The organism is Psychrosphaera sp. 1_MG-2023, assembly GCF_030548245.1.
GTDB classification, from domain to species: Bacteria; Pseudomonadota; Gammaproteobacteria; order Enterobacterales; family Alteromonadaceae; genus Psychrosphaera; species Psychrosphaera algicola.
Window position 1 is genome coordinate 1 of the sequence record NZ_JAUORW010000016.1, and the last position, 115343, is coordinate 115343.

74 protein-coding genes and 1 other RNA gene (1 of these 75 running past the window's edge) are annotated in these 115343 nt (G+C 40.2%); 55 read left to right on the forward strand and 20 right to left on the reverse strand.

Annotated elements, in window-relative coordinates; translation table 11 throughout:
- From Q4575_RS15000 to Q4575_RS15010, 3 genes are all read left to right on the forward strand, one after another.
- Positions 1-2855 (forward strand): thrombospondin type 3 repeat-containing protein (locus Q4575_RS15000; RefSeq protein ID WP_303523378.1); only part of this gene is annotated, 2855 nt, incomplete at its 5' end.
- 181 nt (positions 2856-3036) lie between these two features.
- Positions 3037-3807, forward strand: a complete 771-nt coding sequence (locus Q4575_RS15005; protein WP_215964863.1) for a class II aldolase/adducin family protein — start codon at positions 3037-3039, stop codon at positions 3805-3807.
- A 10-nt stretch (positions 3808-3817) separates the two neighbouring features.
- The gene (locus Q4575_RS15010; RefSeq protein ID WP_215964864.1) at positions 3818-4993 is read left to right on the forward strand and encodes a mandelate racemase/muconate lactonizing enzyme family protein; all 1176 of its coding nucleotides are present in this window, start codon (positions 3818-3820) and stop codon (positions 4991-4993) included.
- A gap of 8 nt (positions 4994-5001) precedes the next feature.
- Here Q4575_RS15010 and Q4575_RS15015 read toward each other — a convergent pair whose 3' ends face one another.
- The 5 genes from Q4575_RS15015 to Q4575_RS15035 form a co-directional block, all read right to left on the reverse strand.
- Complete coding sequence (locus tag Q4575_RS15015; RefSeq protein WP_303523379.1) at positions 5002-5850, reverse strand: amidohydrolase; 849 nt, start codon at positions 5848-5850, stop codon at positions 5002-5004.
- A complete protein-coding gene (locus tag Q4575_RS15020; RefSeq protein WP_215964866.1) occupies positions 5850-6584 on the reverse strand; it encodes an SDR family NAD(P)-dependent oxidoreductase in 735 nt (244 codons plus the stop codon). Before Q4575_RS15020 ends, Q4575_RS15015 begins: the two co-directional genes overlap by 1 nt.
- 69 nt (positions 6585-6653) lie before the next feature.
- Entirely contained in the window at positions 6654-7538 is an 885-nt protein-coding gene (locus tag Q4575_RS15025) for a LysR family transcriptional regulator (protein WP_303523380.1), read from the reverse strand.
- 3 nt (positions 7539-7541) lie between these two features.
- A complete protein-coding gene (locus tag Q4575_RS15030) occupies positions 7542-8513 on the reverse strand; it encodes a glutathione S-transferase family protein (protein WP_303523381.1) in 972 nt (323 codons plus the stop codon).
- A 109-nt stretch (positions 8514-8622) separates the two neighbouring features.
- Positions 8623-9465 carry a pirin family protein gene (locus Q4575_RS15035; protein ID WP_303523382.1) on the reverse strand — a complete coding sequence of 281 codons (843 nt, stop codon included), beginning with the start codon at positions 9463-9465 and terminating at the stop codon, positions 8623-8625.
- Between the two features lie 252 nt (positions 9466-9717).
- Between Q4575_RS15035 and Q4575_RS15040 the strand changes: the two genes are divergently transcribed.
- The 8 genes from Q4575_RS15040 to Q4575_RS15075 all read left to right on the forward strand — a co-directional run bounded on the left by Q4575_RS15040 (position 9718) and on the right by Q4575_RS15075 (position 18660).
- A complete protein-coding gene (locus Q4575_RS15040) occupies positions 9718-10113 on the forward strand; it encodes a DUF2391 family protein (RefSeq protein ID WP_215964870.1) in 396 nt (131 codons plus the stop codon).
- Between the two features lie 152 nt (positions 10114-10265).
- Positions 10266-12944, forward strand: a complete 2679-nt coding sequence (locus Q4575_RS15045; protein WP_303523383.1) for a PAS domain S-box protein — start codon at positions 10266-10268, stop codon at positions 12942-12944.
- A 3-nt stretch (positions 12945-12947) separates the two neighbouring features.
- The gene (locus Q4575_RS15050; protein ID WP_303523384.1) at positions 12948-13358 is read left to right on the forward strand and encodes a response regulator; all 411 of its coding nucleotides are present in this window, start codon (positions 12948-12950) and stop codon (positions 13356-13358) included.
- Positions 13355-14287, forward strand: a complete 933-nt coding sequence (locus Q4575_RS15055; protein ID WP_303523385.1) for a GGDEF domain-containing response regulator — start codon at positions 13355-13357, stop codon at positions 14285-14287. Before Q4575_RS15050 ends, Q4575_RS15055 begins: the two co-directional genes overlap by 4 nt.
- A 125-nt stretch (positions 14288-14412) precedes the next feature.
- Complete coding sequence (locus Q4575_RS15060) at positions 14413-15060, forward strand: methylamine utilization protein (protein ID WP_303523386.1); 648 nt, start codon at positions 14413-14415, stop codon at positions 15058-15060.
- Positions 15060-17390, forward strand: coding sequence for an EAL domain-containing protein (locus Q4575_RS15065; protein WP_303523387.1), 2331 nt, complete (start codon positions 15060-15062; stop codon positions 17388-17390). The genes Q4575_RS15060 and Q4575_RS15065 overlap by 1 nt, the downstream gene beginning before the upstream one ends.
- Positions 17387-18241 (forward strand): DUF3034 family protein, encoded by an 855-nt coding sequence (locus Q4575_RS15070; RefSeq protein ID WP_303523388.1) that lies wholly within the window; start codon positions 17387-17389, stop codon positions 18239-18241. The genes Q4575_RS15065 and Q4575_RS15070 overlap by 4 nt, the downstream gene beginning before the upstream one ends.
- Positions 18241-18660, forward strand: coding sequence for a group 1 truncated hemoglobin (locus Q4575_RS15075; protein ID WP_303523389.1), 420 nt, complete (start codon positions 18241-18243; stop codon positions 18658-18660). The genes Q4575_RS15070 and Q4575_RS15075 overlap by 1 nt, the downstream gene beginning before the upstream one ends.
- 92 nt (positions 18661-18752) lie before the next feature.
- Here the strand turns inward: Q4575_RS15075 and Q4575_RS15080 are convergent, their stop codons facing one another.
- Together Q4575_RS15080 and Q4575_RS15085 are read right to left on the reverse strand one after the other, a co-directional pair.
- Positions 18753-20570 (reverse strand): ferrous iron transporter B, encoded by a 1818-nt coding sequence (locus tag Q4575_RS15080; protein WP_303523390.1) that lies wholly within the window; start codon positions 20568-20570, stop codon positions 18753-18755.
- A 22-nt stretch (positions 20571-20592) separates the two neighbouring features.
- Positions 20593-20823: a FeoA family protein gene (locus tag Q4575_RS15085; protein WP_215964879.1), complete on the reverse strand. Its 231-nt coding sequence runs from the start codon at positions 20821-20823 to the stop codon at positions 20593-20595.
- A 228-nt stretch (positions 20824-21051) separates the two neighbouring features.
- On the opposite strand from Q4575_RS15085, the gene Q4575_RS15090 reads away from it, so the two are divergent.
- From Q4575_RS15090 to Q4575_RS15110, 5 genes are all read left to right on the forward strand, one after another.
- Positions 21052-22389, forward strand: coding sequence for a DUF1800 family protein (locus Q4575_RS15090; protein ID WP_303523391.1), 1338 nt, complete (start codon positions 21052-21054; stop codon positions 22387-22389).
- 2 nt (positions 22390-22391) lie between these two features.
- Positions 22392-23546 carry a DUF1501 domain-containing protein gene (locus tag Q4575_RS15095; RefSeq protein ID WP_303523392.1) on the forward strand — a complete coding sequence of 385 codons (1155 nt, stop codon included), beginning with the start codon at positions 22392-22394 and terminating at the stop codon, positions 23544-23546.
- Positions 23547-23654: 108 nt separating this feature from the next.
- Positions 23655-25535, forward strand: coding sequence for a methyl-accepting chemotaxis protein (locus Q4575_RS15100; RefSeq protein ID WP_303523393.1), 1881 nt, complete (start codon positions 23655-23657; stop codon positions 25533-25535).
- Positions 25536-25824: 289 nt separating this feature from the next.
- Positions 25825-29163 carry an FG-GAP-like repeat-containing protein gene (locus Q4575_RS15105; RefSeq protein ID WP_303523394.1) on the forward strand — a complete coding sequence of 1113 codons (3339 nt, stop codon included), beginning with the start codon at positions 25825-25827 and terminating at the stop codon, positions 29161-29163.
- A 451-nt stretch (positions 29164-29614) separates the two neighbouring features.
- Positions 29615-32047, forward strand: coding sequence for an alpha-amylase family protein (locus tag Q4575_RS15110; RefSeq protein WP_303523395.1), 2433 nt, complete (start codon positions 29615-29617; stop codon positions 32045-32047).
- Positions 32048-32154: 107 nt separating this feature from the next.
- Here Q4575_RS15110 and Q4575_RS15115 read toward each other — a convergent pair whose 3' ends face one another.
- The 5 genes from Q4575_RS15115 to Q4575_RS15135 all read right to left on the reverse strand — a co-directional run bounded on the left by Q4575_RS15115 (position 32155) and on the right by Q4575_RS15135 (position 39546).
- Positions 32155-34686 (reverse strand): sugar-binding domain-containing protein, encoded by a 2532-nt coding sequence (locus Q4575_RS15115; protein ID WP_303523396.1) that lies wholly within the window; start codon positions 34684-34686, stop codon positions 32155-32157.
- A 55-nt stretch (positions 34687-34741) separates the two neighbouring features.
- Complete coding sequence (locus tag Q4575_RS15120; protein WP_303523397.1) at positions 34742-35623, reverse strand: beta-agarase; 882 nt, start codon at positions 35621-35623, stop codon at positions 34742-34744.
- A 285-nt stretch (positions 35624-35908) separates the two neighbouring features.
- Positions 35909-37348: a sulfatase gene (locus tag Q4575_RS15125; RefSeq protein WP_303523398.1), complete on the reverse strand. Its 1440-nt coding sequence runs from the start codon at positions 37346-37348 to the stop codon at positions 35909-35911.
- A gap of 50 nt (positions 37349-37398) precedes the next feature.
- A complete protein-coding gene (locus tag Q4575_RS15130; protein WP_303523399.1) occupies positions 37399-38805 on the reverse strand; it encodes a sulfatase in 1407 nt (468 codons plus the stop codon).
- Between the two features lie 126 nt (positions 38806-38931).
- Positions 38932-39546, reverse strand: a complete 615-nt coding sequence (locus Q4575_RS15135; protein WP_215964887.1) for a GntR family transcriptional regulator — start codon at positions 39544-39546, stop codon at positions 38932-38934.
- A gap of 786 nt (positions 39547-40332) precedes the next feature.
- On the opposite strand from Q4575_RS15135, the gene Q4575_RS15140 reads away from it, so the two are divergent.
- The 10 genes from Q4575_RS15140 to Q4575_RS15185 all read left to right on the forward strand — a co-directional run bounded on the left by Q4575_RS15140 (position 40333) and on the right by Q4575_RS15185 (position 59265).
- The gene (locus tag Q4575_RS15140) at positions 40333-43980 is read left to right on the forward strand and encodes a TonB-dependent receptor (RefSeq protein ID WP_303523400.1); all 3648 of its coding nucleotides are present in this window, start codon (positions 40333-40335) and stop codon (positions 43978-43980) included.
- Between the two features lie 64 nt (positions 43981-44044).
- Positions 44045-46204, forward strand: coding sequence for a hypothetical protein (locus tag Q4575_RS15145; protein ID WP_303523401.1), 2160 nt, complete (start codon positions 44045-44047; stop codon positions 46202-46204).
- A 168-nt stretch (positions 46205-46372) separates the two neighbouring features.
- Positions 46373-47086 carry a SapC family protein gene (locus Q4575_RS15150; protein ID WP_215964890.1) on the forward strand — a complete coding sequence of 238 codons (714 nt, stop codon included), beginning with the start codon at positions 46373-46375 and terminating at the stop codon, positions 47084-47086.
- 39 nt (positions 47087-47125) lie between these two features.
- Positions 47126-49447 (forward strand): beta-galactosidase, encoded by a 2322-nt coding sequence (locus tag Q4575_RS15155; protein ID WP_303523402.1) that lies wholly within the window; start codon positions 47126-47128, stop codon positions 49445-49447.
- Positions 49448-49546: 99 nt separating this feature from the next.
- Complete coding sequence (locus tag Q4575_RS15160; RefSeq protein ID WP_303523403.1) at positions 49547-51415, forward strand: TonB-dependent siderophore receptor; 1869 nt, start codon at positions 49547-49549, stop codon at positions 51413-51415.
- A gap of 39 nt (positions 51416-51454) precedes the next feature.
- A complete protein-coding gene (locus Q4575_RS15165) occupies positions 51455-52777 on the forward strand; it encodes a cytochrome c (protein ID WP_215964893.1) in 1323 nt (440 codons plus the stop codon).
- Between the two features lie 19 nt (positions 52778-52796).
- Positions 52797-54263 (forward strand): hypothetical protein, encoded by a 1467-nt coding sequence (locus Q4575_RS15170; protein ID WP_303523404.1) that lies wholly within the window; start codon positions 52797-52799, stop codon positions 54261-54263.
- A gap of 62 nt (positions 54264-54325) precedes the next feature.
- A complete protein-coding gene (locus Q4575_RS15175) occupies positions 54326-55174 on the forward strand; it encodes a ThuA domain-containing protein (protein WP_303523405.1) in 849 nt (282 codons plus the stop codon).
- A gap of 31 nt (positions 55175-55205) precedes the next feature.
- Positions 55206-57062: a DUF5060 domain-containing protein gene (locus Q4575_RS15180; RefSeq protein ID WP_303523406.1), complete on the forward strand. Its 1857-nt coding sequence runs from the start codon at positions 55206-55208 to the stop codon at positions 57060-57062.
- Between the two features lie 283 nt (positions 57063-57345).
- On the forward strand, positions 57346-59265 hold the full coding sequence (locus Q4575_RS15185) for a sulfatase-like hydrolase/transferase (protein WP_252736557.1): 1920 nt from the start codon (positions 57346-57348) through the stop codon (positions 59263-59265).
- A gap of 344 nt (positions 59266-59609) precedes the next feature.
- Here Q4575_RS15185 and Q4575_RS15190 read toward each other — a convergent pair whose 3' ends face one another.
- A complete protein-coding gene (locus Q4575_RS15190) occupies positions 59610-60878 on the reverse strand; it encodes an Ig-like domain-containing protein (protein WP_303523407.1) in 1269 nt (422 codons plus the stop codon).
- Positions 60879-61120: 242 nt separating this feature from the next.
- On the opposite strand from Q4575_RS15190, the gene Q4575_RS15195 reads away from it, so the two are divergent.
- The 3 genes from Q4575_RS15195 (at position 61121) to Q4575_RS15205 (ending at position 66396) form a co-directional block, all read left to right on the forward strand.
- A complete protein-coding gene (locus Q4575_RS15195) occupies positions 61121-62923 on the forward strand; it encodes a sulfatase-like hydrolase/transferase (protein WP_303523408.1) in 1803 nt (600 codons plus the stop codon).
- 103 nt (positions 62924-63026) lie between these two features.
- Positions 63027-65378, forward strand: coding sequence for an alkaline phosphatase D family protein (locus Q4575_RS15200; RefSeq protein WP_303523409.1), 2352 nt, complete (start codon positions 63027-63029; stop codon positions 65376-65378).
- The gene (locus Q4575_RS15205; RefSeq protein WP_303523410.1) at positions 65371-66396 is read left to right on the forward strand and encodes an SMP-30/gluconolactonase/LRE family protein; all 1026 of its coding nucleotides are present in this window, start codon (positions 65371-65373) and stop codon (positions 66394-66396) included. The genes Q4575_RS15200 and Q4575_RS15205 overlap by 8 nt, the downstream gene beginning before the upstream one ends.
- A 95-nt stretch (positions 66397-66491) precedes the next feature.
- Here the strand turns inward: Q4575_RS15205 and Q4575_RS15210 are convergent, their stop codons facing one another.
- Positions 66492-68819 carry an agarase gene (locus tag Q4575_RS15210; protein WP_303523411.1) on the reverse strand — a complete coding sequence of 776 codons (2328 nt, stop codon included), beginning with the start codon at positions 68817-68819 and terminating at the stop codon, positions 66492-66494.
- A 154-nt stretch (positions 68820-68973) separates the two neighbouring features.
- Positions 68974-70476, reverse strand: a complete 1503-nt coding sequence (locus tag Q4575_RS15215) for a tryptophan halogenase family protein (protein ID WP_303523412.1) — start codon at positions 70474-70476, stop codon at positions 68974-68976.
- Positions 70477-70607: 131 nt separating this feature from the next.
- Between Q4575_RS15215 and Q4575_RS15220 the strand changes: the two genes are divergently transcribed.
- The 5 genes from Q4575_RS15220 to aldA all read left to right on the forward strand — a co-directional run bounded on the left by Q4575_RS15220 (position 70608) and on the right by aldA (position 76240).
- On the forward strand, positions 70608-71252 hold the full coding sequence (locus Q4575_RS15220) for a putative glycoside hydrolase (protein ID WP_303523413.1): 645 nt from the start codon (positions 70608-70610) through the stop codon (positions 71250-71252).
- 529 nt (positions 71253-71781) lie between these two features.
- Positions 71782-72885 carry a mandelate racemase/muconate lactonizing enzyme family protein gene (locus Q4575_RS15225; protein WP_215964904.1) on the forward strand — a complete coding sequence of 368 codons (1104 nt, stop codon included), beginning with the start codon at positions 71782-71784 and terminating at the stop codon, positions 72883-72885.
- Between the two features lie 16 nt (positions 72886-72901).
- Positions 72902-73927 (forward strand): zinc-binding dehydrogenase, encoded by a 1026-nt coding sequence (locus Q4575_RS15230; protein ID WP_215964905.1) that lies wholly within the window; start codon positions 72902-72904, stop codon positions 73925-73927.
- A 92-nt stretch (positions 73928-74019) separates the two neighbouring features.
- Entirely contained in the window at positions 74020-74784 is a 765-nt protein-coding gene (locus tag Q4575_RS15235) for an SDR family oxidoreductase (RefSeq protein ID WP_215964906.1), read from the forward strand.
- Positions 74785-74788: 4 nt separating this feature from the next.
- Entirely contained in the window at positions 74789-76240 is a 1452-nt protein-coding gene (gene aldA, locus Q4575_RS15240; protein ID WP_303523414.1) for an aldehyde dehydrogenase, read from the forward strand.
- 269 nt (positions 76241-76509) lie between these two features.
- Here aldA and Q4575_RS15245 read toward each other — a convergent pair whose 3' ends face one another.
- Positions 76510-78006: a tetratricopeptide repeat protein gene (locus Q4575_RS15245; RefSeq protein ID WP_303523415.1), complete on the reverse strand. Its 1497-nt coding sequence runs from the start codon at positions 78004-78006 to the stop codon at positions 76510-76512.
- A gap of 256 nt (positions 78007-78262) precedes the next feature.
- Between Q4575_RS15245 and Q4575_RS15250 the strand changes: the two genes are divergently transcribed.
- The gene (locus Q4575_RS15250) at positions 78263-79504 is read left to right on the forward strand and encodes an endonuclease/exonuclease/phosphatase family protein (RefSeq protein WP_303523416.1); all 1242 of its coding nucleotides are present in this window, start codon (positions 78263-78265) and stop codon (positions 79502-79504) included.
- Between the two features lie 51 nt (positions 79505-79555).
- Positions 79556-80938 carry an alkaline phosphatase PhoX gene (locus Q4575_RS15255; RefSeq protein ID WP_303523417.1) on the forward strand — a complete coding sequence of 461 codons (1383 nt, stop codon included), beginning with the start codon at positions 79556-79558 and terminating at the stop codon, positions 80936-80938.
- 538 nt (positions 80939-81476) lie between these two features.
- On the opposite strand, the gene Q4575_RS15260 is transcribed toward Q4575_RS15255, so the two are convergent.
- From Q4575_RS15260 to Q4575_RS15270, 3 genes are all read right to left on the reverse strand, one after another.
- On the reverse strand, positions 81477-84203 hold the full coding sequence (locus Q4575_RS15260) for a TonB-dependent receptor (protein ID WP_215964911.1): 2727 nt from the start codon (positions 84201-84203) through the stop codon (positions 81477-81479).
- Positions 84204-84579: 376 nt separating this feature from the next.
- Entirely contained in the window at positions 84580-85824 is a 1245-nt protein-coding gene (locus tag Q4575_RS15265; RefSeq protein ID WP_215964912.1) for an MFS transporter, read from the reverse strand.
- A gap of 29 nt (positions 85825-85853) precedes the next feature.
- A complete protein-coding gene (locus Q4575_RS15270; protein ID WP_215964913.1) occupies positions 85854-86864 on the reverse strand; it encodes a LacI family DNA-binding transcriptional regulator in 1011 nt (336 codons plus the stop codon).
- Between the two features lie 217 nt (positions 86865-87081).
- Here Q4575_RS15270 and Q4575_RS15275 point away from each other — a divergent pair, with 217 nt between their 5' ends.
- The 4 genes from Q4575_RS15275 (at position 87082) to Q4575_RS15290 (ending at position 92216) form a co-directional block, all read left to right on the forward strand.
- Positions 87082-88533: a glycoside hydrolase family 32 protein gene (locus Q4575_RS15275; protein WP_303523418.1), complete on the forward strand. Its 1452-nt coding sequence runs from the start codon at positions 87082-87084 to the stop codon at positions 88531-88533.
- Positions 88530-89471 (forward strand): carbohydrate kinase, encoded by a 942-nt coding sequence (locus tag Q4575_RS15280; protein ID WP_303523419.1) that lies wholly within the window; start codon positions 88530-88532, stop codon positions 89469-89471. The genes Q4575_RS15275 and Q4575_RS15280 overlap by 4 nt, the downstream gene beginning before the upstream one ends.
- 17 nt (positions 89472-89488) lie before the next feature.
- Positions 89489-91762 (forward strand): GH32 C-terminal domain-containing protein, encoded by a 2274-nt coding sequence (locus Q4575_RS15285; protein ID WP_303523420.1) that lies wholly within the window; start codon positions 89489-89491, stop codon positions 91760-91762.
- Between the two features lie 232 nt (positions 91763-91994).
- Positions 91995-92216, forward strand: coding sequence for a hypothetical protein (locus Q4575_RS15290; RefSeq protein ID WP_303523421.1), 222 nt, complete (start codon positions 91995-91997; stop codon positions 92214-92216).
- Between the two features lie 469 nt (positions 92217-92685).
- On the opposite strand, the gene ssrS is transcribed toward Q4575_RS15290, so the two are convergent.
- A non-coding RNA gene (gene ssrS / locus Q4575_RS15295) (6S RNA) lies at positions 92686-92881 on the reverse strand.
- A 264-nt stretch (positions 92882-93145) separates the two neighbouring features.
- Between ssrS and Q4575_RS15300 the strand changes: the two genes are divergently transcribed.
- The 15 genes from Q4575_RS15300 to Q4575_RS15370 form a co-directional block, all read left to right on the forward strand.
- A complete protein-coding gene (locus Q4575_RS15300) occupies positions 93146-93700 on the forward strand; it encodes a UPF0149 family protein (RefSeq protein ID WP_215964916.1) in 555 nt (184 codons plus the stop codon).
- Positions 93701-93724: 24 nt separating this feature from the next.
- Entirely contained in the window at positions 93725-95047 is a 1323-nt protein-coding gene (pepP, locus tag Q4575_RS15305; RefSeq protein ID WP_303523422.1) for a Xaa-Pro aminopeptidase, read from the forward strand.
- A gap of 175 nt (positions 95048-95222) precedes the next feature.
- The gene (locus Q4575_RS15310) at positions 95223-96623 is read left to right on the forward strand and encodes an FAD-dependent monooxygenase (RefSeq protein WP_303523423.1); all 1401 of its coding nucleotides are present in this window, start codon (positions 95223-95225) and stop codon (positions 96621-96623) included.
- A 33-nt stretch (positions 96624-96656) separates the two neighbouring features.
- Positions 96657-97868, forward strand: a complete 1212-nt coding sequence (locus Q4575_RS15315) for an FAD-dependent monooxygenase (protein WP_303523424.1) — start codon at positions 96657-96659, stop codon at positions 97866-97868.
- Between the two features lie 175 nt (positions 97869-98043).
- The gene (gene gcvT, locus Q4575_RS15320; protein ID WP_215964920.1) at positions 98044-99129 is read left to right on the forward strand and encodes a glycine cleavage system aminomethyltransferase GcvT; all 1086 of its coding nucleotides are present in this window, start codon (positions 98044-98046) and stop codon (positions 99127-99129) included.
- A gap of 219 nt (positions 99130-99348) precedes the next feature.
- On the forward strand, positions 99349-99738 hold the full coding sequence (gene gcvH / locus Q4575_RS15325) for a glycine cleavage system protein GcvH (protein ID WP_215964921.1): 390 nt from the start codon (positions 99349-99351) through the stop codon (positions 99736-99738).
- Positions 99739-100010: 272 nt separating this feature from the next.
- The gene (gcvP, locus tag Q4575_RS15330; protein ID WP_303523425.1) at positions 100011-102929 is read left to right on the forward strand and encodes an aminomethyl-transferring glycine dehydrogenase; all 2919 of its coding nucleotides are present in this window, start codon (positions 100011-100013) and stop codon (positions 102927-102929) included.
- Positions 102930-103714: 785 nt separating this feature from the next.
- Entirely contained in the window at positions 103715-104128 is a 414-nt protein-coding gene (locus Q4575_RS15335; RefSeq protein WP_303523426.1) for a hypothetical protein, read from the forward strand.
- A gap of 399 nt (positions 104129-104527) precedes the next feature.
- On the forward strand, positions 104528-108307 hold the full coding sequence (locus Q4575_RS15340) for an ATP-binding protein (protein WP_303523427.1): 3780 nt from the start codon (positions 104528-104530) through the stop codon (positions 108305-108307).
- Positions 108300-108938 carry a hypothetical protein gene (locus Q4575_RS15345; RefSeq protein ID WP_303523428.1) on the forward strand — a complete coding sequence of 213 codons (639 nt, stop codon included), beginning with the start codon at positions 108300-108302 and terminating at the stop codon, positions 108936-108938. The genes Q4575_RS15340 and Q4575_RS15345 overlap by 8 nt, the downstream gene beginning before the upstream one ends.
- A complete protein-coding gene (locus tag Q4575_RS15350) occupies positions 108938-110185 on the forward strand; it encodes a hypothetical protein (protein ID WP_303523429.1) in 1248 nt (415 codons plus the stop codon). Before Q4575_RS15345 ends, Q4575_RS15350 begins: the two co-directional genes overlap by 1 nt.
- Positions 110172-111044: a hypothetical protein gene (locus Q4575_RS15355; protein ID WP_303523430.1), complete on the forward strand. Its 873-nt coding sequence runs from the start codon at positions 110172-110174 to the stop codon at positions 111042-111044. The genes Q4575_RS15350 and Q4575_RS15355 overlap by 14 nt, the downstream gene beginning before the upstream one ends.
- Positions 111045-111091: 47 nt before the next feature.
- The gene (locus Q4575_RS15360) at positions 111092-111877 is read left to right on the forward strand and encodes a YafY family protein (RefSeq protein WP_303523431.1); all 786 of its coding nucleotides are present in this window, start codon (positions 111092-111094) and stop codon (positions 111875-111877) included.
- A gap of 10 nt (positions 111878-111887) precedes the next feature.
- Positions 111888-112964: a hypothetical protein gene (locus tag Q4575_RS15365; RefSeq protein WP_303523433.1), complete on the forward strand. Its 1077-nt coding sequence runs from the start codon at positions 111888-111890 to the stop codon at positions 112962-112964.
- Positions 112961-115343, forward strand: the 5' portion of a protein-coding gene (locus tag Q4575_RS15370; RefSeq protein WP_303523434.1) for a DUF3883 domain-containing protein. Its footprint extends 2057 nt past the window's final position; the window shows 2383 of its 4440 coding nt (coding positions 1-2383); its start codon is at positions 112961-112963; its stop codon lies off the right edge, out of view. Before Q4575_RS15365 ends, Q4575_RS15370 begins: the two co-directional genes overlap by 4 nt.

Below are 115343 nucleotides of genomic sequence, written 5' to 3' on the forward strand. Positions count from 1 at the left end.
CAGCGATGAGCATTGATGATGTGATAAACAATGCCAATGAAACGACAGATATGCCGGTTCAGGTGTGGCTTGGCGACAATCAATTTGTGGAAGTTTGGTCAGACGACGGAACGTTTGCCGGTGGTAACCTCGAAGTGAAATACCATTCAGGAATGAACGCAGAAGCGGGCCCTGTAGCGGTAAGTAATGGACTGGAATTGACCATGATGGGCGATGTTGCGGTGTATACATTTGTATTACCAGACGGCATTGATATGCCAGAACAAATGATGTTCCTATTTGAAGAGTCCACATTGGAAAGTACGGATGACATGACAAATACCTACTTACGTATGGGTTATGTGGTCGACGGTATGGGTGTTGAGCAAGTCATGTTATTTAACGATGTGGCGAAAGACGATGTGCTGATGCACTTTGCACCAATGAAGCCAGTGAGTGATAAAGACTATGATGGCTGGGATGATGATATGGACAACTGTCCAGAGCATTATAATCCGCAACAACATGACCAAGATGGTAATGGTATTGGCGATTTGTGTGACTTCAATTATCAAAATAAAGACTATGACCAAGATGGTTGGTTAGACGGTGAAGATAATTGCCCAGTCGTGAAGAACGAAGACCAACTGGATGTGGACGAAAATGGCGTTGGCGATGCATGTGAAATCAACGGCGAAGCAGATACAGACGGTGACGGTATTGAAGACTATATGGACAGTGACATCGATGGCGACGGCGTGATGAACGACGAAGACATGGATATTTATAATCCATGGATAGGCAAAGTGGTTGATGAGCCAGATTTTGATGAAGACGGCATTCCAGATTATATGGATGATGACATCGATAATGACGGCGTATTAAACGAAGACGACGCTGATGATTACGACGATATGGTGTGGGACAGAAGGCAGTTCACCGACTTAGACGGTGACGGCGTGATGGACTACGACGATAACTGTATTGCCGTGATGAACGACGGACAGGAAGACGCGGACGATAACGGCTTGGGCGATGCGTGTGATATTGCGGTGAGTGACATCAGTGGCCTTTGGCACGGTAAAGGACAAGAATCCTTTAGCGATATCAGCTCTGACATGACGTGCGACATGAGCGGCATGATTTATCCTATGGGCGGTTTAGGCAAAATTGAAATGGAAGGCAATCAGTTCTTCGTATTTGATGCGAATGTAAATGATGATCGTGACGATGACATGTACGGCATGGAAGGCATAGAAGGAAACATGGGCGGCCATATGATTGCGTACGGCGTACTGGCCGAGGATGGCAGCTACATGTGGTACGAAATGAAGGACGACATGGAACCTAACAATGCCGAGGGCACAGACGACGGCATGAGTGAGAATATTGCCGAAGACGGAACGGACGACACTGGATCAGAGCAAATGGCACCGATGTTCCGGATGTACATGGGTCAATACGACGAGTTATCGGATACGATGATGCACAGTGATGTGGTGGAAGACACTGAAAAAGGCTGTGTTGTCACCACGACAATGAGCATTGAACGCCCAGATATGAGTGTTAATGAAGAAACGGCATTTATGGCTGGTTTGAGCTGGTTTGATAGCTTTAATTATATCGAAGGCAAGGATTTTGAATATGGCACCATTATTGATGCTGTCGATCAAAATGCGGAAACCATGTATAGATTTGATTTGGCGGCGCAAAGTTGGTTAGAACATACTGAGAGTTATATGCAAGAATTTATTATAAATGACAGCGGCGTTATGCAAGCTCTTGGTAATCTAACGTTTGATGGCTACGGCTCCGAAGGCCATACCGCAATGTTAAACGTTGATGGATCGCAACTTAATATAGATTTACAGGCAATCGATTTGTCGGGTATGCAAATATCGCATTATTTACATCATGATTATAAAGCCGCTTTTACCAATGAAACGTTTAGTGATGACGCTATAGGTTATGTTGCTAACGTTGAAAATGTAGACGGAACTTACCGTTTTTGGTGTGACCAAAATATGGATATGATCGACAGTTTAGATCTGGAATGTGCTAACGCTATTGTTTTGAAATGGCAGGAAAATGAGTTCGAAGAGGTCATTCCGGTTATAGCAACAAGTATTGATGACATTATTTCAAATAAAATGCTCGATGACGAAAATGACGGTTTTAAATTGTATTTAGAAGGCGACATGTTTGCAGAGTTTTGGTCGGATGACGGCACTATTATGGGGGGTAATTTAACGGTCACCATATTTAAACACGGATATAACGACCACGGCGATATGGAGAAACTATTATTAGGTGAAGGCCTTGTGCTATTTTCCAATATGGGTGGTTTTGATATTTTTGTTCTTGAACTTCCTGACCATTTACAAATGATGAGAAACTCAGACATGTTCTTATTTGTCGAAAATGTTATTGAATCAGATGGTAAAACGGTATTACGTCAGGGTCACTATGAGTCAGGAACTGAAAATGAAATGCAAATTTTGTTTAATACTGAAGCAACAGCAGATATCTTACTTTCGTTTAATATTGACCATGGACCGGACATGAATTCTGATATGGATTTGGACGGAATAGTTGATTACATGGATAATTGCGTTGCTTACGCTAACGAAGATCAAATTGACTCTGACGGTAATGGCGTTGGAGACATGTGTCAAGACGTTGATTTTGATAATGATGGTGTTGATAATAGTACTGACAATTGTTCTGACGTCTTTAACCCAAATCAGGAAGATTTTAACCTCGATGGGTTAGGCGATGCATGTTCAGATTTTGATTCTGATGGTTATACGGATGAAAAAGAAATCATAGACGGCACAGATCCTGAAGATGAATTTAGTTTCCCCCAGGCCGCTTAATCTGATCTTAAAAAGTTAAACTTAACATTTTGGAAGCCAGCTAATCCCTTAGCTGGCTTTTTTGTTTTTGCGGGGCAATTAAATTAACACTCGGAAATCATAACTTATTCAATCAGGCACTTTCACCTCGTCATTTGTTTTAGTAAAGTGCTGTCAAAGAAAGTAATACGAGTTGTTTATTATGTATGAATTACCACCAATTAGTTTAAAAGGCCAGGTCTCTGAACAAGAATGGCAAACTCGTGTTGAGCTTGCGGCGGCTTATCGGCTGTATGTAATACATGGTTGGGATGACCTAATTCACACACATATTTCCGCCAGGATCCCAGGTACTGAACATTTGCTTATTAATGCGTTTGGCCTAGCATTTGACGAAATCAATGCATCCAATTTGGTAAAAATTGACATCGATGGCAATGTGATCCAACAAGACTGTCCTTTCTCAATTAATCCAGCCGGTTATACAATACACGGTGCGGTGCATGAAGCACGCCACGAGGACCAATGTGTACTCCATGTACATACCAATGAAACCATTGCTGTTGCGAGCATGAAAGACGGGTTGTTACCTATTTCTCAATATTCGATGTTTGCATTAGCGTCAATGAGCTATCACGATTACGAAGGTTTAGCGGTAAATCAGGATGAAAAGAAACGCCTCCAAGACGACTTAGGTGCAGCAAATTTTATGTTGTTACGTAATCATGGTGCGTTAACGTTAGGTAAAACTATAGGTGATGCTTTTATGCATATGTACGACCTTGTCCGTGCCTGTCATATCCAAGTGCAAGCTTTGTCTATGCAACAACCAATTAATTATGTTGAACAATCGATTATTGACGGAATCAAGGCCCAGGCTAATATCGTTCATTCTGGCCAAACAGGTGGTGAAAAAGCCTGGCCCGCAATGATGCGAAAAGTAAAACGAACTTACCCAGAATTTGACCAATAGAGAATTAATAATGAAAATAACTCATGTAGAGATCTTTGACATCCATTGCCCAGACCGTACCGCTTGGAATCCAATATTTGTTCGTGTTCATACCGACGAAGGGATATCAGGTGTCGGTGAAGCTGGCTTAGCCTATGATTGGGGCCACAGTGCGGCTGCAGCCATGATAAAAGAGATCACTGAAGCCGTTCTTATCGGTTTCGACCCGTTTAAAACAGAGCTGTTGTGGTCAAGAATGTTAAGGGAAAGTTTTTGGGGATTAGGCGGTGGGCCTGTCCTGTATGCGGCAATGAGCGCAATAGACACCGCATTGTGGGACATCAAAGGCAAGGCGTTTGGTGTACCTGTTTACCAATTATTAGGCGGCAAAACAAATACCAAGCTGCGTACTTATGCCAGTCAGTTGCAGTTCGATTGGGATAAGGACATTAAAAAACTAATCGAACCTGCTGAGTACGCTGAAGCGGCATTAAAAGCGGTAGCAGAGGGTTTTGACGCGGTTAAAGTTGATCCTATCGTTTATGATAAAAATGGTGATTCGTCATTTGACCGAACCAATTTATTCACTCGCCCACAGCTTAGATTATTTGGTGACCGCTTACGTGCTATTCGAAATGCAGTTGGCCCAGACGTTGACATTATTTTTGAATCGCATTCTTTAATGGGGGCTGCATCTGCGATACAGATGGGTGAAATTGTTAAAGAAGTGGATTGCATGATGTACGAAGAACCAGTGAATTACTTAAATTCTGCTGTCCATAAAAAAGTTGCCGACAACGTAAATGTGCCAATTGCCGGTGGCGAACGTCTATATCATCGTTGGGATGTTCGACCTTATTTTGAAGATCAAAGTATTGACGTTTTACAACCTGATGTTGGTTTATGCGGAGGCTTTACAGAAGCGAAAAAAGTCTGCGATTATGCCGATGTTTATGACATCCGAATTCAAGCTCACGTTTGCGGTGGTCCGGTAGCAACAGCCGCCAGCTTGCATTTAGAAACAGCAATCCCTAACTTTTTAATTCATGAACACCATACTTACGCAACCAAACACTGGAACCGTGAACTGTGTATTCAAGACCCACAACCTAAAAATGGTATCTTTGAAGTATCAGAGACACCGGGAATTGGAATTGAATTAAATGATGACGTTGTAAAACGCTCACCCAATATTACCGTTAAATAACGGTATAACTAAAATTGATACCATGTATGGGCGTTGTCGTGAAAGAGCGCCTGTGCATGGACAATATTAAGTTTATTGAGTTCTTGCCAATATTGTTGGTAGCCATAACTAAAAGTACACAGAGGAAAGTTACTCGCATACATAACTTTTTTAGGACCAAATATGTCGATGCATTTGAGCACAGCAGAGTGAACATCAGCAAAACCATATGCTCTATCTATCATTTCCCATCCTGAGCATTTCACCGCTATATTAGGCAGTTGGCTAACTGATATTAAGTTTTGATAGAACTGACTGTTAATCTCTGAGTGACTTAAATTGATAAAACCGCAGTGGTTTAATGTAAATTTAATATTATTAAATGGTGTCAGTTTGTCGACACACAACAAAGTAAAATCAGTGTTGTTAAGATCAAATTGTAACTCAAATATCCAACCGAGATTATCAAGTGTTAATAAGTTGTTTGCGGTATTTTGATGACTCAAAATAGCGGGTAGATCATCATCTAAGATATGTCTAACCCCAACAACCGAATTTAACACCTTGAGCTTGGAAACTTGGTGCTTGAAGGATGCAGGTGGCAGCGTTAAATCTATCGCCGCAATGCTTTTGAATGGCTTTTGGCAAATACGTTCAAGCCACTCTATTTCCCGCCATGGGGCGTTATTATCAAAACCTGCTTCTATATGGACAAAACCCGCCAGCTTATTCGACACGCCAAGCGTTAGATCTTCTTCTGAAAATGAACGAAAAATACGGCTTTTATCTGGCCAATTTGGCTGGTTTTCTGGTTTTAACCAACCATATTCCCCTTTTGATAAGTCAAATAGATGAATATGCGGATCGATTATCTTCATTATTGTGCTGTGTAACCGCCATCGATTACTTGCAAACTACCAGTGATAAAACTGGCTTGGTCACTTGCTAAAAACCACACGAGTTCCGCCACTTCACTCGGTTGACCGAGTCGCCCGAGGGGTTGTAGCGCGGCTTCTTCTTTATGAATTTGGGCTTTATCAGCGCCTGATTTTGCACAATAATTATCAATCGCCCGGTGATAAAGCGGCGTTTCAATCGTACCGGGACAAACGGCATTAGCTCGAATATTAAATTTGGCGTAATCAATAGCCGTAGTTTTTGCCATAGACGCAATTGCGGTTTTGGTTAGGTTATATATAAATGAATTTTGTTTCGCAACAAGCGCTTGGTCAGACGACATTAAGATAATTGAACCTGAATTTTGCTGCTTCATGTAGGGCAGTACCGATTGAACCGCTGAAAATGCGCCCTTGACGTTTATTTCAAGTACACGGTTAAAATCGGCTTCCGTGGTATCTTCAATATTGGCTGAATGATGCACACCAGCGTTTGACACAAGCACATCGATATTGTGTATTGCCCCAATATTCGCAATTGCGGCGGCGACCTGCTGATGAACAGTCACATCGCACTTTATAAATTCACCGTGATTTGAAGGGGTTAAGTCCAAATTAAACACGGTAAAACCACCGGCCAAAAATCGCATTACAATGGCTTCACCAATGCCTGAACTGCCACCGGTGATCACACACGTTTTATTATTAAGATCCATAAACCAAATTTCATTCTAACTCGTTAAAAACATGTTAAACGAAAACGAGGTTAGATGCTTTATCCAAAACTAAATTTTTAAACATTGCTCTCGCAGTTTTTCAACAAAAAATTGTGTTGCAGGGCCCAACATATCATCATCTTTATATAACAAGTGCAAACTAACTAACCGAGAAGAGCCCCGCTTAAGCGCTAATGGGGTGATGGTGTTTTGTTGCAGCGCCGTTTGAATCGACGTAACAGGCAGCCAAGCAAATCCCAATCCGCGACTTAACATATCAAGAGAGGTTCGAATATGGCTTACAGTCCAACGCTGATGCGCCCCTAACCAACCAGCATCTTTGCTTTGGGTTAACGCTGAATCGCGGATAACAATTTGTCGATGCAATTTAAGTTCTTCATGTGAAATCGGTTGTGTGTTTTGTTGCAAGGGGTGATCAGGACTAGTGACTGCAATAAACTCTATTTGGCAAATTGCTTCGCTGCTGCCAGACGTATTGTTTATCGACGAAATTGCCAAATCGACCGAACCTTTTTCGAGCAATTCATTGGCACCACTTAATACCGACTCCAAAATTTCTACCCGTAAAAAAGGAAACGCCATCGACGTAAGCTCAAGTGCTTCACATAAACGGTCTTGGGGAAACATTTCATCTACTGCTATTTTTAGTTGAGACTCGATGCCTTCAGATAATATATGGCCAATTGATTCGAGTTTTTCCGCTTCTTCCAACAGATAGTTAGCCCGCCTTAATAATAGGACGCCAGAGTCAGTAAGATGTGTTTTTTTACCTTCAATATAAAATAATTTTAACCCTAACGATTGTTCAATTTTACTTACCGAGCTGTGAATGCTCGATTGGCTTTTATGAATATTTTGGGCGGCCTGATTAAAACCGCCAAAATCCACAACGGCCTTAAACATTCGCCATTGCTCAAGTGTAATCCGTATCATTGATTACCCTCTATTGTGGGGCGCTAGGAAGTCTTGTTTAGGCCCTTCCGGAATAACTTGGGTTGGGTTGATCATCGTATGACTAAAGTAATAGTGGCGTTTGATGTGCTGCATATTAGTGGTTTCAGCGACCCCAGCAACTTGATATAACGATCTTACATAATTGGAAATATTTGGGTAACTGTCTATTTGTCTTTGGTTACATTTAAAGTGTCCAAAATATACAGCGTCAAAACGAATAAGCGTTGTAAATAGTCGCCAATCCGCTTCAGTCTGTAGGTCACCTACTAAATATTTATTGTTGGCGAGAATTTCTTCAATTTTATCAAGTGCGACAAATAACGAATCATAAGCTTCTTTATATGCTTGTTGCGTCGTTGCAAAACCACATCGATATACGCCGTTGTTTATGTTTGGATAAACAAACGCATTAATGGCGTCTATTTCTTTGCGCAATTCAGCTGGGTAAAAGTCTAATGTATTGCCCGTGATATCATTAAACGCTGAGTTAAACATTCGAATAATGTCAGCAGATTCGTTACTAACAATTTGTTGGGTGTTTTTATCCCACAATACAGGGACCGTTACTCGTCCTGTATAGGTGCTGTCATTTTTGGTATAAATCTGGTGCATATATTCAGATTGATATAAGTTATCGCCACTGCTGCCGGTATTTGGGTCAAACGTCCAGCCGTGTTCAATCATGTCAGAGCTTACAACGGATACGTCAATATGCGATTGCAGGCTTTTTAACTGCCTAAAAATTAATGTCCGATGCGCCCAGGGGCAGGCGAGTGAGACATAGAGATGATAACGCCCAGACTCAGCTTTAAATCCTGCTTTACCAGTAGAACCTGCACTTCCATCAGCGGTAACCCAATTACGTAATTTAGCGTCTTCACGTTTGAATGCACCACCATTATCAGCCGTTTTGTACCAATCGTCGCGCCAAATACCATCTACCAATAAACCCATAATTTGTTACCTATTTTTACCACGTTACAACTACATTATTCTTGTTGCATTTAGATCTATCCAACCTAAGCACAACAAGATATCGCTACTTTGATGTTCTTAATCAGGTTTAAATTGTCAATTGGCCAAATTTGCCCGTTTGATAATCTTGTACAGCCTGGTTAATCTCAGCTTGTGTATTCATCACAAATGGGCCCATATGAACAATTGATTCTTTAATTTTATTGCCTGTTAAAACTAAAATACCAGCCCCTACTTGACTCGATGTCATTTCGATAATTGATTGTGAGTCAACAATAACCAATTCACCGCGAGCGAGCGGTGGCGTGCTTAAACTTCCCGTGTGCACATAGATAAGCACTTGCTCAAATTGCTGTAAGTTAAGTGTTGCATCTTTATTCGCGTCAAAAATCATATCCGCAACAGCGGCTCCGGTAGCTAAACCATCAAGAGGAGAAGCAACGTGTTGATTTGCATATTGCCAACTTCCCGCCAACGCTTTTAATGTGACTCCTTGTTGATCGTTAATGACAGGGCTTCCAGCTTCTGCAGAGTCCTGGTAAATAGCTGGACGCATTTTGTCTTTAGCGGGCATGTTTAGCCAAATTTGAAACCCATGCATGCCATGCTCTTCATCGGCAGCCGGCATCTCAGAATGAATAACCCCTGAACCGGTACTCATCCATTGCACGTCACCGGCGCGAATTTGTTTTTTATTGCCCATCTGGTCTTGATGTTCAAATGCACCTTTAATCATATACGTGAAAGTTTCAATCCCACGATGCGGATGTGGAGGAAAACCCCCAATGAAATCCTTAGCATCGTCGGAACGAAGCTCGTCTATCATTAAATACGGATCTAAGTGAATGCCTGAAAAGTCCGCTATTCTTGAGATTTTTACTCCATCGCCATCTTGAGTAGGGCGACTTTGCAGTTTTTTAATAATGTTCATGAATTGTTCCTCTCAATCAGTAATGTGTTCAGACTAACACTTATATAGTGGAATGATATTAGTATAAATCGAGCCTATCATTCTATTAAATAGAACGATAAGGTGAGGAGTCATTTTCTATTGCAGATGAAGTGACCCGTATTAAGTTATTGGAGCAAATGCATTTAACCAAAATAAAAAATAAGTTATGTTGAAATCAACCAACTACCAGACAACATCGAATGAGTATAGGCTAAATGAGGAATAATAAGCGTGATTAAAAATTTCAATTTAGAAGACGCCAGCCAGGTGTTCGTTGGTGCCTTTGCATTAGCCGTTCCTATTTCATTTTCTGAAGAAGCCTGGCGATTAGGGGAAACCTTGCCTTGGGTAAATTTGTTTTTTCTGTTTTGCCTTTCGATGATGTTTTTAGGGCTATTTGCCTATCAAAGCGTCTTTCAACAAGATATTAGCCACCGAGTCTCTACCTTTGTATTTCGAATACTAATTGCTTATGTCATTTCAGCGTTTGTTGTTGCACTTGTTTTGATGTGTATTGATAAGTTGCCAATTGTTGACAGTCCCGTTTTAGCGTTTAAACGGATTGTTGTCATCACAATGCCCGCCTCAATGGGGGCAATAATTGTTGATAGCTTTGATAAAGAATAGCGAGAATCAATTATTCTGCTTAAAGAATGAGCTATTTATATAAATGATTTTATTGATTAATTCTTAATGTCCACGGTTAATATTTTTACCAAAAAATAGAAAAACGGCTATGCTTAATTTTGAATGTTTATAATTAGGATAGTTTTTATTTTATGGGTGACCTCTTAGACTCCTATTTCCGTGCAGACTATATGCCGCATGGTCATTGCTATTTTTGGCAGCCGCATATTTTATGGGCGCACGTCATATCAGATCTTGTTATTGCCGCCGCCTATTTTTCGATACCAATTGCTCTAATTGCATTTATTCGCAATCGACCTGACATTGAACACCGCGCCGTATTTGTCTTATTTTCGGGCTTTATTTTAATGTGCGGAATTAGCCACTTAATGGGCGTTTGGACTATTTGGCAGGGGGTTTACGGCTTACATGGCATCGCAAAAATTCTCACGGCAATCATCTCTTTAGTCACCGCGATAAGTTTATATAGGTTAATGCCTCAAATCGTTAAAATCCCAACTTTAGAGCAATACGAAGGGATCATAAATAAATGGTCCGACAGTCAAAAAGAAAATGAATATTTATCAGGCCAACTTAGAAGCCAGAAACTAACCCAGTTTGTTTTAGATTCGATTCCAATTAGCTTACTTTTAGTCGATGACGAAGGTCGAGTCATTCTCTCAAACTCGTTTTATAACAAAGAATTTAATGACAACGAAGAGTTAAATTCAGTTCATATATCGACGTTATTTCAAGGGAATTCGACAGAATTTAAGTGGGAGTTCCATCAAGAAAAATTATTTGATGGCGTCGAAATAGGCGATCAAATTAAGTTTCTAGACAGTGTTCAATACGGAAATAAGCTAATTCCAGTTGAGGTTGTGATAACAAAAAAAGAATTTCAAGAAAAAATGGCCTTTGTTATTACGATCAAAGACCTGCGCGAAGTCATGCAAATTAAACAGATGTTAATTGACAGTAATTCTAGATTTGAGAGGGCCGTTCGGGCTACCGAAGAGGGGCTATGGGAATGGGATCTCAAAGCCAACAAGATGATTTGGTCCCCTAAATTTTACTCGATGATAGGCGCTAAGTTGGGGGACGAACCGAGTTTTGACAGCTGGTTGTCTAATGTACACCCAGATTACGTTGATGCTGTCAGTCATGCACTTAATCAACATTTAGAACATGGCGAACGTTTTTATGTGGAGTATGTGGGTAAAAATGAAACTGGGGAATATGGTTGGTTTGCGATAAATGGTAATTCAATTCTAGACATTAATGATGTGCCAACGCTGGTTTCCGGCTCTCTACGATATATTGAAGAAGAGAAACAAAAAGAAGAAAAGTACTACCAAAAAAACAAACTTCTCAATGCCATATATGAAGGCTCTAGCAATGCAATTTTTGTTGTTAATCAAATGGAAGATGATGAGTTGTGTTATACGATCTTAAATGACACAGCGTTAAAAATAGTAAATGTTCCCAAGGATGTCATCATAGGTAAACCGTTTAAACAACTCGCTGGCAGTTTGTTACCACAGGCATTTGTTGATCACGTCTCCGCTCGATACCGAAGTTGTATTAATTCTAAAAAGACCATCGAATATATTGAGAAAGTTGAGACCATTAGAACATTTTGGTTTCAAACGACGTTGTACCCAATTGCTGATTCTCGAGGCGACGTTTCTATGTTAGTTGGTACCGCGACTGACATTACAGAACTTAAAATCGTCGAAGAAAAATTGGAAAAAAATACGGAATTTTTGGAAAGTTTGGTTAATAATTCTGTGTGTGGTATGTATATTTTTGATTTAACTACTTATAAAAATACTCTTATCAATGAGGCATACCAGACTATATTAGGGTATACAATTGATGATTTAGACAAGTGCGACAACCTGTTAGCGTTGTTCCACCCTGACGAACAAGAGCTCATTACAACGCATTTGGACAAAATGGCTAACTGTAAAGAGGGTGAACTTCATCCGTTGGAGTATCGTTTCAAACATAAAAACGGTGATTGGGTTTGGTGCTATTCGGTTGATTCAATTTTAACTCGTCATCCAGACGGAACGCCAAGTCAAGTATTGGGGACGTTTGTTGACGTTACCGAAAAGAATCAATTAGTGGATAAATTAAAAGAATCAAACGAATATTTAGAACGTTTTGCGTTTGTCGCATCCCATGATTTACAGGAGCCTTTGCGTAAGATAACCGCATTTAGTGACTCCTTGTCTGAGCGTTTAACACCATTGATCGAGAATGATGACGCGTCGATATACGAATTGTCGCGAATGAAGTTAGCCGCACAGCGTATGGGAGCAATGATCCACGATTTACTTAAATTGAGTCGGATCACTTCCAATTCACTAGATAAAAAGAACATATCTTTACCAAGGTTATTGGAAGAGGTCTGCGATATTTTGGAGTTGTCTATTGCCGATAGGAAAGCCGATGTAAATTGGGATAAATCGGTGGGTGACATTGTGGGCGATGAAGGGTTAATTTTGCAAATGATGCAAAATATAATCAGTAACAGTTTGAAGTTTTGCAATGCAGAAACAACACCATGTGTTTCTATTCGTTGTAAATATAGGGCGCAGAACGTCGATATTATTATTCAGGATAATGGCATTGGGATCCAAGACTCTGAAATTGCCAACGTATTCGAACCGTTTAGGAGGCTGCACGTTAGGGATGAATATGAAGGCAGTGGAATAGGTTTAGCAATTGTGACTCAGATAGTGTCAGTTCATAAAGGGACTATCGCTTGTGACAGTGAAGTTGGCGTAGGGACGACTATAACTATTTCATTACCAAGGCATTAAAAAATGATTAATTTATTATTGGTAGATGATGATCAAGACGATATATATTTTTTTAAGCAAGCCGTGAAAAAAGTCGCCCTGCCGATCAATTTAAGTACATATAGAGACGGTAAAGAAATTTGTGATTATTTAGCGGTAAACAAAGATTGTGAGAATTCGATTGTTTTACTTGATCTAAACATGCCAGGCATTGGTGGTCTTGAAACACTTCGGATTATTAGGCAAAGCTTAGGGCTCATAACGTTACCAGTTTTGATCTATACCACTTCTAAAAACGTAAAAGATATTGAAGAAAGCTATAAAATCGGGGCAAGTTCTTATATAAAAAAACTAGACACAATAAATGAAATAGCGGCTTTTCTAAAGTCAGTAGTAGGATTTTGGGCAATATATAATAGGGCAATTAACACATGAATGTAGATAAAAGCGGATTACTCATTTATCTCCTCGAAGACGATACAGAGGACGCCTATTTGATCACGAAAGCGATTCAAAGTGACGTGCTTGATAAACATTCGATTGGTGTATTTAAAACATTGGAGTCGTTAACAAGTGGCCTTAAAAACTTAATGCCTGAACTAGTTATCATTGATCTAAATGTCCCCGACAGCAGAGGGTTGGATACTATGATTAAGGTCAAGAAGCTCGCACACAATGTACCAATCGTTGTTCTCACCGGGATAGATGATCCTAAAATGGGTAATCAGTTGGTGCAACTTGGGGCTCAGGATTATATCCCTAAGCCTGAAATGACGGCATCGTTATTACAAAGGGTTATTCGATTTTCAAAGGAACGGTTTAAGTTAATTAAAGCACTAGAAGAGTCGGCATCGAGAGATGTTTTGACACGGCTTTATAATCGGGAGGCTTTAGAGTCGAAGTTTGCTGAATTGATAAGTAAAGCAGAACGATATGACGAAAAATTTGGCATCATATTTTTAGATTTAAACAACTTTAAATATTTGAACGACACCTACGGTCATCGAGCTGGCGATACCTTGTTAACGCTTTTGGGGGGACGGTTGGAAATTTTCAGTCGTTCATCTGATTTTATCGCCCGCTATGGCGGTGATGAATTTGTTACGTTATTGCCAAATGTACAAACTATTGATGAGTGTTTGGCCGCAGCAAAAAGTCAATTAAGTGTGGTTTGCGATGACTATTTTGTCGAATCAGACGATGGCGTTGCGATCAAAGTTGAAGTCACAGGAAGTATGGGGGTAGCTATTTACGGCGATAATGGCACGACCAAAAAGCAACTTTTAGAATCCGCTGATACAGCGATGTATGAGGCGAAGACTAAAAAACTAGGCCTATCAGCAGCTAAATCTATCAAGCGCTAGAACTGTAAATATAATCTGAGCAATGGTGCCTAAGTAAAACGAAAAAAGTGCAACATAAAGGTGAAATGATGAGTGTTGTAATGTATGGTTTGTAAAAGCAAAAACATGATAAAGATAAATGAGTTATGAATAAAATCACATTAAGCCTTTTGATGTTTTTGTGCAGTCTTAGTATTGATGCTAAAACATTACATTTTGCTGATCCTGCAGGTACCGCAATAAGTAATGTTGTTGTTAAGTTTTCCAATCAAGCGGTCGACAAGTCATTGACGAAACCCGTTGCTATTATGGACCAAGTCGACATTCAATTTGCCCCTTATGTTTTGCTCATAGATAAAGGTCAACAAGTAGCTTTTCCAAATCGAGATGATGTTCGCCATCACGTTTATAGCTTTTCAAAAACCAAACCGTTTGAAATAAAACTATACAAAAACACACCCACTGACCCCGTGACGTTTTCATCGGCGGGCGTAGTGGAACTTGGCTGTAATATTCACGATAAAATGATTGGTTATATCTATGTGACTGAACAAGCCAATACCTTTTTGAGTGACAGCGAGGGTAATGTCGATTTGCCAGAGTCGATGGGGCTTGCATCGACAATGGAATTTCAATATTGGCATCCGCGTCTGTCCACCAATCGACTCGAGCACAAAAAAGCAAATTTGTCAGACCCGATAGAAGCGACACAAATCATTACCTTGTCCTTGTTAAACAATGACGCTTCAACAAAACAACAAAAACGCAAAACTCGTTTTGGGAAAACATATTAGTGTTATTTAAAAATTCATTAAAGTTTAGAATAAACAAGCTCGTCGTTAGCATCGTTTTGTTGATCTCAATCGTTATTTTAATGGCGATTTGGTTTGCAACCAGTCGACATGCGGATACGCAGTTGTCCCGTGAATTAGAAGTTGGTCATAGTGTCTTTGTAAACTCACTTGAAAGTCGTGAAAACCTGTTAGTCAATGCTGCTACGGTTTTAACCGAAGACTTTGGTTTTAAACAAGCCATCGCCACGTTAGATAGCGCAACGATAGACAGTATGCTGAATAACCATAGCGAACGTATTTCAGCGGATCTTATGCTGGTGATGTCATTAGACGCTAAAGTCATTGGCAAAACGGATACTCTAACGACAGATAGCGGCAGTTACCTCACACCAGAAATTTATGACAATGTTTTGCGCGATGGTGGTTTAATTACGTTTAATTTGATTAATGGCAAACTCTACCAATCTTTATTTCTTACCGTCGACGCACCAAACCCTATCGCCATAGCTATGATAGGGTTTGAAATGGATCAAAAACTCGTTGACCGATTTAGCCAATTAACGACCCTCGATATTACCCTTTTATTTGACCAAGAAAAGTCGGCATATTTAACCACATTGTCGCCGGCAGACGCTAAAATCGTACTGCAATCAAATTTACCTTTATTAGAAAACGCTAAAAAATTTAGTCGCTTGCATCTAACAACTCAGGCTTTCAGACTGGAAAACTACCCACATTTCAAAGGTTATGTGATGCTAAGTCATAACACCGATCTGTTATTTAAAGAGTTTTATACGCTTATTAAAGACGTTGCCGTAATTTCTGTTATCGCCGTATTTGTTGCGCTATTACTCGGGGTTGGTTTTTCTAAAAATGTGACAAAACCTCTGGAACGCCTCTCTATACTAGCGAAACGTATATCCCGTGGTGACTACCAAAATATAATTGAACTAAACACCAGCACGACTGAAATTGCTGACTTATCTGTTGCTTTTAAACAGATGCAGTTGAACATTTCAGAACGTGAAAAAACGATTAGCTATAACGCCACTCACGATATGGTAACTGGCCTTTATAACCGCACTCGATTGCTCGAACTCGTTCAGGAAGGCATAGAAAACAACGGTGCGTTTCAGGTCATTGCAATTCAGATAAATGGATTTAGAGAGCTGAATGAAACTTTCGGTTATAAAGTTGGTGATGAGTGTTTGCAATACCTCGCCGGTGAAATTAAAGCGAAGGGCGGCTGTACAGCGAGAATTGCTGGCGGGGAAGTTATTTGGCTCCCCAATCAAACCGTGACGCTAGAGAACATCGTCGATATTCAATCAGAAATGGAACGTTCAATATTGGTTTCGCAGGTAAAAGTGCGGATCAAATTGGTCATTGGCATTGTTAGTGTCAACGACAGTAATAATAAAAATAGCGTGTTTGACAAAGCTGAAGACGTGATCCGAAGTTTAAGTATTGCAGCAAGTCATGCTCGGACAAAAAGTAACAATATTCAATATTATCTGCCTGAGCAGGAAGCCGCCTATATTCAACGAATCGAAGTTTTATATGAATTACAGCACCTATTAGAAAGTGACAATAAAGACGAACTGGCAATGTTCTATCAACCTAAATTGGCATTAAGCAACAATAGCGTTGATAAAATGGAAGCCTTGATCCGCTGGAATAGTAAAAAATTAGGCTTTGTTTCGCCAGAGATGTTTATCCCAATTGCAGAAAGTGCCGGTATCATTAAGTCTTTAACACAGTGGGTTATTCGACGTGTTATCAGAGATTTACATCACTGGCAATTACCTGAACAACAAATAGCAATTAACCTCTCTGCACAGGACATAGTGTGTGGGGACTTAATTGAATATATTGATGATTGCTTAAAAGAGTTTGATATTTCAATTAATCAATTGTCGTTTGAAATAACTGAAAGCGACATCATGTCAGATCCACAAAGAGCCATTGCGCAACTCAATTTGTTTGTCGAAAAAGGGTTTTCGTTGGCCATCGACGACTTTGGTACAGGCCACTCATCGTTGTCTTATATTAAAGACTTCCCGGTGCAAACATTAAAAATTGATAAAGCGTTTATTCTACAACTTGATCAAAATGAAGACGATTTAACCATTGTGAAGTGTATTATTTCCCTGGCAACAAACTTTGGATTGTCTGTGGTGGCAGAAGGGATTGAAAATAAAGCATCGTTGGAGATATTGCGACAATTAGGTTGTCAGTATATCCAAGGTTATTACATTAGCCGGCCTATGCCAGCCTCAGAGGTGACAGGTTGGTTAGCGCAATATCACGATAAAAAGGTGCAAGAATGACAAGTTGGAAAACGATATTAAGCGCAATTTTATTGCCGACTTTGTTTGTCGGGTCATTATACGCGGGGACCAATGACGGCAAGTTGCTAGCAACGGCTGGCGTAACACAAATTGAGGGGTCTGCAGGCGGTGGACTTGTACCATGGGCCGTCATATCAGGTTATGGTTCGCGTGACGAAGTCGCGGCAACAGTGTCGACAACCCAAGTTTCAACCACCGATTACCGTTTAGATGTGACCAGTGCAGCAATTGGGCTCTATGATAAAGTCGAACTTAGTTACGCTAAACAACGCTTTACATTAAGTTCGCTAGGAGGTGATATTCAACAGGAAGTCTTTGGTGCCAAGGTAAAATTATACGGTGATGCCGTATACGGTGTTTGGCCGCAGGTAAGCGCAGGTCTTCATCATAAACGCTTGAAAGACAATGTTATTGCAGATGCAGTAGGCGCTAAAGAGTCCTCTTCAAATACAGATTACTACTTAGCTGCAACTAAGGTTCATTTAGGTTTAGCGGCTGGCTTTAACGTTGTTTGGAATGTCACCGGCCGGTTGACTAAGGCTAATCAAACGGGCTTTTTAGGGTATGGGTCCGCGTCGGATACCTCTCATAAATTGATGATGGAAGGCTCCGCCGGAATATTGCTTTCAAGAAACTTAGTCATTGGTGTTGAATATCGACAAAAGCCCGATAATTTAGGTCTGGGTGAGGACGATTGGTATGACATATTTGTGGCGTATGTGCCGAACAAAAATGTCAGTTTAACGCTGGCCTGGGCAAAACTCGGCAGTATTGCCGGGGCAACAGGTCAAGAAGGTTTATTTCTTAATTTAACAGGGAAACTTTGGTGATGAGTGGAAAAGTATGGGGCGTTGTCATTCTCACCGCAGCGTTAACGGCGTGTGTAACCACAAATGTTACGTTATATCAGCAGTTAGGTGGCGATAAAAAAATTGAATTGATTGTCGATAATTTTATTGAAGAGATTCAGTTTAACAAAAAGATATTTCAATATTTTACTGAATCGGATGTCGATCGGTTTCGCGAAAAATTAATTGAACATATCTGCGTCATTGCAGATGGTAATTGCCAATATACGGGGGATACGATGCAACAGGTACATGAAGGTATGAATATCACAGAGACTGATTTTAATACCACCGTTGACCTGCTCATTAGCGCAATGACTAAGGCTGATGTGCCACATAGGATCCAAAACCAATTATTACAACGATTAGCTAAATTACGTCACGAGATTTTGTACCTGTAGTACCTGTAAGGTTCACTTTTACATAAACGTTTATTTAGTCAAATGTTAAGGCTGTTAAAATAATAACAGCCTTAATTTATAACCTATTGTGTCTAAATTACGACATTAGCAACAAAAGCCAAGGCATAAGCCAACAAGCCATAGAATCCATAGAGACCCCAAGATAATTTATTATTACCTATCTCACCTTTAAGCGTTGCCACGGTAGCCACACATTGCAACGCAACAACGTAAAATAACAACAAGCCGATACCGGTATTAAGTGGTAAGCCTTCGTTAAGTATTTGCGCCGCTAAGCCGCTAATGTTCTCATCTGCGCCTTCCATTCCGTATAAGGTGCCTAGAGCCCCGACAAAGACTTCACGGGCTAAGAACGACATTAATATAGCAACCCCATATCGCCAGTCTAATCCAAGTGGTTCAAAAATAGGTTCAATAAAATGACCAATCGTACCCAAAAACGAATCTTCTAAACTGGCATTGAGTGGAAAATAACCCAATACCCAAATCACTAAAGACACCACAAATATCACAGGCGCTGCACGTTTTATAAATTGCACCGCACTGTTTACGACACGGTGACCTAGTGGTTTCCAGTGTGGAAGTCGATAACTTGGCATCTCGATAATAAAAGGCATTTCAGTTTTTTCTTGCTCAGTTATTGTTGACCGACTTAATAAAGCGCTGATGGCTAGCGCCGTCACAATGCCAAAAAAGTAAAGTCCAAAAAACGCCACACCTTGCATATTAAATAAACCCAACCAATACACATCAGTCGGGATTAACACAGCGATTAGTAAAGCGTAAACTGGCAGTCGAGCAGAACATGACATTAACGGAATGGTCATCATAGTTATGAGGCGTTTTCGAGGCGACTCTATCGTTCTTGCCGCCATTATTGCCGGAATTGCACAGGCGTGGCCCGACAAATAAGGGATGAAACTGCGACCGGACAAACCAAAAAAGCTTAGGGGTTTATGGCAAATTAATGCGGCTCGCGATAAATACCCACTGTCTTCTAATAAACCGATAACAAATGTGAGTACCATGATTTGAGGTACGAAGACCAAAAACGACCCGACACCACCAAAAATAGCATCATTGATAAAGTCACTTACAACGCCATTACCGACAAAGCCTGTTATAAACTGCGCTATTGCTCCGAGGCTAACTTCCACCGCGTCCATCAATGGCGTTGCCCACGTGAATATACTTTGAAATAGCAGAAACATGATGGCAAAAAATGCAATGGAACCAAACAAACTGTTAAGTAAAAAAGCATCGAGTACATTTTGGTTTTTAAGAATTACATCACGATTAATTGCGTATTTAGACGCTAATTCTCGACTTCTTTTTACCGCATCTGAAACACTACTAATTGGTGTTTGACGACTCAATGAGGGGTAGGTTTGATAATCTTTCGCCAATAAAGCTTGCTTGAGTTCAGTAATACCATCTAAATCTCTAGCAGAGACCGCATAGACCGGAGCACCTAAATCATGAGACAGGGCGTCGATGTCAAAACTGTGACCAAAGCGCTTGAGTTCGTCAATAAAATTTACGACAAACGCTATGGGTTTACTCGCTTGAGTTGCAAGTTGTTGAGCTTGAAGAGCAAACACCAAACTGCGCTCTAAACGAGTCGCATCTAGAACACATAAAACCAAAGATGTGTCATCGTCAGCGAGCTTCGCATTTAGCTGGTTTATTGCGACTTCTTCATCTTTAGATAAACTATTTAAAGAATAGGTACCTGGAAAATCGATAAGTTCAACGTTGTCCATTACGCCACTTTTTATTTCGACAGTCACACCAGGATAATTTGCGACTTTTTGTCTTAGACCTGTAAGTTGATTAAACAGCAAACTTTTTCCACAGTTTGGCTTACCAACCATTAAGATTTTTTTCATGTTTATATCTTTAATTTGTAACTTAGTTTGTTGCGAGATATACGTGTTGAGCAAGCTCTTGTTCTAATGAGAAAACTGAGTCACCTAATTGGACGACGATTGGGCCAGAAAATGGCGTACGCCTTAAACACGTGATGGATTGATTCGTTTCAAAACCCATTTCCATAAGTCGCACTAGCAGTGCTTCCTCAAGGGTGGGAGACAGATGAGAAATCGTTGAAAGTGAGTTTTTAGTAAGGTCCCAAAGTGTCATTATTAATCTCCAAAGCCTTATAGGTACTGTCATTTTTTTTGCAGTATACAGTGAAGTAATCATGTTGCAAATGATAATAATTATCATTTGTAAGGTTGGTTAAGGTCGCTTTTTGATAAGTATTTGCAAATTGTTGATATAAACAGCGATAACAAGTTGCTGAGTGTGGGGTTTTAGTATATTTAATAAGATACTTGAAATTTTATTAACTCAGAAAGCGTGGCGTTGATGCAATATTCTCATTTTAATGCCTCCATAATTGCGGCCAATCGATTTGGTTATGGAGCAAAGAGCACCGACAATGTTAAACAAAACATTGATGCAAAAGCCTGGTTGAAATCAGGGCTAATAGCCCCTGATTTTGATAATAGTTTACCGACGTCAATTTCGCTGCGTCAGCAACTGTATGAATATCAGCAACAGCGGAAAAAGGCTAAAAAACAAGGTAAAGAGCTGTCGAAAGAACAAAAATCTTTTCCTAGACAAACCTATATTCGTTTTATCGACGACTCTTTCACACAAGTCGTTAACGCAGATCATACAATTCAGTGGCGATTATTAGATTTTTTCTCTAATCATTTTTCTGTAACCGCACAGTCAAATGTATTAAATGTATTGGCCCCGACATTAGAGCGCGAAGCAATTGCGCCAAATCTTTTTGGTAATTTTGAAGACTTATTGGTGGCGGTGGTTAAACATCCCGCGATGTTACTTTATTTAAATAATGAACGGTCATTTGGGCCAAATTCCAAAATGGGAAAACGTGGCAAAGGCTTAAATGAAAATTTGGCACGTGAAATTTTAGAGCTGCATACGCTTGGCGTGAACGGTGGTTATACGCAACAGGACGTAATAGAGCTTGCAAAGGGTATTACTGGATGGAGCATTGCATATCCAGCTAAAGAGCCGGATAAAGGCTTTGTGTTTCGAGAAAAAGGCCATGAACCTGGTAGTCGCAAATTGCTGTCTAGAACCTACAAAAAAGGTGGTGTTGAGCAGGGCGAGTTGATGTTAAAAGATATTGCACAGCATGCGTCTACTCGTCATTTTATTTGTAAAAAGCTTGCTTCTCACTTTGTAAGTGACAATCCTCCTAAGTCATTATTGGATAAACTTGAAGTCACTTGGCAAAAGACAAACGGCAATATTAAGCAAGTTATGACAACGTTAATTGATGCAGAGGAATCGTGGTCTGCATCGCTTCAAAAGTATAAAACCCCTCGAGATTTTGTCTTGTCCAGTATGCGATTGCTACCGAATAACAAATATAAAGGCAGACAAGTACAACAAGTATTAAAACAACTGGGTCAAGCACCTTTTAAAGCTGGATCACCTGCCGGGTTTGCAGACACTGAGGCTGATTGGATGGGCGCAAATGCAGTAATGACCCGAATTGATTTAGCCATGAATGTTGCGTCTCGATTTAAAGCAAACGCTGAACAACTATTAGCCACTGCATTGTCTAACACAGTGTCGGAGTTGACCTATCTATCGGTGGTACGCGCAGAATCTCGTAAACAAGCAACAGCCATGTTGTTGCTAAGCCCAGAATTTCAAAGGAGATAGACATGAATAGACGTGACTTTCTAAAATTTTCAGGCGCCAGTCTAGTCCTTTGGCCATCTGCATCTGCTTTGGCAACTACGGCCGTTGTTAAGCCTAAAAAATTAGTGTTTGTTATGCTGCGTGGTGCTTTAGATTCGCTGCACACCATTATTCCTGTAAATGATAAAGCGTTACACCAACACAGGCCAAAACTGGCTGCCGTTGCAGAGAAAAAAGCACTCTCGTTAAATACTCAGTTTGCGCTTCATCCTTCATTGCAGACGTTACATCGTTGGTATCGGCAAAAAACAATGTTGCCAATCGTTGCAGTAGGTTCTGGATACGACGCTCGTTCGCATTTTGATGGCCAAGATTTTTTAGAATCTGGCCTTAATAAAATTGACCACGATACAGGTTGGTTGGGCAGAGCAATTGATATTCAACGTAAGTCGGGTTTGGCCGTGTCACAAACTACGCCGATTGCTTTTAGAAGTGCCAAAGACGTTAATACTTGGTACCCAACCAACTTAAAATCTGCAGATGAAGATATTTATAACGATCTAATAAATTTGTACCAAAATGATCCTAAGTTGTTAACCAAATTGCAAGAAGGGATGGAAACCAAAGCGCTGGTTGGAAGCAAAAACGATAAGAAAAAAAATCAAGATAAGTTTGTGTCACTTGCTCGTTCTTGTGGCCAATTACTTAATACGAAAGGGGGGCCGGATTGCGCAATGTTAGAACTTGGGGGCTGGGATACTCACAACAACCAAGCGAATCGACTCACACGTAAATTAGCCGAACTGGATAATGGCTTAAATGCCTTAGAAAGCGCGCTAAAAGAAACTTGGAATGACACTGTTGTCGTAATCGCGACAGAATTTGGTCGTACTGTCAGAGAAAATGGTACAGGCGGAACCGATCATGGCACCGCAAGTTGCATGTTTGTCGCAGGTGGTGCGGTAAAGGGTGGAAAGGTCCTTGGAGAGTGGCCGGGATTAGCACCAGAACAGCTGTTTGAAAACCGAGATCTACAGCCAACGTCAAGTGCTTTTTCCTGGATGTCTGCGTTGTTATCTGAACATTGGCAGATGTCACCTGATCAACTGGCAAAGGTTTTTCCTGGAAATTCACCCTATCCTGCACGTTTATTAAAGTCCTATGCTATCTTGAACTAATAAGGCGAAAGGCAATTTGGGTGGATTTGTTACGAACTTTTAATTAAAAGTAAATAATAAGCCCTAATTGCCGATAACTTGCGTAATAAGTTGATGTTAAGGATTAATATGAAATTACAGCAAAAAGTTTACTTAAGTTTAGTTACCGCTATTTTGTTTCCGCTTACCTTGTCTACGTTTCTATTTTCTTCTTCTATCACCTCATTTTTAACCGATAAGCTTGAAACCTCAGAGCTGCCAACGGCACTAGCAGAAGTGCGAAACGCGATAGAACTGGAATTGTCGAGTCCAGTTGAAGCATCCAAGGCTATAGCAACCAATTCGATGGTGACCAACTGGATTACAAATGGTGAATCAAGTTCGAAATTAGCTGAATTTACCGAGTACCTTGCCAATATCAAAGCTAACAATGAAGCTATTTCTGCATTTATAGTCTCAGGTGAAACGTCAAATTATTACACCAATGACGGCATCATTAGACAAATTAATCAAAACGAAGATAAATGGTTTTACAAATTTACTAATTCAGGGAAAGAATTTGAACTGAGTTTAGATGTTGATAAAAACTTAGGCCAAGCTGCTGTTTTTATTAATTACAGCATAAAAGTGAATAATAAAGTGGTGGCACTCGCAGGTGTTGGACGTTCTCTTGAAGCCATGACAAAACTTATTAAAGGTTACCGAATTGCCGATACGGGAATTGTTTATCTAGTGGATAGCGAAGGGATAATTACTCTGCACCCAAATCATAACTTAATTGGGCGGAAAATTGATTTAGCTGCAACTAGAACAACATCCCTTAATGAAGTTGACATTAACGGCGAGGAACATATTCGCAGTAGCATTAAACTTAAATCAATAGATTGGAATTTAGTGGCTGAAATTCCAAAAGTAGAATTGTTTGGTGCAATTCAATCTGCAATTTTTCAGAATATTTTTGTCGGGTTATTAATTGCGGCACTTGGGTTTGTTTTAACTAAAATATTAGCGAATCAAATTTTTAGTCCAATTCGTTGGATCCATAAGTCGGTTGTTAACTTGACTGAAAAAGACGGTGATTTAACCGCTCGGATCAGAGTTGATGAACAAAATGAAGTGGGCGAATTGGCTCAACAGATCAATATATTCTTAGAACAACTGCACGGTATGTTTAAGCGGGTTTCAAATGCGACAGAACATGTAAAAATTATTGCCGACACAGTGGCTGACAAAGTAAACCATTCGAAACATCTAGCGGATACTCAGTCCAATAGTACCCAAACGGTTGCCGCTGCGGTTAACGAAATGGAATCCACAGTCCGACAAATCTCTGAAAATGCGGAAGTGGCATCCGGTGTCGCTCATGACACTGAGCTTAAGACAAATGCGGGTAACGAATTTGTGCAACTAACAATAGACCAAATGAAATCGTTGGAATTGTCGATGAATCATTCAGTGGATTCAGTTAACGAGTTGTCGAATGAAATCCAGTCGATCACCCACGTACTTGATGTTATTAAAGGTATTTCAGAACAAACCAATTTGTTGGCGCTAAATGCGGCGATAGAAGCAGCGCGAGCTGGTGAACAAGGGCGTGGGTTTGCTGTTGTTGCTGACGAAGTACGAACTCTTGCCAAACGTACAGCGGATTCGACGGAAGAAATTAATTCGATGATCGCCAAATTACAAAATAAAGCTTCAGATGCGGTGTCTGCTATCAAAATTGGTAGCGAGGGAACACAAAATGCGGCAGGTCGTTTGATTAAAACAGGCGAAACCTTCACTGAAGTTGCCCAGGAAATTGTTAAATTAACTGAAATGAATAACCAAGTAGCATTGTCAACGAAAGAACAAACATTGGCTACAGGTGAAATCAATGAAAACGTTGTGCTTATCTCTGACACAGCAGGGGACAATAAACAAAAAATGGAAGAAGCGGCTGAGCTTTGTTTAGAGCTTGAAACGAATGCAAAAGAGTTAGAACATTTGGTGTCTAAATTTGTACTTTAAGTCTCCCTTCTTGTTGCGATGTGTCACCAATTAAACGGTTAGCAGTCTCGATGTTGTTATGGACGTCGAGACTTTATTCACTCAAAAACGCCTCACTTCCTTTTTATAAGGTCAATCATCCTACCTAGTAAATTATCAAATAAATTTTAAATATCAGCTTGTTATGTTTTTACTAGTAATTGTGTAATGTATTTTACAATATTTTTATTTGGTTAATTGTTTACAAAATACTATCCAAAATGGAAAAGCTAAGGTATGGTCTTAAAAAAAGGTTAACGGTTAAATTAAAATGAGATCAGCATTCATCGACAACAAAAATCACATAACTAACGCAGCGTTATTTCAAACGAGATCATTATTAAAACTTGCTGTATTAAGCATAGTGCCGATTAAAAAATATCGGCAGGTTTTGTTGTTCGTTAAACCGGTTATATTAGCAACAGCGGTGATCTCAAGTACGCTTACAGCAGGGTGTTCTGAGCAGGCAGTAAATTCAAATGTAGGTCTTGCCGCTTTTACTAATAAGACGGTATTGCCAAGCTCACCCGTATCAAGGGAAGTCAATATCACGGGTAGTTTAGTGAAAAAGTTAACTATTGAATTAACTAATCCGGCAAATTACGCAAGTTTAAGTCTTTATGGTGATAACGTTTTACTCGCGGATAACCTCAATATTGCCAAGTCAGGAAAACAGTCCATAAATGTTTTAGTACGGTTTCCCTCAATCGGAAAGGTTAAATTAACATTTAGGTCAAATAACGCCGACGTAATGATTAATCATTTGCTGCTCGAAGATATGGGACCAATAAATGTACCTAATTTTTCAGACATTTCGATTAAGGCCGGAATAGATAAAGTGAACTCGATAAAATACGGCGGGCCGACTATCGCCGACATCGACCAAGACGGTGATTATGACTTTATCGTTAATAACCACAATCAAGAATCGAGTAAACTTTATTGGAATAACGGTGATGGTTCGGTAAGCAAACACAATAAAGACTTAGCGCGTTGGTTTATGCATGATTTACACGGTACATCAGTGGGGGACTTTGACAACGATGGTGATTTAGATCTTGTAGTTACCCAAGGCGGTGGCAATGGTAAAAACCCTTCAAAGGCAAATTTTTATACCAACAATAATGGCACTTTTGTATTGACCACTGGTGATGTAGCGATTGACAAAGGCGGGCGTGGACGAGGGGCAAAATGGTCCGACATGGATCTCGATGGCGATCTTGATTTGATGTTAATCAACGAGACTAGCTTAGCGGGCTCAAAGCCCCAGCATTTTTTCTATGAAAACTTAGGCGATGGCACGTTTACCTATAAACCAATTGCTGGCTTGCAAGACCAACATCCTTCCAGAGCGTTAATAACCGATATTAACAATGACCATATAGACGATGTGATTTTGTACGGTCCGTTGTCAGTATGGCAAGGCAATGGCGATTTTACATTTACCGACATCACATCCCAATTTCCCGCAGATATATCGTCTATTAAAGGTGTAATGGGGATTGCGGATTTAGACATAGATAACGACGGTGACCTTGATTTGTACCTTGCTAGAGGCAAAGAATTTGAAGGTGGCTTTGGCGAAAAACCGTCACTTGATCACGACCCGATCACTAAAGAATTGTCTATAAAGCCACGAGGATACAAAGGGGTTGATTCATTTGAGTTTACCGCCGACGGCGATATCAAATTTCATAGCTACTATTATTTATCACAGGGGGTTTTTAGGGGCAAAGATTATCCCATTTTTTTAGGGGCTAACAAAAATGCTACAGTTTTGGCATCCGGTGATGAATTTGTTATTGAGCAGCAAAGTTCAATTGGGTGGCCCACCGATTTAACGGAAAATGGCATGTACTTTGGCTATGTTGGTGATAGTGATGTTGGTAGTGGCACAGGCTCCAACCCTAACAAAGGTAAATGGAAAGCAGCGTTGGTCAGAAATGGCGACATATTTTGGGGCTTTAATTTTAGTTTATCTGGCATTAATAGCGTGACGCCAAACTTCGAACCGGAAAATCGTAATACCCAAGATATCTTATTAAGAAATGACAATGGCACATTCACCAATGTAACGGAAAGTTGGAATTTACCAAGTGGTGGCAACGCCTTAGGGGTAACGGTAGGGGATTTTAATAACGACAGTTTTCAAGATGTATTTGTCTATCGTTGGGGCAAAATAGACGGCAGAATTTCAGATTATATGTTGTTAAATGACGGCAAAAATCAATTTCAAACGGTGACGATGCACGGTGCCAATGATGTAGGCGGACCGGGCAATGGTGATATGGGTCAGGCATTTGATTTCGATCTAGATGGTGATCTTGATTTACTCAATGGTAGTGAAGGTGGTCAATGGTACTTATATCAAAATGAGATCAGTGACCAAACTGAGTCTCTTGCAGATAATGCGTATGTGCTCGTTAATGTTGGTTATTCACCACAATCCCACGTTGACGCGATTTCGGCGGAAGTTATTGTCAAAACAGCTAAGGGAGAATTTACCAAGCGAGTCGGTTCAGCTGGGTCAGTTTTCTCTCAAAGTTTATTAAATATAGTGCATTTTGGTCTTGGTGACGTTGACGTTATAGAATCAATTAAAGTGCGCTGGCGCAATGGCGAAACGATAGCGTTTCGCCACAAGGCGGTTAATCGACTTTATGCCACTGACAGGCTCGACCCAAAGGTATTAGACGTGTTTGTTGATGCGGAAAACAATCATATCAGACAAAAAGCGACGATTCAGCTTAATACGGCGATGGTACCAAGTAACGCGGACAATCAAATTAACTGGACATCCAGTAACAAAAATATCCTGAAAGTTGATGAACGCGGTCGGGTAACCGCTGTGGGTGACATAAATCAAAGTGCAATAATTACCGCAACAGCTGCCGTAAATAAACTGACAAGTTCAGTAGAACTAACAATTATCCCTTGGACTCCAAAACCCGTTACTGCAGTTACAATTGCGAGTCAAGATGCCGCGGTTCGTCAAACTATGGTGGAAGGTGAGACTCAGAAATTACGCGCAATTTTATTCCCGATAAATGCAGACAACGTCATTGTTAACTGGAATAGCAGTAACCAAGAAATAGCAAGGATTGACGATAACGGTAAGGTCACCGCGTTAAAACCGGGTACAACAACGATAAGTGCCAAATTAGGGGACTCCGCAGTTAATAACGCAAATAAAGTCGTCGATAAGTTTACTTTGACCGTAAAGCCACTAATAAAGCCATTTATTAAAATTACAAATGCTGAGGCGTTTTCGGGTAAACCGATACCTGTGAACAGTCAAATTGAAGTAAAGGTGCAATACAATGCCGGGACTGGGAATCAGGTGATCTCTTCAGATGAAGGGGGAATTCGATTTTGGTTAAGGCACTTTCAGTCAAAATGGATCCCGGTAGAAGATAGGATTGTTGTTGATTCATCGGTATTAAAAACTAACGAAGGAATTTCAAGTAAGGTCATTTCTTTGGCTGGCTTGAAGCCAACGTCAGAATTACCCGAGGGTCAGTTTTATCAACTAAGAGTGTCATTTGCATCAAGTGACGGAACGATGAATGACGCCTTGATTTACCCGCTTAACTTAGTTGCAATCGATTAAGATAGGCACTTTTTAGCAATGCTTCTCAGCGACTGTTAAAGGGCATTTGTCAGCAACAATTTAATTAATAAAAAATAGCGCAGTGTTGCCAGGGGTGCCTGCGTTATTTTTTATCTGAGTACAAACTCGACATTCTAGCCAAACGACATATTCACCAATCTGCTTTAAATCCTTGACCTAATTTTTACTCGCACTTAACGATAGTGCATATTGCAATATGGTATAAAACCATACTTATTCTGCAAAAAAAACAAGACAAAATAAGGTTAAAAACCGTACCAACAACTAAATGAAAATAATAAGTTATTGTTAAGTATTAGTAATTTTAAATATATTACCCTTTAAAAATTATTCGTATACATATGATGTTTAAAAATATAAGATGTATCTCAGAAGGTTAAATTTATATTTTAGCTCTGGTTAAATCCAGAACAAAGATCAGGAGGCATCAATGAAACGTCACTTAATAGGCGCGGCCATCGCTTCGGCCCTGTTGTTAACAGCGGCTTGCAGCACAAAAGAAGAAGTTGCAGCAGAAACCGCACAGGAACAAATAGCTAATTTTAACGAACTGAGTCCATTGGAGCAGGAAGCTCGAATTAAGTTAGTTGAACTTAAAAGCATGATGGAAAAAGCGCAGAACAACAAAATTGATGTGGCCAGAGAAGAAACCATAGTTTGGTTTTCTGAACAGTTTTTAACGTTTGCTAATTGGGATGAAGCCAATCGTGACTCAATTGAAAAAGCATTTGGTTACGAGCGCTACTACGCAAAAGATAAAAAACGATTAGCAGATGAATTACCCGATTTTGAACGTCAAAAAGTTATCGATATTCTCGATAAAGGGATTGAGGTATTGGCTCAAGAATTACGTGGCGAAATTAAACGTCGACCAGTTAATAAAGTCGATTGGCAAGGAACGAAGGCGTCAGACAATATGTTTATCAGCAATGGCAAGCCTATTTTCCCATATGACTATTTCTCAAAAACAGTGGGACAACCGCTAACAAATACCGATATCTACAATGACCATTTGGGGGCCTTGTATCATGGTGGTGAAAACCTATACCCTGTCGATCATGACAGGGCCATTAATTCATTTTTGTTAAAAGAAGACGGCAGATTTGACCAAGAATTAATGAAAGAGTTAACAAGCATTCCAGACACTAATGTAGGATTTCTTTATTATTGGATCATGGGCATTCCAAAGTGGGTGGAAGAACGCGAACCGGAAGTACGCAAAGGTCGCTCATTGTTTACTGGTTTTGATGTTGATAACCCATTAGTTCGTGATGTTTGGGGCAAGATCATCCGTGAAACGGGTCGTTTAACTAAAGGTAAAAAAGTTACTGAACTTGGTTTTGTGTTGGCAAATGAACCTCATTGGTTTTCTGAAAAAGACCACTGGACGTATCGTTTTAAAGAAATGAACGACATTTCATCTTACACGCTAAACAAATTTCGCAATTGGTTAGACGCTAAATACAGTGGCGATGTCGCTGAATTGAACAGCAACTGGGGCGCTGCTTTTACAAGCTTTGACCAAGTGCAAATTGACATACCTTTGGACACTAAGTTTAAAGGCCAGCCAATGTGGTATGACTGGATGCGTTACAATATGGACCGCAGTACCGAGTGGTTTAAGTTTATGCAGGACGAATTGCATACTGTTAATGCCGATGCGGATACGCATATAAAGATCATGCCACGGATGTTTATGGATAATTCCCGATCTGGTGGTATCGACACTGAAGCACTAGCTGAATTAACGACTATGGTTGGCCACGACGCTAAGTCATTTGGTAGCAAAAATATTCGTCCAGGTAAGTCTTCTGAATGGATAGAAAAATACGCTTATCACTGGGGCATAGTAGCAATGTTCCATGATTTTATGGAGTCAGTTGCACCGGATAAAATTAACGTAAATTCAGAATCACACTTTCTGTCGTCAGGCCAATGGCGTGACTTAGATACTCGAACAAGTTACGTCAGAAGCGTATATTGGTTAGCGACGTTACTTGGCATGGACGCAAATATGGGCTGGTTTTGGGCCCGGGATCCAGATGGTTCGCCAGAAGATCGTTTAGAAGGGGATTTAGACTTCTTCGATCCTGGTTTAGGTGGCGCATACGCCGGTTCTAATAACATGCAACCTCACGTCACTAATGAAGTTACCCAGGTAATGTATGACTTAAATAGTTTTTCTGAAGAAATCGTTGAGTTACGTGAACAACGTCGACCCATCAGACTGTTTTACTCAGAAACCACTGCAATAAACGCAGACGATTACATGACTCAAGGTTATAAGCTTTATGAAGAACTGTTCTTTGAAGGCATGCCGGTCGGCTTTGCGACTAAGAACATCATTCAGAAACAAGATAATGGGCTTTGGGATGTTGTTGTGGTTTATCGTAACCAATTTGTGACGGACGCAGAGTTTGCTGCACTGCAATCATACCTAAACCAAGGCGGCACTGTAATTCTCGATACCAAAGATGCGTTATCTTTAAATGAATATGGTCAGAAACGCAAACAGCAACTGGTTAAAGGAAATGGTAAGTTGTTGGTGTTAAACACTAATAATATCGCTAAAATTAAACAAGCGACGTTAGATGAGATTAAACCAAGTAGTAAACCTGCGGTTGTGCTAAAAGAAATTAACGGTGTTGCCCACAAAACCACTATGTGGCGTGTTGTACCCAATGGTAAAGGGGGTTACTTGGTTAACATCCTCAATGTAGGTCATAACAAGGCAAATATTGAGCTGACACTGGCAAATGGCAAATCGGTCGATATCACAGATATGATGACGAGCAATCCACTGGAAACTCGATTTGAAATAGCATCTGAGCAAGTTTTGTTGTTGGAAGTAACACCAAAATAATAGGGCTAGAGATATAAAAACCCGGGCTTCGCAATGACTGCGTCGCCCGGGTTTTGTTTATATAGCTCAATAAAATCAATCGATTCTGGTTTGCTGACGTAAAAGATTTATCCGTTATTCAACCAGACCGTTTTGCTGGTTAGTCCTTGCCCCGAAATCGTTATCCAAGCCGGTTTGTTGTCATTTACTCTTACAATACCTAAAGCACGGCCTTCGCTGGTGATTACTTTGGTATTTTGATATTTGTCTATGGTGCGAGAGTTACCACTGTCTAAGCCAAGTAATTGTACATTGGTAGAGACATCAAATTGCAGTTGAATTTCTTGGTGGTGGACGGCAATATTATTTTCATCAGTGAGCTGTATTTCGATATGAGCAACATGATGAGGGTTAACGTCTAATGTCGATTTATCAATTGAAATGGCGAACTGACTGGCATTTTTTGCCGTAGTCACTTTATCGCTTGCGTCACAACCATCTAAGCCTTTAGCGACGAGTTGCCCAGCAGTGAAATTTACCGCCCACTTCAACTCGTGGTCAGGTGACTCGGATAAGCTTTGTATACCTAAAGATGACTCATTTTGAAACAGTTCTACACGGTCACAATTGCTGAGAACTTCAACAATGACAGATCCACCTTCTTTGTAGTTCCAATGGCGGTTTACATCTTGCCATAACCAAACTCGCTCGGCCCATTTTCCTTCTTTCTTTTCAACAACCTGTTGCCCATCTACTTTGTAAAGAGATTTGTCTTCTATTTGGCTGGTTATGTGGATATGAGGTTGGTTATTCCACAACGTTTTATACATATGGAACGATGGGGTTTTAAACCCTGCGGTATCTAACATGCCTGACTCTAACGCCTTGCGAGGCCAACCATTGTTTGATTCGCCTAAATAGTCAATGCCGGTCCAAAGGAAGGTGCCTGGTATAAAATCTCGTTCTTCAATGGCTTTCCATTCGTGCCATTGCACAACGTTTTCGGTGCCCAAGATCATTTTATCCGGAAACAATTCATGTCCATAATCGTAGATTACCCGACGGTAACTATAGCCAACAACGTCCAAAGCATCGGTATAACCCGAAATATGGCTTACCGATGGTAATATTAAATTTGCGGTAACAGGGCGTGTTGTGTCCATTTCTTTTACCCATTTAGACAGTTTTTGAGCTGTTTTTGCGAGTACATATTGGCCTTCTTCGCTGCTGTGGAAGCGCTCCTTGATTTCTTCGGGCGAAATAAACGGTGGGTTAAAAAAGTAGTTGCCCGCGGCGTTCATATCAAAATATCCCGTGGCTTTTTTATAACGAGGGTAGGTCCACTCAATTTCGTTCCCGATACTCCACATAATTATCGATGGGTGGTTTCTATCGCGTTTAATTGGGTCTTTTAAATCGTGTTCAGCTTCTTGTTGAAAAATATCGGCATATCCACGGCTTATATCATCGTCGTGACGTTCCCATTGATTTAGCCGTTTATCTTTAGGGTTATCCCATTCGTCGAATATTTCCGCTTGAACTAATAAACCAAGCTCATCACACAACTCTAAAAAAGAAACTGAAACTGGATTATGAGCCGTTCTCACTGCATTTACGCCAGCTTCTTTGAGGGTTTCCAGCCGACGTCTCCATACATCATTTGGTACCGCTGTGCCAACAAGACCGGCACCATGGTGTAGATTTACGCCTTTGATTTTGTGATTTTTACCGTTTAAAAAGAACCCTTTGTTCGCATCATATTCGATAGTACGAATACCAAAGGGCGTTTTGTAAGTATCCACCGTTTTGCCATTTAGGCGCAGTTCACTTACTAAGGTATACAGGGATGGGGAATGTAGATCCCAGAGTTGTGGTTGAGATACTTCTGACGTGCTAGATAACGTTGTTTGTGTATTAGCCGCCAATTGGCCATTTAACGAGTGTTGGCTCACGAGGGCGTGGTTTTGGTCGTAAATTCGATTCACTAACGTGAAAGACTGTGCCACATCAAAATTGTTTTTAATTTCAATTTGGCTAGCAACTTCGGCGCTGCTTCTTGTCACTTTTGGTGTGGTGACATAAGTGCCCCAAATAGGAATGTGCAATTTGCTGGTGGATACTAAGGTAACATCGCGATAAATTCCTGATCCGGTATACCAACGACTGTCGATGTAACGTTCATGTTCTACTTTGACTGCAAGCACGTTTTTGTCTGCATTCAAGTGCTTGCTGATATCAATGTAAAATGGCGAATAACCGTTTAAACGGCCTCCAATATATTTGCCATTCAAATACACTTCTGAATTGGCATATACACCATCAAAATAAATATAGGTCGAATTATCTAACCATTGTGGATCGGCTTTAAACGTTTTTCGATACCAACCCGTTCCGCCCGGCAGATAAGCTGTCGCCCCGTGATATTTTTGATCAAATTCGGCTTCAATGCTCCAGTCATGTGGTAGCGTTAACGTTCGCCATTTATCGTCGTCAAATTCTACCGTGGCAAAGTCTTGGTTGTCCCCAAGGGTAAATTGCCAATCGTTATTAAAGTTGAGGGCACGTTTTTCAGGTAATGGAATGTGGGTAAACTCGGTATTGGTGCAAGCTTGAAGAATAATTCCAAACAATAAAATGCCTATAAAATGTATGGTTCGCATCGTACGTTTCCTTTGTTGTCTAATGGTGGCAAGTGTTGATTGTTCATGAGTAAGATTAGGTTTTGGGAACGGGTTTATAAAAACGCACCCAATCAATGAGATAGATATTTTTTTGAGGATCATTTATTTCTTCATCTGTTGGTGCAATGCCCATGTCAGAACGCCAGTCATGTGACTCAGTATTAATAATGGCTTGCATCGGTTTATTAAGACCCGAACCTTCGGTGTAATTAACAGGATCGATAATATCTTTACCGCTACTGGACTTAATAAACTTACCGTCTACGTAATACTCTAAATGCCATGGATCGCGCCAATAAACCCCAACGGTGTGGAAATCATCTTTCCACTTTATGCCGTTTCGTGCATACCAGGTATCATCCGTTTTAGGTTGGTAGTCTTGAAACGGATTACGAATAAATACGTGATGACTTAAGTGTAATCGTTCTGAGAACCATTTTTGATCCGCTCTATCGCTGCCATACGCCTCTAAGACATCAATTTCCTGGGTGGAGTCTTTACTTAAAAACCAAAAGTTAGACGCGGTAACCATATTTGATATTTTAGCTCTGACTTCCATATAGACAGGGTATTCGATGGATTGTTTTGAAGTAATACTGCCGGCAAAAACATTGCCGTTTGTTTCGTTTCGACCGGTGGTTATTCTTAAATATCCATTTTTAACTTCAGAGTATTCTGGATGCCATTCTGTAAGACCTGGGCCATTCCAGGCGTTAATAAAGCCCTCAGTCCAGCGTTGATGAAACTCTTCACTTTTGCCTTTGGCGGGGGCGGTGTAATTGAAATCGTCTGACATATCAGATAACTCCCAAATCATACCATCAGGTGGTATCGCTGGAATGGGATAATCATTCCAATCGTTTACTTGGAGCGGTGCGATAACCGCGCATGCCGAAAGCAAAATAAGGTTTTTCATATAGCCTCTTATTGATGACTGTTTATTGTTGACAATTTCAGGGTAAAACGAATAGCTTAAAATTTCCACTACTAATTTAGCTACTTAGGAGATTTTGGTGCTGTTGAACAAATTAGCGGTTTTGGAGGGGAGGGGCGTAAAGTTAGACTCTGTAAATCCAAGTTTTTATTGCTCTAAAAATTGGTGGTCAAAATATTAACTCTGGTTAAAACAATAAGTCTGATCATAAAAAAACAGACTTATTGAGAAAATGACTTACTTAACTGGTGAGTCATTAATTGGTAGTTACTTTATGGTATAAGGCGCTCGCTCTTTTGCTTCTTTTAAATTTTTCTCAAATAACGCACGGTAAAATTGCGACATGGCCTGTTTGTATTCATTGTGTTGGTACAAGATGTTATTGATATTTCCTGAGTTCCATTCATTCCATAATTGAGCAAGTTTGGCTTGTTCTGCTAGGTTAGTATCAACAATGTTATTTTGCTCTGTTGGATCGTTTTTCATGTCAAAAAAAGCGCGATTCACACCAGGAAGTCCTTGATACATATATTTTGACTCCATAGTGCGAACAGCCCAAATGTTATCAGCTTCTTCTAAACGCCAAAATAAAGCAGTTCTGGGGGTTCCGGTTTTTTTACCGGTCATATACGGCGTTAAGTCGACGCCTTCCAATTTACCGTCTGAAGCATCGGCTTTGGCTAAAGCCACGGACGTTGCCGCTAGATCTAGAGAAGACACTAATCCATCAAAGGTTTGGCCTTTTGCTATTTTGGCTGGCCAATGGGCGATGAACGGGACTTTAACACCCCCTTCCATCAGTGCGACTTTGCCGTGGCGATATGGCGAGTTGTCGGCCCAATCAAAACTTGGCCACCAAGTATCTGGATACAAACCACCATTATCTGATAGGAAAAATATCAATGTGTTTTGGTATTTTCCTTGTTGTTTTAGTGAGTCAATCAACATGCCGATACCTTGGTCCATTTCGTCAACCATAGCAGCATAGATTTGTCTGTTTTTGTTTTTTAAGTGGCTGTACTTTTTTATGGTTTCCGCTGGGGCTTGCAATGGCGCGTGGGGCGCATTGTAAGATAAGTACATTAAAAAAGGCGCATCTGTATTATCAGCAACAAATTTAGCGGCGTCTCGGCTTAAGGCTGTTGTTAGATATTCATCAAAAGACACGACTTCTTTATTCCGCATAATAGGTAGGGCATAGCCGTCTGAATTTATTGTGGTTTGCTCTGGATAGTAATGATGGCCACCATCTAAAAAACCATAGAAGTAATCGAAACCACGACTATTAGGTTGAAAATGCTCGGCACCGCCTAGGTGCCATTTGCCAAAAACAGCTGTGGTATAACCCACATCCTGCAGACGTTTGGCAAACGTTTTTTCACTTAAAGGCAAACCCATATTAGGATCGTATGGCGTGTAGGTAACGTTATTTTCCATACCAAAACGGGCTTGATAGCGGCCTGTAAGCAATCCGGCTCGTGAAGGGCCACAGTATGGGTGCGTTACATAGCCATTTTTAAAAATGACGCCACCGGCGGCAAGTTCATCAATATTAGGTGTTTGAATTGGAGTTTCGCCGGTAAATCCTACGTCGTTGTACCCTAAGTCGTCAGCAAGGATGACTATGATGTTAGGCCGTTCATCAGCAAATACTGAGCTAAAGGCTCCAATAAATAAAAGATAAACTAACAATTTTGAAATCTTCATTGTCTTCGAACTCTCTATGTCTTTTTGATTAATCGTTTGTTGTGCTTGGTTTATCGGTTCGGCTTATGGGTTCTAAATTTATCCATTCGTTCCATAGCGGAGCCTTCATATTCACGCTTTAGTTGCCAGGCCGGTCGTTCTAACGTTAGCTCCCAATTAAATAACTTTTTGTATAACCGCTTTACAACCTCTGGCCGCTGGCTCGCTAAATTATTTGACTCTGAAACGTCGTTATTTAAGTTGTATAACTCCGCTGGGCGGTCTGGGTAGCGAAGCAATTTCCAATCCCCATCTCGAATTGCACCGCGATTTTCTTTTTTCCAATATAAGGTTTGGTGTGGACGTTGTTTATTCTCGCCTGTGATGTAGGGCTTTAGGTTTACGCCGTCAATGGGTCCTAAATCCTTAGTATTGCCGCCCGCGATTTCATAAAAAGTCGGCATTAAATCCAAAGTACTAATTGGCTTATCAAAATTGCCGCCAGCATCAGTCACCTGTGGCCAGCGCATTAAGAATGGCACACGTATACCGCCTTCCAAATGATTTGCTTTGGTACCACTTAACGGATAATTATTAGAAAAATTTGTATCTGATGGGCCGCCATTATCATTGGTGTAGATGACGATAGTATTGTCTGAAAATCCTTTAAGGTCGATGGCATTTAACACCTTGCCAATTTCTCGGTCCATAGCTAACGTCATTGCGGCGAGTTGTTGGCGCTTGCCGCTTAATTTTGGAAACTGTTTTAAATCCTCAGGATCGGCTTCCATTGGAGTATGGACAGCGGTAAAAGATAAAAACAAAAAGAAGGGTTGGTTTTGACGATTTATATACTCTACGGCATTGTTTGCCAATGCAGCTGTTAAGTATTTCTGATTCTCTTGATACACCTCAAAGCCAAATTCCAGCTTGTTTTGAGGCTGGATACTTTGATGAAATTCGTCTAATTCCCAATAGCTACGAGATCCCCCACGAAATCCAAAGAAATAGTCAAAACCGCGCTTAGTTGGGTGGAATCGGTCTGCATCGCCCTGGTGCCATTTGCCAATTAGTGCAGTGTTGTAACCTTGGTTTTTAAGGTGATCAGCAATCGTCTTTTCATTTAATGGCAATCCCATATTTTCTCCCATAAGGCCGTTGTGGCTCATATAGCCTGGGACGTTGTTTTCTTCAAAACCAAAACGTTGCTGGTATTTACCAGTGAGAATACCAGCTCTTGATGGGCCACAAACCGCTGCAGTTGTGTATGCTTGTGAAAATTTTAAGCTTTCAGTTGCAAGCTTATCAAGGTTTGGTGTTTTAAATTCGGTGCTGCCTTGAAAACCAAAGTCAGCATAACCCGCATCGTCACTTAAGATAAATATAATGTTTGGTCTTGGGGCTTGTTCATTCGACCAGGCGGTTAAGCTAACAAACAAGTTGACCAAAGTGAATGCAAATAGAGAGAGTCTTAACACGTTTTTACTCCAATAACTGAGGCAATATATATTCACAATTAACAACACTCAAACCTGCGTTGTTAATTGTTGACAATATTTGATAGTTACAAAAAAACCTTGTTTGTGCAACAAGGTTTTTCGTTTCTATTTGATATTTGCTTTAGTCGACTTTATCGCCTGGGCAATATTCCCTTCTCTAAGGGCATTTAGTATTGCTCTGTGTTCGTTAACGCATTGCTCAGTATTTACGATACGTTTGTAATTTAAACGCATACGCATAACATATGGATACCAGATATTGACAAGTTCATCACCGCCAGCTTTTTCTATAATGTAGTGATGGAATGAAATGTCGATTTTGGTTACCGCCGTATAATCTTCATTTTCTAACGCTTCTTGCAAGGCAATTAGGATGTTATCCAATGCATTAAAGTCGCGTTCAGTCAATTTGTCTTTGATTTGCTCCAAAGCAAAAACTTCGATTTCGCGTCTAAGCTTTATCATTAATTTTTGTAATTTTGGTTCGAGGATACAATTTACAGAAGCACCGCAATTGTTTTTAGAGATCAAAAGGCCTTCTTTTGTTAATTGTAAAATAACATCACGAATCGGCCCACGTGATAGACCAAAGCGTTCAGCAAGTTCTTTTTCATTGAGTTTTGTGTTTGGTAATAAATCACCTGAAATAATATCTGAACGAATTTGATCGGCAATTTGGTCTTTTACGGTAAGGATTTTTGTAGTTCTGGTAACGGCCATCGAGGTTCCTCAGTTGTTAAGGCGGTAATTTTAGTGTTTTCGCAATAAAATGCAATTGTTTAATTGTTTACAAAAGACCAGTGTTTTTTGTTGAATTAGCCAGTAAAACGAATTAGCTATATATAAGTAACCACTGATCAAAGGTTAAGGTGATAAGAATTGTCAAATTACGTTCATTATAGTTAACAATATCGCAATGCTAATTACTGATACTTTTGCGCGTTACTTGTTTAGCGTTAAATAAAGGTTTAATAGTTGAATGCGTAAGTTAGTAACTTATTGGATTTGTTCACTTGCCTGCATGTCCGTTTGCTTTGTTTAGTTCATCAATCAATTTCAGCGCTAGTGTGGTGCTTTATATTTTACTTTCGACTAATCTAAAAAAATTATTTGGCAGCGAATCATTAATTTATTGCCTTAGTTTTCATTTTGTTACTGGGGTAATTACCCTCGTTTAAGAGCCAAAATAGTAATAATTGAAAATTGTTAACAAAATATTTGTGAGGTTTATGTACGCGTCGCTAGCAAACAAATGGGCGAGTTAGGTTATGCCATAATAAACGGCAAAGTGAATGGAAATAGAGATTGAGGCTAAATGCTTCAAACTATAAAATGACTTTCTTTCGTATGTCGTATATAAAAAGTTAATTGAAGATTGTTAACAAAAACTTGTTGACATAAGTAATTGGGTAGATCTAAAGTGTGTGTAGATTTTATTCAAACTCTGTAGTTGGTGGGCGAGATAAAATCAACAACTATTAAAACTAGATCAACTGGGAAAACACAATGTCAAAATTAAAGACGAGTTTTAAGTTAAGTGCTGTCTACATGGCGATGCTTGCTTCAACAAGTTATTCCTCACACGTCATTGCTGAAGATAACGATAAAAATAACAAAGCAGAAGAAGACGTTGAGGTCATTGAAGTTAAGGGCTTTCGAGGAAGTCTTAAGAAATCGCTAAATGATAAACGATTTGCTTCGGGAGTTCGTGACACAATTAATGCTGAGGATGTGGGTAAATCTACTGACCAAAACATTGCTGATGCTTTGGGCCGAGTAACTGGTGTTACCGTAGTAAGTAGCGACGGTGAAGGTACTCAAATTACAGTACGTGGTGCTGATGCTAATCAAAATAATATTACGCTTAATGGTCAAGCATTAACATCAACGGATTTCTCTCAAGCTGTGGATTTAAGTTCGTTCTCCGCCGACATACTTTCTAAATTAGAAGTTGTAAAAACACCAAGCGCCGACCACGACGAGGGGTCATTAGGTGCGAGTGTCAATTTAGTTACCGTACGTCCATTAAACCAAATAGATGATATTCGTTCTCTAACGGTTCAAGGTCGATACAATGATTTTTCAGATGAAGCAAACCATAAGATACAGTTTTCAATTTCAGAAAAATTTTTAGATGAAACATTAGGTGTTTCACTTACTGCGTACGATGAAACAAATGCATATCGTAAAGACCAATACAATGCAGGCAATTTTGTCGAATCCCAAGAATATACTCAAGCTGTTGATCAAAATGGCAATGTAATATCTGGTGTTAAAGCCATCGAACCAAGTTTTGCAAGTTATGAACTTCATCAAAATGAAAGCAACCGCCAAGGGGCTTCATTAGGCATTCAGTTTTTACCAACAGACACATCAGAACTAATGTTTGATGTTACTTATAGTAAACAAGATTCAGTTAGAACATTTGATGCGATACAGGCAAAAAGCTTTTCGAATAACCTTAACTGGATTGAAGGTCAAGTACCGACAAGTTTCGTAAGAGCGCCAAATCCATATTCTGATCCAATTGACTGGATCCAAGTGGATACAACGACGCACGACATGACAAAACGAGTTAATCGTTATGGTAACGGTAATATGGTCCGTTCAGACGGTGGTCAAGACAATGAGAACTTGAGCACGACGTTAAACTTTCAAACTGAATTAACCGATAATTTGCGCGTACAAGCGCAAGTAGGTTATTCATCAAGTAAATCAGAAAGTTTACCAAATGCTTATACGGTTATGGAAAACTATTATCAAGTTCCTGGTCAGCTATTATGGGATGCCGGTGCAAATATTGAACCGGTCGGTGTTGATTGTACCGGGGGCGGTGATACATGCTCAATGGTATACGGTGATTCGTTTGTTGATTTAGGTGACCATTTATACGCTTATACCGATCCTGAGACCGGCGCTCGAGTGCTAGGTAGCGCCGATAACGTGGCCTTAACAGGTTTCAACCCTCAAGATGTTTCATCCTTCCATTTAGGTTATATCCGTGAAAATGATCGTAATATTAAAGATACTATTACTAATGCTCAAGTGGATTTCGACTGGGATATAGATGACTATGGCATTACAACTATTGAGTTTGGTGCTAAAACTTCAAAACGTAACAAAGATGTTGATGATCAATCTTATAGTTTCCAATCTTTGGAAGCTACGGAGATCATCAGAGATCCTGTCACAAATGAGATAGCAGTTGAGCTTGGTGGTGCATTAACGGATATACGCGGTGATATAATCGCAGGTGACCCAATAGAGTATGATGACTTTATGGAATCACTTGGATATGCACGAGAAGGGTCTACAGTTGGCTGGACACCTATTGATGTCAAAATGGCTAAAGAGATGATTTTAGGCGACGGAAATGTGATTCGCAATGTCGACAACACTGCCTCTCGTGAAACCAATATTGATACAAATGCCCTTTATTTCAAAACAAACTTTGAATTTCTTGATGGCCAGTTAACTGGTGATATTGGTGTTCGTTATGTTGAAACTGAAGTTGAGGCTATTGGTTACTCAGGTATGAGTTATTATGAACAAGGTGGTTCAGATTTAGAGCGTGACATTGACCGCCATACTTTAGGTGAATTGGCTGATAGAAGTCTACCTGAGTGTCGAGCTGTTAATTTAGGTGATGATGGCGTTGCTCAAGATTATGAATTAAAATATCAACGTGTAGATGGAACTGGTTGGGATACAAGTGCCGGTCCTGATCCATCGACTTGGACTCGTATTGAAGACCAAGGGCCTTGTCACGATCCATTATTTGCTAATTACGCAGATGCATTAAATGATTATCGAGCTGGAAACGGTGCAATACCTACACTGGCTGACTATAGTTTGTTATGGCAAAGTATGTGGCGTTATGCTGATATAGGTACTGGCCGTACCTATGGCTGGGACAATCTACCTGCATGGAACGGAGAATCCACAGGCGTAATTACTAATTACTCTTGGGAAACATCGACTAATAATCAAGTTGCATCAACACCAGCATATAAAACTCATAAATATACGAATGTTTTACCTAGTTTAAATTTAAACTATGCATTCTCTGATGATCTTGTTGGTCGTTTAGCTTTGTCTAAAACCATGACACGTCCAGAAATAGATTTGTTACGTCCAGGTTATAAAGTGACAGAAGCTGGTTATTGGGGCAGTGGTAATACTAATGTAGGTCGTGTTGATATGTATAACACGCAATTAGAGCCATTAGAGTCTAATAATTTGGACTTATCACTAGAATGGTATTTCAGTGAAACGGGTATGTTAAGTCTTGCATATTACAAAAAAGACATGTCTAACTTCACAGATCGTGAAACTACTTTGTCGCCAATTTACAGTGTCAGAGACCCTGAAGACGCACCAGAAAGTGGTGATGAATTAATCTTGCAAAATGAAGCTGACATTGCTGAATGTCACCCAATTAGAGCGACGACTGAATTCGGTTACCTAGCGAGTGACCCAACAACGTTTAGCGGTGATGCAAGTGACAACTGTGCAAATATGACAGTGACAAAAACTGTTAATGCAAAAGACGCGACAATTGAAGGCGTAGAAGTCGGCTACATGGATACCTACGACTTCCTACCTGGAGTTTTCGGTGGCTTAGGTATTAATGCAAATTATACTTATCAACAAAGTGAATATGAATCAGAGTATTCATCAATCAATCCAAACCTGTTACTACCGTCATTCCCAGTAGCAGATACTCCAGAGCACAGTTATAACTTTACCGCGTTCTGGGAACAAAATGGTAATCAAATACGTTTAAGCATGCGCGGAACCTCTGATTCATTAGTGGGTAAAGATTGGGCGAATGGCCAATACGGTCGTAGCTGGAACCAAGGTTCAATTTGGAATGAAGGTCGTACGACACTTGATTTGTCAGCTTCTTGGCAAGTAAGTGAAAACATGTCGTTGACATTCCAAGCAATTAACTTAACTGATGAAGCATACCGCACCTACTTTACTAGCCGTACGTTAAATGTTGTACGAGTCGCGGCAGACAATGCAGCAGGTTACGACTTTGTTGCGTTAGAAGAAGGTAATCCACTTGAGGGGGATGCACCAACACATCGTACTTATACTAAGTACAAAGTTGGTACGACATACCGCTTAGGGTTACGCGTTAACTTCTAAAAGTAGTTCGGATTGTGGCGGTATTACACCGCCACTAAGCAAAAACAGAATTTGGTACAAAATAATGAAAACAATAAAAACAAATAGAGTTTTATTAGTTAGCTCAATACTGGCAGCATTAGCTGGATGTAACGTAGAAAATCCAGAATACGACCCAGAATCAATGGGTAATTCAGTCGCGCCGACACACGGTGGTGATATTGTTGTTGATATTCACGAAAAAAATGTATTCAAACAATACAATTTATTAGGTTCAATAACGGGTGAAAATACTGGTGAAAGCATTGCAAAAGACGCCGATGGTAATTATTTGTCTGTAACGGATATAGCCATTACCACATCTGGTGATAGAACCGAAGATATCGGCTCTGACGGTATTTTAATTCAAGGAAATAAAGTAGGTGTTAGAGCTTTGGATATCGCACCTAATTTAGATACTGACGAAACCCACACGGTTGTATTAACTTACAATATAACTGACGGCGTAAACAAAACACCTCGTACAGCAACTTTTAACTTTACCGGGGAAGATTTTGCTCCTGAAATTACCGGCGGGTTACTTGGTAATTTCACGCGAGACGCTGGTGCCAGTGTATTAGATGGGCTTAAAAATGTTACTGATGCTGACAATGAAATACTTACGTTAAGCAACTTAGTTGCTGACGCAGCGAACCCATATAATTTGCCTGTTACTATAAATGGCAGTAATTTAGATGTAGATATATCTGCAGTTGAAAGTAGTATTCCTGATGGCCAAAAAGTGACATTTAACTTTACTTATACAGTAAGTGATCATCGTTTTGACCTTACGCGTAATTTAACGATTAATGTACTAGGTGTACAAGATATCAGTGGCGCACCATTAGTTTTAAACTACTTTAAAACTGATAAGTTTGACGAAACCGACGGTTTAAAAGTTTACAACCTAGCGGATGAGATAGAAGAGCGTGAAGGTGATGACATCGTAATTAGTGACGTTATGTTAGACGGTTCTGCGGAATTACCATTTGGTGTTAAATTTGAAGGCACAACATTAACGTTTAACCCTAATGCATTTTATGACGATATCGCGGCTAATTCATTTAAAGACTTTGTTTTTACTTATAAAGTATCGGATTCCAATGGCAACATGTCTGACGGTACTCCAGAGTTAGCTCTGACTGTTGATGGCGTTGAGTCGAACTTATTTAAAGCGTTAGGCGCAGACGTAGGTTTTGAAAATGGTGGGACTGGATTTAGTTTGTTTAACTGTCCTGCAGGTATTGAATTTACAAACTCAATCGTTGCCAACGGTGAACATTCTATGCAGATGTTGGGTAATCCTTGTTATGTCACTATTGGCGCTCAGTATTTCCCTGATTTAGCCGCGGATCAAAAGTATTACTTTAGTTACAATGCTTATGTAGGTGCGGGTGATGCATCGCCATACATGATGATCAGTAATGACCCGAATGGTGGACATGACTTCTGGGTAGGTACTCGCCCTTGGCATCCAGCTAATGGGACTTGGCGTCCACTCATGATAAATTATGATACCAGTAGTGGATATTTAGCGACAGCCAATGCTGCCGGTGAAAAACCAAATGAAATTGGTGATCAATTACAAATGTTTATCATGAGCGCATGGATGGGTAATGACGGCATGCCAGTCTTTGATGACTTTAATATGGTCCGTTATGATAATTTAGAAGGTGTTGATTTACTCAATAATCACGAAGGTACATTTGAAGCCGCAGATTATGCTCCAACGACTTCAGGTGGTGGAACAGTTGAAGTTCAAACGGACGCAAATAATGCGGATAACAAAGTTCTATATGTGGATACAACTGGCGCCGATGCTAGCGGAGTTAAAGTAGAATTTGCAGTTCCCAATGGAGCAATTGTTTCTGGTGGTAAATATCGAGTCACTTTTGATATTCAGTATGTGAACTTTGAGGAAAATAAAGCAGCAGCAACTGATCCAAATATTAACCAGTGGGGCGGTTACACATTAGATGTAGTATTTGCTAATGGTGACAATGACTTAAACTTTACTCTAAACAATACGATATGGAATGGTGCAGGCTTTGGCCAAGTTCAAGGTATTGCGGATGAAACTACCCATTGGTTCGGCTTTGGTGCTAATACTGATTGGAACAGCGATAATGTTACCGCAACCTTTGTTTTAAAAGGGGTTGGCGCTAAATACATTATTGATAATATTAAGATTGACCGCGTACCTTAATTGTTCGTAGTTAATTAAATTTGATAATAAAAGCCGGCTTGCCGGCTTTTTTATTGGGTAAAATTAATTTAATGTAGATTGATAATTGTTAACAATTGTAAAAGGGTGTATAAAAGAATATAAATTTAATAGATGAAGTCATCTCATAAAACGTGAGTAAAGATCAAAATGCCAAAACAACAATATGAATTAGTTAATACAGAAGCGCATAAACATCTAAAAATTAACACGCAGCAAGTTAATGTAGTTGAAAACAAAGTGAATGCCTGTGTTGTCGTGGCAGGTGAACTTAGTACTTTAGTTCATGAATACCCTATATTTATTAGCAAAAGCCAGCAAACACAGCAGTATCAATTAACCGCTATTTTAGGGTTACATAGTGGTGAAAACCTCTATTTAGACGGTGAAAAATGGCGGGCGAAATTTCTGCCACTAGATATTTTACGTAAACCATTCCACGCATTTATTCCCGACCCTAGCAAGCCAGCTAAAGGTTCAATTGCAATCGATCTTAACAGCGCCATGGTCAATGAAAATGACGGGCAAAGCTTATTTGAAGACGATGGCAACGCGACGGATTACTATAAAAGAATTGAAACAACATTTGCCCAATTAATGGGTGGTAGTAAGTACAGTGCAGATTTGTTGCAGCTTGCCGCTGATTTAGAATTGTTAGAACAAGTTTCTCTCGACATTGATTTACCTAATGATCAAAAAACTAGCTTGACGGGATTATACGTATTTGATCAGGAAAAACTGACTGCACTTACCGGTGAAAAACTAGAGAAGTGTCATCAATCAGGTTTATTGCAAGTTAGTCATTTGGTTTTGAGTTCTTCCGTACATCTCCAAAAATTAATTAATTGGTTTAACGAAAAATAGCCGGTAACCAGCTTGGAATTCAGCAAGAAGAACACAAAAATGAACATTAACAAGACACCGACAAACATTTCTATAGTTGCATTTGCCCTGATCGCTATTCCTATATTATTAACTGGTTGCGGTCAAAGTAAACATCAAGACTCCGTTGAGCCAAAGCCTGCGCAAACCCTGTTTAATTTTGAGTCAGATGCAGAACTTAGACAATTAAAATTAAACAACGCTTTGGCGACACTAAGCCATATAAATCATAGTCAGGCAGCTAAGATTGAATTTTTAAGTGCTCATAACCATGAGTCAATGGTGGAATTTGTCCCTACTGAAAAATGGAATTGGTCAAAGTTTAATGCATTTGGTGTCGCGCTAGATATCAGTAACTCAGAAAACTCGTCGGTACATTTATACGTGACTGTTAAAGACTCCCATGGTTCGAGGCATAACCGTAGCTTTGTGGTACCTGCTAATTCATCAGACAAATACGTAATGGAACTTGCCGGAATTGACTTAAACATTGAAACCGGTATTCGTAGCAACCCATTTAGTTGGCAAGATAAATATAAACCAATAATTTGGCGGTATGGTTCAAAGAATATTGATTTAACGGATGTAGCCAGTATTTCTTTTAAAGTGATTGGTGTTCCAGAAAATAAAATTTTGCATTTTGATAATGTCGAATTAGTCGAACCCAAACAGATTGATCAAGATTACTTAGTTGGTTTAGTAGACAAGTACGGTCAAAGCACAAAAATTGAATTTGCCAATAAAGTTTCGACAGACGTTGAGTTAGTAAAAAAATCACAACAAGAAATTGAACGGCTTAACAAAGCTGCAAACTTCGATAGATCGAAATTTAATGGCTGGAAGTCTGGCCCCAAACTTCCTGCCACAGGTTTTTATCGAGTGGATAAATATCAGGGCAAGTGGACTCTTGTCGACCCACAAGGCTATTTATTTTATTCCAACGGAATTGCCAACGTTCGTATGGCAAACACCACGACAATTACCGGTTATGATTTCGACCCAACACACATTAAACCTCGCGACCCTGGTGATTTAACTCCAGAAGATTCAATTGGTTTAAATACGGCACCTGCGAAAGCATGGCCTACACGTAAACGAACTTCTGACCTTAGAGCAAATATGTTCACTTGGTTACCTGAGTATGATTCCACGTTAGGGCAATACTTTGGATACCGTCGTGAAGTACATAGTGGCGTAATTGAAAAGGGCGAAACCTTCAGTTTTTATCAAGCTAATTTAAGTCGAAAATATCAAATGAAAGACATGGATAAAGTCGAACGTACATGGCGCGAGACCACCATTAAACGAATGCAAAATTGGGGCTTTACCTCGTTTGGTAACTGGATTGACCCAAGTTTTTACGACATGGCGGAATATCCGTACTTTGCCAACGGATGGATAATTGGTGACTTTAAAACGGTTAGCAGTGGCAATGACTATTGGTCGCCGCTACCAGACCCATTTGATCTAAAGTTCAAAACGCGCGCCTTTATTACCGTTGAGCAGATTGCGAAAGAGGTCAAAAACTCTCCCTGGTGTGTTGGTGTGTTTATCGATAATGAAAAGAGTTGGGGACAAATGGGAAGCCACAAAAGTCAATATGGTATCCCATTGAGCGCGTTGGCACTGAATAGTAACAACAGCCCAAGTAAGGCCCATTTTAGCCGCTTGATGAAACAAAAATACAATACAATTGAAGGCTTAAATCAAAGTTGGCAAACCAATTTTGAGTCATGGTCTGAGTTTGATAGTGGCGTTGAGTTACAAACGCTAACGGATAATATTGTTGCTGACCTATCAACGATGTTGTACGAATTTGGTCGACAATATTTTGTCATTGTAAATCAGGCGATGGAACAACATATGCCAAATCACTTATATATGGGCGTGCGTTTTGCCGACTGGGGGATGACACCAGAGTTACGTCAGGCAGCCGCTGAAATCGCGGATGTCGTAAGTTATAACTATTACAAAGAAGTGATAAATGATGATTTTTGGCAATTTCTAGCTGAAGTTGATAAACCAACAATCATTGGTGAATTTCATAATGGTTCCTTAGATTCTGGCCTGCTCAATCCGGGTCTCATTCACGCAAGCGACCAAAAAGATCGAGGTAAAAAATACGCTGAATACGTCAACAGTGCGATTGATAACCCGTATTTTGTCGGCACACATTGGTTCCAATACATTGACTCGCCACTTACTGGGCGAGCACTTGACGGTGAAAATTACAACGTCGGTTTTGTCTCGGTGACCGACATTCCGTATCAACCGCTCGTAGATGCGGCGAGCGAAGTAAATCGTAATTTATACCAACGACGGTTTAACGATAAACGAAATTAACACTAAGCCAGTGACGAAAACATTAGCGTGTGTAAGTCGCTGGTGTTTTGGTCATTAAAAAAACTTGTTAATAATCAATTGTATTGAGGTAGATTGGAATTGCGTAACATAACAGCCATATTATTAGTAGTCACAAGTTGTTCTGGGTATTCTGCTCAAGCAACGGGTGCTGAAAAAGGCAAACCAAATGACATAGAAACGATAGAAGTTTTTGCTAACTTTAATCCGGTTCGGTCGAATCAAATGCCTAGCTCGACATTTGTATTAGAGAAACATCAAATCGATAAAATGCAGGGGACGTCAGCGTTAGATCTTTTGGCGCAAGTACCTGGAATTACAACAAAATCGTCTGGAATGGTGCAAGAAATTTTCCTTCGAGGGGCCGAAACCAATTTTGTCATCTTGCAAATTGATGGTGTGCAAGTCAATAACCCAATGGACAGCCGTGGTGGTAGTTTTGATTTAAATTCAGTCTCCAAAAATATCATCCAAAGAATTGAGATCATTAAAGGTGCTCAATCTTCAATTTATGGCTCCGATGCCATTGCCGGAGTGATAAATTTAATTACTTTTGAGCCATCTAATGACGTTCGCACAGTAGGCCTTCATTATTCAAAACACGGAAAAAAAATTGCGACAATCGCAGTTGGCGGCCAAAACAGCGCGCTTTCGGCAAATTACACAACCACTGATGTTCAGCCCAACGGAAACAAATTAAGGGCCGCAGAATTTAGCATTCATCATCAAGTCAACTTGCTTGATGACTCTACAACGCGTTTTAACATAAGGCACAGTCGTTATCGTCAGCAAGGTTATGCGGACCAAAGTGGTGGCGCCATGTATGCCGCAAATACAGACAAAGAAAACAAAGATGGTAAATCAATAACTGCTGCGGTGCGTCATACACAGAAGGTGAGTCCCGAATACCAATTGGGCGTTCAAGCTGAATATTATTTAGCGGAAGATAATATTACTTCACCAGGCATACAGCCTTATGACAATGCGCCACCATCGCAAAGTCAAAACGAATATGAGTACATTAAAGTGCGCTGGTTGAATCAGTTACTGTTAGGAAGTAATACACTCACCGCTGGCATAGACATTAAAAGCGAGCAAGGCAAAACCGATGGGCAGATGTTGCTGTTTGGGACTGAACTGCCAACCATTTACGATATAACAAGAGATAACTTCGCGGCTTTTATAGACAGTCATTGGAAAATTGCCCGTGCAAGTTTATTTGCCAGTTTTCGACATGACTATAGCAATGAATTTAAGAGTATAAATACTTGGAAGTTAGGCGCTGATTATAACTGGAGTCCTAATATTAGAGGGTATATAAATGTTGGCACTGCATTTAAACAACCCAGTTTATATGCACTAAGTAATAACTTAATCGGCAACATGGACCTTGAGCCAGAGGAAGCATTCAACACCGATTTAGGACTTGAATGGTTCGTTAACTCATCAAGCTTGAGTGCCTCTATTTTTAGTTATGAATATGAAAATCTAATCGATTTTGATGGGCAAACGTTCGCTTTAGTCAATCGTTCGAATATTCGCAGCGCTGGTGCAGAAGTTATTGTCGAACACGAATTGACAACACAGCTGTCGATGTCGGGTCACGTCACCTATGTTCATACTAAAACCCAAGAAGGGGCATTATTAACAGGCCGACCAGAGTGGCAGGCTGGGTTAACTATGAACTACCAATACAACAAAAATTTGTCTACCTCCATTAGTACAACCTATATCAGTGATACGACGGCAACCAGTTTGCATACAGGTACATTTTCGGTTGAACAGTTGTCAGCTTACTCTCCGTTTCATGCAGCGCTTTTTTGGCAACTCAATGACAAGCATTTATTGGATTTTTATTTAACAAATATTTTTGATGAGCAGTATCAAACTGCTGTTGGTGTGCCCGGCGAGCGTCAAACTTGGGGCGTTAAATATCAATATGTATTTTAACTTGGTATGCGTAATTAACCTTTTGGAGTGTCATATTTAATGAAGAATGGCGTTTTTAACCTAGTACTTTTGCTTTTGATCTTATCGAGTGACTTGATGGCAAACGAAGTCAATCAGCGACTCACGCAAAAAAGTTTGTCGCCGATTGAGATCAAACAAGGCCAGCAATTATTTGAGCAGGTATGTGCTTCTTGTCACAGTAAGGATCTAAGTGGTGCTTCGGGTTTTAATCTCAAAGATGCAGAATGGGTTCATGGTAATAAACCCGAGGCCATCTTACATAATGTCAAAACGGGTTTTGCTAATGCGGGCATGCCAGCGTTTGGTGCAATATTTACCGAGTCGCAATTGGAATCGATAGTCGCGTATGTCATTTCTAAGCGAGAGGGATGGGATAACTTATCTTACAAGTTGTATCAGTTGAATGGCGAACACGATAAAGAAATAACGGCCGACAAATTAGTGAAATCAGGCTCATTACCTAAAGGTTTTGCGGATTATTCGATTCCTGAAATTGAACATTATTTCATAGAGTTTGAGGGTGACTTTTACGCCCCAAAAAATATGGATTCGCAACTTTGGCTCCAATGGGGCTTCCCTCATGAATACAATGTATTTATTGATGGGTTACAAGTGCATAAAGGCGGAACGGCGTGGTTTCCAACTTGGGGTTTAAAACGAGGCAAGCAACGACTTAAGGTAACTTACCATTCTGGAACGTCAAAACCCGGTCAACGAAATTTAATTGTCTATGTTACTAACCTAGATATGACCATCAAATTGTTTGCTTTATCTAGTCGAGCAGAGCAAATCATGGCTGGAAAAAACTACGAGATAACCGCGTCGAATAAAGCCGTTGTTGAACGAAAACGAATCAATGAACTACCGCCCTATACTATTTCGGTAGGGTTACCTTCAAAAATAAATTACGCTTTTAATACTAAATCTTGCTCTATTGTCGGCCTTTGGTCGGGTGATATGTTGAATATAGGACCAAACATTGATGGTCGCGGTGACTTCCCAAGTTTACCTCTTGGTGATTTAGTTTTTAAATATCCTAAACAAATCAAATTTGAGCCTTCTCATTCTTGTAAGTATTTGGGCTATACCACCCTTAATGACGTTCCTGTTTTTAAATTTCAAATACAAAATGAAACCTATCAATTCTGGGGAGAAAGCAACAGCTCGAAGGAAATTTCTTTCTATTGGCAGTTAACGGGTCATAAAAACTTACGTTTATCACTGCCTCAGGTTGACTCTATTCAGTGGCAAGATCATAACGGTAAAACAGTAGAAAACGGTTTTGATGCAATGCCAAATAAAGAACAACAAGTATTGCTAAAAGCAGTCATAAAACAATAACTAATGGGGTTGAATTAAGATGAATAACGTATTCATAAAACAATTTTTTAGAACTGCTTTCGCTATCTCTAGTGTTTTGACAATAGGCACTGCGAATGCCGCGCAAGCACCAGAACATACTTATAAACCAGACGGCTACAAGATCATTACCGTTGAAACGCCAAAAGATGTTCGTTTTCACGCGACCGGTTTAGACAGCGACAAAGAAGGTGTCATTTGGGTGGCAACTCGATTGGGGGAAGTTTGGTATTTAAAAAATAATAGTTGGTCTAAATTTGCGGAAGGTTTGCATGAACCAACGGGGCTATTAGTGGATGAAGATGGTTCTATTCTCGTTGCACAAAAACCAGAGCTAACTCGCTTAGTTGATGCTAATGATGATGGTGTTGCTGACAGTTATATACCAGTAGCGAACCAATGGACGTTTCACGACAACTATCATGAATTTACCTTTGGTCCAGTAAAAGATAAACAAGGGAATTTATACGGCACTTTGAACCTAAGTCATAATCACCCTGATGCTTTCAGAATGGGCGCGATGGGGACGACAGGCGGGAATCGAGGTTTTGCTTTTAAAGTAGACAAGGAAGGGAAATATACGCCTTATGCTCACGGTTTACGCTCGCCTGCGGGTATAGGTGCTAGCCCTCAAGGGGAAGTGTTTTTTACGGATAATCAAGGGGATTGGGTACCAACCTCTAAAATGCATTTATTAAAACAAGATAAGTTTTATGGTCACCCCGTATCGTTAATTGAAATCGACGGATTTACTCAAGAGCGTGTAAAAGCATTACCCTTAGACACACTAAGCGCTATGAGTGAAAAGCCAGTGGTTTGGATACCTCATGTTGAAGTCGCCAACTCACCAGGCAATCCAGAGTGGAACACCACTGAAGGAAAATTTGGCCCGTTTGAAGGGCAAATATTTATAGGTGACCAAACCCAATCAAATGTATTTCGAGTCTTATTAGATGAAGTGAACGGCCAATATCAAGGAGCTGTTATTAACTTCATGAACAAATTTCAAAGTGGCAATATAAGGGCTGAGTTTGATATTCATGGTCAGTTATGGATAGGACAAACTGCACGAGGTTGGGGCGCTCAAGGTGGTAAACCATTTGGCTTGGAAAAAGTGGTATGGGACGGAACAAATCCATTTGAATTGCTGGACATCAAACTCACGAAAAAGGGCTTTAAACTAACCTATACTGAAGCGCTAAACCCTGAGTCTGTAACCGCTAAAAGTCTCAGTGCCCAATCTTGGCATTACCATTATTCTAGTAACTATGGTTCCCCTAAGGTGGATTTAACCTCTTTAACCATTAATAAGGTTACCTTGTCTGAAGACCACAAAACAATCTATGTTCAGATGCCTTTGGCAAGCGATAAAGTTATACAAATTGATTTTCCCGGTTTAAGAGACGTCAAAGGACGGTCTGTGAGTGTGGAAAAAGTGTATTACACCCTGAATCAGCTACGTAAGTAAAAGCCGTGATGAAACTAAAATTAATGCCTTTAGTGCTATGTTATTTTTTGCTTAGTTGCTCGGTGATTAATAAAGCTGAACCTAAGCTAAAGGTACTGATTATTGATGGCCAAAATAACCATGCTATCTGGCCAAAAACAACCCAGATGATGAAAGTGTACTTGGAGAGCATTGGGCAATTCGAGGTTGATATTTATCGCACCCAATTCACTTGGATGGGAAAAGACTTAATAACCCAATTTCCAGCTCAAGATGGCAGAACACATCAAGCTTCTAAACAACCTAAACATGATCCTACATTCAGTCCAACGTTTTTAAACTATGATGTTGTGATTTCCAATTTTGGTTGGCAAGCAGCGCCTTGGCCAGAATCAACACAATTAGCGTTTGAGCAATATATGAAAAATGGCGGTGGTTTTGTCACTGTTCACGCGGCCAACAATTCGTTTCCTCAATGGGTTGAATATAACAAAATGATTGGGTTAGGTGGTTGGGGTGGTCGTACTGAGAAAGATGGCCCTTACCTCTATTTCGACGACGCTGGCGAATTACGAAGGGATATGACACCGGGTAATGGCGGAGGTCATGGGCATCAACATGAGTTTGATATTCAAGTGAGAAACAAAAACCACCCAATTATGCAAGATTTACCAACGAGTTGGCGTCACAGTAAAGACGAGTTATATAACCGGTTGCGAGGTCCTGCGGAAAATTTAACCATATTAGCCACGGCTTACGACGATAAAAAATTTAATGGTTTTGGACGGAATGAACCCGTCTTTATGACCATTAAATACCATAAGGGCCGAGTATTTCATACGACCCTTGGACATGATTCGACGGCATTCCAAGACACTACCTTTATGTCGATTCTGGCAAAAGGCACTCGCTGGGCAGCGGGTTTAGAGTAAAGCTTGAATAACTAAGTTAAAGGCGTTTTCTATGTTTCGCAACATGACACTATCGATGAGTTTGTATGGTTTATTAGCGTTATTTTCTTTTTGTTCCATCGCTCAAGTCCCAGTTTCAGTTCAAGGTGAGCTGAAAAAATGGCACAAGATCACTCTTGAATTTGCTGGGCCAAATGTATCGGAACAGGATAACTACAATCCGTTTATTAACTATAAATTGAACGTATTGTTTACCCATTCAAAGACCAAAGCTACTTACCTCGTTCCCGGGTATTTTGCCGCAGATGGGAATGCGGAAAATACCAGTGCTGATTCAGGCAATAAGTGGCGTGTGCACTTCAGTCCAGATGAAATAGGGCTATGGAATTGGAAGGCGAGCTTTATTAAAGGTAATTATGTTGCCGTTGCGAAAACCAATAAAACAGGATTGAGTGCTGGTTTTATGGATGGGCAATCTGGCTCATTTGAAGTAAATGCCACGGACAAACGAGGTCCAGATTTTAGAGCATACGGCCGTCTTCAATATGTTAATAAGCCCTATTTAAGGTTTGCGGATCAAGGTGGATATTTTATAAAAGCAGGACCGGACTCTCCTGAAAATTTGCTGTCGTACGCTGATTTTGATGGCGGATTTAAAAACGATGGGTTTAAAGATAATTTAGTCAAAACCTGGCAACCTCATGTTCGAGACTGGCAAAAGGGGGACCCTACGTTCAAATCTGAAAAAGGCAAAGGGCTGATCGGCGCACTGAATTATATTGCCAGCAAAGGCATGAACTCGATTTCATTCTTAACGCTTAATATTGTTGGCGACGATCAAAATGTATTTCCTTATGTCGATAATAAAGATTTTTTACGCTTTGATGTGTCGAAATTGGCGCAGTGGGAAATGGTGTTTGAACATGCTCAATCGTTAGGTCTGTTTTTACACTTTAAGACACAAGAAGTGGAAAATCAGGGTCTATTAGACAATGGTGGATTGGGACTTGAACGCAAGCTTTATTACCGCGAACTAATAGCACGCTTTGGACATCACTTAGCGCTTAACTGGAATTTAGGGGAAGAAAATGGTGAATGGCATCCTAATCCGCCAACACCACCACAAACCACCATCCAGCGGTTGGCAATGGCTGAGTACTTTAAACAAACCGATCCGTATCAACACCACAGAGTCATACACAATGGTCAATACTTTCATGATATAGCAGCCAACAACAGCCAATATACAGGCGCTTCAGTGCAAACTTCCTCACCCGATTTTTCACAAATTCATGGTGCGGTTAAACGTCTCAGAGATTGGCCTGTTAATAATGGCCGACCATTGGCTATCGCAGTAGATGAGCCCGGCGACGCTGAATACGCTTTGCGTTCTGATGCACTAAACCCTGAACATTTTGATGCGCGTTCAAATGGTTTATGGGGCGCATTAACCGCAGGCGCGTGGGGCACTGAATGGTACTTTGGTTATAAAAATAAACACTCGGATTTAACCGCGCAAGATTGGCGAACCAGAGATAACTTTTGGTCGCAAGCCAAACACGCTATCGACTTTTTTAACATCACCAATTTAGATTTACCTAATGCCGTCAACAAAGATGATTGGGCTACAAACGCTTGGGTGTTAGCCAAAGATAATGAATTTTATGTTGTTTACACCAAAGATGCTTCAGCAGGTGTTTCGCTTAAATTACCCGGGGAGCCTGCGAATTATAGTGTGTCATGGTATGACCCAAGAAACGGTGGTGAATTACAACAAGGCTCAGTAACTCAATTGTTACAAAACGAGCCATTTAAACACTTTTGGGTTCGACATCAAAAAGATTTAGGCGCTGCACCAAACAATCCAGATAAAGACTGGGTGATTTTGGTTCGTAAAATCCAGCAGTAATGTAAGTCAATAGGGCAATCAGGTTGTGCATGAGGATACTTACAATCCTATTACCACTATTTTGAGAAATAAAACGCAAAACATTTTTTGGGAGATCAAAGAATTGAAGTGGATTGGAATAAACAAAACGATACGTACAAAAGTAATTTTGCCAAAGGTGCTCATGATCGTTCCTTAAAAGAGCTTAATAATTACTCCGATATAGCGTGTGAACATTAAAGTTTTTTGTATTCGCAAACTAAGAGTTAAAACAAAAATTAGAACATTAACCTGAGTATATTTTATGAAACGAAAAAGTTACAAAATCACCTCTTCAATGATATTTATTTTGCTTACTGCCGTAATGACTGGCTGCAATAGCTCACAGACTGCAACGAACAGTCAAACAGCAATCCAAAAAGAAAAAGAGCAACCCAATATATTGTGGATCATTACAGACGATCAACGACCAGACTCGGTCAGTGCATACAATCGCGTAATGTACGGTACCAACGAGAGCCCGTTAGGGTATGTAGAGTCTCCAAACATTGATAAGTTGGCTGCAGAGGGCACGCTATTTGTTAATGCATTCACGAACTCGCCGGTGTGCGGGCCTTCAAGGGGCTCGATGTTGACAGGTCGTTATCCTTTTAGAAATGGTCATTATGCATTTGAATTGACTCATCAGAACCCTGACTTTGTAAAACCTACGGTGTCACAAACCATTCGTGACAATGGTTATCAAACCTCTGTTTTTGGCAAAGAAGACTCTTATATTTTTAAGTGGGGACCCGGTCAAGGTTTTCATGATGCAGGTTTGTTCGACTATAAAGTGCATTTTAAACATCACTTACAGGCAAATAACAAAGGCGATATCTTCGGCGAAGCGTCGTACGGCGAAGTTGATGGTTCCCCAGTAATGAACGGTTATGCTGAGAACGTTGTTTATGCAGACGGTCGTACTCGTGAGTATTTTCTTAAAAGAAAAGGTGGTGAGCTTACTGAACGAGATTTAGCTGAAAGAGAAGTGACCAACCAAGAATTTGATATTTTACGTGCGTATACGCGCACCAATACATCGCTAATTTTAGCAGGGGAAAATCCACAACCTGCAGATAAAACGGTTGACGCTTATATTGTTAAAGAGTTTGTAAACTACTTAGATAATGCAAATAAAGCATTTAAAACCAGTTGGGGCAGTGACGCCAAAGGCGCGAATTCAAATAAACCGCAATATATGCAATTGGGATTTCATCTGCCACACACGCCGGTTTTACCGCCTAAATCCATTCGAGATAGATTTAAAACTAAGTCCTACAACATACCTGACTATTCAGCCGCAGAAACTGATAAGTTGCCAGAGCAACTGCAGGCGATTCAACAAGCCGGTGACATATCGGGCATGACTTATGAAGAGAAGCAAAAAGTAATTCAAGACTATTATGCCTTTTGTGCTCACGGCGACGACCTAATTGGTAAAGCCGTTGAAGCATTTAAAGAATACAGTAAAAACAGTGGCCGAGAGTACGTCATCATCTACACTATAGGAGACCACGGCTGGCATTTGGGTGAGCAAGGCATCGAAGCCAAGTTTGGTCCATGGGCGCAATCAACCGCGAATGCTGCGATCCTTGTATCGTCAGACAAGTCCCTTATCCCAGCGGGTAAAGTGTATAAAGACTTAGTGGAGTTTGTTGATTTCGCTCCAACGGTATTAAGTGCCGCAGGCGTTGATACCAGCACAGAACAGTTCGATTATTTAGACGGCTATAACTTGTTTGATGTATACAGTGGCAAGCTACCAAAACGCGATTATGTATTGGGTGAAATAAGTGTAATTTCGGGACCAAGAGCTTATCTGCACTCTGAACGTTTTCGATTCTCAATGCGAACACGACCATTTAATAATTGGGCAACAGAAGAGCAATTAGGTAAAGAGTTAGATTGGGCGCTAACGACAACGGCAGAGAAAGCTGAAATGACGCTATACGACTTGGACAACGACCCGTTAGAGCAAAACAACCTTGCTTATCAAAACGATTATGTTCAACTCGCGGGCTGGTTCAGGAATAAACTAGGTAATATCGTGCTGGGTGATGGACGTGTTGAAGCCGATTGGCGCAAAGCCAACGCTTACCACATCAGTAATTTTGCTAAAGGTGCGGATGATAAGGTGCTCGATATACCACAAGAGCTCATTCCTTCAATTGCCGGTAGGAAATAATATTTATTTAATGGGTAATGATTTAGTTGAAAGGGTTGCCGTTAGGAGTTGGTTAGTCGTTGGGTTAATAACGAGATAACTGGCTGAACAGCGGTACCTGACTTATTGTCAACACAGTGACGTTACAAGCCAAATATTTACCCATTGATACATTAAGCTTTTGAACATAGTAAGCGAAAACCTAAGCACAAAGTAGTTATCGGCCACTGGAACACTACTACGTCAGTTTTACACGGAAATTAATGCCGAAGTTGATCAGCGAATGGAAAGGAAGACAAGCTCAGAATTTTAATTCTGAGCTTTTTTATTTGCTCGTTAGTTATCTCATTTACTAAATTATTGTGTTATTGATCTTCTAACTTCCAAGTTCTCACCCAATCAATATAAGCCGTATTTACGTCATTGTTTGAGAGTTCAGACTTTTTAGGAAGACCGCCCACCCAACTCGCTTCACTAGTCCAAAGATCAAATATTATTTCTAAATCTCTGGTAAATTCACGATCGTACGTTTTGCCATCTAAATGCTCACCGACTTTGACTTTTCCTGCTGGTTCGCCATTTAAATAAAACTGCAGGTTGTTGGCATCTTGCCACCACACACCATAAATATGGTAATCCTCATTCCAACCCACATTTTTTAGCGGATTGACATCCGACAGACCCGAACGCAAAAAGTTACCATGTTCACGAACGGTTTGAGGGTCTTTGTTTGAATCTGCTTGGAAATACTGAGAGTTCATTTGATTAGGGTATTCAGGTTTACATCCACATGAAGGGTTTGAGTTATTTTCTATAATGTCGATTTCATCTCTGTTGTTGCTGTCTCCATTGTTTAACCAATATGTTGTATAGGCTGACAGATGGGAGGTTTTTATTCTCGCCTCGGTATACATAGGGTATTTAGTTTCGGCTTTACTGTGAACTCGAGCAGTTTGGAACCAACGCCCTTCAGGATTGCTTTCATTTAATGTTGCTTTAAGCCATAACTTGCCGTCGGTAACACCTGAGTTTTCGTCTGTTGTGGACATAAAAACCGGGACGCCATAGTTCCACGACGATTTGAACCATTTCGAATTATCCCAAGATTCAAATTCGTCTGACATAGATTCGAGTTTAACCCAAGACTTTCCTGTTGGCGTGGTATCTGAAATAGATACAAAAGACGGTAAGCTAGGGTCCATGTTGTTAAATAGCTCTGCGGTCAGCTGGGTTTCTATTTCGTTTACTGTAATTGATACAGTCGCTGTTACTTCGTCCCCATCAGCATCGGTCAGCGCATAAGTGAATGAGTCGTTACCTGTGAAATTTTCATAGGGAATATATTGAAATACGCCATCAGAAATTTCAGTTACATCACCGTAAACGGGATAATGAGTAATACTGTAATCATCTCCGTCGCTACCGTTAGCACCAATATCGTCGTTATTTGATACGGCAATTTGGTTTGCCGAGCCTGTTTGACTATTTGCATCGACGGTTAACAAATCATTTTGTGCGCTCGGTACCGTATTTACAGACGTGTTTTCATCATTATTTGAGCTACAGCCTAACATCAGAGATGCGCTTAACATAGACATGATAAATGGAGATTTTTTAAGGTTTAGTGTGTTCATATTTTTATTAGCTTCAGTTGATATAGAGGTACTAAAGTTATCAGAATATTTAACAAAAATACAATTTGTTAACAATTTACTATAAACAAAGTTGTTGATACTTGGAATAAACTTAAATTTGTTATTACAAATGCCTAAGGCGTTCGTCGTCTACAAATGTTTGCATTGTTAACAAAAAACAGTTGACTAAGTTGTGTATTTTTATATTGTTATATTCTTTATATAAATAATGAAATGCATAAATGTTTGAATCGATTCGCCGAGCTTTATTGTCACTAACATCATTGAGTTTGTTGGCGTGTAATAGCACAGAAACAAACACAAGGGACATATCGTTAGGTCCTTTTGAAAAGGTTTCTAAACCAAATGTGGTGTTAATTTTGATCGATGATCTCAATCACTATGGCATAACAGCCTATGGCGCAAATCGGTTACATTCCTATGATGGTGAATTCAAACATAAAGTATTTTCAACCCCGAGTATTGATAGCTTAGCCCAGAAGGGAGTGTTGGTAGAGAGGGCTTACGCGCATCCAATTTGCGAAAATACACGGATTTCGTTAATGAGCGGCAAAAGAAATAACCGGAATTATTTAAGACCTAAATCACAACATCATTCTGATTTAACTTTTGGCGATGCTTTTAAAAAAGCAGGTTATAAAACAGGACTTTTTGGTAAGTGGAAACAATCTCGAGGCACTGAAGAGATCGCCGGTCAAAGTTATTTATCTGAGTTTGGCTGGGATACATATACTGCGTTTGATGTTATTGAAGAAGGTCAACGTTTTATAAACCCGAGTCTAGTGGTCAATGGCGAAGTAGTAAATTATAAAGGTAGGCAAGACGTCGATCCAGAAACAGGGAGACGTTGGTATGGTCCGGATATAGTTAATCGCCATGCACTTCGTTTTATTGAAGAAAATAAACATCAGCCGTTTTTTTTGTATTACCCAATGTTACTTGTTCACGATGATCATAAACCAACGCCTGATACTCGCCCTAAATCCATTTTTGACAATTTTCCAGAAGTTGCAACCTATAACAATACTCTTGGAGATGATCGTCAATATTTTCCTGACATGATCACCTATATGGACAAGTTAGTGGGAAAGGTCGTAAACAAGTTAGAAGAGCAAGGTTTAATAGAAAATACTTTAATCGTTGTGATGGGAGATAACGGTACTAAGTCAACTTTTGGTCATGTTTTGCCAGACGGAACCATCTATCCTGGTGGCAAAGGACGTACAGCTGAAAATGGTATTAGAGTGCCGTTGATATTGAGTCAACCAAGTGTAATACCTTCTGGTCAAGGTTCCTCAATAAGACGTTATTCAGGCATTGTTAACATAACTGATATTTATCCAACGGTTGCTGAGAGCGCTGGTGTACCTATGCCTAATGCTGATCAAGTAGATGGAGTAAGTTTTTGGCAGCAGGCTGTAGGGAAAAACAATTTAGAACACCGAGACTATATTTATCGTTGGTATATTGGTAACAATCGATTTCCAACTGATGATTTATTGAGATTCGTTTTTAACAAAGACTATAAATTGTATGCCCCCGACAAAGATTTTCCAAAAGGGCGTTTTTTTGATTTAACAAATGATCCATTAGAGTTACATGGCGAATTTTATATCAATCGTAAGTGGGGTATTCGCAGGTATAGCGGACTCAGTTTTGACTCCTTGACGGAAACGCAACATTTAGCTTACCAAGAATTAAAGAACAAATTAGAAAAGCATAAAGAGCAACGTGTCACATCGCTTGCCATTATCGCCGATAAAAGGCAGCTAACCGTAGGTGAACGTTTAACATTTGACGTTGAGGTTTTACCTAATTCAGCGCAACGACAAGGTGTTATATGGCATTCAACGGATCCAACAATTGCGACGGTTGATAAATTTGGCGTAGTTACCGCTTTACGGGTTGGGGAAGTCGAAATACAGGTGTATTCATGGGATGACGCAAAGCCATTGGCTGCTAATGAGGCACCGAGTTATTTACGAGAAGGTCTATCGGATATGGTTAAAATAGAAATAAAGTGAATACGAGTGACTCCTGAAGGAATTTGAAGTGCTGAAAAGATAATAAATTGGAATGATTTAGAGTTAATCAAACTCTCTATCTCAATCATATACAGGTAAAAAAATGAATAATAAAATATCTCGACGTGATGCGTTAAAAGTTTTTGCGGCTGGTTTAGCAGCAACAGGCGTAGCGTGTTCAACAAAAACCACAAATATGATCAGCAAACCTGTGTTACAGAACACAATTAAAGACAGTTGGAGTAATACCCACAACAGAGTTTGGTTAGGTGGTGAATATTGGGCCAATCCAATGGAAGATTGGCGAATAAACAATGGTGCTGCAGAGTGCGTTACAACGGGTGGTCAACGGAGCGTGCACTCATTACAACATCAGTTGGTTGATACCACTAAAGCATTCAGAACGTCTGTACGTGTAAAGTTAGCAGAACAAGGCATCAAAGATGGTGGCGCGTCTATCCGATTTGGCATTCGCAGCGAAATAAATGAATATCGTAGTAACTGTTTTGTACAACAAGGTTTAGACGTAGGGATAATTGCTAATCAAATAGCGCTAGGAGATAAACGTAAACCGCTATCCAGACCTAATGTTAATGAAGAATTAGAAATTATAATTTCTGGCGCCCCACAAGCTCAGTTGGTTGCCCTTGACGTTGAAATTAAATCGGCGACCAGTGGTGAATCCCTTGGTCGTATGGCGTCTTTAGTCGGCACGGAAGAGTTATTAGGAAACCTTGCTGTCGTGAGTAATTTTGAAATACCTTCTTTTGAAAGTGGGCCACAACAGTCCCGTAGTGATGGTGGCCGTTATCAATTTAAAAATTGGCAAATCGAAGGTGAAGCTTTTAGTCATAACGTAGAGCAAAAATTTGGACCTATCCTTTGGACTATGTACACCTTAAACAACAGTCGCAGCGCTGAAGGTTTTGTTATGAACCTGAGTGTGCTCACAGGTCCGCTAGGCAAGAAAGACTCTAAACAAGTAATATTACAAACTTTCCAAAATGGTGATTGGCAGGTCATCAGTAAAGCTGAACTGGATACCGATGCTTGGGTTGCTTCCTTTAGAATCGTTAACTGGGATGAAAAACAAGCAACTCCTTACCGTGTTGTTTATGGCGAAGGACAAGTAGACGGGACAACAAAACTAGACGTTTATGAAGGAATGATTAGGGCAAATCCTTCTGGGCGAAAAATGCGTATGGCTGCGCTGACATGTCAAAATGATTATGCATTTCCATATGAGCCTGTTGCTAATAATGTAGTAAAAATGGACCCTGATTTAGTGCTGTTCTCTGGTGATCAACTTTATGAAAATCACGGTGGCTTTGGCATGATCCGTGTGCCAGCTAAAATGGCGATTTTAAATTACCTTCGTAAGTATTATCAATTTGGATGGGCCTTCAGAGATGCCATGAGAAATGCCCCGACAATTTGCTTGCCGGACGACCATGATGTGTTGCAAGGTAATTTGTGGGGAGAAGGGGGCAGCCCAATGCCATTTTCTGCTCATGAAGAAAACAGAGTAGACAAAACCGGAGGGTATATTGAGCCAATTAGAATGTTGAATGTCGTACATCGCACTCATACAGCCCATCATATGAAACCGGCTGATCCTACACCATCAAAAAATAATTTGAGTGTGTATTATGGCGAATTAATTTATGGCGATGTTAGCTTTGCAATTGTCGCCGATAGGCAATGGAAAAGTGGTCCAGAACGATTAGACATTTTAGTTGGCACCTCAGGCAATGAAGAAGATCCTAATTTTATAAATCCCAAATGGGATTCTCCAGATTTACATTTGTTGGGAGAACGTCAAGAACAGTTTTTAAAAGTATGGAGCCGTGATTGGCGAGAACATAAGCTGAAAGCTCTGATATCTCAAACTATTTTCGCAAGTTTAGCCACACATCAAATGACCCCTAAACATTATTTAAAATATGACTTCGACGCTAATGGTTGGCCAGCATCAGGTCGCAATCGAGCTGTAGAAGCAATAAAAGGGTCTAAAGCCTTACATATTTGCGGAGACACGCACTTACCAAGTGTTTCTCAGTATGGGTTAGAAAAACATCGTGATAGTAACTGGGCGTTCTGCACTCCTGCGATTGCGGTTGGTTGGCAACGTTGGTGGCGACCTGATGATGTAGGTTTGAAGTATACTCATCGTCCTGAACACGGTATGGCGAATACCGGTGAATATTTAGATAGCTTTGGCAATAAAAATTATATTTATGCCATAGGCAATCCAGAAGTTAGTCGCTCAAAAAATAGATATGTAATGGCACATGAGAAAAGTAGTGGTTTTGGTTTTGTTACTTTCGATAAGGAAGAGAAAACCTACACTATGGAAGCATATAAATTCATGGTGGATATCACAGATGGGAAATCGAGCAATCAATTTGATGGTTGGCCTTTAACAATCAAGCAATCGGAAAATCAGAGTGTTTGATTTTACAGATGATAAAAAGATAACAAAGATTAAGAAACCATTGAAGTATCTGATTTTGAGTTTATTTTTTTGCAATACAATTAATGCTCAAGCCTCAGAACTGCCCCCTGTGTTGATGAAACAGGGGGCTTATACGCTCTACGATAAACAAGCGCTTGATTTACTTGATCTTGGTGCAAAATTAGAAGTGTTAGCATCAGGTTTTGAATGGACTGAAGGGCCAGTTTGGGATGATAAAAATAAACGTTTATTATTTGTCGATATTCCCAATAATAAAATTCATTCGTATAGTGAATTACAAGGTGTTACTGACTTTTTATACCCAAGTGGCCGAGCAAATGGTTTGTTAATTGATGCAGAGGGCACATTAGTGATGATGTCCACAGCGACTAGAACGGTTGCGAAGTTGAAAATGACTGAGCGTGTGAAAGCATCAAGCGTCCAGCATATTGTCAGCCACTATAAGGGAAAGCGACTCAATAGCCCGAACGATGTCGCTTTGCATCACTCTGGGGTCTTGTTTTTCACAGATCCACCTTATGGATTACCAAAACGTATGGACGATCCTAATAAAGAGCTCGACTTTCAAGGGGTTTATCGTTTGTCAGTGGACAATAAATTATCTCTAATAGATGACGAACTTACATTTCCAAACGGTATTGCAATATCACCAAGTCAGGACAAGCTTTATGTTGCGGTATCTGACGACGCTGAGCCTGCTTGGTATCAATACCTGTTAGATGCACAAGGTAATGTCATTGATAAATCTTTGTTATTTAAACCCAAATTTTTAGGCATTGAACATGGCACAACGGATGGTCTTAAAGTACATAGTACTGGAACTGTTTTCGCGACAGGTCCTGGTGGGGTTTGGATATTTTCTTCTGACAAGCGATTGCTAGCACAAATAGCCATGCCTGGCTTTACTGCAAACTTGGCATTTAATGATGATGAATCTCTTATATATTTAACAGCCCATAAAGAATTAAGACGGTTGAAATTGAGACACGCCGATTAGTTTATTGTTACTGGATAGATTACTAAATACAATTTTAAGAAAAGGAGGCCTGAACATTAAGTTCAGGCCTAATATTTACCACTATTTTGAAGGTATTATTTGGCTAAACGTTGCTGGTACATCTTGCCCGTTACTTCTTTAACCGCCTTTATTAATTCTGGGTAAGGCGTGTCAGTAACGTTTACAAAACCTATATTGGCATTTTCTCCATCAAGTGCTCGACCGGTAATAGGTTCATCGACATACTGGAACCAATGCGCGCCAACCATATAAGGTTTTGATAAAACACTTTGCATATACGCTGTGTATTTTCGAGCTCGATCTTTTTGATCGCTGGCATGAACAATACCAGGATTGAACATCCCGGAATCTGACGCTGTGCCAATATGAAATTCACCAATCGTTACCGGTAAATCGACTTCTTCTAAAAATTGCCAGTAGTCATCCTGCATACTGTCTTCGTAAATGTTAAAACTCAAAACATCAGAATACGCCGTTGATGCCTTAATAATTTCATCAGGCATTCCCCAATTCGCCATTCGTGCTCCCATATATAAATGGTTTGGTAGAACGTCTTCTAACGTGTTGTGGACAACGATAAAGTACTGTTCACCTAATAACTCTAACATTTTAGATAGATCTGCTACGTAGGCCGCAGTATGTTGCTCAACAACTGCGTTTTTAGCAAATGACTTCCAACTTGCAAATGTTGAATTCCAGCTAGAGTTTAATGCCGAGATAGATTGATATTTTTGTTTTAAGTGTTTAGTGAACGCTTGTTTTGCTGGGCTTTCCAAACTGTTTTTGGATAGCGCATCCAATATTATACCGTAACGTGCTTCAATACTGCCTTCACGTTCGCCCCAGCTTTTTTCATTGTCGATAAAAATACCAGCACACCAAGGAGAATTGTTAATGTTTTTCGCAATTTCTTCAATTGTCGCGCGGGCACGTTCAGCAAATACCGGATCAAAAACATCTGGCATTAACCCCCAATGATTTACTTTACCTGACAATGTTTTGAAATCACCAATGATCCAGCCATTGGCAAAGTAAGGTACTTGTTTTTTCTCATAAAAGTTTGGGTCAACCCAGTTACCAAAAGAGGTGAATCCCCAGTTTTTCATGCGCTGCAAGGTAACGTCATACCAAGAATCCATGAAGTTTTCACCGTATTTACGTTCTAGGTTAGCACGATAAAAGTTAAATGTTTCGCCGTGGTCCATAGCGCCTTTTAAAGCCCACCGACGGTAACTGTAGTGTTTGGCGAGCGGTTCATTATATTCGGGTAACCATGCAAATAGGTTGCGTCTAATATCCGATGATAAGTAGCGTGTTTGGCGAGTTTCGTCTGAAACGTGTACAACGCCCATTGAGTCTTCAGGGGTCAATTCATCAGGGGAACGATATCTTACCTTGTCATCCTTAAAGTCAATTCCAGTCAATGTAGACAAGTTCGCCATGCGAACATTGGCCGGGCCATGGGAAAAGTAAAGATAGCCGTCGGGGTCAACCATCCACCACTTTCCTTGATATTTCTGGGTACGAAAATAACCAGTGGCCTCTAGTTTTGGGCCAGCTTTGTAGCCACCAAATCGTGAACGAGTTGGATCAGGTTTGGCGTCTTTAAGCGCCGTCAACTCGGCTTGCGTGTTTGCCGCTAATTGCGCATCGTTATCGATATGTAAAGCCGTTTTATTGTTATTGTTTTGACCATATTGATCTAACACATTAGTCATCCAGTTTGGATCACGTGGTGGGTTTTTTCGGATCCTAATATTATTGATTTCAATTGTATTATCTTCAGCAAGACCAATTGTTTGAAAGGTCAACGCTTTAATTGTTGATACGTCAACGTTATCGTGGCGCCACGAACGCCATATCATTAATTGGTCTTTGGTCTGCCACGGGGGTTGGTCCCCCCAAAAACCCGCTTCGGTTTCGGCTTCTTTTCCTGATAATGGGAAGTAAACCGTTCCTTGATATCCCTCTGGAATGGCGATGGACCGGCTCTGAGCCTCGCCATCTTGATTTTCTAGCAACAAATAAAAGTGACTTGAGTGAGCGCTTAAATTTTTAACGTCAAATGCAAGATTGTGCTCAGGCAAATTGGATAGTAACCATGGAGAGGCGGGTTCAATTCGAACTGTTGATATGTTTTCTGATGCTTTGAAATTAATGATTAGTGATTCATTATCGATCCAATCATACTTTGCTGTTTCAGCTGTTATCCAACTGGATTTTTGTCGCTGTATCTTCGGTAACAAGTCCAATAATAGGGTTTCTGTTTCAAAGTGGTCTACTAGTACTGATTGAGACTGCTTTGCTAACTGAGGTTCGCCGTTTTGGTAGCAACCTACCAGCACCAACGAGGACAACAGAGCCGCAGTAAATAATGGTTTAAATTGAATGTTGTTATTCATTTATTTCCCTTGTGATTGAATTTTAAACACATCCCATTGTTTGTTTTTAATAGTTAATTGTCAACAATGAATAGTGGAAAACAGGGCTAATGAGGATAGCACTGTATGAATCATAGTGGTTTGCGGTTATGTAAGCTTTAGCGTTTTGTATTAACTAGCTAATTCGTTTTAAGTAGTCAGCATGGTTAGGCAATCGTACAACTTTCTTTTGAATATCTTGTTCAATGTCGTCAAGAAAACGCTTTAATTCACTCTCTGAGAGTTCGTCGGCAATTGGGTGATGGTTATCTGGGATCAAACCTTGCCCAATCATTACCTGCAACCATGAGTCGTTAAAAATTTCGTTTTTCCGTTGCACAAATCGACCCGTTTGTTTAAACATATCCATTCTTTGTTGCAGACTTGGCGGGACTTTCATTTCTTGGCAGAACTGCCAAAATGGTGAGTCATTGCGGTCCGTTTGTTTGTAATGCAGAACAATAAAGTCTTTAATTTCGTTGTAGTCCGTCTCCATGTAATAGTTGTATTCATCGACTTCCAGCTGATTTATGCCGTATGTTGGGAAATACTTAATAAGTTGTAAGATCCCCTGTTGAATGAGATGAATTGCCGTAGACTCTAGCGGTTCAATAAAGCCACCGGCCAAGCCAATTGCGATACAGTTTTTATTCCATAGTGTTTTTCTGTGGCCCGTTTTAAATTTTAGCATGCGCGGTTCAGTTAACATTTTACCTTCAACAGATGTTACTAATGTATCGCGGGCTTCGTCATCACTCATGTAATCGCTACCGTATACAATGCCGTTACCCATCCGATGTTGTAAAGGAATACGCCACTGCCATCCAGCCTTGTGAGCAATAGAACGCGTATAAGGGAGCGGTGGTGTTGCGAGTTCGGTTTGCACTGCAATTGCTCTATTCATTGGTAACCAATGGGACCAGTCGACAAATGGTGTTTTTAATGTTTCATCAATCAACAGCCCCTTAAACCCGGAGCAATCAATAAAGAAGTCTGCCTTTACGGTAGGGCCGTCTTGTAGCTCAAGCGCGGTGATATAACCATTATCAGGGTTAGTTTGTACGTGATTGACTAAACCTTCTTGCCTTTTCACGCCTTGTGATATGGCTTTGTCTCGCAACAAATTCGCATATAAACTGGCATCAAGATGATAGGCAAAGTTTGGACCGCCTTGGAGATGGGCAAATTTACCTTGTAAAGCAGCTTGGGTTTCTAAGTTGTAACAACCAAAAGGCTTGCTGATCCCAAGCTCGATGCCCCGTTGCCAGTATTCATGAAACCCTGCTGCCCACATACCTAGCCCTGTAGAGCCAAAACCATGAAAGTAGCTTTCTCCTGGTTTACGCCAGTTTTCAAATTGAATACCGAGTTTAAAACTGCCTGACGTCTTTTTTATAAACTCGCTAGAATTTACCCCTAACATATCATTAAAAAAGTGAAGACTCGGGATTGTCGCCTCGCCAACGCCAATGGTTCCAATTTGTTCAGATTCCACTACCGTGATGTCAACTTTAGAAAGCGCTTTAGATAAGAGGGCCGCGGTCATCCACCCAGCAGTACCACCACCCAAAATAACGACTTTACTTACTTTATGTTGCATATCTATTGGCTCCCCAACGCCTTGGTCATTTTTTGCCATGACTCTACTTTAATATAGTGTACTTTACATACTATACACAACTAGTCAATTGTAAATTGTCAACAATGAAAAAGTGGGATACAGTAAATACCGAACAAAATAATAACCAGTAAATTAAGTAGAGTGTCATTATGAAAATGTTAAAAATAATTTGCATGATATTAATTTTGGCTGCTTTCCAAAGTGCAGCCGCTTTAGATCCAAACATTAATTATCTAAACAAAGGCAGTGCGGTATCGCCATGGGAGTTGGGGTTAAATTATGGTAAGACCAAATACATAGGAGAAAGTGTCGCTACAGTTCGCAGTAGCTTGCAGGCGTCTCCTGCAAAAAAATCTGTTGATGGTGATGCTGTTCGATTTAAGTGGAAACCGAAAGGGATTAAAAACGAATGGGGCAGTGTCGACTCAAATATTCTGACGATGAATGTGACCAATAAGATGAAACACACAGACCTAACAAGTGTCATTGACCGAGCGGCGCTAACCTTCGATGTAAAGGTAAATAAAGTCCCAAAAGAAAACGTTGAGTTGATGATGGAGTGCGGTTGGGATTGGAAATGCCGGACGAAGTTCCCACTTAAAAATGCGTTTAAACGTGCGCCTAAAGGAAAGTGGGTTTCTATCCCTATCCCGCTTAAATGTTTGGCAAATGAAGGGTTTGATTTTAGCAAAGTGACAACCATATTTAGCCTTCAGACTGTCGGTAAATTAGACATAGAAATCAGCAACATTCAATTGACTGGACTTGCTTCTGGTGAAGTCAATTGCGGTTAGTTTTAATGTAATGCGAACCAATGTGCTTTTTTACTTATTGAGTAAGCGCATTGGGGAGCCCTAAAAAGTAAAAATGGCCACGATTTATTGTCAGTAACAGCAATACCCTTAGATCTGGTTGTACAATAAATGTCACCTTTTAGTTACCCCGACTTAAAATTATCAGTGGATAGCTGTTGATTTAGGTGGCAAATAGACCGAATAAAAATATCTACCTTATATTCTTCAAGGCTGAAATCTAATTTCACCTTATCATGTTTTTTAACTTATCCAACTTTTAGTAAGGGGAAGGTTGGCGACTAATCGTTTTGGTAATGATCTGTATTTGTTACTAATTTTCACTTACACCCGATGAAATTTCGTTATCGCCATAACAACGTTTATTTCCCCGCGAATTATACCCGAAAACCAATGCTCGATTTATTTAACTAGGTTAAAACTATTTTAACTTTCAACTTTACATACCTAAAATTAATGTGTAGATTGTTAACAATAAACTGTAATTAGTCTTCTACTTTGAGAGTGAGTTATGCCAATTCGCAAAATTAAATCGATAAAAAATGCGATTTATAACATTCCGTTGAAAGAAGTTTTGTCTGACGCCAAACATGGTGATCATACTCACTTTGAAATTATCGTTAGTACCATCTTTACGGATGATGGGTATGAAGGTACGGGTTATACCTATACCGGTGGAAAGGGCGGCAGGGCCATATTTTCGTTGCTAGAAGACGAAATTAAACCAACGCTAATTGGTGCTGATGCCAATGACATTCAAGCCGTCTGGAATAGCATGTATTGGAATTTACATTACGTAGGGCGTGGTGGAATTTTAAGTTTTGCAATGTCAGCGATAGATATCGCTCTTTGGGATATCAAATGTAAAACCTTAGGCAAGCCACTATATCAGGTCGCCGGTGGCGCTAGTGACCGAACCAAATGCTACGCTGGCGGAATAGATCTTAATTTTAGTCAAGAAAAGCTGTTAACGAATATTCAAGGTTATTTGGATAGAGGATTCCATGCAGTAAAAATTAAGGTCGGTAAAGAAAACTATTTAGAAGATGTTGCCAGAGCCGAAGCCGTGCGCAAACTGATCGGCTCTGACATTAAGTTCATGGTGGATGCAAATTATTCAATGTCTGAAAAGCAGGCAATCCAATTTGCAAAAGCCATTGAACCTCTTGATATCACCTGGTTTGAAGAACCAACCTTGCCAGATGAGTACGAGATGTATGGACGTATCGCCGATGCGACGACAATACCTTTGGCAATGGGTGAGAATCTCCATACTTGGCATGAGTTCACGTATGCATTTGCCCAATCTAAACTGGGTTTTGTTCAACCTGATGCATCAAATATCGGTGGCATTACGGGCTGGTTAGAAATCGCAGAACTCGCGAAACAACACAATATTCCAGTATGCAGTCATGGAATGCACGAATTACACGTGTCATTGCTGTCTTCTCAGTCACACGCTGGTTATTTAGAAGTGCACTCATTTCCAATTGATGAGTACACCACACGTCCAATTCAAATCGAAAATGGCTTGGCGCTAGCGCCTGAGCTGGTTGGCACAGGTGTCGAGTTTGACCCTGTTTTAGTTACTCCACATTTAGTCAAGACTTCTTAAATTTATAGGTAAAAACATGTTAGCAGCTCAATATATTGGTAATAAAAATTTCAACATCGTTGAAGGGCAGGCGTTAAAGCCAGGTGCAGGTGAAGTGCGTCTAAATGTTGGTTATGTTGGTATCTGTGGAACAGATATGCACATTTATCATGGAGTGATGGATCAACGTGTTAACCCTCCTGCGACTATCGGACATGAAATCTCAGGCGTTGTTGCTGAATTAGGTGACGGCGTAACCGGTTTTTCTATTGGTGATAAAGTTGTAGTACGCCCATTAGATTGGTGTGGTGAATGCCCAACTTGTAACGCCGGTTATACTCACATTTGTCAAAATCTTAAGTTTATGGGAATTGACTCACCGGGTGCGTTCCAAAACTCATGGACAGTTAAATCGCGTACATTGCATAAATTACCTGCAAATGTTGATTTGCAACAAGGCGCACTTATCGAGCCTTTATCAGTAGCATGTCATGACATTCGTCGTTCACGCTTACAAGCTGGTGAAAAAGTGGTTGTTTTAGGCGGTGGGCCAATTGGTCAATTGGTTGCAGCTGTTGCCAAAAGTGTTGGTGCAGAAGTATTGGTTTCTGAGCCAAATGAAAGCAGACGAGCATTTGCCACAGAAAAACTAGGAGTGAGTGCCGTTAACCCAATTGACACGGACTTAGCGAAATTTGTTGACGAGTGGACAGAAACAAAAGGTGCAGATGTCGTATTTGAAGTCTCTGGAGTAAAACCTGCCATAGATGCAATGACACAAATTGCTGGCCGACGCGGTCGTATTGTTATGGTGGCTATTCACGCCCAAGCACCTGAGATTGATTTGTTCCAATTTTTCTGGAAAGAGTTAGAGTTATTAGGTGCACGTGTTTACGAAGCGGCTGATTTTGACTGGGCTGTTGAGCTAATTTCTTCTGGTAAAATTGATGTTAGACCATTTATCAGTTCAGTAAATGAGTTAAAAGACATCGGTAAAGCATTCGCTGGGATGGATAACAATCCGACTGGTATGAAAGCATTGGTTTCATGTGGTGCGGAATAAACCGATAAACCATTAATATCCTAAACGCTTATATCGCTAATTAATTTATTGGTTTTCCCAGGCTTTTGGGGAAACCAAAGAGAGAATAAAAAATGTTAGAAAAATTCAATTTAGAAGGCAAAGTGGCCTTAGTAACTGGCGCTAAACGTGGCATTGGTAAAGGTATTGCATTGGGACTAGCAGAAGCTGGCGCTGACATTATCGCAGTATCAGCGAGTTTAGAACTTGAAGGTTCTGAAGTCGAAAAAGAAGTCAAAGCTTTAGGTCGTAATTTTAAAGCTTACCAATGTGATTTTTCAGACCGTGATGCTCTGTACAAATTTATTGAACAAGTAAAAGCTGATTTTGACCAAATAGATATTTTGGTTAATAACGCAGGCACTATCCTACGTGCACCAGCTGCAGAACATGGCGATGACTTGTGGGATAAAGTGATTGACGTTAACTTAAACTCGCAGTTTGTACTTAGCCGCGAAATTGGCAAAGATATGGTTGAACGAGGCAGTGGTAAGATCATATTCACTGCATCTTTATTGACTTTCCAAGGTGGAATTACCGTACCTGGTTATGCTGCAAGTAAAGGCGCAATTGGTCAGTTAGTTAAAGCATTAGCAAATGAATGGGCAGGTAAAGGCGTAAACGTAAATGCCATCGCACCTGGTTATATTGACACTGACAATACTGAAGCATTACGCAATGATCCGATACGTTCAAAATCGATTTTAGATCGCATACCACAGGGTCGCTGGGGCACCCCAGATGACTTTAAAGGCCCAGCTGTGTTTTTATCGTCAGACGCAGCTTCTTATGTAAATGGTACCATCTTGTTAGTAGATGGCGGCTGGATGGGGAGATAATCCAATGCAATTTCAAAATAATGTAAATTTTATAAATGGCGAATACGTTGCGTCAAAAGTAACAGAAACGATCGATATCTTAAGCCCATCAACGGGTGAGAAAATTGGTGTTATCCCAAAAGGTTGCGTAGAAGACGCACAATTCGCGCTAGAAAACTCAGACGCTGCACAAAAGAAGTGGGCTAAGCTAACGGCGCGTAATCGTCAGAGTATATTACGTAACTTTGCGAATAAAATTCGTGAAAACAAAGATATTTTAGCGCCAATGATTGTTGCAGAGCAGGGTAAACTGTTATCGGTTGCTCAAATGGAAGTGGATGTTACTGCGACATTTATTGATTACGCCTGTGATAATGCATTGACTATCGAAGGTGACATTTTGCCTTCTGACAATGAGCACGAAAAAATCTATATTCACAAGGTTCCTCGTGGTGTTGTTGTGGGAATTACCGCATGGAATTTCCCACTTGCTTTGGCGGGTCGTAAAATTGGTCCAGCCCTAATTACGGGTAATTCCATTATTGTTAAACCCACGCAGGAAACGCCATTGGCGACAACCGAACTCGGTCGTATAGCAAATGAAGCTGGCATTCCAGCGGGTGTGTTAAACATTATAAATGGTTCAGGTTCAGTGGTGGGTCAGGCACTTTGTGAAAGTCCAATTACAAAAATGATCACCATGACAGGGTCAACGGTAGCAGGTAAGCAAATTTACAAAACCTCTGCAGAATATATGACACCTGTTATGCTGGAGTTAGGTGGTAAAGCACCTATGGTCGTTATGGCCGACGCCGACCTTGACCAAGCGGTTGAAGGCGCATTATGGGGACGTTTTGCTAACTGTGGACAAGTTTGTACTTGTGTTGAACGTTTGTATGTACAAGAAAGTGTCTATGACAAGTTTATGGCAAAGTTTTTACCTGCCGTTAAATCACTCAAAGTGGGTGATCCGATGGACCCTGAAACACAAATGGGCCCTAAGTGCAATCAACGTGAAATTGAAAACATTGACCATATTGTTCAAGAAAGCGTTAAGCAAGGTGCAACCGTTGCCCTTGGCGGTAAAACGGCAAATGTCGATGGTTTTGAAGGTGGTTGTTGGTACGAACCAACGTTATTAGTTGACGTTGAACAAAGTAACATTGCCGTTCATGAAGAAACATTCGGCCCTGTTTTACCTATTATCAAAGTGAAAGATATGGACCAAGCTATTGAATACTGCAACGACAGTATTTATGGGTTAAGTGCTTACATTTACACGAAAAACTTCTTTGATATTCATAAAGCCATTAGCGATTTAGAAGTCGGTGAAGTTTATGTCAACCGCGGTATGGGTGAACAACATCAAGGTTTCCACAACGGTTGGAAACAATCTGGCTTTGGTGGAGAAGACGGTAAGTTTGGTCTTGAACAATATTTAGAGAAAAAGACTGTTTACCTTAAAGAAACCCCGTAAACGCATATGTTTTAAATTTAAAACTAGTCCTGTGTCTGCTCAGAACACTTAATCTGAGTCCTGTTGTTTTATAGCGATGTTAGCGAAAGCTACATCGCTTTTTTTTGCCTGCGATTTATATCGGCCCATTGGACAAAATGGGCCAATAATAATTGAAGAAAAGCGGGTAAACAAAGGAGATTGCAGCAAAAACAACCCCGATTAAAACAACTCCGTTTAAAAGAGGTAGCTAAACGCTGGTCTGTAATGGTCATCTTGTATGTGATCAGTTAGTACGTCTCATTGGAAATCGTTACATTACCGCCTGACGTCCATGTTGTAAGTTTATCGTGCCACTCCTTAGTGTCCCAGCCTCGTTGTTCGGCACGGTAAATGGCATCTTTAATCATTCGAACAGCATCTGCTCGCTGGCGTTTGTCTTGCTGTTCATATGCAAGGGCCATTAAATATAGTATTTCGGGATTGTCACCATTTAAGTTCATTAGCGGTTGTAAGTAGGTTAACGCCGTTTTGGCATCGCGCAGTTTTGGGTCCGTAGCATTTAATTTAATATAGGCAGAGCGCTTTAACGCCAACTCATGACCCTGTTTCGCGGCGCGTTCTAGCCAAAAGTGTGCTTTGTGTTCATCAATCTCTATCCAAGGGCTAGTTAAACAGAGTTCACCGACCAAGTATTCGGCATTTGCGAGACCATTTTGGGCCGCTTTAATCAGCCAATGTGTAGCTTCTTTTATGTTTGTCTGCTCTCTATACATTTTGCTGCCTAGCACATATTGCGCCTCTGCTACGCCAGCGTCTGCTGACTGCCTAAGCAATGTTTCTACTTCGTCTGCTTGTCGTTTTATTCCGTCGAATGCCATTAAAACAACGGCATACAAATATTGATCTGATGGAGTAAGAAGGTCGTTTTTACGTTTGTTTGTGATGTGTCTAATCCCACTATATATTTTTTTATAGTCTGTACGTAAGTCACTGACATTAAGGTGCTGCTGGGCTAGACCTAATCTAACCCGTTTAAAAAATGGTATTGTGGATTCGTTAAATATTGGTTTAGCAAATTTCACTTCTATTAGTTGTCTCAATGCTCGACGAATAGAGCCATATTGTTGAATAACATCGATATGTCTTACGGTGCCGTCCGCAGCAATTGATAAATCCGCAATTAGCAAATAAGGGCTTTTTTGGCTTCTCATCGAGGTATTACTTACATAGCTACTGCTAAACTCATCTGAAAAGTCAGAATCGACTGATAAATCTAAATCCTCCTCGTCAAGGATGTTGTCAATTATGTCATCTTCAATATCCAATAAATATGACTCGTCACCGTTTGAAAATTTAACTTTTTTTGACAGATTATTGGTTATCAACTGGGGCAGAATATTGGTATTGATTGATTTTTTTCCGTATACGGGTTCCAGTCGCTGTAGCTGTTCGACGAGGTTTTGTTTGTCCGCAGGGGAAAGCTTGGCGGATAACAAACTGGCTAGTTTTTTTGAGTTTTTAAAGTCATATTGCGCCGCTAATGTTAGCCAACTGATGACCATGTTTTTGTCTTGTTCAACGCCTAAACCCTGGTTGTATATCACGCCAAGAGTATGCAACGCTCTGGCATTGCCGGCCTGCGCCGCCGCTTTATATTCGGTAATGGCACTTTGATAATCACCGGATTCAAAGGCAATATCAGCGAGTTTTATGTTGGCATCAACTGGACCGGTCGCTACGATAAGTAAGGACACGAATAAAGTCTGAAATTTGGATAGCGTCATGAGTGTCCTAAGGACGGTAGTTTTGTTATCTGTTTAAAACAAATTACAACGGAAGAACCATAATTTAATATTGAGAATTGATAAATTATTTCTATTTTGGTTGGATCTAAATGTTTAACCAAAGAAGTTTTATTTTTGTTTTTTTAACTTCCTATCAACTCAAAACTAAGCGTGTCGTTGTTAATGTAAACGTAAAGTTAGTGGTGTAGTATTGTTGTGTAACCCAGCAAAGAATACATCCAAGGGCTCTGATTTTATGCGTTTTTTCTACTTAATATTTGTTTTTTTATTACTCGCTTTGCTCAGTGCATGTGGCACAGGTCAACACTTTAAAAATATCGAACAAGGGACAAGCCCAATCAATACATCAACACCGATAACATTAAAAGTGGCCACATTTAATGTCAGCATGGAAGCCACTAATTATGTAGAAAACAACCAAAAAGCCATGTCGAATGCAGCGTTGCGAACAGCCCTTAAGTCTGGAGAACACCCACAGATAAAAAATATTGCTGAAATCGTGCAACGTGTTGCGCCCGATATAATACTGCTTAACGAATTTGATTACATTGCTGACAAGCAACAGGGCATTGCGTTATTTAAACAAAAATACCTAGAAGTTAGCCAGCGAGGTCAGCAACCTATCCGTTACCCCTTTGTCTATCTGGCCCCGGTTAATACCGGCATGAAAACGCCTTTCCATCAGGATAAAAAAAATCGTTTGAGTCATTTTGGTTTTGGCAAGTACGAAGGTCAATATGGCATGGTTTTATTGTCAAAGTATCCAATTGGCCCCACTGAAGTCAGGACATTTCAGCATTTTCTTTGGAAAGACATGCCAAACCATTTGATGCCTAAAGAGACGGACGGTAATCATTGGTATCGTAAAAATGAAGTTGAGTTAATGCGTTTGTCGTCAAAGTCTCACTGGGATATTCCGGTAATGGTTTGTGGACAAACCGTTCGGGTTTTAGCCAGTCATCCGACGCCTCCAGTATTTGACGGACCAGAGGATAGGAATGGCCGCCGTAACCATGACGAACTGCGTTTTTGGGCAGATTACATTAACAATAGCAGCACAAGTTATCATTATGATGATAATGGCACTAAAGGCGGTATTCCGGATAATTCTCCATTTATTATTTTAGGGGACTTAAACGCAAGCCCAGTAGAAGGGGATGCATTTCCTGGCGCCATCTCGCAATTGCTAACGCATCCAAAAGTAAACAGTAAAATAATCCCAGAGTCAGAAGGGGGCGTGCTAAATCGCAATGCCAGCGAGTTCGCTGCAAATCATACAGCATCATGGGGGATAAGAGCTGATTACGTTTTGCCTTCCATTGATTTTAATGTGATTTCTAGTGGCGTATTCTGGCCAAAGCCGCAAAGCCCATTATCGCGCCTAGTTTCGACTCGGGAAGCCTCTTCAGATCATAGATTGGTTTGGGTGACGCTGCAATTACCAGTCAAGACCAATGACTGTATAAGTAAAGATTAGAGCGTAGTTACTTGAACGAACATACTAAATTCATCGTTAAATAGGATATTTATGATTTCTCGTCGCCATTTTATGTTTGGTATCGCCGGCACTGCTTTTGCCGGACTAAGTTTAAGCTTGCTTGGCCGTAAGGTGAGCGCGCAAGTTACCAATCCTCCTCTCCCAACATATTCTGGGTATGGCCCGTTACTTACTGATCCTAATCGACTTTTAGATTTACCAGAAGGCTTTAGTTATCAAGTGATTTCACAGTTCGAAGATCGAATGAGTGATGGCTTGCCTGTACCTGATCGAGCCGATGGAATGGGGTGCTTTAAACTTGATGACGATCGGGTGGTATTAATCCGAAACCATGAACTGCATCCAAAACATTTCGACGATTTACCTGAAAAATCCAAAACCTACACCTCAGACAAAGCATACGATAGTTTTAGTAACGGAATCGCTTTGCCAGGAGGGACAAGTAATTTAATTTATAATCTTAAAACTCAAAAGCTAGAACAGGAGTTTTTGAGTTTAATTGGCACAATTCGAAATTGTTCAGGCGGCATTACTCCTTGGGGTACTTGGTTATCATGCGAAGAGTCTGTCGCAAAGGCTGGGGACGATATTACACGCGACCATGGTTACATTTTTGAAATCTCGGCTAACGCTACGGGCTTGGTAGAACCTAAACCGTTAAAAGAAATGGGACGTTTTAATCATGAAGCGGCTGCAGTCGACCCTCAAACTGGAATTGTTTATCTAACAGAGGACAGGGGGGACAGTTTGTTTTATCGCTTTATACCTAACGCACCTGGCCAGTTGGATAAAGGTGGTCAGTTACAAGCAATGGTTGTCATGCACTTGCCTAAATTTGATAGCCGTAATTGGTCTAATTTAACTATGCCAATAGAGAAGTGGTTTGATGTTGAATGGATTAATATAAACAACCCAGAGGCACCTGAAGACGACTTGCGAATCCAAGGTTATGACAAAGGTGCAGCAGTCTTTGCAAGAGGTGAAGGTATACATTGGGGAGATCACGAATTGTATTTTTGCTGTACAAATGGTGGCTCACAAAAACTGGGGCAAATTATGCGTTATCAACCTTCAGTGCATGAAGGAACTAAGGATGAAGCCAAAAGCCCTGGGCAAATTCAATTGTTTCTAGAGAGCACAGATAAGTCATTATATAATTTTGGTGACAATCTAACGGTGGCGCCAAATGGCCACTTAATCGTTTGTGAAGATCAATATACGGCAATAACGAGTAATCATTTACGCGGCGTTACACCAGACGGCAAAGTATATGACGTTGCGCGTATTCGAGTGCAAACCGAACCTGCAGGCGCTTGTTTTTCACCCGATGGCAGCACTTTGTTTGTTAATCTGTATTCACCGACACGAACTTTGGCAATAACCGGCCCTTGGCAGGCGTTTAAAACGAGTTGATTTTATCCTAGTGAATATTGCTATGGGTAGTCTTTATCGGCTAATTAAAACGGAACTGCTCGAATGTACGGCTGGATTCAAATCTAAACATCAATCAATAAATTTAATTGCTTCATTTAAGCAACTCTAAATCCAATTGTGTTAGATAACATTACGCCTTTAGAGTTAGTTAAATTGTAAATGAGTAGCCGTAACGAGCGACTGCGCTAAAGCTTGCCTTCGAAGTGTATTACACATTAGAGACGAGAATGACAACGTCGGATTATTAATTAGATAGACGAAAATCCAAATGATGGGCCATATCGATACGTTTATCCGTTACAACTTATGCAAATTGCTTCGCCCAGAAATACGTTGCAACTAGGGGGGAAGAGATCATTCTTCAGTTGTTCTTTAGGTTGCTCTCGAACCTCAGGTAGTGGCAGGTGTGCAGGTGGCGGTGGTTCTGGCGGCAGGTAACCTTGATACTCAACTTAATGGCTTAATTGGCCGCTAAAAAAAATCCAGCCCTAAGGGCTGGATTTTATTGATGGTTAGATTAGAAACGGTAGGTTAAAGAAGCTTTAATCGTACGTCCTAACAATGGACGTGCAACGCCCGTGTAGTCACCATTTGAGAAAGACAAGCCACTTAGTATTGGTGAACCTTCTGTAAATGAATCGGCATCATTTAGGTTTGCAATGTGAATTTGTAGATCCATTTGCTCAGAAAATTCGTAGATACCACCTAAGTTCATTTGATAATAGGCTGGATATACAGTCACGTTGGTACTGTCATCAGTCGCAAAACGTTCTGAGTAATACATGAACTGGCTGTAGATCGATAATGGGATAGATTCAAAATCATATGATGGTCTGAAATTAACCAACAATTCAGATTGACGTCTTGGTCGTCTGCCTTCGGTTGTTGAAACATCGTATTGACGTTCGTCAAATACACCATCGCCATTTGTATCAACTTCTACGATCCCGTTTCTGATCTCATTATCTTGACTCAGTTGCGGATCTTGCCAAACGATACTGCCTTGTAAAGTCAAACCTTCCAGCGCTTCTGGAGAATAGGACGCTTCTAACTCTATCCCTATATTATCTAAGCTTCGGCGGAATACATCGCGTACCTTAGGGCAATTTGCTGGCGCAGGGATTGCCGTACAGGCGATACCATTACCAGTAGCACTAAGATCATCTAGCGTTGGACCTAGGTTTTCTTTTGCCGCAAAGTCGATGTAAAAGGCCGTTAAACTCACTGAGTTGACGGAATCTGCATAACGCAAACCACCTTCAACTTGTTTGATGTTTTCGACTTGATCACCACGTGCAACTTCGCCTGTTGTTGGATTTGTTGCAGGACCACCAAAGATATAATCTTCAAAACCTGGTAAACGGAACGAGTCGGCAATGCTTAAGTACGTGGTGAAGTTTTCGTTGATGCGGTAGTTTGCACCAATTGTCCAACCTATATCATCGTAACTTTCAGATGCAAAACGTGGGGTACCGTCAGGCACATTAACAAAGTTATCTGCCAAGGTATCGCTAGTTGAACCGACAACGACATCTGCTGGGGTAAAGTCATTGGAACTGTTACCAGGGTCAAATGAATTGGTTGTTAATCGATCTACATCCAATTCTTGCCAACGAACACCAAGGTCGATTAATAAATCACCGTCTAAGAGCGTCATATGATCCAAAGCGTAAAACGCATTGGTTCTCATAGTGGCGTCCGCGCCAAGACCAAATATCGCAGGTTGATCTAAACCACCGCGAGTTATCGATGGACCAACTTGCTGTTCATTATTATCGACGGCGTATAAGTCAACTAGACGAGCACTTTCACCAATGTCACTCCAACCACTGGCAAATACAGAATAAACATCATAGGTGTAATGACTGGTGTAATAACCAAACGTTAATTCGTGAGAATTGTCACCGACTTCAAATTCTTTAGAAAGTTTAAAGTCAGCGATATTACTTGTCGCATCAACCTTGCCATAGACTGGAATGTTGTGTGCCAAAATGCTCGGCGCCTCTTCAGCACCAGTTAAATCGGTACCAGTCACGGTGTCAGAATAATAAGCTTTTACCCCAACAGCGTCGCTATAGGCATCTCCTAATACGCCAGTAAAACCTTGGATCCGGTTAAATTGATCATTGGTTAATCGAGATGTTTCAGCCGGTGGATCGTTAAATAAAGAGTAGAATCCATTGGAACCGGTTGTGGAACGAATCGAGGAAACAAAGCGCCAATCATTTTGTAAATCTTTGGAGATTTCAAGAGACAAAATATCAAATTTAGGGTTTATACCATTAGTAATGTCGAGTGGTAGTTGAGAGCCGTCGCTATTGTATAATTGATAAAAACTGGTTTGGTGTGACAATACCGTCCCATCTTGAAAATTAACGCCTAAACTGTTTACATCATTTGGATTAATTTCAAACGGATTGCTTTGAGTGCCTGGCTCACGATTACTCTCTACTGAGTAAGGAATGTTTTGATAAAAATTGGTTTTATCGTTAATGCTGTGGGCTTGTAATTTAATTTGGGTTGTACCGTCATCGCTGGTATAAACTAAATTCCCTCGGATTTGACCACCAGAATTACCGGTATAACCCGGATCACGGATACCATCTGCAACGCGATAAAAACCACCAACGGCAAACGTTAAGTTTTTATTAATTGGACCGGACACAAAAAATTCGTTACGAACGTGGCCCCAATCGCCAACTTCTAACTTATAAGCGCCTTCAAACTCTTGACCACCAGTACGGGTAATATAGTTAACGGCTGCACCCAAAGCATTTGAATATAAAATGGCGCCAGGGCCACCCTTAACGGCTTCTACAGTTACCGTCATTAAGTCAGGTTTTATGAACACGTCATTATTCATAAATGGAGCTTCAGGCTCTTCATATGCTGGCAAACCATCAATTAAATTCGGAACATAACGATAACCACCAGCTTGTGGCAAACCTCGGACTAACACGTTGTTGTGGGACTCACCTGCTGTGCCACCTTCTGGAAAAAAGCCAGGAATGTTACCGAGTAAGTCGGCGGCGCCATGAGGCGCTAACTTTTTAATGTCTTCTTCACTAATCGTGTTGATGGAAAAAGTCGCTTCCATTTTATGGGTGTTTTTTGTAACACCTGTGGATACGGTGATGACTTCGATTTCCTCATCTTTTTCTTTGTTCACATTTTCAGCAAATACATACCCTGATTGAGAGAGCAAAGTTAAAGAAATTATTCTGCTAAGTGTTTTTAATTTCATGTGTGTGTTCCGTTGATCAAGTTTTATTTTATAATTTTAGACTAAATGTACATCGATGGACATTATGAGTCAAAAAAATTCGATGCTAACAAACATTGTATGTTCATCGCATCGGATCGTGATTGCTCTATTTGGCTATCGATGGACATTATGACACTTTTTATACAGTAGTTGTCAATAGTATTTTTAAAAAAAGACAAAAAAAAGATGGTTTAATGCGCAGTTAGACATTAGGTATTGAATTTTAAATCTTTGTATCTTGTTGTAAATAATAAGAATTGTTTTTGTTGGTAAGGCGGTTGGAGCCATCGGCGTATTTATAAAGTGAGAGTGGCGAACAACAATTTTGTCGCCACTCAGATGACACTGGAAAAGATTAAGCTGGCTGCTCGCTTAATTGCTTTTCGTTATTTTTTTTGTCATCGGTTAAAATAACCCAAGAGACAATGGTGAAAAAGACCACCACACTGCCGAGTATTTTATAAGATAAGGTAAAGCCTATTGCGTCATACATCATTCCCGCGACCACAGACAAGATACTGGCAAATACTTGAGTGGAGAATAAAAAACCCACCAAATAGAGTGTTGAGGATAACCTTGCATCAAAAGTCGCAGAGATATATTTAAAAATGGCTATCAACATTATCGGTAATTCGGCGGCGTGCAAAAGCTTCATTGCCGATATTGAAATGGGATCCCAAGCGTAGCCTGACCCTATCATTCGTACGGCCATAATGGCACCGGCTAATACAAGGCCGTTTTTAGCGCCAATTCGATTCACGATAAACGGGGCAATAAACATGCCTCCGGCTTCTAAAAATACTTGAAAAGAGTTTAAGTATCCAAACATCGCGTTGCCTTCAGCTTGGCTCGGAAATAAAGAGGCAAAATAGACTGGAAATTGCTGGTCATATACGGAATATACGCAGGTTACCCCCATTACATAGGTAGCAAATGCCCAGAATCGTTTCATTTTTAACAACCCAAAGGCATCTTGGATATTTAATGCCGACGCTTTATCGTCAATGAGATTTTCATCTTCGGCTTTTTCCGTGGGCTTAACCAAGGTTACGGAAACTAAGAAGATGATCGCACAACAAGATGCCAACCAGAAGTTAATATTAGGGTCTATATTAAACAGGGCACCTGCAAAAAATGTGGCGGTTGCCCAACCTATCGATCCCCACATTCGAGCTTTACCAAATTCGAACCCAGAAATCCGACTGACACGTTCGATAAAGGTTTCGGTCGCACCGACTCCGGCGGAAAAGGATAAACTGAAAAAGATGCCGCCAAGTATGACGCCTAAATAAAAATTAGAGGCCAAAAGAGGCGCATAGACATAAATAAAAAATGGTCCGCTGGCGATGAGTAAAACACCAACCCATTGCAACAGATATTTTTTTAGCCCGAGTTTATCTTGAATAAAGCCATAAAAGGGCATGATGAATAATGCGGCCACGGCATTGAGGCTAAATATAATCCCCATATTTTCGCCATTTAATCCCGCGGCTTGATTGAGCCATATAGGAAATAATGAGAATGAAAATGACCAAGTTAAGAAGAAGGAAAAGAGTGCTAAGCTTAATAGCCAATAATTTCTATCTGAGTTTTTAAACATGTTGCTTCCTATTATTGGCCATTTGACGCTCAGAGCAGTGTAGCTACTGATCCTCTATCGACAAACTGACCGCTGATTTTATGAATTTTTGCTTGTTTAATTTTGGCGATTGCCAATTTTGCTGCCTCTTGTCCCATGGCAAAATATGGCAAGCTCACCGTGCTTAATTTGGGTAATAGATTTTCTGAAATTAGGCGATAATTATCGTAACCGACGATGGAGATCTGTTGTGGGATCTGATACCCCATCACGCCACGTACTAACATATAAGTTCGCATTGCCATTTTATCGTTACCACACATTAGAGCGGAAGGCGGGTTTGGCAAGGAGAGTAAGTCTTTAAGTACTTGCTCTAGTTGTGCAAACTCGTCAGACTCATTTTCAATAACTCCTATCCGAATAAGGGTAGGGTCGTATGCGATTTGGTGATCGGATAAAGCCTGTTTATAACCTTGGTGACGTAATTGGGAGGCCTTCATATCTTCAAAAAGTCGAAGTTCTGCGATCCGGGTGTGCCCTTTATTAATGAGGTGGACGGCCGCGTCATATCCACCTTGGTAGTCATCAGGGATAATCGTCGGGTGTAACGTTTGTTGTTCAAAACAGTTGACCAAAATAAGTGGCGTATTTTTGAAGGCCTGCTCTATTTTCACTTCTTTGTGGAAAACCGTCGCTAATATGATGGCCTGTGAGCGATGACGTTTAAAGTCGTCAACCAACCGCTCAAAGTTTTCTGGTTTACCTGCCATTTCGCCAATTAATAATTGTTTACCATGTTGGTCACAAATGTTTTGGATCCCGGCGACGATTTCATAGGAGTCTGGTGTTGTCGTCAAATTGTCGGTAATTAAACTTACGATCCCAGCTTCGACTCCACGTAGCGCTTGAGCAGCCGCAGAAGGTGCATAGTCTAGCTCCTTCATTGCATTGGTTACTTTTTCTTTGGTCTTGGCACTCACCCCTTCAAATCCGCCTAAGATCCGAGAGACAGTCTTTATCGACACATTGGCTTTTTCTGCTACGTCTTTAATTGAAGTCATAAAAATTCTTTTGTTTATCAGTGTATGAGTACTGATTATCTACTTCCTAATCTGTTACGACAATTTAAATTTTGGATTAATTCTTGACAAAGGCTAGCATTGTAAAATTATAATGTCCATCGTTAGTCAAAAATAGTTTCACACCATTAGGTCAAATGAGAGGAAAAGTTTTACCGCTAAAATGCGTGCATTTAGTGCGGTGAAAATGAGAATTTTTATGAAAAACACTGAAGAAAAACAATTCACTGAACAGTGGCGACCACTGAACCATTTTACGCCACAAGAAAATTGGATGAATGATCCTAATGGCTTAGTGTATTACGACGGGCTCTATCATTTATTTTACCAGCACAACCCTAAGGCACATGTATGGGGCAATATGAGTTGGGGTCATGCTGTGTCGACTGACTTGTTGAATTGGCAGGAAAAACCCGTTGCTTTGTTACCAGATGTCAACGAAAACAAACAAGGATTAGGTTACATCTTTTCCGGTAGCGTGGTGGTCGATTGGAATAATACGTCGGGATTTCAGCAAGGTGAACATCCTCCATTAGTTGCGATTTTCACTCATCATTCTGAACAAGCGGTTCAGTGCCAAAGTATCGCTTACAGTAATGACGCAGGTGAGACTTGGACTAAATTTGAAGGTAACCCCGTTATCGAAAATCCAGGTATTAGAGACTTCAGGGATCCAAAAGTGTTTTGGCATCAAGACTCAAAACAATGGGTCATGGTATTGGCGGCTGGCCAAGTTGTGAAACTGTTTGGTTCGGCGGATTTAAAATCGTGGCAGTTTTTATCTGATTTTGGTGAAGATGTAGGAAGCCATGCTGGAGAATGGGAATGCCCCGACCTGTTTCAATTGACCACCGAAGATGGTGAGACAAAATGGGTATTGATAGTCAGCATCAACCCCGGTGGACCGAATGGCGGTTGCGGCACGCAATACTTTGTTGGCGAATTTAACGGCAACAGATTTGAGACGGATCACGATAATGTGAAATGGTTCGACTATGGACCGGATAATTATGCCGGCGTAACGTTTGACGGCCTACAGCGAGTCGATGGTCGACGGATCATGATCGGTTGGATGTCAAATTGGACCTATGCCGGAGATTTACCGACCTACCCGTGGAGCGGTGCTATGGCGTTACCAAGAGAGTTAACTCTTCTTAGCACATCAAATGGACATTTGCTTGCTAATAAGCCGGTGAACCAATATCAAAATTCGATGGTAGAGGTCACCCGGAATAAAAGCACCCAGGCGATTTCGGCGTACCTTCCACAAGAGTCTGTCGTCAATATTGAGTTTAACGTATCGACTAGTGCGCCGAGCAAAACAACTTGGGAGTTAACTAACGTCGATGGCGAAAAAGTGATCATCAAATACAACCCATTGCGCAAGCTACTGACAGTCGATCGTCGAAATGCCGGTTTTGACATTAAAATTTGGACGATGCCAATAATTGAGGCGCCGGTATTGCCGCACAACGATCAAATATCGGGTCAAATGATTTTAGACAAATCTTCGTTAGAAATATTTTGGGGAGATGGTACCACGTCTGTTACCGCATTACTGTTCCCGTCTAGTCCTTTTGATACGCTCGTCATGCAGTCGCAATGTGACTCTGAGAAGTCGATTATCATCAGCAAAGTAGGGCAAAAATGATGAGGAATAAAGTTGCGGTATTTGGTGAAGCGCTTTTTGATTTATTGCAACAATCTAATGGTGATTATCGTCCATTTGTTGGAGGGTCACCGTTTAATGTTGCTCGGAGTTTTGCGAAGCAAGGTTTAGATTGTTGTTATTTGTCGCGCATCGGAAATGACGATTTAGGAAGTCAAATCATGCATGCGGCGCAACTAGATGGGATCCAGCTCCCGGAAAATAATCGTTCGGACAAACCCACCTCTTTAGCGCTGGTTTATAAAGATGAGAATGGGCACCCGAGCTATCAACTTTACCGTAAATCTGTTGCTGATCTGGATATGACCGCAGAGCAATTGTTAGCGATTATACCAGCGGACGTTGAGGTATTTCATACAGGATCACTGGCCTTGGTTCCAGAGATGATAGATGTGTTAACGCCAGTTTTAATTAAATTGAAAAATCGCGGGGTGAAGATCAGCATCGACATTAATGTACGACTAGGGGTTGAAATAGATCATAGCCAATATGTCGGAGCGATATGGCAGTTTATTGCGTTAGCTGACATCGTGAAAGTCAGTGATGAAGATCTACATCTGATGGGTCTGCAAGATGATCCCATATATCATGCCGCTGAAATGTTAAGTGTGATGAACGACGGTATTGTCGCGTTAACATTGGGTGAACAGGGGGCATTTATCATCACCGATGGGTTAACGGTGCAACAAGACATCATTCCAACCCGTTCTTTTGGTGATGCTGTAGGGGCAGGCGATACGTTTTTTTCTGCATTAATTTCTGAGTTGCTACGTAACAACGCACTGCATCGTTTTGCCGAAAAAGAACAACTGCAACAGGGCTTGTTATTTGGCGCTATGGCTGCGTCGTTAAACGTCAGTGAAATCGGCTGCCACCCCCCATCACAACAGCAAGTATTAAACGCATTAGCCCTTCTTTAGGTATGGATATAGGTATTATGATGACTACAACGCTTCGATTTTTTGCCAATTTATTGGCACTGCATGCATTTCTCGCAGTAATTTTTTTTAGTGAAAGAGCGCTTGCCAACAGCGTATTACTGACGGAAAACTTTGACAATTTAGCAAAAAGTAACGTTAAGTTATTCACTCAATTTGAGCAACCAGATAGCGTCGCGGGGGTAACAGGCAGGGCATGGCGTACTGACGGTTTTTCCAGTTGGGGCGAAGCTTCAGTCTCGCTTCAGGGAGTAAATAGTTTTACATTTTCCACTTGGGTTGCGCTTGAAAGTTATCCTTCTGATTTGGAAGTGACCGCAGATAAATTAACGCCATCTGCGATAGTAAATCAACGTATCGGTGATTTAGGGTTTGAAGTTTACCTCGATACGTTTGGTCGCTGGGGGTTATGGCTTGCGACCAGTAAAGGACCGGTGAACATAAAGGCAACAGAGCCGTTCCCACTTTATCAATGGAATCATTTGGCGTTTTCATTAAACGACAAGACTAAGACGGTAAGTCTTTACCTAAATGACACGTTACTTGGTAAAGCTCAAATGCCTTCTTTCGGTCAATTTACGCCAGCCAATACACCACTTTTGTTGGCCAAAAGTCATCAAGAAGTCGAGTTATTAAACTTTACCATTAATCGCATTAATGGCGCCTTTGACAACATATTGTTGACCACTGAAGTATTTTCGCTAGAGAAGATAACTCAAATGTATCTCACAGCCGATTTGAGTGTTGTTGACGCAGAAAATGCTTTGTCAGTACCATCATCTCGATTTGCTCTAGATCATTTAAGACCACGTTACCACCCTATGCCGCCAGCAAATTGGACCAATGAACCCCACGGTTTAGTCCGGAAAAATGAATTGTGGCACATGTTTTATCAACGGACGCCAAATGGCCCCTTTAAGACTCAGATGCACTGGGGACACATGGTGAGTGATGATTTGGTAACTTGGACGGACTACCCCGACGCTCTAAGGCCTGAGATAAACCAAGCTGGATTTGGTTATGACATGAAAGGTATTTGGTCTGGAGATGTCGTCGTTGACGGTGAGCAGGCATATGCATTTTACACCAGTGTTAACCATTCGGATCGTTTAACATCCGCCAACCCTGGTGTATCCGTGGCCATGAGTCTAGATCCCAATTTAATTGAATGGCAAAAAGTTGGGCCCATTATCAATACGCAACATGTCGAAGACTTTCGTGACCCTTACCTTTGGCAGGAAAATGGTAACTGGCATATGCTCATTGGTGCAGCCTACAAAAATTATGGTGGATTAGATTATTACATCGCGGATAAGTTGGGGCCTAACGTCAAATGGCAGCACCAAAGCAACTTTAGCAGTTTGCCATACCAAACGATGGATATTGGCTCGATCATTTGGGAAATGCCTGTATTTGAGGCGCTAACCGAAGATGTGTACGTGTTAGTTGTGAACCCAATTGGCGGCACAATTGAAAAGTATGGAGACCCGGCGACACGAGGAGTCTATTGGACAGGGACTTGGAAAAACGGTCAATTTCAACCTCATTATACCAAGCCTAAAATGTTAGATGTTATCGTTGGTCATCTATCGCCAACGGTTGCTCGTGGTGAAGATGGCGCTATTAGAGCGATAGGCATTGTCGATGAACGACGCACTGCCCAAGCGCAAGAAAACGCAGGGTGGACACATACGTTTAGTTTTCCACGTCGCTGGTTTTTGAGTCAGAACCGACTAGCGTTGGGGCAGGCTCCAGCCCCTGAGTTAGTCCAGTTACGTGATAAGTTGCAGTTTAATCTACAAAAGGTCTTGATCTCGCCAGAGCCGATTTTTGTGTCATCAGAACTAAAAGCTTACGAGCTCTATATTAAAGGCCAGGCGTTGAGTGACAACAGCTTGAAAATCGACGTATTGAGCAGTAGCGATGGCACAGAACAAACATCCATTGTGATTGATGGGGAAACGGGTAAAGTCACATTGGATAAAAGTCGTTCTAGTTTAGCTGGTGAAGACGAAGGGCCTCAGATCTTAACGGGACATTATTCTAAACAAGATTTTGGCACAATTGAGTCCGTACGAGTTTTTGTTGATGGGTCAGTCGTAGACGTGTTTATTAATGACGCGGCCGCTTTTTCGGTTCGAAGTTATCCTTCAAAACGAGATAGTGATTTAGTCAAAGTGTCGTCAACGTCAACATTCAGTTTAGAAAACCTGAAATTATGGTCTTTCCAACCAGATGTTCGGAAATTGTCGATCACTGGAAAAAATAAGTAGATGTGTTACTTAATCGAATAGCCGCTTAATGCCGTTCGACTTAGTGAGTAGGTCAATGTGCTCTGCAAGCTAGGTTAGAACGGCGATGTTTTCGACGGCTATAAACGACAGGTAATCGTTCTTGTGCGCGCTTAGGCAACCCAACTAGACTTTAGAGTAATTATCTAGTTGCAACTATCAACGGAAAGTCCGATGTTGACCAAAGTGCCTCCGCAGCACTTGCAGACGATCTTTGTTTGACGCTTACCAATATGAAGGTGATTATAGCGGGTGGGATGTTTTAGTGCATGTTGCAAATAGTGCCTATGATATTGTAGGTGATACTCAAGCAAAGAATGCCTTACTTGCTAACTGGACGACAGATCAGGATTATGCTCAGAGAGTTGATAACTTAGCTGCTGGGTTAGTGTCTGCGGTTACAAATAGAAATGTACACTTTTTTATAGTAGTTTAGAAAGCCATCTAATTGCGATGACACCCAAAACGAAAAGAACAAAAACGAGTGGCACATTGAATAACCACGTAATTCTAATTTACTATGGGTATCCACACCGCCACGAATGTGACCATCCATTGGACCTAGCCAGACAAAAATTCAGAAATGATTTTACTATTCATTTTGGCATCTTGTTGAAAAATAATTGTGTCGTTTTCAGCCTAAAATTACTTACATTTGAATCACTGTATAAGTGGGCGTTAAGTGGGCGTTAAGTGGGCGTTAAGTGGGCGGCAAATTCAGAGATGCTCTGAAAGCCTTTAAAATTGGTCGGACTGGTCAGATTCGAACTGGCGACCCCTGACACCCCATGACGGGGATCCAACCAAATGGTTTTGTGTACCACGATGTGTACCACAGTGTTAGCTTTAATGATTTTGGTGCGTGGGAATTCTATTTAAAAATGTGTTGGAAGTCTTTGTTTTAGGTGGTCCCCAAGGTGCCGATGAAAACTAAAACCTTGAACGCCGAATTGTTCAAGGCGGAGCACATTTCTGTTCCGTAGGCTTCTCGATTACTAGCCAAAGACTAGCCGAGCTTGCGCAATAGAACGGAAAATGCATTCCTGGGTAAGTATTATCGGCTCAGGGATATGAGTTTTCTGTCAAACACCCCAGGCAACCAAAACAAACAATAAACCAGTATTTCCATAATGCCCAATAACAATATCGAACATTGTAGAGAGAATTTATTGCGTCGCGGAATATAACAGGATTAGAAAGCGCTGCAACGGAAAATAGAGAAATAAAATTCAACTGGCCATTTATTTTTCAAGATGACGTTTTATTGCCCGTTATTTACACGAAAAAACAACATTCACAGCAATCTACTTCTTTAAATTCAAAATCTGTTTTACACTTAAAGTATTAAATTTTTTGGAAGATAATATGAAACATCAGGAATTAATGAGCGTAATAAACGAACACGATTTCACAGCGACAGCGAGTGAGCTACACGGTTTAATTACCGGGTTAATCGCTGGTGGCATGTTTAAAGGTTCGGAAGATTATTTAGCCCATTTAGCCGACTTGTTTAACAATGGTATGGCTATCAAAGGCTCATTAAAAAAGTCTAGCGAAGAATTAACCCAGTCAATATTTAGTCAATTGGCCTCGGAAGATATGTCGTTTGAACTTATGTTACTTGACGATGATGAGGTTTTGTCAGAGCAAGCCGAAGAGCTAATTAACTGGGTTCAATATTTTTTAGTGGGTTTTGGTCTGAATCAACGTGATTTAAAAATGGCATCCAATGACGTTCGTGAAATTATTGAAGACTTTACTAACATCACGCGCATGGATCCAAATTTAGATGATACAAACGAAAGTCAGGGCGACTATTACGAAGTGGTGGAGTTTATTCGCATATCGGCTGTGTTAATCCATCAGGAGTTTGGTAAGCCACTACAAGACGACGCAGAGCCTAAAAAGACCCTTCACTAATTATTTACGAGTTAATAAAACGTTATGATACCAAACAGTGAGTTTGTCACCCGCCGCAATCGTCTGTTAGCCCAAATGGCGCCAAACAGCGTTGCCATAATACCCGCCGCCAATGAACTAACGCGCAGTAACGATACCGAGTTTCCGTTTAGACAAAATAGTGATTTTCAATACCTCACTAATTTTCCTGAGCCAGATGCGTGGCTTGTTTTAGAAAAGTCTTTGGATACAACAAGTTCAACACTGGTTTGCCGGGTTAAAGACAAAGTTGCTGAAATTTGGCAGGGCCGTCGTATTGGTGCAGAAGTAGCCAAGCAACAATTTGAATTTGACGAAACGTTTGATGAATCAAAACTCCACAGTGTGTTATTTACCGCTATTAACAATACCACTATCTTGTATTGGCCACAGGGTGAATCTGAAGCAAACGACAAACGTATTTTTGATTTGTTAAACGAACTTCGAACAGGGCCTAAAAAAGGCTGGAATGCGCCAACGCAAATATCCGATCCGCGACCACTTATTCACGAGATGCGTTTGTTTAAGTCGGCTGATGAAATTACCGTTATGAAACGGGCCGGCGTAATATCTTCTACCGCCCATAAACGCGCCATGTTGTTTGCGGCAAACCTGCATAAGTTAAAGCAACCGGTAACTGAGTTTCAACTCGAAGCAGAAATTCATCACGAATTTGCGATGTCTGGTGCCAAACACCCAGCCTACGGCACAATTGTTGGTGGTGGCGAAAATGCCTGTATCTTACACTACACTGAAAACCAAGATGTGATTGAGTCTGGGTCATTAGTCTTAATAGACGCCGGTTGTGAATTACAGGGGTACGCTGCTGACATTACTCGTACCTTCCCTGTATCGGGTAAATTCTCACCAGAACAAAAAGCGCTGTATCAATTAGTATTAAATACTCAGGTTGAAGTCATTAATAACATCAAACCGGGTACGACACTAAAAGCGTTAACCGAATTATCGGTTCGACTTATTACCCAAGGGTTGGTTGAGTTAAATATCTTAGAAGGCGATGTCACGCAACTAATTTCACATAACGCCCACCGAGCTTTCTATATGCATGGATTAGCTCATTGGCTCGGCCTGGATGTACACGATGTTGGAGACTATAACCAAGCTGGTGCTCAACGTCCGTTGCAAGCAGGCATGGTATTTACGGTTGAGCCAGGCATTTATATCGATTCGGAAGCTAATTGTGAGCCAAAATGGCACGGCATCGGTATACGTATAGAAGATAATATTTTGATCACCGAAACCGGTTATGAAAACTTAACGATTACCGCGCCAAAATCTGTTGAAGAGATCGAAGCGTTAATGCAATAAGATTACTTTTATTGATGTGCTGTGAGATTAAGCATTTTTCGTTTATCTCACCACTCAATAAATTGATGATGCAAAGTTGTTTTTTTGAATACGAACGGACTAATTGCAAACCGTGACAAGGTTATAGAAACCGAAAACAAATTTAACGCCGACGGACAAAGTTGAAATAAAACCGATGACAGAAAATGGATCAAACCCTCAAATATTCGATGTTGTTATTTCTGGCGGTGGACTGTCGGGATTGCTAACTGCAATTGGTTTGAGGCAGGAGTCGCCGGAATTAAACATTGCGATAGTTGACCCAAACGCAACAACTAAACCACAATTTGGTTTAGAAGCGCAGCAAACCGAACCTCAATTAAACTTTACAAACAACTTTGATGGTCGTTGCATCGCGTTATCTTACGGCTCGTTAAAGCTCTTGCAACATTGGCACGTTTGGCCAAGATTAAAACCCCACGCATGGCCAATTAAAACTATTGTTACGTCTGACAAAGGTCATATTGGTAAAACCATTTTAAAAGCCAGTGATTTCCAATTATCCGCCATGGGATATGTAGCCGAAATGCGCAATATCGGACAGATATTTCAGCAAACATTGGCGCAAATGGCGGAACAAAAAATGAGTTGGTTTGTGCAAACCGAAATTAGCGCCATTTGTCATCAGGGTGACTACACCAAACTCACGTTAACCGATGGTAATGAATTGCATACCAAGTTATTAGTCGTGGCAGAAGGCGGTATGTCGAGCACAAAATCTTTGTTAGGCATTGAAAACGATACAGCGGATTACAGTCAAACCGCAGTTGTGGCGAATATTAAAACCCAAGGTGCAGATGGTAAAGACGGTAAGTTTGCAAAATTGCTGCGTCACCCAAACCTTGTGAGTAAAGACTTTGTTGATGCTGTTGCGTTTGAGCGTTTTACCACACATGGTCCAATAGCCCTGTTACCGATAGGTCCGCAACAATACTCTGTTGTGTGGACAGAAAGCCACGATAAAGCAGACGACATTTCAAAATTAACAGACACTGAGTTTTGCAAAGCGTTGCAGGCTGAGTTTGGTTTTGCCGCGGGTGAAATTATCGAAGCGGGCGAGCGGGCGTCTTTTCCATTGTATTGCTCTAAAGCTCAAAACTTAACTCACAATCGCGTTGTTTTGTTAGGCAATGCGGCACATACCGTTCACCCAATTGCGGGACAGGGATTTAATTTAGGATTGCGTGATATTGCGGTTTTAGTTAATGAAATTAAAGTTGCTTTAGATAATAAACAAGACATCGGTAGCTTTAGGTTATTAAATCAATATCAAAACAATCGGGTGGATGACATAAACCGGATCACAACTTTTACAGATTCATTGGTACGAATATTCGGACTGGAAGGGCGCTTGCCAGCATTTGTCCGGACTATTGGATTGATGTCCCTGCAAAAATTTGATCCCCTACAACAGTGGTTAGCATTACACTTTATGGGCAGTCAGTCGGCAAAAAATATTCCGCAACTCACGCAATTGCCTCAATTAGCTCAGTTAAAACCGTTAGTTCAAGAACAACAAACGCATGATCAAAATTAACCCAAGAACAAAAACAAGAGTAGGATTTTAGGCATGATTTCAACAGACATCGTTATCGTCGGTGGCGGAAGTGTAGGGTTAACGACAGCACTTGGCCTTGCCAATACCGGTTTTACGGTTACGGTAATAGATAACAGTGCGGCTGAAACCATACTGTCATCGCCTGAAACGCGAGTATCAGCGCTGTCACCCGCAAGCGAAGCGATCCTGAGGAATTTAGAAGTTTGGCAACATTTGGATTGTACTCGACTAACACCTTATTCAGACATGGACGTTTGGGAAAAAGATTCTTTTGGGCGAATTAATTTTAATGCAGAACAAGTCTCTGAACCGCGTCTTGGGCATATTATCGAAAACGCCAATATTCGTAATGCGTTAATTAATACAGCGCAACAACATCATAAGATTACCTTGTTGTTTGAGACAAAATATCAAACGATTCATAACAGTGACGAACATGTATTAGTGACGTTAGAAAACGGCGCACCTATATTAGCCAAACTGCTTATTGCGGCCGATGGGGCTAATTCAAATATTCGAAAATTGCTAAAACTACCCATTACTTTTTCTGATTACGATCACCATGCAATTGTTGCCACAATTAAAACTACTGAACCACATACTCATTGTGCAAGACAGGTATTTTTGCCTGAAGGGCCATTAGCATTGCTACCACTTTATAACAGTAATTTGTGCTCTATCGTGTGGTCAACATCACCTGAAAACGCCGAGAAATTAATGGCAGACAACGATGAGCAATTTTCTCGAGCATTAACAGCCGCAACAGACAGTGTACTTGGGCCGGTTAGCTTACACAGCAAACGCCAGTCATTTCCACTTACAATGCGTTATGCTAATCAATGGCTGGATAAACGCGTGGTTTTAGTGGGCGACGCCGCACATACCATTCATCCACTAGCCGGATTAGGCATGAACCTTGGCCTATTAGATGCGGCGAGTTTGTTGCAACAACTGCAAAGCGTAGATGTGGCAAATTTACCTGAAATGACCCAACAATTACGTAGTTACGAGCGATGGCGAAAAGCGGAAGCGCAGCAGGTTATTCTTGCGATGCAGTCGTTAAAGTCGTTGTTTGAAGGCAACAATCCAATAAAAAAATTGATCCGTACAGCCGGTTTATCAATGACTAATTCGATGCCAATGGTGAAACATGAAATTATACTCAACGCTATGGGAATGAAAGGTAACCTACCGACATTAGCGGTGCCCGTAGAAATCATCTAAACCAAAATTCGGTAATGTTTCAGATAAGTATTACTAATGCTTAGACTATGGAGAATAAGTCTAAATTAGTCTATACTCTGCCGCAATTTCAATTCCCGTGTAATTTTTGTGGTTAACAAAATGAACAATTATTTTCATCATTAATCATGATGAAAGGTTCAAACTAGGTGAGAATATGAGCAATAAAACGGTTTTATTTGATAAACATGTAGAAGCAAATGCCAAAATGGTTGATTTCCACGGTTGGGAAATGCCAATCAACTACGGATCTCAAATTGAAGAGCATCATGCGGTTCGCCAAGACGCGGGTATGTTCGACGTATCTCACATGACCATTGTTGATATTAAAGGGGCAGACGCTAAATCGTTTTTACGCTATTTAGTTGCCAACGACGTTGCTAAATTAACTGTACCGGGCAAAGCCTTATATACAGGAATGTTAAATGAAGCCGGCGGCGTAATTGACGACCTTATCGTATATTACTTTGACGAAACGTTTTACCGCTTAGTTGTAAACTCAGCAACTCGAGAAAAAGACCTAGCTTGGATCAATAAACAAGCCGAAGCGTTTTCGGTCACTATCACAGAACAACCAGATTGGGCGATGATCGCTGTTCAAGGCCCAAATGCAAAAGCAAAAGTAGCCACATTATTAACTGACGAGCAAAATGCAGCCGTTGAAGGCATGAAGCCATTTTTTGGTGTTCAAGCTGGCGATTTGTTTATTGCAACAACCGGATACACAGGTGAAACTGGCTACGAAATTATGTTAGCGCCAGAGATGGCCGCTAACTTATGGCAACAACTACTAGATGCTGGCGTTAAACCTTGTGGCTTAGGTGCCCGTGATACGCTTCGTTTAGAGGCGGGTATGAACCTTTACGGCTTAGATATGGACGACACTGTTTCGCCTCTTGCCGCTAACATGGCTTGGACTATCGCTTGGCAACCTGAAGACCGTAACTTTATTGGTCGTGATGCAATTACGAAAGCGAAAGAAGCGGGGACTGAGCAACTAGTTGGTTTGGTTATGGAACAAAAAGGTGTTTTACGCAGCGGCCTAAAAGTCATTTCAGAAGCAGGCGAGGGCACAATAACGTCAGGCACATTTTCACCTACGTTAGGCTATTCAATCGCTATGGCCCGTGTGCCAAGTGGTGTTGCTATCGGTGAAAGCGTACAAGTTGAAATGCGCAAAAAATTAGTTGACGTTAAAGTGGTTAAAGCAGGCTTTGTTCGTAACGGCAAATCAGTACTTTAATTTTTATCGTTTTTGTTGCTATGCCATCTTGGATAAGGCTGAGTTCTTAACTAAGAAAATAGCGACAAATAAGAGCAAAAAGAACGTCAATTAGACGTTTTATAAAGAAATTATCGTTTGCAGGTTGAAGTATAGCCGCACACCAATTATCTTTTCCAAGGTATGTGGCTAAATTTGTAAATAACTAAACTTAAATTATCTATCCTAAGGAACATAATAATGAGCAATATTCCATCGGACTTAAAATATGCTTCGTCTCACGAATGGGTTCGTAACGAAGGTGAAGGCGTTGTTACTGTAGGTATTTCAGAGCACGCACAGGAACTTTTGGGCGACATGGTATTTGTTGACTTGCCTGATGTTGGCGACGAATATGCCGCTGGTGACGATTGTGCAGTTGCAGAATCAGTTAAAGCAGCATCAGACATTTATGCTCCTGTTGCGGGCGAAATTGTTGCTGTAAATGAAGAATTAGAAGACTCTCCAGAAACAGTTAATAACGACCCATACGGTGACGGTTGGTTGTTCAAAATTAAAATGGAAGACGCTTCTGAACTAGAAGATCTTCTAGATGCAGAAGGTTACGCTCAGTCTATCGACGAAGACTAATCGTAAATGAATAAAGGCCCCGTTAACTCATCTCTATAGGAAATGTAACGGGGCTTCTTTGTTTTTGCGCTGCAGTTTTATGGGGTTGTTTAGGCAAACCATATCCTGCAACGCAAATTGTAATCGTTTAAGTCTAGGTGCTTGGTTAGGCCAGAAAACGGTTTCAATGCAAAAGTACTATTTGTCGATTTACGCACCTTTCACTTTACATGGTGTTTAAAACGCAAAGCCGATTTACAACACATACAGCAATTTTAGGAAGTCGCACTACCATGACCGAAAAAACCAGCTTACAGCAACTAGAACAACACGACATTTTCATTCGCCGTCATATTGGTCCAAGCCAAAGTGACCAGTCAGAAATGTGTCAAGTGTTAGGCGTAAGTTCAGTGGATGAGCTAATTGACCAAACGGTCCCAGGTTCGATTCGTTTAGACAAAGATATGAACATTGGCGACGCGCAAACAGAAGAAGAGACGTTAGCGTATTTAAAACAAGTTGCTGGTGAAAACAAGGTTGCAAAATCTTATATCGGTTTAGGTTACCACCCAGTGTCGGTTCCTAACGTTATTTTACGTAACGTTATGGAAAACCCAGGATGGTATACAGCGTATACGCCTTATCAACCTGAAATTGCTCAGGGTCGTTTAGAATCGTTGTTGAACTTCCAACAAATGACTATCGACCTAACAGGCTTAGATTTAGCAAGTGCATCATTATTAGACGAAGCAACTGCAGCAGCAGAAGCGATGGGTCTAGCAAAACGTGTTTCTAAAGCCAAAAAAGCCAATAGCTTCTTTATTGCAGACGATGTTTTCCCTCAAACCATTGACGTTGTTAAAACCCGTGCAGAAATGTTTGGTTTTGACGTAATCATCGACAAAGCAGAAAAAGCCCCAGAATTAGAAATCTTCGGTGCCTTGTTCCAATACACAGGTGCAGAAGGTCAAGTAAACGATATCAAACCTTTGATTGCTGGCGTTCAAGCCAATAAAGCCGTTGCATTAGTTGCAGCCGATATCATGAGCTTATTATTATTAGAAGGCCCAGGTCATTTAGGCGCAGATGCCGTATTAGGTTCTGCTCAACGATTTGGTGTTCCTATGGGTTATGGTGGCCCACACGCCGCGTTTTTCGCCACAAGCGACAAACATAAACGTTCATTGCCTGGCCGTATCATTGGAGTGTCTAAAGACCGCCGCGGCAACAAAGCCCTACGTATGGCAATGCAAACCCGTGAACAACATATTCGTCGTGAAAAAGCCAATTCAAATATTTGTACAGCTCAAGTTTTGCTTGCCAACATGGCGGCATTTTATGCGGTATACCACGGTCCTCAAGGCCTTAAAACAATTGCAACTCGCATTAACCGTATGGCAGACATATTTGCCGCAGGTCTTACTGCTAAAGGCGTTTCACTTGTTAATGCAACTTGGTTCGACACCATCACATTTGTGGCACCAAATAAAGATGAAATTTTAGCCCGTGCTAAAGGTAAGTTAGTTAACTTCCGTACCGATCTTGAAGGCAAGTTGTCAGCAACGTTAAACGAAATCACTTCACAAGCCGATTTACTTGAGTTGTTTGATGTTGTTTTGGGCGAAGGTCACGGTTTAGATGTAAGTGTGATTGACGCACAAATTGTTGCCCAAGACAGCTCGTCTATCCCTGCTGAATATGCTCGTAAAACAGACGTATTAACGCATCCAGTATTTAATTCTTACCAAAGCGAAACAGAAATGTTGCGTTATATCCGTAAGTTAGAGGGTAAAGACTTATCGCTTAATCACTCAATGATCTCATTGGGTTCTTGTACCATGAAGCTAAACGCAACTGCGGAAATGATCCCAGTGACTTGGCCAGAATTTGGTAACTTGCACCCATTCTGTCCTGCGGACCAAGCTTTAGGTTACCGTAAGATGATTGGTGAATTGTCAGATTGGTTAATCGACGTAACCGGTTACGACAATATTTCTATGCAACCTAACTCAGGTGCACAGGGTGAATACGCCGGTTTGATTGCAATTCGTAAATATCACGAAAGCAATGGCGATCATCACCGCAACATTTGTTTAATCCCAAGCTCTGCACACGGCACTAACCCTGCATCTGCGCAAATGGCCAGCATGAAAGTGGTTGTTGTTGAATGTTTACCTGACGGTAACGTCAACATGGAAGACTTAAAAGCAAAAGCGGAATTGCACGCTGATGCGCTGTCTTGCATCATGATCACGTACCCGTCAACTCACGGTGTATACGAAGAAACCATTAAAGAAGTATGTGAAATTGTTCACCAGTTTGGCGGTCAAGTTTATCTTGACGGTGCAAACATGAACGCCCAGGTTGGCTTAACATCACCTGGCTTTATCGGTGCCGACGTTTCCCACTTAAACTTACACAAAACCTTCTGTATTCCACACGGTGGCGGCGGCCCAGGTATGGGACCAATTGGCGTTAAAGCGCATTTAGCACCATTTTTACCAAACCACGTCGTGAGCAAAGTTGAATTTTTTGGCGACAACAATGTCGACAACGTGGGAACAGAAAACGGTGCGGTTTCTGCTGCACAGTATGGCTCTGCGGGCATCTTACCAATTTCATGGGCCTACATTGCCATGATGGGTAAACATGGCTTACGCCAAGCAACAGAAGTGGCTATCTTAAACGCCAACTATGTAATGGAACGTTTAAGCAAACACTACCCAGTATTGTACCGCGGCCGTAATAACCGCGTAGCGCACGAATGTATTATCGACATTCGTCCACTTAAAGAAAGCTCAGGCATCACAGAAATGGACATCGCTAAACGTCTTAACGACTACGGCTTCCATGCACCAACCATGTCGTTCCCAGTTGCGGGCACGTTAATGATTGAACCAACTGAGTCAGAAGCAAAAGTAGAACTAGACCGTTTTGTTGACGCGATGATTGCCATCCGTGAAGAAATCGCGAAAGTTGAAAACGGCCAATGGACTGTCGACGACAACCCATTAGTATTTGCACCGCACACAGCTGAAGACGTACTAGACCCAGAGTGGAACCGAGCATACGCCCGTGACTACGCCGCATTCCCATGCGCCGCGGTTAAAGAAAATAAATTCTGGCCAACGGTAACACGAATCGACGACGTATACGGTGACCGTAACCTCATCTGCTCATGCCCTCCGCTGGATACGTACAGAGAAGATTAGTTTCTTGTTGTCACTTTCGAATAAAGTTTGAAACAACAAAAACAAGTTTGAAAATTTAATAAAGTTTGAAAGTAGAAATAGTCAAAGGCGAGCTAACTAGCTCGCCTTTCTTATTTCGAATAGTAGATTTAGTTAGTTAGGTCGACAATTTTCCAACCAGCGTAATCAGTTTTATTAATATGTTCTTCTGGAAATCTAGATTTATCCATAGCCAGACAAAGCAAATACTTCGGTCTTGAAAATGCTACGTATAGCTGTTTCATAAATTTCGGTTTTCAAGAAAGATAAAGGAGTTGAACCGAAGCTAAAAAACAAAGAGATTGTCGGGCAATTAAGGAGTGGTCAAAGTCTTCGAGCAGTAGCCAGAAGAACGGGTACGAGTATCGGTTTCGTTAAGAAATTAGCACAGCAAAATAATATCCCCATCGACCGACGAGCACAATTCATTCTTGAAGACGAACGAAGAGCTATTTGGCGGAAGCTTTTTGTTGGCATGGCATGCTGCAAGATTGCCAATGAAATGGGAGTATCGACTGGAGCGGTCGAACAAATATTGTCAGCCCACCCTGAGTTCATGGAGCTTAGAAAAAGAATTCGCTTTTTCGATAAATGCCGCAATCACCCACAAAACATAGTTAAAGCCTGTGAGGCTCTCAGGACAAGAAACGCAATTAAAAGCGCAGAGTCAGCAAGCTACTTATAGCTGTTTAAAAATGACAAAACCTGGCTTTACGACAATTTACCGCCCGAAATTCCCCGTGAACTGAGATATAACAGGCAATGCTATGAAGAAAACTACAATAACTAATTGGTTTCTGGTTGACTTAATAAATCTAAAAGAAAAGTCTTTGCCTCAACTTTTAGGGCAGATTTTATGGGGCGATGTGCTGTCTGATGATACCGGCAGATTTAAGCCAGGCGACTACGTTTGTTCTAACCTTATTGTTGCCAGAACAGATAGGAATTTTATAACCAAATCAGGTAGTCATTACGAATGTGTTGGTAAAGAAAAACATGTGGAGGTGAATATCTTCGATTTACACATAATCAGACAAGGAGTTTCACCTAAACAATTGATCGATCTGAAACAGCCGCTGAAATTAGATTTAGGACGACCTGATCCTGCTATTGATACAGATACCTTATTTAAAGAAATTAAAGAAGACTCAAAGTTAGGCAAGTTTAAATTTGATGATTAACTTCTTATATAAGCGAGACCCTAAATAAGACTTTTGTTAATGAGCAAGTAAAATAATGTAATCAATTTTAAGCCGATAACATGCTTGTTAAGTGGGTATTGGAACTATCTTAAAATGCATGAACACCTTCGAAAACTAAGACCTGATGTAAAACATTTAAGCAATGAAGATCTTATATAGAATCATGTTTGCTCTGTGAAAAAAACAAAAAATAGGTAGTAAACAAAAAGTATTTACCAGCAAGTAAAGTTTTTCAGTTTTAAGTTATTTGTTGACTAGATGGTAAATGGTAAACGTTTACTAAAGCGGCTTTTAAATACTTTGCTTTGTAATAAATCCCCTTTAGGATTCCAAGTTCACAATATACTGTTTAAATGAACAGTTTTTATATGCACTAAAATGATGTATATTGAATTAATGTATATTGATTTGGTAGAGGGACAGGAAATGGAAACTGGCTTAGAAGAAATTTATCTTCATCATTCGTACTTTAAAGGAAGACTTACACCCGTTGAATGTTTGGGTCACACTAATAACACAGGTGGCAATGGTGCAGGAAAAACGACTCTATTGAGTTTGATACCTGTATTTTATGGTATGGAACCCAGTAAGGTTGTAGATAGGTCAGCAGGTAAGCTGTCATTTGTAGATCATTACTTGCCGACTAAGTACTCAATGATTGTGTTTGAGTATAAAAAAGAAGGCGAACTTAAGTGTGCTGTGTTGTACAGGTCGAGAGATTCAGTAGCTTATAGATTTGTAGATGGCTCTGCTAATGAAGCTCTTTTTAATCAAGTTACTTTAGATGAACTGAACAAGATCGCCAGTGTAAAAGACTGGTTGAGAGAGATTGTTGCCAATACTTTTGAAGTATCAAAGCAAATCTCAACGAGTATTGACTATCGATCAGTTATCCAAAACGATAAACAACGTTTAAGAATCAAGCGAAAAGCGAAGGCTTCACTAACACCAATAGCACACAAGTTCTCTTTATGTACTCATGACTCTCAAATGAGGCATATAGAATCTCTGGCGTCAGTTTTGATGAGACATGACAAACTACTAGCACAATTTAAACTTATGGTGGTTGATAGTTTTCTTACAGATCAGATTGAAATTGGCGAGGCCCCATATCATAAAGACGACACTGAATATGTGAGTAGTATTGAATCATTAATTGAGTTAGACAAACACAAAGACAAATTTTCTGAGTCAATAAACCAATATGAAGAGCTAAAAGAATCCTGGAGTTACTTACTTTCTTATCAAGGTAGTCTCCAACAAGAGCTGATAACTGTTGCCGAGAACCTTGGACTATCAACGAGTAAAATTATAAAGTTAAAATCTGAAAGAACAGAGCTTACACAGCAATACCAGCAAGATACATCCGATCTAAACTCAACACACCAAGACTTATCTAACCAGGCTGAAACCAAGAAAAATCTTATTAGTAGCATTTACGATGAACGAGAGCGTTGGGATGAAGAGCGTGATATTGCTACAAAACTATCTGAATACCAGATATTAGATTCATTGAAAGCCAGAGCTAAGAAAGATGCAAAGCATTTAAATCAACTGCTCGAATCAGTTAGTGCTGAGCGCCAAGCTTATGAAGCAAATATACTTCAACAAGAAAAAGAAGCTGATCAGTTCAAAATAGCCGTTACTCAAAAAATCACTGAACTCCGTGATAAACGACATCAACTTGAGCTGAGTTTAGAGCAAAAATTACGTGAAAAGAGTAAAGAATTTAACGCTAGGTTAGAAGCTCTGACCGACAAAAGAACAAATCAGAGTAATCGGCTATTAAAGGATTTAAACGAGCTTAAGGTTCAATATGAAATTGCTGGAAAGTACACGAAACAAGAAGAGTTAGAATTAAACGAGTTAGGTGAAAAAATTGAATCGTTAAACAAATCAGTAATTAACGACATCGCTCAGCAAAAAGCAGCAATTGGCAGTGATATTCAAAATAGTAAGAAGATCAGAGACGACTTACTTATTCAAATCAATAGATTAATAAAACAATTGAAAGGCACTGAAAATAAGAGAATTGAAATTACTCGCCAATTAAACCCCGAAGATGGAACGGTAAGAAGCTTTTTAAATAAAAACTTGGCTAATTGGAGAACATCAATTGGTAAAGTCTTAAGGCCTGAATTGCTAGCTTTGAAGGCATTGTCTCCCGAAATATTGGATGATACAGAAAGAAATAGTATTTACGGTATTTCACTGAATTTGGAAAACATACCTCTGCCAGAAGAAGCTCAATCCGATGAAATTTTAAGTCAGCAGAGGGACGAGTTAGGTCGAGAGATCGAGAACATTAAATCAGATATAGGTTCATTAGAAAAAAAAGTAACTGTACAAACTAAATTACTTAATGAACTGGAGCTGAAAATTGAAGGATTAGAAAGGGATGAGAAACGTATCAAGGGAGACATAGAAAAGTATACTTTATTAAAGCAAAAAACAGCGCAGCGAATTAATGATGACATCACACAACGACAGGTGGTCATTGAACAAAAAATTACTGAATCCGTTGAAAAGCATGAAGGTTTTGATCAAGAGACATTAGAGATTAAAATAGAAGAGAATAATAAGTTTCAACAAGAGGAACTTGCATTCAGAGCTAACGCGTCTGGCGAGCTAGGACTCATAGATGATGAGATTTCTGTTAAAGAGACCTCAATTGTTGATAGCCAAAATGATTTAAAGCAACGATTAAAAGACTTAAGAACAGCATTTGATAGCCTTCTTGAAGAGAAAGATATTGATGCTAAGACCGTTGAAGCAGCGCGATTAAGAAAAGAAGAATCAGAAAGTAAGTACAATGAAGTAAAGGCTTTTGATAAAGAAATTTCAGAATATAAGATTTGGGAAAGTTCAGCTTGGAGTAAGGTTGAGCATTATGAAAACGAGTACTCTGAGGTTTCTGATAAAGTTTCTATTGCATTTAGAGAGTTGAAGGATGCAAAGGAGCAGTTTGAAAAAGGCAAAGGTCAATTAACGTCCGAGATTGATAAAGTCTCAAATGAGGTTGAAAAATATCAAGAAGATGAAAAATCAATTCAATCAACTCTTGAAGTTATAGAGTTGCATACGCCACAGATTCCAGTAGGGCATCAACCAATTCACTTTGACAGTCCGATACCTATAGAAATAACGATTCAATCCTCCAAAGAGTGCGTATCATCCATTAATAAGCTCAGACATAAAATTAGTTCGGCGGTGAAAAAAGTTGGCGATATCTTATTGAGCACTGGCAATGCCAATAATAAGGTGCTGCATTTATGGCGAAACATGGAAGAACAGCGTATCGCTTCATCTATTCATGACAAGTTTTCTGAAGACTTCCACATCGAAAGCGTCGCCGATGTAAAAAGGTTAATTGAAGAATCTATACCTGATATTAAAGCGGTTATTTTAGAGTCAATTAAGACCGTTGGAGCAAGATATATACGTTTTTATCAAGCTCTTGATGGTCTAAAACGGAAAGTAAAAAGTGTATCTTCGAAACTGGTTAAGGAGATCAATACTTCAAATAACTTTAGCGCATTAGGCAACATTAGAGTTGAGTTGGTATCCAAGGTAGATGAGTTTGATCTTTGGGCTGACTTGAAAAGCTTTAATAGTGTCTGGAATAAGTGGGGGGAGTCAGGAAGAGAAAGTTTACCTGAGAAAGAGTTTATAGTTGCTTTTACTAATGTAATTGCAGAGCTTAAACAGAGCAAAATTACAAGCTCGATTGATTCGCTGGTCGATATTGATATTTCAATGACTGAAAATGGAAGGCCCGTGAACATAAGGACAGATGCCGATTTAAAAAATATTAGTAGTACCGGTATCTCAAAGCTGGCTGTCATTGTCGTTTTCTGCGGGATGACTCGTTATTTGTGTAAAGACAGAAACATTACGATTCATTGGCCTCTAGATGAGCTAGGTGAGTTATCAGATGAGAATGTTATGTTGCTTTTTGAGTTTATGGATCAAAACAATATTTCATTGTTCTGTGCACAGCCGAATCCTTCCGTTGTACTTCTAAGGTACTTTACTACCAAGAATCATGTAGATAAGCATCTAGGGATTAAGAAATATGTATCTAGACAAGCTAAGAAAACGAATCCACTGACATCAAATTTATTGCCAGAAGTAAAAATGGAGGAAGCTAATGTCTAGTCGTTTTGAACACTGTATCGAAGCTCTTCTCAACCAAAATGTTATTTGTGAAGTTACTGACCTAGAGAGTTTTACTTATTTAGATAACTCCGAAAATGAAAACTCAGTGAGTAACTTTCTTCATAGGGTAGGCCGTAAAGTCATTAGAACTAGAGACAAGAAAGGATTTTACTGCGTATTTAGCTCAATCGAGGAAACTAAAAAGCGTAATGCTGTAGAACGGCATTTTGACAATGTCATTGTAAATCTAGAAGGTTTGATTAATTGGTTGAAGCTTGTCAGAAATGCGGACAATGAATCTAGGCCTATTGAGGCTGGGATGAGGTTGCATGAATCAGAGTTACTGGCTGCAATAGAGGAGTCGTCTTCCCTAAATTTACAGTTGGATAATATTGCACATCAATTTAATCGAGCACAAAAGTCAACAGAGGCAAAGTCAAAACTTCGTTCTATTTTACATTTCTTAGTCGGTGAAAAGTACTTTACATGTATTGGCAACACAGGCGCGGTGTATGTAGCAACTGCAAAATGGTCTTTGATATATGAGCAACTAGAGTTTATTCGGATGTATGACGGCTTCGATGATGATGATGAAGATGAAGTGTTAGAGCTGCAATCGGAGTTGTTCTAATGGGAAGGAAAGAAGATTCAAAAGCTGCCATCAGAGCGCTTAATAAACATGTCGAAGTTGTTGATGAGTCTTGTTATGTAGCAAGGGGGCAAATCGAAGATTCCCCGGAAAATGAAAAAGTCATAGACTCATTGAGAAAAAACCGGCTCGCATACTACTTAGATGAGTCTTTGGGAGTTCAGTTACACAGTAAAGTTCGCGGCCTGTTAGATCATGTAACTAGTCGGCATCGTTTTCGCGAGAGGCATGGGGCTTTTTCTGGACTGATTGAAGATTTAGAAAACTCAGTTCAAAGCTATAAGCAAGCAAAATCTCGCCGATTTAGTGATGGCGAAAGGTTCTTTGACGAGACGCGAGAGATCGTTATGGAACTTATGGATACGCTTACTGAGACAGTCAACATGTTTCATCATGTTATAGGTGATGAATTTAGCGTGGTGTTTGATATTGATGAAAAGATCAAGCTCACGACAAGATGTAAAGATGAAATAACTAAGTTAAACCAAGTGTTTGGTCAGCTAAGTGTCGGTAAAATGAGTGATTGGGTAGGGTTGGATCTTCAACTCGAACGGTTACTTATGAAGGCACTTAAAGGGCATGTTGATCGATGTTTGAAAGACTTAGCTGCGAGTAACCGCAAACTAGTAAAAATGTTAGACAAGTTGATGAAAGATAAAAGTGCTCAGAGACTTAACAAACTTATCGATTCTTTTCACAATATGTTTGTCTCAGAGCCAGGATATAGGCCCAGTATTTCATCCCTATTAGACCTTCCGTTTTGTATTTCGATAGCGGAAAAGTTGCCTTTAGGCGGATTCCCAGATTTGGAAAGCGCTAAAGATGAAGAACGGTTGATTGATGCCTCAATCTCTGCTTTGAAAAAGTCGAAATTTAGTAATACTGAGTCTGAAAAACAGGAAGAAAGTGTTGAGGTTACTGATGGTAGAGGAGATGAAATAGTTGAAAAAATAGATCCTCTTATACAAAACTTAGAGTTCTTTTTTGATGCGATATTTGATGAAGAGTTTACGCAAGACTTATCGGCTATGAGTGCATTTCATAACTTAAATGTTAACGCGAGCCCAGAAGATTGGATGCTAATGATCATGAGTTATTTCGAAGCACAAAGAAAAGCAGTGTTAAAAGTTGTAGAGGTAGAAGAGGTTAGGGAAATCACGCCTCCTTTCGATGGTTCGCTTTATATCAAAGATATGCTCTTTAGAAAGGTTGCTCATGAAGCTAGATAAACAAACGGTTAAGGCTGCCCAAAGTTTAATTAGAAAGTCACCGGAACAAGTCAAGGAGTCTGCTGTCCTTCGCAATATTGTTGAAGAGCTTGAAATAGATGATATTAGAGATAAGAAAATCTATCTAACACCTTCTAAGCTGGTTCGTATTGAAGAGTATTTTAGTAAGGCTCTAGGTGTGCCGATTTTAGAAGTGGATTTAAATGTCGAAACAAGGTTTGAAGCTTCAAATACGTTTTCGGAAGAAAAATGGGCATCTGGCGGTGTTTTTGAAGTAATGCTGTCGATGACTGGCAGAGGAGTAATACCTGTTAAAGAGGGGGACCTAGAAGCTCAGCCGCATATCGTATACTCCATGAAACCACGTAACATTTATCTTTCTCGAATAGAAAAATTAATCGTTGTTGAAAATGGTGAACTCATAACAAATTGGGAGTTAGTTATCCCATTTTTACCTCGTGATTACCAAGATGCTCTCGCGATCTTTAGAGGATATGGCACAAATCAAAAGTATCTTAATGACTTGCTCCGTGAAGTAAATCCAGATTCCAAAATCGGACTTTTCTTTGATTATGATGCAGCGGGTATAGATATGGCTTTGAAGCTAGCAGAATATCAGATTGTTGATTTGATTGTCCCCCGTAAGTTGCCAGAAAGCGTCGTCTCTAAATCAAAAAGTGAAGAGTTTGACAAACAGTTTGAGCAGTTAATTAAGAGATTAAACTCTTCTAAAACCCCTGAGAAAGTGAAAGATGTTTTAAGAAATCTAAAACATAACAAACTAGCCATCACACAAGAGCACCTCATAACACATGGTGTTTCATTGGACTTAATTAAAAATGTGGGAGAAACCATATGATTAATGGAGGACTCAGTACAAAGGAAGTAAGACTAAAAGCAATTGAAATGTTTGCTTACTGGGAAGGCGTTGTTAATGCCTCTACATTGGCGAAACTTTTTAAAGTTACCATCAGTAACATCACCAAAAGCCTTTCGGAATATAGAGAACTATACCCAGATTCCTTGGAATATAATAAAAGCCTAAAACAATATGAGCCAACCCCTGATTTTACTTGTCACTACATCGATGAATCATGGCAAGAATACGCTGCTTTCCTAAGGATAAATAGTCAGGTGTATAGGTCTGATTATTGGGGCGATTTAGCGATGGACTTTGGTCCCCTTCATACTGGCAATGTAGACCCCAAAATAGTAAGGGTTATAACTCAAGCAATGAATAAGAAACTATCAGTTAAGGTGACTTATTATTCACTGACGAATCCGACTGGAATTGAAAGGGTTATTCATCCTATTGCACTTGCTGATAGTGGTGTTCGCTGGCATTGCAGGGCTTATGATGAATACCGAAGTGAGTTTAGAGATTTCCATCTAGGCAGAATTACAGTTGCTGAGTTAAATGAGTCATCAGAAGTTCAACATAGTCAAGACGATGCGTGGATGACAATGATTGAGCTGAAAGTTGCGCCACAACCGTCATTAACTGAAGCTCAGAAGCAAGTAATCATGATGGATAAAGGCAGAGAAGAAAGTTTTACAGTAAAGGTTCGAGCAGCAATGGCAGAGTATTACATTCAATATCACCTTATCGATAAAGAAGTAAGAGAGAGTAACCCTTTGGTTAGGCCTTTGTACTTGCAAAATTATCATGAAATAAAATCTTGGTTGTTCTAATAGAGGTTATATGGAAGAATTGGAGTTACTAGTCGTTCACGATCGACTTGAGGAAATATTGCTTGCTGAAAAGCATGTATTAGACAATAAGTTACTATCTGACCCTCTCGACGTTTATAGGGAAATGCATCCAAGCTTGAGAGACATCTGGTACTCACCCGGTATTGAATTCAAGTGCTTGCTGGACAGAAACGTTGTTTCCTATTTGGTTAGTTTGGCTAACGGATTAGATATTTCGAAACAGAAAAACCAGGATCCCTATCGGAGTGTTGCTGCACTGCAAACAGTATTGAATGCTGGAAAAATTCTATCTGAAACAGGATACGCCTACCATGAGTACATGGAACGAAATAGCCTAACCAAAGCAGATGATGAACTCGCTCTTTTTAGAGCTGCTGATAATCTGGACCCGAACATTTATTTAGATTTGTTTCTTAAGCAACGAGATTGTATTAATAGCAATGAGCTGCTCTCATTTAATACAGGAGAGCTCGTTAAAGGTGATCTGCCAGAGCGTTTAACTCTAGTTGAAAGAAACGCTGTAATAGTCAAGAAAGCTATATCAATAGCACGTACCAAAGACATTAGCCCCTACCAAACCATGCTGGAATTAATGGATTGGGTTTATGATGAATACATGTTTTCAATGCCGTCATTTCAATTTTTATCCGTCTATTTTAGCAGTTGGAAAGTTTCAAAAATGATTAAGTCTCATGGGTATCAAGACCTTCGAAACGCCACATGGGATATTTCGTTTGTACAGCAACTAATAAAGTGCTGCCGCGAAGACAACGAGTCTATTTGGTTGTTTAGTTCATTTGATAAAGCAATTCACACTGTTGTAGATCTCACGTTTGTTAAAAGAGAAGAGGATGAAAGCTTATATATGGAACGAATTGAAAAAGCATATGCGTCTATGTGGGGAAAGAAAAATGGGTATGGGAAGAAACTTCTAAAGAAGATGCTGAAAATTAGTGAGAATAGTAACGATCCGGAGCGCAAAATTAATTTGTTTAACGGTAGTGCAGAATATCAGTTGGATTTAAGAGCGAGAGTACATAAGGAATATGAGGAGGCGTTGTCTTGAATAATCTAGCGACTGCTGAGCCTATTGACGAGGAAAGAAAAAGTATTCGAACTGAGATTTTAGAAGAAATAATTCGTCGAAAGGATGTATATAAAAAGTCCCCGGCAGACATGATTTCTGCATTTAATCGTGAAATAGAAACTGAGAAAGAGTACAACGGAAGGCAGCTATTAGAGCTCCTTCAGAACGCAGATGATGAGAATTCGGAAGAAGTATCTATAGAGCTTGATACTGAAAATAACGTATTGAGTATCAAGAATAAGGGAATTGATTGTACTTCTTTTAGCGCAAATGGTGTTAGATCCCTGATGATCTCTAACTTGAGCACCAAAACGTCTAAAAAGTTCATAGGGAACAAAGGGCTTGGCTTTAGATCAATAATCAATTGGAGTGAACGGGTCTCGATTAGAAGCAATAGACTAAAAATTGAGTTTTCAAATCAAATCGTAAATGACGTTTTCGACGAATTGTTCTCAATTGAAGAACGTAATGCAATTAGAAAGGCCCAAAAATTACCAGATTCAATTTATCCTATCCCATTCTTATCGGTTCCGAAGGTAACTGAAGATATAAATCAAGACTGGAACACATCGATTGATATTGGGTTCAAGGATGGTTTTTTGGGTGATATTAGAAAACAAATAGATGAACTAAAGAGTGAGATCTTACTTTTTCTAAACTCAATTCAAACACTAACTGTTTTTGTTGATGGAAAGTGTATCAAGTCAATAGATAAAGTAAATCTTAGTGAAAAATGGAATGTCTATGAACACAAAGGAGTATTACCTAAAGAGCTGTGGGATAAAGAAAATGAAGAAGAGTTCTTCGATTTAAAAATTGCCCTGCAAGATAACCTTTGCTGCGATATTCGAGAGGTCTTTGCATATTTTCCTACTAAACTAGCCGTTGATTTTCCTTTTATTATCCATGGGACATTTGAATTAAATAGCTCTAGAAATGAGATTAATGACAGCAAAAAAAATAGGTTTATCTTAAAAGAGTTAGTAAATTTAATAGTTGATACAGCAAAAACGCTAACACGAGAAAATGCTAGCTATAAAGCTTTAGAGCTACTTTCTTATAAAAATGAGAACAACATTTTATTTGAGTTGGGGTTTTATGATGAGATTGATAGTGCCATAGAAGAATTGGAGATTTTTCCTTGTTTAGATGGAAGCTATAAAAAGAAATCGGAAGTTATCTTTATAGATTCGTTGTCACTATTTATTAGTTCAATAAGTATGGAAAAACTGTTTCCAAATTTACTAATTCCCAATAACACTGAAGTTGATATTCATTCCTTTGAGTTGAATACTAGCGTTCAAACTCAAAGTCTGACGGAATTAAGCAAAAATATCGTAAACATAGAGGATCGAGCCTCTATGATTCATATGTTTTATACAACATTTAATCACAAACATAAATATGAGTTCCTAATTGATTCAGAGGAGGAGCTAATATCTCTCGATGATGAAGTTTACACACCTTCAACGGTAGATATTTCAGTACCTGATTATGTAAGCATAAAGTTTATTCATAAAGAGTTGTATGAATTATTGCTTCAAAAGTTTGAATATGAAATTGACTCTAGTGACAAAGCTAGAGAGCTACAAAGATTATTGAAAGAAATTACGAATATTCAGCAGTACCAGCCTACACCGGTATTACAAAAAATAGTGTCAAATGCAAACAGGTTGATAAAAGATAATGAGGGAGACGCCAAAGAGGTAGTTACTAAGATGGTTTCTTCACTTTATGAAAACTATAGTAAGCTCAGCTCACCACAGCAGATTCCTGATTCAAAAATTCAGCTATATAACCAAAGTGGGACATTGGTTGATGCTCGAAACATGTACTTGTCTGACTACTATCCCTCAGGAGAGCTAACAGAGTTTTTATTCAAAGGTATATTTGCTGAAGACCTATTTTTGTCTTCTCCGGAACACTATGGATTGATGGATAAAGATCCGGAGGAACTGGAAAGATTTTTTTTATGGCTTGGAGTAAACAAGCATAGTAAATTCATTGAACATAAAAACAAAAGAAACTCAGATTATGAAAAATTTGTTTTTCAACATGTTAACCGTCCAGCCGGATATCGCTATAGCTCTTTAACATATAAAGAAATATCTAAGTTTAACTACATTGCTGAGCACATCTCTTTAGAAAAAATGGTGATATGGTTTTTACGAGATAGTGATATTTTTAGTCAACTTGATGACTTATCTAATTCAGATATATTTAGTTATGATAGGACTTCAGAGCATACTGGGTATTATGGGCATTCGGTCGCTACGAAACCATCATTCATCAAATACCAAGTGAAAAGCTTGGGGTTGTTCAAAGATTTTTTCTTTGGCAATGATAAACTTAGTTCCT

What these genes read in the sequence shown, in the direction of transcription:
- Q4575_RS15025 (WP_303523380.1), bottom strand. Translation starts at nt 7,538, where the DNA reads ATGATACGGATTACACTTGAGCAATGGCGAATGTTTAAGGCCGTTGTG.
- Q4575_RS15350 (WP_303523429.1), top strand. Translation starts at nt 108,938, where the DNA reads ATGGGAAGGAAAGAAGATTCAAAAGCTGCCATCAGAGCGCTTAATAAA.
- Q4575_RS15115 (WP_303523396.1), bottom strand. Translation starts at nt 34,686, where the DNA reads ATGCGAACCATACATTTTATAGGCATTTTATTGTTTGGAATTATTCTT.
- Q4575_RS15230 (WP_215964905.1), top strand. Translation starts at nt 72,902, where the DNA reads ATGTTAGCAGCTCAATATATTGGTAATAAAAATTTCAACATCGTTGAA.
- Q4575_RS15125 (WP_303523398.1), bottom strand. Translation starts at nt 37,348, where the DNA reads ATGAAGATTTCAAAATTGTTAGTTTATCTTTTATTTATTGGAGCCTTT.
- Q4575_RS15100 (WP_303523393.1), top strand. Translation starts at nt 23,655, where the DNA reads ATGAAATTACAGCAAAAAGTTTACTTAAGTTTAGTTACCGCTATTTTG.
- aldA (WP_303523414.1), top strand. Translation starts at nt 74,789, where the DNA reads ATGCAATTTCAAAATAATGTAAATTTTATAAATGGCGAATACGTTGCG.
- Q4575_RS15055 (WP_303523385.1), top strand. Translation starts at nt 13,355, where the DNA reads ATGAATGTAGATAAAAGCGGATTACTCATTTATCTCCTCGAAGACGAT.
- Q4575_RS15135 (WP_215964887.1), bottom strand. Translation starts at nt 39,546, where the DNA reads ATGGCCGTTACCAGAACTACAAAAATCCTTACCGTAAAAGACCAAATT.
- gcvT (WP_215964920.1), top strand. Translation starts at nt 98,044, where the DNA reads ATGAGCAATAAAACGGTTTTATTTGATAAACATGTAGAAGCAAATGCC.
- Q4575_RS15020 (WP_215964866.1), bottom strand. Translation starts at nt 6,584, where the DNA reads ATGGATCTTAATAATAAAACGTGTGTGATCACCGGTGGCAGTTCAGGC.
- Q4575_RS15190 (WP_303523407.1), bottom strand. Translation starts at nt 60,878, where the DNA reads ATGAACACACTAAACCTTAAAAAATCTCCATTTATCATGTCTATGTTA.
- Q4575_RS15165 (WP_215964893.1), top strand. Translation starts at nt 51,455, where the DNA reads ATGAAGAATGGCGTTTTTAACCTAGTACTTTTGCTTTTGATCTTATCG.
- Q4575_RS15285 (WP_303523420.1), top strand. Translation starts at nt 89,489, where the DNA reads ATGATGACTACAACGCTTCGATTTTTTGCCAATTTATTGGCACTGCAT.
- Q4575_RS15360 (WP_303523431.1), top strand. Translation starts at nt 111,092, where the DNA reads ATGTTTGCTTACTGGGAAGGCGTTGTTAATGCCTCTACATTGGCGAAA.
- Q4575_RS15045 (WP_303523383.1), top strand. Translation starts at nt 10,266, where the DNA reads ATGGGTGACCTCTTAGACTCCTATTTCCGTGCAGACTATATGCCGCAT.
- Q4575_RS15180 (WP_303523406.1), top strand. Translation starts at nt 55,206, where the DNA reads ATGTTTCGCAACATGACACTATCGATGAGTTTGTATGGTTTATTAGCG.
- Q4575_RS15210 (WP_303523411.1), bottom strand. Translation starts at nt 68,819, where the DNA reads ATGAATAACAACATTCAATTTAAACCATTATTTACTGCGGCTCTGTTG.
- Q4575_RS15345 (WP_303523428.1), top strand. Translation starts at nt 108,300, where the DNA reads ATGTCTAGTCGTTTTGAACACTGTATCGAAGCTCTTCTCAACCAAAAT.
- Q4575_RS15255 (WP_303523417.1), top strand. Translation starts at nt 79,556, where the DNA reads ATGATTTCTCGTCGCCATTTTATGTTTGGTATCGCCGGCACTGCTTTT.
- Q4575_RS15185 (WP_252736557.1), top strand. Translation starts at nt 57,346, where the DNA reads ATGAAACGAAAAAGTTACAAAATCACCTCTTCAATGATATTTATTTTG.
- Q4575_RS15010 (WP_215964864.1), top strand. Translation starts at nt 3,818, where the DNA reads ATGAAAATAACTCATGTAGAGATCTTTGACATCCATTGCCCAGACCGT.
- Q4575_RS15095 (WP_303523392.1), top strand. Translation starts at nt 22,392, where the DNA reads ATGAATAGACGTGACTTTCTAAAATTTTCAGGCGCCAGTCTAGTCCTT.
- Q4575_RS15015 (WP_303523379.1), bottom strand. Translation starts at nt 5,850, where the DNA reads ATGAAGATAATCGATCCGCATATTCATCTATTTGACTTATCAAAAGGG.
- Q4575_RS15060 (WP_303523386.1), top strand. Translation starts at nt 14,413, where the DNA reads ATGAATAAAATCACATTAAGCCTTTTGATGTTTTTGTGCAGTCTTAGT.
- Q4575_RS15300 (WP_215964916.1), top strand. Translation starts at nt 93,146, where the DNA reads ATGAAACATCAGGAATTAATGAGCGTAATAAACGAACACGATTTCACA.
- Q4575_RS15215 (WP_303523412.1), bottom strand. Translation starts at nt 70,476, where the DNA reads ATGGCAAAAAATGACCAAGGCGTTGGGGAGCCAATAGATATGCAACAT.
- Q4575_RS15035 (WP_303523382.1), bottom strand. Translation starts at nt 9,465, where the DNA reads ATGAACATTATTAAAAAACTGCAAAGTCGCCCTACTCAAGATGGCGAT.
- Q4575_RS15105 (WP_303523394.1), top strand. Translation starts at nt 25,825, where the DNA reads ATGAGATCAGCATTCATCGACAACAAAAATCACATAACTAACGCAGCG.
- Q4575_RS15340 (WP_303523427.1), top strand. Translation starts at nt 104,528, where the DNA reads ATGATGTATATTGAATTAATGTATATTGATTTGGTAGAGGGACAGGAA.
- Q4575_RS15220 (WP_303523413.1), top strand. Translation starts at nt 70,608, where the DNA reads ATGAAAATGTTAAAAATAATTTGCATGATATTAATTTTGGCTGCTTTC.
- gcvP (WP_303523425.1), top strand. Translation starts at nt 100,011, where the DNA reads ATGACCGAAAAAACCAGCTTACAGCAACTAGAACAACACGACATTTTC.
- Q4575_RS15090 (WP_303523391.1), top strand. Translation starts at nt 21,052, where the DNA reads ATGCAATATTCTCATTTTAATGCCTCCATAATTGCGGCCAATCGATTT.
- Q4575_RS15265 (WP_215964912.1), bottom strand. Translation starts at nt 85,824, where the DNA reads ATGTTTAAAAACTCAGATAGAAATTATTGGCTATTAAGCTTAGCACTC.
- Q4575_RS15335 (WP_303523426.1), top strand. Translation starts at nt 103,715, where the DNA reads ATGAAGAAAACTACAATAACTAATTGGTTTCTGGTTGACTTAATAAAT.
- Q4575_RS15225 (WP_215964904.1), top strand. Translation starts at nt 71,782, where the DNA reads ATGCCAATTCGCAAAATTAAATCGATAAAAAATGCGATTTATAACATT.
- Q4575_RS15195 (WP_303523408.1), top strand. Translation starts at nt 61,121, where the DNA reads ATGTTTGAATCGATTCGCCGAGCTTTATTGTCACTAACATCATTGAGT.
- Q4575_RS15070 (WP_303523388.1), top strand. Translation starts at nt 17,387, where the DNA reads ATGACAAGTTGGAAAACGATATTAAGCGCAATTTTATTGCCGACTTTG.
- Q4575_RS15270 (WP_215964913.1), bottom strand. Translation starts at nt 86,864, where the DNA reads ATGACTTCAATTAAAGACGTAGCAGAAAAAGCCAATGTGTCGATAAAG.
- Q4575_RS15170 (WP_303523404.1), top strand. Translation starts at nt 52,797, where the DNA reads ATGAATAACGTATTCATAAAACAATTTTTTAGAACTGCTTTCGCTATC.
- gcvH (WP_215964921.1), top strand. Translation starts at nt 99,349, where the DNA reads ATGAGCAATATTCCATCGGACTTAAAATATGCTTCGTCTCACGAATGG.
- Q4575_RS15280 (WP_303523419.1), top strand. Translation starts at nt 88,530, where the DNA reads ATGATGAGGAATAAAGTTGCGGTATTTGGTGAAGCGCTTTTTGATTTA.
- Q4575_RS15075 (WP_303523389.1), top strand. Translation starts at nt 18,241, where the DNA reads ATGAGTGGAAAAGTATGGGGCGTTGTCATTCTCACCGCAGCGTTAACG.
- Q4575_RS15005 (WP_215964863.1), top strand. Translation starts at nt 3,037, where the DNA reads ATGTATGAATTACCACCAATTAGTTTAAAAGGCCAGGTCTCTGAACAA.
- Q4575_RS15145 (WP_303523401.1), top strand. Translation starts at nt 44,045, where the DNA reads ATGAAAACAATAAAAACAAATAGAGTTTTATTAGTTAGCTCAATACTG.
- Q4575_RS15155 (WP_303523402.1), top strand. Translation starts at nt 47,126, where the DNA reads ATGAACATTAACAAGACACCGACAAACATTTCTATAGTTGCATTTGCC.
- Q4575_RS15365 (WP_303523433.1), top strand. Translation starts at nt 111,888, where the DNA reads ATGGAAGAATTGGAGTTACTAGTCGTTCACGATCGACTTGAGGAAATA.
- Q4575_RS15110 (WP_303523395.1), top strand. Translation starts at nt 29,615, where the DNA reads ATGAAACGTCACTTAATAGGCGCGGCCATCGCTTCGGCCCTGTTGTTA.
- Q4575_RS15140 (WP_303523400.1), top strand. Translation starts at nt 40,333, where the DNA reads ATGTCAAAATTAAAGACGAGTTTTAAGTTAAGTGCTGTCTACATGGCG.
- Q4575_RS15120 (WP_303523397.1), bottom strand. Translation starts at nt 35,623, where the DNA reads ATGAAAAACCTTATTTTGCTTTCGGCATGCGCGGTTATCGCACCGCTC.
- Q4575_RS15050 (WP_303523384.1), top strand. Translation starts at nt 12,948, where the DNA reads ATGATTAATTTATTATTGGTAGATGATGATCAAGACGATATATATTTT.
- Q4575_RS15085 (WP_215964879.1), bottom strand. Translation starts at nt 20,823, where the DNA reads ATGACACTTTGGGACCTTACTAAAAACTCACTTTCAACGATTTCTCAT.
- Q4575_RS15250 (WP_303523416.1), top strand. Translation starts at nt 78,263, where the DNA reads ATGCGTTTTTTCTACTTAATATTTGTTTTTTTATTACTCGCTTTGCTC.
- Q4575_RS15260 (WP_215964911.1), bottom strand. Translation starts at nt 84,203, where the DNA reads ATGAAATTAAAAACACTTAGCAGAATAATTTCTTTAACTTTGCTCTCT.
- Q4575_RS15355 (WP_303523430.1), top strand. Translation starts at nt 110,172, where the DNA reads ATGAAGCTAGATAAACAAACGGTTAAGGCTGCCCAAAGTTTAATTAGA.
- pepP (WP_303523422.1), top strand. Translation starts at nt 93,725, where the DNA reads ATGATACCAAACAGTGAGTTTGTCACCCGCCGCAATCGTCTGTTAGCC.
- Q4575_RS15310 (WP_303523423.1), top strand. Translation starts at nt 95,223, where the DNA reads ATGACAGAAAATGGATCAAACCCTCAAATATTCGATGTTGTTATTTCT.
- Q4575_RS15080 (WP_303523390.1), bottom strand. Translation starts at nt 20,570, where the DNA reads ATGAAAAAAATCTTAATGGTTGGTAAGCCAAACTGTGGAAAAAGTTTG.
- Q4575_RS15200 (WP_303523409.1), top strand. Translation starts at nt 63,027, where the DNA reads ATGAATAATAAAATATCTCGACGTGATGCGTTAAAAGTTTTTGCGGCT.
- Q4575_RS15315 (WP_303523424.1), top strand. Translation starts at nt 96,657, where the DNA reads ATGATTTCAACAGACATCGTTATCGTCGGTGGCGGAAGTGTAGGGTTA.
- Q4575_RS15235 (WP_215964906.1), top strand. Translation starts at nt 74,020, where the DNA reads ATGTTAGAAAAATTCAATTTAGAAGGCAAAGTGGCCTTAGTAACTGGC.
- Q4575_RS15150 (WP_215964890.1), top strand. Translation starts at nt 46,373, where the DNA reads ATGCCAAAACAACAATATGAATTAGTTAATACAGAAGCGCATAAACAT.
- Q4575_RS15275 (WP_303523418.1), top strand. Translation starts at nt 87,082, where the DNA reads ATGAAAAACACTGAAGAAAAACAATTCACTGAACAGTGGCGACCACTG.
- Q4575_RS15030 (WP_303523381.1), bottom strand. Translation starts at nt 8,513, where the DNA reads ATGGGTTTATTGGTAGATGGTATTTGGCGCGACGATTGGTACAAAACG.
- Q4575_RS15245 (WP_303523415.1), bottom strand. Translation starts at nt 78,006, where the DNA reads ATGACGCTATCCAAATTTCAGACTTTATTCGTGTCCTTACTTATCGTA.